Genomic DNA, 115343 nt, shown 5'->3' with positions numbered 1-115343 from the left:
TAAGCCAGTCGATACGATCGATGGGAATGCATAAAATGCACCCTGCGGCTCATGGCAATCGAGTCCGATTTCCCTGAATCCTTTTACGACAAGACGCCGGCGCTGATTATAAGCCTCCACCATGCGGTCCTTCTCTTCTAAGCCATGTTGAAGTGCTTCAAGCGCTGCATACTGTGCCATAATCGGCGCGCACATAACGGTATACTGGTGAATTTTTAGCATTGCTGCAATAAGATCAGGATGGCCGCAAGCATAACCCATCCGCCAGCCTGTCATCGCGAAAGCTTTCGAGAAGCCGCTCACAAGAATGGTACGATCCTTCATCCCCGGCATTGCAGCAAAGCTTACATGCTTCGAGCCGTAAGTAAGCTCCGCATAAATCTCATCGGAAATAACAATAAGATCATTCTCTTCCACTAGCTTTGCAATAGGCAGCCAGTCCTCATAGGTCATAGTTCCGCCAGTAGGGTTACTTGGATAACATAAAATAAGTACTTTTGATTTCGGCGTTATAACGGCTTGAAGCGACTCTGCCTTCAGCTTAAATTCATCCTTAGCAAACGTTTCAATACCGACAGGTTTTCCTCCGGTAAGCGCGGTTATTGGTGAATAGGAAATATAACATGGCTCAGGAATTAAGATTTCATCACCTGGCGAAATAAACGCACGAAGGGCAAGATCAATGGCTTCACTGCCGCCAACGGTTACTAAAATTTCATTCGCAGGGTTGTAAGTTACGGCAAATTGATCATTTAAGTACTGCCCAATGGCTTCGCGAAGCTCTGGCATACCTGCATTTGACGTGTATTGCGTTTTCCCCATTTCAAGCGCATATACAGCAGCTTCCCGAACATGCCATGGCGTCACAAAGTCCGGTTCCCCTACTCCTAATGTAATAACATCCTTGCGCGTACTGACCAAATCAAAAAACCGACGGATTCCCGACGGTTTGATGCCCCGAACGAGCGGTGACAAATAATCAGCCATCGATTGACGCTGCAAAGGTGTGGAGGGTTGTTTCTCTTCATCTTTAATCATTGCCATCACCCTTTTTTCACGGCGAAACCATCAACCGATGATCACCTTCATGCTCCTCGAAGATAATGCCGTCTTGTTTGTATTTTTTCAAAATAAAAAATGTTTTTGTCGATAATACCGCGTCAATAGGCGATAGTTTATTCGATACAAAAGAGGCGACCTCTTTCAACGTTTTTCCTTCAACCTCAACGAGCAAATCGTATGCTCCCGACATCAGGTAGACGGATTTTACTTCTGGATATAAATAAATGCGCTCAGCGATTCCTTCGAAACCGCGACCGCGTTCTGGTGTAATTTGTACCTCAATAAGTGCAGTTACCTTCTGGTCGTCAATCTTGCTCCAGTTTACGACTGTCGCATACTTCACGATAATATGGTCTTTCTCTAGCTCGGCGATGGCTTGCTTTACTTCCTCGGTTGTTACGGCTAACATGGTTGCGATCAAATCTGCATCTCTGCGCGCATCCTCCTGAAGCAGTTCAAGCACTTTCAACTGTAATTCGGTCATTGTATAACTCCTTCCAGTACAACTGCAATTATAAAGAATATTTTACAACGTTTTTGTTTCTCGCGCAATCAAAGCATAAAAGGCTGAAGCCTTTATTTTGGCGGCTTCAGCACTTCTCGCGGAGAAATATTAGCATGATATGTAAAAGCTGCTTCTGCTTGCTATTCCTTATAAAAAGGAAAGACCCCAAAGGGGTCTTTACATGTAATGCGTTTGTGAGCCTTGTTGATATTGGCCGGACTGCTGCATTTGCGGCGTATACATCGTTTGGTTTTGCTGTTGCCCAAGGTTTTGCTGTAAAAACTGGCTCGTTTTTTGTTTGGTTTGCTGATATTGCTTAGCCTGCTTGTCCAGCTCCTGACGCAGCGCAGGCGAGGATGTATTGTACATATTCGCTTGCTGCATCGCCGTAAACAGCTGGCCTTGCAGTGCCAACGTGCTGTCTGTCAATTTCGTAAACAGCTGGCGAATATCAGGACAAGTAGACTCTGTTGCTGCTGTTGCATATTCACGAACAACTCTTTTCAAATCGCTAAGGATCGTGCCTGCCAAATCTTCCTCAGTCAATATCGATTGCTTTTGTTGTTGCTGCATTATGATTGACCTCCTAATCTTCTTTTAAAATCCTTCTTATTGTTGAGGCTGTGTTGGAGCCATTTGCTGATGGTGCGAAATCGCATGCAGCAAAGAATCATAGTGCTGCTGATGGGTTTGAATCATTTGTGAGCATAAATTTCTAAGCGCTGGTGTAGTACCGGTAGCAACAAGCGTTGCACATTGCTTAATTAATAAATCCTCGTTGGACATAGAGTCTGCAATGTACTCCAGCTCTTTTGCCGTCATTGGCTGCATCATTTAATCATCCTCCTCTAAACTTGGTCCAAAATTACGATTTGATCCATTTATTTCGTGCCAAACGTATTATGAGCTAAATTTCCTTTATTTATGTGTCAATATTTAAATCGAAATTGCCGGTGTGAATTAATTGGAAATCCACCTCTATAATTAACTGATCGGGCTTTGGCAGCCACTCCTTACTTTTGCATGCTTGCTGCCAATAAGCTTGATGGTAACGGTACAGATGATGCTCCAGTTGAAAGAAACTAACTTTCTTCTCCAGCCCCTTGCGGAACGTATCTTCCATCTCCTGCTTAATCCGCGCTTTAACTGACGAAACAATTTCATGTTCCTGTATAACGCCATCCATTTCTGCGACATTCCCGTCTACTCGCATCTTTAATGTGAAAATGGGCTTGTCACCTTTAAAACTCACATCCACACTCCCTCTGGATGAAACGACAGCGATTGCCGCTTTCCCTTTTTCCCCTTGCGCTTTGAGCAGAAAATGCTTGAATTCAGGATCTGCCCATCTTAGCCCTGTGGCTTCAGGCTCCGTAAGATAACCGAGATATTTAAGATCTTTAAATATAAATATCCCTTCGATTAACTGGATTTGCAGCGGTTGTTTCTTTCTTTTCCAGTATTCTTCATTTGCATTCAAAGCAGGGAGAGTAGTGACCATGGAGGGTTCATTCAGCGTCTGTACCGCCAGCTGCAAGGAATAAGGACGAATGAAGCTTCTCTGGCTGTCGAGAGGGCCCGGCATATACATAATGCTGTTAAGCGGTGATTGATCAAAAAAAGTATCGCTAGTAAAAATTTTTTCAATCGGAGCTTTGGTTCCGAAAAGCAACGACGTATACCGCGATGCCCGCTGACGATTCACCCCGTCCATGATGTCAGCGATTTTGCTCATCGCTCTCTCCTGTACGATCACGGTTTTTAAATGCTCCAAGCTCAAAATCGTTTGGCCAGAGCGAGCCAAGTCATTTAGAGCTAGCAATACGGTATCTCCCGACCCTTTTCCGATCCAAACCGGATTTGGATCAGGCTGAAGCGATTCTGTTTTTGCAATTAGGCCAAATTTAATCGTTTGGGCATAAATATCGTATTGTCCGTCCTTATAGTCGATGCCAAATGCGGATATATAGCTCACATCCGCCAAGTTAACTTCATCCCAGCAGCCTTGCAGCAGCAACGACATAAACACGATGCCTGCCAGTGCCGCACACTTTCTAAGCTGTGTTCCCTGCTTTGTAATCCATGCAAAGAGCATCATTTATTCCTCCTCGTACTCTTAAGCTTCCATGGCATTTGTATAAGCGCTGGCAGCAGCTCTTTTAAGCGCATAGGTGCAACCGGGTATAAGTAAGAGCGTCCAAATGATTCTAACGTGCACAAATAGATAAGTACCGCAAAGGAGCCGACAAAAAAACCGAAAATGCCCAGCACAGATGAGCAGATAAGGACAAGGTAACGGATGATGCTTACGGAGCCGCTTAATGACTGATTCACGAGAGTAAAGGTTGATACCGCCGTTACCGCGGCCATTACGAGCATCGTTGGCGATGTCATGCCCGCACGGATGGCTGCATCTCCAACGATCAATCCGCCTACAACAGAAACGGTTTGGCCTACTGCCCTTGGAAGTCTTACACCGGCTTCCCTGAACAGCTCGAACATGGTCAGCATCAGAAACATTTCCATCGTTGCCGACAGCGGCAATCCGATTCGCGACATCGTAACGGTTGCTAGCAGCGTAAATGGAATCTGATCCGTGTTGAATGCTGACAGCGCTATCCAAAAACCTGGCAAACAAATAGCTAATACGAGTCCTACGAGCCTTAACAAACGTTCTAATGAAACATAATAAAAGGGTAAATGTGCGTCCTCTGGTGATTTGATGAGCAGCAATAAGTTTCCTGGAGCAATAAGTGCAGATGGCGACCCATGGAGCAATATTGCTACCTTGCCTTGCAGCAAGGATTGAACGACATAATCAGGCCGTCCTACAAATTCAACGAGTGGAAATAAAGATAAGCGGCGGTCGGATAAAAGCTCCTCCAGTTGACTTCCTCCTACTAGAGCCGGAATATCGATATTGTCCAGTCTCCTTCTAGCTTCTTTAACAAGCTTGGGATCGGCCTTGCCCTCCATATGAAGCAAAGCGACCTCCGTTAAGGACTCGGAGCCGATTTTTCGATACTCTACATGCATATCTGGTGTTTTTAGCCTCATGCGGACTAATGCAACATTCGTTGAAAGCTGTTCGACGAACCCGTCGCGCGGTCCTCGAATCGATACTTCAAGCACCGACTCCTCTGGTGTCCTTCCAGGCTGATTAGCGATGTCAAATTCAAACAATCCTTCGAATTTAGCAAAGGACAATATGACACTGCCTGCAAATAGGCGGGCAAATACGTTGCTGTCAAGATCCCCAGACTGAATTTTACTAAATAACATGCTGGGCTTATGTTTTTCACCTGTATCTGCGTCTGGCACCGTTCTGAATTGCTCCGCCCATTTCTCCAATAACGGCAATAAGCCTAGCTGCAATTGTTGGTTGTCGATTAATCCATCGCAATAAATCAATGTCACTTCCATTGGACCGTCAACGTCGAGTGTCAGATTATATTCAATAACATCATGACAATCCTTCAATATGTGTTTTAACTGATCCAACGAAATATCGTTTTGATCGATCTCACTATTATGCTCGTCATGAATCATAACTGCTCTGCCTCCTCCGAGCCGATAATGGCTGTTCTTTTTTTATCACCCTGTTTTTTTCTAAACATAGACACGATCCAAATTACGATCGTTAAGAGCATGACGACAATGCCGGTGTACTGAAATGCAGCATGTAATGCCGTCCTTACCTGAAGCATATTTTTGATGCCAGCGCCCGAGATGACCAAAATGATCACGCCGAGCACAGTAGGTGATATCCACTTCTGTTTTAAACGGCGCAGCGGCCAAAATTCTGACAAAATGTGAATGGATATCGATAGACGAATAAGTGCGCCTGACATCCACTGAAAAATTGCAAAAAAATCAACATGCTCAAAATATTTCCCGATGGAGACCAGTCTCCATTGCGAAAAAGCAGGGTACCGCATTTTATCAGCTTCAACAGGGCCGAATTCTACAATCGCGCCCATTACCGGACCAAGTGTCAGCAGCGATAAGAACAAAACAAGCACGATGAAATGCCATCTTTTAAATTTTCCATGGATATGATGCTGGATGAACATGAACCCAAAAAACTCGCAAGACGAAGTCAACACATAATAAATGCCTTTCATGACCGGGCTCATCCCATTCTCGAGCATAGGCAGCAAATAGTGATAATCCTTGTGAGGCATGTTCGCAGACATGACAAAATCGCCTAACAGTACAACGATCGGCAATAATATACAGCTAACATAAGCAATGGTCCGCAGCCCTGAGACTGATGCAAACATACAAAGACCTAAAAAAACAGTACAAACCACCATGGAGGGCGTATTGGGCAAATAGGTTGTCGCAGTCCACGAAGCTGTAATAATAAGTGATTCAAAAGCAATACTCAGCTGTACCAGCAGAAAAATACTAATAATTATCCAAGCCAAAAACCGCGGCATAAGCTGTATGAGCCATTGATCAAACGGAGTTCCATCCATTCGCTTTAATATTCCATAAAAAGGAAACAAAACCCAAGGAAGGACGATTACAAGGCCAAAAATAACAGAAATCCATGCATCGCGCTTAGCAGCATCAAGCAGCAGCGGTACAACCAGAACATGATTTACAAGTCCAACAGACAAAACCATCATTAACATAGAGGGTAAAATCCCAAATGGTTTCACTTTCATAATCTTGTCACTTCCTTCCAAAGATAATGTTTCCAGATCTATGTATCTAAATGCATCCTGTCAATCTTTTATTTAAAGAGAACAAAAAAAACTATGCTTAAGCCGTCTACTGGCTAAGAGCATAGTCTTCTTTCCTACGGAATATGAACCGTCTTCACATGATCAAAATGTAAAAAAACGGGGTTTCCACTTACAGTCGCAAGCTCAATCATGCTTTGATCGACATTTTTCAGAACGCCGATTTTATTTGAATTCTCGCCGAGATCAAGCACGACGAATTCGCCGATTAATTTACGAAGCTGTTGATCAAAAGTTCTTGCAAGGGTTAGCGGGGATGGCTTTAGAGGGAATTGTTCCGGTGTTAACGTGTATGGTGTTACGTTAGGACTGTACGGAATTAAATATTTCATATGGTGGAGAGAGATGATCACCGTATGATAAACGGGAGAATAGAAGACGAAAAAATCATTCATAACGGTGGTCAAATAACCATGAATAGACTGATTACCTGTAATATAAATCTCAGAGAACATACCTTTCGCATTCATTAATATTTTTCGGTACGAGACGGGCTCATTATAAGGCTCGAAAGGCATTTCCGGTACTTCATATATTTCTTCTGCTTCTTCTTTACGAGTTGAAAGACGAAGCTGCTGCAGATGAATAAGCGGGATATACAAAAATTGTGTTCCATTATGCAGCACTAATATATCCTGACCAAACTCGATCAATTTACCTCGTATAGGCGCTACTTTCCCTGAAATCTCCAATTCGACCTGCTTATCCAACAGCGGATGACGGTTTTTCATGCAATTAACCTCCTTTCATCCGGATAGATCGCGTAATCGGGCAAAAGCTCTACCTTTTGCCCGACAGGCCATTATGATTTTTTTACTGAACTGCGAGTTGTTTTTACGGCAGCCGCATTTGCATTGCTTTTTCCACCGCTGCGATTGCCTTGTGTTTTGTTTTTATTGTTGTTTTTGCTGTCGCTTTTGTTTTCGTTTTTGCTGTTGCTTTTGTTTTCGTTTTTGCTGTTATTGTTGTTTTTGTTATTGTTGTTTCCGCCAGATTTGTTGCTTCCCGCTGCTTTAATTGATTTGATGTGGAAGTTCTGGATTTGCATAGCTTCTTTACCGGAAACGAGCAGGATTGAGTTGCTGCCTGCTTGAGCAATGAAACCTTCAACTTTCTCAGGTCCGCCGGAATTAAGCTGTACAAAGGTTTGATTCATTGCACGAATAACACCATTGAAATTGTTTGCACGAATAACTTCTGTGCTGCGACTTCCGCTTCTGTTGCCAGATCCACTTTTGTTGCCTCCGCTTGAATTGCTGGCACCTCCCTCAGTAACACTCTTAACATGGCTGTCTGCGATATAAACGACACCTTCATTTGTGTTTAAAACAAGATAGTCGCTTTTTACAGAGTGGAGCTTGCCTTGAAGTGAGTCCGGTCCGCCGCGATTAACTTTTACGTTTTTTCCTACCAAGCTTTGAAGAAAGTTATGATCCTTGTTTCCACTCTTGTTGCTTTTGTGGCTATTGTTATAACTAGCAACAGATTGACCAGCTGAATAACCATTGTTATACCATAGACTCATAAAAAAATCCCTCCGATAATTTCATAGTTTGTTGTTCTAAGACTGTCTTCAAATACGCCCTTACGACCTATTCACTTCCCATTCATTACTCTGTTGCTTTGCATCCTCCTTTTCCCATTCACTCCATCTATCATGAGTTACGAAATGTAATATATTAATATGTATACCGTATGGAAGTGGTACTAGATTGCTATCTATTTATGAGAGATTGAGCAATTCCCCTATAAATAATAGAGTAGTATAATTATAGATTTTGAACTCTACTGGTTCAGATATGGAAGCTTTCCATTGTGATCATTAGGATTGAAAACATTCATGACCAAATAATCGTGACCATCTGGGCATTAGCTGAATAGAGTATTAAGATCAAAACGCCTATCGTGCAACGGTAGGCTTTATCTTTTGCTTCGGGAGATGGTTAGATGGTTGCTGAAGTCTTGCCGACACGTTCCATACGCATGAATGCTTCTGATTTCCAAGAGATACAAAGCGATGCTTGGGGGCGTTCCTTCAAACCGGCACAGCTCGAGATGGAGGGACAAACCTATACTGCAGAGTTTGGCCTGCGGGGAGGACATACACGTAATTATTCCAAAAAATCTTATGAAGTTCGGCTTGAAAATGGCAAAACATTTCATTGGAATGCGGAATATGACGATCCATCCATGATGCGGAACGCACTTTCCTTTTACTTTTTCAATAAAATTGGTGTGCCATCCCCTCAAACCAACCACTTCTGGCTCATAATAAATGACGTGCCTCGAGGCGTTTATTTGGAAATCGAAGCGGTAGATCAACTTTTTTTCGAAAAAAGGGGCATTGGCTGCCGTTCTCTTCTCTATGCCGTCAATGACAGTGCCGACTTCAGCTTAACCGACCCTGTCTCTAAAGGTACGAAAGCTTCGTTATTTGATGGTTATGAATTGAAGCTGGGAAAGACGGGGACAAAAAAGAGGCTCGTATCGTTCGTTCGAAATATCAATCGTTTGTCTGGCAGTAAACTGTATGAACATCATGCCAAACGCCTTGATGTATCACAATATTTATTATGGCTTGCCGGAGCTGTATTGACAGGAAATTACGATGGATTTGATCAAAACTATGCGCTTTATGAGCATAGCAAAAGTGGGAAATATCGAATCATTCCATGGGATTACGAGGGAACCTGGGGGAGAAACTGTTACGGAAAGCCTTGCGGCAGCGATCTCGTCCGTCTTCAGGGCTACAATACGCTGACAGAGAAGCTATTTACATTCCCATCGTGCAGACGAAAATATAGAGCGATCATAAAGAAACTGCTGTTATCCGCATTTACTGTGGAGAAGCTGGAACCCGTCATTTCGCAGATGCATGCACAGTTATCTCCGGCTATTCGCAGCGATTATACGCGAAAGGCGAGCTATGACACCTTTTTAGCAGAACCAGCCTTTATTCATAACTATATTGATGAAAGACGCAATATATTGCAGCAATCATTACGGGAATGGTTATAAACCACTCCCGTATGCTGATCAAAAAATATCCATGCTCATATACCGCTCTCCAGTATCTGGAGCAATGCACAGCACTCGCTTCCCAGCACCAAGACGTTTTGCAATTTGCATCGCTGCCCATACCGAAGCGCCTGAGGAAGGTCCTAGCAGCAAACCCTCTTGCGTCGCTAACGCTCTCATTGTCGTTAGAGCATGCTCATCTGAAACTTGAATGATTTCATCATAAATCGATGTATTAAGAATAGCGGGCACGAAACCAGGACTAGTACCGACAAGCTTATGCGGACCTGGCTTTCCTCCTGACAACACCGGTGACCCTTGCGGCTCTACTACCGCTACATACAAATGAGGGAGCACTTCCTTTAGCGCTTCACCTGTTCCTGTGATCGTGCCGCCTGTACCTGCGGTAGCAACGAAAGCGTCTAGCTTGCCATCTGTTTGCTCGATAATTTCTATCGCAGTCGTCATTCGGTGAATCTGCGGATTCGCATGATTCTCGAATTGATTCGGTATGTAGCTGCCCGGGCGCTCAGCCCGAAGCTCCTCCGCTTTTCGAATGGCTCCCGGCATGCGTTCAGCAGCAGGCGTAAGCACAACTTCCGCTCCGTATGCTTGCAGCAGTTTAATCCGCTCAGCAGTCATGTTGTCCGGCATAACTAATATTATGTTGTAGCCTCTAGCTGCTGCGTTCATGGCTAGGCCTATGCCTGTATTGCCGCTAGTTGGTTCAATAATGGTATCACCAGGCTTAATCAAACCGCGCTTCTCGGCATCATTAATAAGAGAGAAGGCTGCGCGATCCTTTACGCTGCCGCTTGGGTTGAAGCGTTCCAGCTTAACGCATACTTCGGCGCTGCCTTCCTCTGGAAGACGGTTTAGCCTTACGACAGGCGTATTCCCAATTAATTGCGTAATGTCTGCAACTACTTTCGGCATTCCTTCACTTCCTTTCTATTTAGGTTTGTGCTTGCTGCTCTGTAAGAAACGGCTTCATGAACCACCAACCAGCAATCGGCACGATGCCAACCGCAAACAAGAGCCAAGTAATGGCGACAGCAGAATGATTCAGCGGCAAAACGATTAAATATGACGATAAGCCGATAATCCTGCCAAAAACTAATCCCGCTTCACGAAGGACGATAAATTCCTCTCGTTCCCGCGCACTTTCCTCGGACTGGCCAATGAGGTCAAATACTCTTGAGGTCATAGGTATAATATAAAGCGGCATAAACAGTGATGTTCCGATTCCGAACATAAGCAATGTAGCATAAGAGACCTTCCAGAACAGCGGCAATATAACGATTCCAATCATGATAACGCCTATGAGCATCGCCCATTTGCGATTGTTTTTTTTGAGCTTTTTGCCAACAATCCAGAAGCTGATTAAAGCAACTAAGGATGTAATGAGTGAATACGTTCCTAGCTTGCTTTCGTTTTGCGTAGCTACGTATACCGTAAGGCCAACAAGAAACATAAATACGCCTTCTCGCACGCCCTGCGCTGCAATAGCTGGAAACATGCGACGCCACGGATTTCCTTTTTGCATCAGCTGCTGGAAGCCATGCTTCCAATTATAGCGGCCTTGACCATGGCGTTTTTTAAGCCAAAAGCTGAGCACTACACTTATAGAAAATATGATTAATGAAAGGGTGAAAATAAGCCTATATCCCTTTTCTCCTTGCATCGACGTGATAAGCAAGCCTGATACCCACGGCGCCACGATACCTGCCGCAGAACCAAGCAGCCCCGACCAGCCATTGAAACGATCCCGATTATCTGGATCTGTCACTTCGAAATAAACTACATTAAATGCGACCCAAAAAAAACCGAGTGCCATCCCATTTAAAAGGCCAAGCGGCAAATAATATACTTTCGCTTGTGTACCCAGCAGCAGTACTGAACAATAAAACACGCCTGACAAAATAATGCCTATGCGCAAACTATTCATTTTGTTATGCTCTTTTACCCATTTCCCAACAACCCAAAAGGTTAAACCACTCATTACATATTGACCCATAGTGAACCAACCGATCAACATATAAGATTGGCTTGCTTTCCATAAGTATACGGGAACAAACGTCCCAGACAGCGCGTTCGCAATACCGTAAAGCGCCTGCACAATAAGTAAAAGGGCTGCTTGTCCATTTAAGGTTTTTGCCAAAACGATTCCTCCTGCCGCAGGCCAGTTCATGCATTCACATGTCTAGCCCTTTACGTATCAGAATTACGTTTTGTAAGATTCCCTTTTTGGATGCAGCCCATGCCCGTCCATTATTGCCAGTTGTTTGTTATTCTTCCGGTGTTAGACGATTGATCATTTGCTCGCGGTCGCCTGAACTCAGCAAGGACGAGGTTTGATAGCAAACGGGACAAACGTACAAGGTCAATTGAAAAGGAGTTTCGAGCACCGCTTTTCCTAAAGATGGAGCGATTCTAGACTCGAATTGCTGCCCATCAATTGTCTGTACGCCTGCTTCGATCATATACGCCCGACATGCCGGGCATTCAGGTACTTCATCCTGATCATCAAGCACACGCTGAACCGTTTCTTCCACAGCAAATCGTGCACTGTCAGCATTGCGGAAACCTTCACCCTGAGCTAGCCAACGTTTATGGTTCGGATCATCGGAATCGTCTTCTTCCGCTTCTTCCTCCAGTTCATCGTCTGACCAATCGTCTTCAGGTTCCTCGCCATTTTGCTTTGCTGCTCTGCGAGCATCATTGATTTTTAGCGCCTGAACAGCTTTTTCATGCTCATCAGCTTCCACTTCATCCTCATCATAACCAAGCTCTATCGTACGATATGCGCTTAATTCATTGTCGCAATGCGGACAATGCGATTCCGGCCCAATTTCTTCATCCCATACAATTTCCGTTAAACACCAAGGACATATCAAATGCTCATCCATGCTCATAACTTCCCCTCTAATGATTCATTAAATATACGATACCGAAAACAAAAAACAAAACAGCGACAACCGCTAGTATTCTCCATAAATATTTCATATGGTTTCACCCCGTTTATATAATGACAGTTGCACCAATCACGTAAGATAAAGATACAGAAATGATCATTGCAATAAGCCCTACCGCACGGTTATCACGAGCGATTTCGTCATCGATTCGAAAAACAGGCGTTAGAAATTCGAATAAAAAATATGCTGCCATAAGTATGACGAAACCGAACGCACCCCAAATAAGGCTTTGATACACCGAATCGTTGGACTCGATGGAAAACCTGAAAATGTTACAAATACCGAATATTTTACCGCTTGTCGCCATAGCAACAGCAACGTTTCCCTTTTTTATCTCCGTCCAGCATTTATATTTGGTTACGAGCTCAAAGCACGATAAAAAAACGATGAGAGACAGCACCGCAACCGATACATAAACAAGTGAAGCAGCATACGGATTGCTCAGCAACTGATCGACTTCATTACTCATTTACAAGACCCCTCCATCATCTGCCGTATTCGATTGCGCAATGGCTAGGAGCTATTTAAGCTCCACAACCGTCACGCCAACGCCGCCCTCGCCATAATTGCCGAGTCGAAAGCTCTTCGCATGGCTGTGTCTACGCAAATATTGCTGTATTCCAGTACGAAGCACACCAGTGCCTTTACCATGAATAATAGCAACCTGAGCTAAGCCTGATAAAAAGGCCTCATCAAGAAAACGGTCAACCTCAAGGATTGCTTCTTCCAGATTTTCTCCGCGAAGATCGAGCTCCATCTTAATATTTTCTTCTCTGGTGCGCTGCAAGCTGGCTGCTTGCTTCGGCTGTTGTGTCTTACTAGCGGCAGCTCCAGAGCTTCGCAGCTCCAAATCATCCAGCGCAACCTTCATCTTCATAATGCCCAGCTGCACTGTAGCATCGGAACCATGAATTTCCACAACCGTGCCCTTCTGATTTAAGCTATAAACGGTTACTTCGTCGCCAGCTTCAATCTTAACCTGCTTCGTTGCTGTCTTGGAAGCTCCCCGCTTCGATTTCTGAAGCTCGGGAGCCGCTTCATCAAGCTTGCGGCGTGCCTCAATGAGCTTATGCTCCTTGACGGAGGCACCCTCCTCCATTGCAAGCTTGCGCAAATCCGCAATAATTTGTTCTGCCTCGCGTTTGGCTTTGAGGACAGCCTCGCGAGCCTCATCTTGCGCCTTCTGCATCAGCTTTTCTTTCTGCTCTTCAAAGCGCAAACTCTCTGCCTCATGGCGCGCGCGCAGCGTCTCCATCTCACGGCGGAGCGACTCTGCCGTTTGACGTTCTGTTTCAGCGCCTAACCGGTTCTCTTCAAGGGAGGCTATCATATTTTCAACTCGTTGATCCTCTTCGCTTACTTCTCCTCTTGCATGCTCAATAATCGAACGAGCAAGTCCTAAACGCTCAGCGATAGCAAATGCATTGCTTCGTCCAGGAACACCCACAAGCAGACGGTATGTAGGACTTAAGGTAGCAACATCAAACTCCATGCTGGCGTTAATAACACCCTTGCGATTGTAAGCATAAGCTTTCAGCTCGCTGTAATGCGTAGTTGCTACAATACGGCTTTCCATAGCATGAACATGCTCCAATATAGCAATCGCAAGCGCCGAGCCTTCAGCTGGATCTGTACCAGCACCAAGCTCATCAAGCAGCACTAAGCTCTTTGATGTCATGGAGCCTAAAATGCGAATGATGTTTTTGAGATGGCTGGAAAACGTACTGAGGCTTTGCTCAATACTTTGCTCATCACCGATATCGGCATAGATAGCATCAAATACACAAAGCTGGCTGCCATCCTCAGCAGGTACAAACAATCCTGACATGGCCATAAGGCTAAGCAGTCCGATCGTTTTCAAGGAAACCGTTTTACCGCCTGTATTCGGTCCCGTTACAATGATGGATGTGTATTGATTGCCAAGCTCCACATCGAGTGGAACAACCTGCTCAGGAGCAATTAGCGGATGGCGTCCACGTTTTATTTTCAGAAAACCTCGGTCATTCATCCGCGGCTGTGTAGCCTTCATGAGATGAGCAAGCCGAGCCTTTGCAAAAGCAAAATCGATTTGGCCAAGCAAATCCAAGTTATAAATAAGATCTTCTACATAATCGGATGCCAAAGCAGTTAGCTTCTGCAAAATTTTCTCAATTTCCCGCAGCTCGCCTGCCTTTAGCTCTCGAAGCTTATTGTTCATCGCAACAATGGCTTCCGGTTCAATAAACAATGTTGCGCCAGAACCAGACTGATCGTGCACGATTCCGCCAAAGTGAGAACGGTATTCCTGTTTCACTGGAATAACATATCTATCGTTGCGAAGTGTTACGATGGCGTCCTGCAGCATTTTTTGAACGGACGAGGAACGGACCATTTGATCCATTTTCTCACGAATCCGTGATTCGCCATTTCTAAGCTCGCGCCGGATAGAGGCCAGTTCAGCACTAGCGCTATCCATCACTTCCGCTTGGTCATCGATGCAATCAAAAATCGCATCCTCAAGCGACTTATGCTCACTTATTTGATCTGCAATATGGTGCAGCATTGGAATGGGATTATCTTCATGCAAAACGCTGAGATGCCGTTTTACACGTCTACCGCCCCGTGCGGTATTCGCAATATCCAGAAGCTCAGCCGGATTAAGGGTACCGCCTATACGGGCACGGTGAAGCGGCGCTGAGATGTCCACAATTCCCCCAAATGGCGCACTGCCTTTAAGACGATCAGCTGTGTAGGCCTCGTCGGTAATTTGCAAAATCTGCTTTACCGATTCCAGATCCGAAACCGGCTGCAGCGACTCAGCAATGGTTTTCCCAAGCGATGTTGCTGCATGCTGAGACAATCTATGTATGATTTTAGGATATTCAAGTGTCTTCAAAATTTTAGTGTCCAACAATTAACACTCCTCTCGCCTTCCTATTATAGCCGAATCACGACTTTGATGCACGAACTGAACCGTTGTTTCATACATAAATGATGCTCAATTGGTCACAATATAAACGAACGAGCCGTCTAACGACGCAACTTTAGCAATACTGTACGGAAGGAAATAACAAAGAACTGCGAACGTGGGCGACTATAAGCTACACAAGTACCAAAACAGCTCCAGTTTTGTTTTCCATTTGTTAAACTTAAGGAGGGTTATAAAATGTCTTTTTTGGGACATGTCGTCCGGTTTATCGTAGCCGCGCTGGTATTAATGCTTGTTGGGTTTATCGTTCCACAATTTAGCGTAGGCGGATTTTGGAGCGCCTTTTTCTTAGCGCTTGTCATTGCTGCACTAGGTTGGGTAATTGAAGGCATATTCGGCAAGCGGGTTACACCCTTTGGCCGAGGAATCGTTGGCTTCATCGCAAGCGCAGCTGTTATCTGGATTGCTCAGTTTATCGTAGGCGGCGTAACTGTAACTTTGCTTGGCGCCATCTTAGCTGCTCTTGTTATCGGGATCATCGACCTGTTCATTCCGGTCAGCACTCCCTATGAAGCAGGCAGACGCGATCGCGATTAATGCAGGCTCTATGTGAGACCAGCCCTTGATTGCCTTAATGGCGGTCAAGGGCTGATTGCTGCGTACTGCCAAATTTTTCACAAGAAATTCATGAGTTTGTCATCACACCGTCACTGCAATTGAAAGCTGGTTAAGGTACAATAGATACAATCCAAAACATTCCTATTACATTGGATAATCGAAAGGGGACGCTTTACGAATGAAAAAATGGTTATTATTTGCAAGCGCAATGTGTTTAGTCGTTGTCATTGCTGCATGCGGCACAAACACAGCCAAACCTGAAAATAAAGAAACAAATACAACAGTAGCAGATAGCGGAGCTTCTTCATCTGACCTTGTCATGACAGCATCTAACTGGAAATTTGACAAAAAGGAATATAAAATCAAAGCCGGCGAGACGGTTAATCTCAAGCTTGATTCGGTTGACGGCATTCATGGCGTTCAGATTCAAAAAACCGACTACAAACTTTCAAATGGCGACACGATCGCTGTAAACATTAGTGAGCCGGGAAGTTATCAAATGATTTGTTCCGTTCCATGCGGAGCAGGGCATAGAGAAATGAAAGCTGTTTTGATCGTAGAATAAACGATTTTGAAAATAAATAAATTTTAAAAACAGCCGAGCTGGATGGAATGAATCTGCTCTGCTGTTTTTTTGTTGTTGCCTGTTCTATTTTACTCTGAGAAGAGAGGCTAAAGCAGGATAAACTTCCGTTATATTTATTTTTTACCTAAGCAGTGAGCATTTTGGGGATCATATCATTTTTTTGCTCTATTCACGCAGCCAAACTACATATATTTTTCTTTTATCGCATATATCATTTTTATTTAACAATCGAGTAAGAAAATTTGATGACCTTCCTCTTTCCCCTCCTTGTCCCCTCTGATAAAATATTAACAATATGCAAAGCGAAAGGAGAAATGGTGATGGGAATTTTACAAAATCGAGTCGCCATTGTTAGTGGAGCTGGTACGGGGCTTGGACGTGCAGCTTCAATCTCGTTTGCAGCAGAAGGCGCAGATGTTGTGCTGCTTGGGAGAAGACTTGCGAAGCTTGAGGAAACTGCTTCGATTGTAAAGGCAAAGACGGGAAAAGATGCATTAGTGCTGCAAACAGATGTCTCCGATGAGCAGCAAGTCCAAGACACCATTTCAGCAGTCGTCCAGCAATTTGGGCATATCGATATTATTTTGAACAATGCTGCTGTTCTTGAATCAGGCAGCGTGCTCGAACTAACCTCAGAAGAATGGCAAAATCAAATTGCGATCAATCTGACAGGACCATTTCTGCTGACTAAGGCTGTTTTACCAACTATGCGCAGAGCAAAATATGGACGAATTATTAATATTACCTCCGGCCTGTCATGGAACGGCGCAGGCGGCTATGCAGCATATAGCGCAGCCAAGGCAGGATTAGAGTCGTTGACACGCACCTTAGCCGATGAGGAGTATGAGCATGGTATTCTTGCAAACCTCTATAATCCCGGCATGCTTCGTACAGAAATGCACGCGACCGGCAAAGATCCTGCAATCGTTACACCGGACTTGATTCGTCTAGCAAGCTTGTCCGCCGGCGGTCCAACTGGCACAATCGTATCTTATGGTTAATCTCTAAAAAGAAACCGCAGAAACAAACGTTGGCAATAGCCTTTGTTTGTTTCTGCGGTTTCTTGGTTCTTATCGCTGGATCAGCTGTGCTCGATGAGCTCGATCCATTCGTTGTATTCGGTTTGCAGCTTCGAATATTCATTTTTCAGCTTATGATGCTGCTCCTGCAGATCAGCGTGATCCTCAGCTAGCCTCTCTGCAGAACGAGCTGCTTCATCGCGTTCATAGACAAGTGACTCAAGTGCGCTTGCCGCCTCATCACGCTCACTGGCTAATCGCGCAGCCTGACGAGCTGCTTCATCTCTTTCTGTTGCAAGCTTAGACGTATGCTCGCTCAGCTCTTCCTTCAAATCGGATGCGGCAGCTGCTTCCTGCATTGCTCGCTCTAGCCGCTCTCTCAGCTCCTCTTCCGCTGATTCACGCGACTTCTTCTCAAGCTCATACTGCTTCACCTCAGCAGCCACCTGTTCCGCATATTGCTGCTGTGCCTGCAATCGCTCACTGAGCTCACGTTCACGGGCAGAAGCTGCTTCTAGCTGCTGAGCTGCAATGCGCTCTCGAGCTGCTGTCCATTCCAACTGCTCCGTTAGCTCTTGTTCTCTAATTTGTAGTTTCTCCAAATCAGCCTTATAGACCTGTTCACCGTTTGCAGCAGAAGCCGCAATTTGCTCAATTTTGTCCAGCTGCGCTTGCAGCTTCTGGGTCGCAGTCTCGTAATCGTGCTGCTGAAGCAGCAGCAGCTCCTCTTGATCCGCAGATAACTGCTTTAATTGCTCGTCATGCTCTGCTGCCAGTTGCTGCAATCGAGCTTCCCGTTCATTCACTAGCTGCTTGCGAACCTCATCCTGCTTGGCAGCAAGCTCATTATATCGCTCTTCATACTGGTCAACGAGCTGCTCCGCAATTGCGGCTTGCTCGACAGCCGCTGCTTTGGACTTGGCTTCAAAATCATTTGTCAGCTGCTTCTGAGCATCTTCAAATTGAATCGCTTGCTCAAGCAGCTTCTCTTCGTATTTCTGAACGAGTTCATTCTGCCTAGCTTCATACTCGGCTGCCTTTTGCTTTGCCTGCTCATTATAATCATGAGCCAGCTGCTTATTTTGCTCCTCGTACTGCACAGCCTGCTCTAGCAGCTGTTCTTCATGAAGCGAAGCCATTGTTCTATTATTTGCTTCATGCTCAGCTGCTTTTTGCTTGCTCCGCTCCTCGTATTCAAGGACAAGCTGTTTACTTTGCTCCTCATATAGCAGTGCCTGCTCTAGAAGCTGCTCTTCATGTTGATTTGCTTGCTGCTGCAGCTGCTCTTCATATTGTCTAGCAAGCTTCTTATTCAGTTCCTCATGGCTTGCTGCAAGCTCCTTGTATCTGGCATCCTTCTCTTCTGCCAACTGCTCATAGCGTTCATTGCTTTCTGCGGTCATTTGCTTAAACAGCTCGTCATTGTCGGCTTCGACTATTCGCAGCTGCCCTTCATGCTCCTCGCGCAGCGTCCTAGCAAGCTCACGCTTCTCATCCTCAAGCTTTTGCAGTTTCTGCTCATGCTCTTCTTCCAGCAATTCCTTCTGATTTTCAAGCTCAATCCGAAGCAGGTTGTTATGCTCTTCTGTCTGCTTCTGACTCATCAATTCTTGCTCTTCCAGCTCAAGCTGCAGCTTTAATAACTCTTCTTCCAGCTCAAGCTGCTTCTGTTCCTGCTGCTGCTCACGTTCCGCTGCTTCTTTCAATCGCGTTTGCAAATCTGTTGCCCGCTTATCCGCAGCGGAAACATGACTGCGTTCATGAACAAGCTTCTGTTCCAGCTCTTGGATTTGTGCTAAGGACTGGCTGCTCTGTTCCTGCAGCTCCTCGATCTTGCTGCGTGTTTCATTCAGCTCGCTTTGCAGCAGCTCCCATTCATTTTCTTTTTCACGGAGCTCCTGTTCCAGCTGAGCATATGATGTGCGGAAGGATTCCTCCTGCTCCATTGCCTGTACGAGCTGCTCATCTGCTGAATTTATACGATTTTCAAATAATTCCTTGTCCTTCTTCCAGCCTTCTTGAAGCTCAGCAATTTGGGTTTGCAGCTTGCCTCGCTCCTCCAGCCATCCGTTTCTACGCCGCTCAAGATCAGCACGAAAAGCTTGTTCTGCTTTAACGGCTTCTGCCTTCCAAGCCTGCTCACGCTCTTCACTCTGGCGGGCAATTTCTAGCTGCGAGGTTTCTGCATGGGCTAACCAGCTGAGTTCTCGCTCATCCCATTTACTCTGCCAGCTTCCTTCAAGCTCAGTCAGCTGCGCCTCTTTCTCTGCCTTTAATGCTGTAAGCAGCGCTTCTTGCTCCGAGGCTAAAGCATTTAATTGGGCTTCTTTTTCTTGTCTAAGTGAAGCCAGTTCATCTGCCTTCACTTGTTCAAGCTCCAATCGCAGTTCTTCCTTCTCCAGCTCCAATTCAAGCTGCTGATTGTCCTTGGACAATCGCAATTCAGCCAGTTCTGCTTCCTTTTGTTTTCTCAGCATGGCAAACTCTGCTTGGTCTGCTTCCTTCTGACTTGCAAGCTCTGCAAGTTCTAATTCCTTCTGACTTGCAAGCTCTGCAAGTTCTGTTTCCTTCTGACTCGCAAGTTCTGCAAGTTCTGTTTCCTTCTGACTTGCAAGCTCTGCAAGCTCTGTTTCCTTCAGACTTGCAAGCTCTGCAAGTTCTAATTCCTTCTGACTTGCAAGCTCTGCAAGTTCTGTTTCCTTCAGATTTGCAAGTTCTGCAAGTTCTGTTTCCTTCTGGCCTGCGAGCTCTGCTAGTTCAGCAGCCTTCTTGCTGCTGAGCTCTTCTATTTTCGTTTCCATCATACGCTTTAATTCATTCAGCTCTGAATCCTTCCGAGCTTGGAGCTGTGCAAATTGCTCATCCTTTTTCGTTCTGAGCGCTGTAATCCGTTCCACATTTTCTTGTGTAAGACGGATGATCGTCTCCTCTTGCACCTTCATTGCCTCGGCTGCTGCCGCTTGCTGAGCTGAAGCTTGCTCAGCGGCAAGCGCCAGCATTTCGTTCAGCTCTGCTTCTGCCGCCGCTTTAGCCTTTTGCAATTGCTCGCTTGCCATACGCTTCGTCTCAGCAAGCTCAGCTTTAAGCGAGACCGCTTGCTCGCTCATTTGCTCCAGCTCTCTGATCAGGAGATTAAGCTTCGCTTCTTCCTCCAGAAGTCTTGTATTGTCGCGGCGCAATCGAAATACTTCCTCTGTTATTTGCACAGCAGAGAGGACAGCCAGCTTCGGCATATCAAGACGCGGATACCCCTTCGCCAGCTTCTTCATGCTCTCGTCAATCGCCGCTGCAACCCTTTTCATATATTCTACGTTGGTATGGCCCTTTAACTTATATTGAATTCCATATATATCAACCGTAACTACCGTTTGTTCAGCATCCATTAAGGCGAATCCTCCTAATATACAAGTAGAGCTAGCTTAAACGGCTGACATCATCCTTCAGGGGCATACGTTGTTTACGTTCTCAACCGTTGCCGTCCAGAGAGGAACTGCTTTCGTTTCTCTAGCAAATATAAATACATGACCGTTATGAAAAAACCAATCATTCCTTATATTTACAAGGAAAAAAGCCGCATCAATAGCTCACTAGGAACTATTTCGATGCGGCTTTGAAGGTTTCCTGCCTACTTGCGTAATTCTGCTGCAAAAGATTGTTCTAATTGTAAAACAACCTTGCCATGCAGCTCTGTTACCTCTTCATCCGTCAATGTACGCTCGCCATGACGGTAAACAAGCGATATAGCCACGCTCTTCTTGCCAGCTCCCAGCTTCTCTCCTGTATATACGTCAAAGACGCGTACAGACTCAAGCAGTTCGCTTGCAATGTCCCATGCCACGCCAGTTAGCTTGGCAGCAGCAACCTCTTGATCCACGACTACTGCAATATCACGCTGCATAGCCGGGTAGCGGGGCAATACTTTATATTCGATTGCCGCATCTGCTTGCTCATAGATGAGGTCAAGTCCAATTTCCAGCACGTACGTATCAGCTAGATCCTCCTCAAGTTGAAGAGCAGGGTGCAGTTGGCCAACATAACCAATTACTTCATTGCCTTTAGGCGTGTGAAGAAGAACAGCAGCCGTTCTTCCTGGATGGAAATGCTCAGGCTGTGCCGCTTCGAATGATACGCTGGCTGTTAAGCCAAGTACGGCAAATACCGTTTCCAAAATGCCCTTTGCATCATAGAAATCAACTTGAGCCGCTTTTGTATTCCACTCCGCTTCTGAACGATTGCCAGTCAGAAGAGCTGCAAAACGATGCTTCTCATGAGGCAGACGAGTCAATTGCTCTTCATCGGTATGGAATACGCTGCCGATCTCAAAGATCGCTGCGGATTCATTTTTGCGATTGCGATTATAAGCCGCAGTCTCCAAAAGCTGTGCGATAAGCGTCGTACGAAGAACACTGCGATCCTCGCTCATAGGCATGGCTAGGCGAATTGGATTCGTATGCTCCGCCAGTGCAGGGAATAACTTCGTCCGCTCAGGTCCCGTGAAGGAATAGCTGACAACCTCATGCAAACCTGCATCTGACAGGCGCTTGCGCAGCTCGCGGCGAATAGCTTGCGGCTTCGTTAGCGAACCTGGCACAACATCGCCGTGAATGAGCGTAGTAGGAATTTCATCATAGCCGTGCAAACGAGCTACTTCCTCGATTAGATCTACTGCACGCGTAATATCACCGCGGCGTGTAGGAACATTTACAGTAAATACATTGTCGCCTGACAGCTCATATTCAAAGTGCAAACGGCCAAATATCGTCTGAACTTCAAGTCTGGACAACTCTGTACCCAGATAGCCATTAATTTTATCCAATGAAACGGACACTTTGGCTGGTTTCACTTCACCTGCATGCACTTCTACAATACCTTCAGCAACTAAACCTTCAGCAAGCTCTGCGATAAGGGAAGCAGCACGATCGAGCGCAGGAATAACTCTCGCCGGATCTACTTCTTTCTCAAAGCGAATGCTTGATTCCGAGCGAAGTCCTAGTTGACGTGACGTTTTGCGCACGGTGCCGCCATCAAATTTTGCTGATTCTAGCAAAATGTTGACCGTCTCGCCTGTAACTTCGGTGCTTGCTCCACCCATTACGCCTGCAAGGGCAATTGGCTGCTCGCCATCAGTAATAACGAGCATATGCGGCTCTAGCTTGCGCTCTTGATCATCCAAGGTAACAAGCGTTTCGCCAGCTTTTGCAAGGCGAACATCAATGCGGCCGCCAGGCAAACGATCTGCATCAAAAGCATGAAGCGGTTGGCCGTATTCAAGCATAACAAAGTTTGTAACGTCAACAACGTTGTTGATTGGACGAACGCCGGCAGCGATCAATCGGTTTTGCAGCCACAATGGGGACTCACCGATTTTTACGCCTTTAATATAACGAGCCGAATAATGCGAGCAATGCTCAGGTGCACTAATGCTGACCGTTGCAAGGCTATCCGCACGTACGGTTGTATGATTTATAACAGCCTTTGGCAGACGAACTTCACGGCCAGTTAAAGCTCCAATCTCATAAGCAACACCAATCATGCTGAGGCAGTCTGAACGGTTTGGCGTCAAATCAAGCTCGAGCACCTCATCGTTAATGCCAAGCACATCGCCAATTGGCGCACCGATTTTCGTTGTAGCTGGAAGAACAAGAATGCCTTCCTGCTGTTCTTTTGGCAGAAGCTTTTCATTCAAGCCAAGCTCCTTCGCCGAACAAATCATCCCTTGGGATTCAACGCCGCGAAGCTTTGCACGTTTAATTTTGAAATCGCCAGGCAATACAGCACCGATTACTGCAACTGGGACAAGCTGGCCTGCATCGACATTTTTGGCTCCGCAAACGATTTGCAGCTCTTCGCCAGTGCCAACGTCAACCTTACACACGTTCAGCTTATCCGCGTCCGGGTGCTTTTCCTTCGATTTCACATAACCAACTACGACGCCGGTCACGCCTTTATTGCGAGATTCCACAACATCGATTTCAATGCCGCCGCGTGTCATTTTCTCCGCAAGCTCCTGTCCTGTGAAGCCGGACAAATCGATATATTCATTTAACCATTTATAGGATACATTCATCTCTTTTCTTCCCTTCTCTCATTGCTACATTCTTGCGAATTGGCTTAAGAACCTCAGATCGTTCGTATAGAAATGACGAATATCGTCAATGCCGTATTTCAACAACGCGATACGCTCAATGCCCATGCCGAATGCAAAGCCGCTGACCTCTTCCGGATCGTAACCGCCCATTTCAAGAACGCGTGGATGCACCATGCCGCAGCCAAGAATTTCAAGCCAGCCCGTATGCTTGCACATGCGGCAGCCTTTGCCGCCACACTGAACGCAAGTAACATCAACCTCAGCACTTGGCTCCGTGAATGGGAAGAAGCTTGGACGAAGTCTAATTTGCGCTTGTGAGCCGAACATTTGCTGAACGAATTGCAGCAATGCTCCTTTCAAATCGCTCATCCGAATATTTTTGCCGATGACAAGACCTTCGATTTGATTGAACTGGAATGAATGTGTCGCATCGTCATCATCGCGGCGGTAAACTTTACCCGGACAAATGACTTTAACAGGCGTTTGGCCCTTCATTGCTTTCATTGTACGAACCTGAACCGGGGAGGTCTGCGTACGCATCAAGATATCATCCGTAATATAGAACGAATCCTGCATGTCGCGGGCTGGATGGTTCTTAGGCAAGTTCAATGCCTCGAAGTTGTAATAATCCTCTTCAACCTCTGGACCCTCGGCAATTGTATAGCCAAGACCGATAAAAATATCTTCAATTTCTTGGGCTACCTTGTTTAAAGGATGCACTGCGCCGGTAGGCAATTGCTTGCCTGGCAGCGTAACATCCAGCGTCTCTGCAAGGAGTCTATTGTTCGTCTCAGCTTGCTGGAATGCATCCTGCTTCTCATCGATAACCGTTTCAATAGCTGCTCGAACATCATTCGCTACTTGACCAATTACTGGACGTTCTTCAGCGCTTAGTCCACCCATGCCGCGCAAAATTTCAGTCAAAGCGCCTTTTTTACCTAAATATTTAACGCGCAAATCATTTAGCTGCTGTGGCGTATCCACATGCTGAAGCTCTTGCAATGCTTCAACGCGCAGTCCTTCCAATCTTTCCTTCATTTTTCTTCGCCTCCATATCATCATCCCTAAATCATGCAAGCGTAACGGCTAAAGCCATCCTTAGGAGGCCTAGCTAACGTTTCGCGGTAAAATATAAGCTCTTTATAAGCTAATAAACTTATAAATGGTTATATTTACACAAAAAAAGGCCCTCTCTCCCTAAAGGGACGAAAGAACCGTGGTACCACCCTAATTCGGATTGAGCATCAGCCTGTACGCATAACCAAGTGTGGCTAACGTCGCCTAGAGGCGCTGAATGACAATCCCTTAGCCCCATAACGGCGGGAACCGGACCTTCCCTACACGCGCCGTATATTATGGCGTTTCAGGTGTCTGCTCAGGAGTGAACTTCGGCAGCCTATTTTCACAAAAACGCTCTCAGTCTACGGCGTCTTCTTCCTGTGCGAAAGCACTGCTTACTCTTCTCCATCATCGCTTTACTTCGATTATGAAATAATAATCTATATTATATGCAATCTGAAGTACCGTTGCAACCGCTAAGCTTGCTTTATTGCTACGAATCAATTCGCATCATCATTTCTTCCAGCAATCGAATGCGTGCGAACGACGCTCGGAGCAGCCCGATTCCTATTTCCGGGTACAAACGAATGAGCCTTGACACATTCTCGCCCAGCAGCTTCAGCACTCTCACATCACCAAGCAAGGATTGCGCCGTTACTGTAGACGAGGTGCTGTCGAGCGCTGAAGTTACGCCGCACACATCCCCTGCACCGAGTACGCCGATCGTTCCTTCCCAGCCTGCTGCGGAAATGCTCGTGAGCTCGATATTGCCGTCAACGATAACATACATCGCGGGGTTAGGCTCTCCTCTTTGCAGCAGATTCTCTCCATCCGGGCATACATACTCCTCGGCAATATTAGCGATTAAGCCTAGCTCCTCAAGCGATAAATCAGCGAAATAGGGAACCTGCCTTAAAAAGACTACTTTGTTTAAACGGCTCATCATCTGCTGGTCTTTCGACATTTGATCCCCCTCCTCCACTAACGCCGCTGCAGCGATCTCCCGCCACCAATCATCATTTCCGTTTAGAGCTGCCTCCAATAGGACAGTCGCTTCCTCATCGGCAGTTACTTCTCTTCCAGCTTCGCCGCGTTCTAGAACGGTCAGCAGAAACTGCGATAATCTGCGCTCACCCATGCCCTCCGCGAGCACTTCCCAAGCATTGCTGCGAATTTCTTCATCTTCATCAGCAGCTGCCCTTCTGATCGCATCAACAACCTGCTCATCCGCAAGCTTGGTCAGCACCGCCCATACACCTGTAAAAATAAAGTCGCGAACCTCTCGCCAGCGCAGCAAAGCAAGCTCTGCTAGCTCCGTCTTCCCTAGCTGCTTAAGCGACAAGGAATAACCTGACGCTGCCTCAAGCTCACTTAATCGGCTTAACGCTTCATCCGTTAGCTTAGAACGTACCTGCTCGTCTGGCAGAAGTGCCGAGAGCGCAATCATCACAGCTGTCCATCGCTTCGGCGGCGCGCCATTCAAGCTGTCAGTCAGCAGCTCGATCGCTCCATCGCCCATCTGAATAAAGCTTTCTGTCGTCGTGCGGAACATTTCTTGGTCCATAAGCGGGAGACGCTCCAGCAGAATGGGTATAATGGATGTAACCTTAAGCCTTCCCAAACATGCGATTGCTGCAACCCTTGCCGCTGGATGCGCATCATCAACAAGCTTCTCAACCTTCGGCACAAACGAATACAGCTCAAGCTCCGCGATAACTCGGCAAATATAAACCGAGGATTCGCCTCCCGCATCAAGAATACGATCGATCACTTCCGCGCAAGCCTCGAGGCTTGCCGCATTGTTAAAGGAGTACATCGCTTTGACTGCCTCTGCAATGACACTCGGATGCCGATCAAGCAGCTTTTGCCGCAGGAAATAAAAAGCCTGATGCTCCATATGCTTCATTCTGCCAATCTGTCTTACTCCTTCAGCACGCATCTCATCGTCCTGATCCTCAAGAAATGCTGCTACCTTCACCATCGCATGCAGGTCTGCGCGCTCAAGATTCATCGCTCTAACCGCAGCAACGCGAATGCGTGGATTCGGATCATCAATCAGCGCCAGCAAATCGGCAACATCATTCGGATTTTGTTGCCTGCCGATAATTTGCAAGGCAATTTCTTTCGCAGAATCTATCGGCTGCTTTAACATGGCCCTGAGCTCTGCCATTGCAGCTTCGTTTCGACTAAATTCATCGAACTGCTCCGCTAAATCCTGCTCGCCAATTGTCTGTATGCTGCCTACAAGCTCGCGCATATAGAATCTTCTGCCGAACCAAGCAAGCACAAACAGCAGCACAGCGCCTGCAAATCCTACAAACGACAAGGCTGTCCAGGATACCCCAAAGCCTGAATGCAAAAACTGCAAGCCAGCGCCGATCAAAATGCCCGCCGTAGCCGCAATTCCTTGCGCGGCATATCTGTAGCTGTCACGCTGCGCAAGCGGAAGCGTCTTGAAGAACAGCTGATAGGAAGGCTCGGCTGAATAATAAAGCAGCAAATATAACAGCATGTAGCCGATCGAAATCATTGGAAGCGCCGCTGGACCGCCAACAAAAAATAAAGCGCCGGCAAAGGCGAGAACATAAACGCCTGATATAGCCGTAAGCATTTGGCTTGCACCAAGGCGTGCCATCAGCTTGCCTGAGACGGTTTGCAGCAAAAAGGCAAGAACAAACAACACCATCGTAATCATCCCAAAAAACCGGCTAAAAGCCTGTTCGCTTGGGAATGACATTTTTGTTACGTTCAGAAACTCATATTCCATTAGAAAATAAAGAGCTGGCATCAGTGTCATGAGCAAAATAACGGTTAGCAAAAAAGGAGATCGAAGCGCGTGCTTAAACACCGCTCCCGTTGACACCGGTTCCTCTTCCAGAGCATTTGCTTCGATTTTGATCGACAATGGCACCAAATAACGGGTGATCACTTTACGGTAATTCGGCAATGCAGCCAGAAGCAGCAAACCGGAAGCGGCATAAATAACCTCGGGTCCAAAAAACAGGCTTAAAAGCTGTGCAAGCAAACCTGCCGCTACTCCGCCGAGCGTTGCAGAGCCAACGAACACGGGCATGAGACGCTTCGCTTGCTGCGTCGAGCACAAATCAACGGCCAAGCTCCAAAGCAATAGGGTCTGCTGCCTTACGACAAAGCTGGACGCTATGAACAAGACGGGATAATACCCTCTCAGCTCTAGATCGAAGCTCTGCAATACTAGTAGCACCAATGCATTTACGGCAACGATGCCTAACATTATTCCATATAAGACGCGCATCAGCTTCGGCTTTGGCAGCCTAGCAGCAAGCCAAGACAAGAGCCACGCCTCCATCGGCAAAATGATAGCCTCCGCCGCATATACATAGGGAAGGTATTCACTTCCGAACCGCTGATTGAACAACGTCATAAAGCCATTGTAATTAAGCATTTCAGATATGCCGCAAATAAAAAAAACAGGTGCCATCATAAGCAGCTTTCGCTGATCCTCTGGACGGGCACCGATTGCGCGCAATATGGTATCTTTAGTCATATCTTTTTAAACCAGCTTTCGATGATAGATTAAGCGGTCTTCCCCTTCGTAGTAATAATCTGGACATCTACCAACCAGTGTAAAGCCGCTGCTCTCAAATAATTGACGAATGCGGTTGTACTCTGGCAGATCGCAAGTATAGGTTACTAGATATCTGGCGTTTACTTCCCCTAAAAAGTCATACATCTGCTCCATCAGCAGCGCCGCAACGCCTACTTTGCGATAATCATGATGAACAACCATGTAGTCCCAATTGAAACCTCCGGTTTTTTGCTCATTTTCAGCGATGCAATTTATGCCTATGACATTTCCATCCTCATCCTCGGCATACCAGAAATAAATTTCATTATTTACCGCGCGAAATGGAAGCTCTCGGAAATGCGTCAGCTCGCCTGGCGTGTAACGAGTATCATCAAATGAAAAGCCTGATAATAAAAATGCGACGACTTTTTCCGCCTCATCTAATGTGGAGATGCGACTAATCCGAAACTGTCCAACAAGCATTCGACCTTCCTCCTAACTTCAATTTTTAAACGGCGAGTGTGCCATTCCAGCCCTCAGTTGATCCCTTCTGGTAATACTCATCACATAGGTAAAAATATAGCTTTGCCGCTTTGTCGAAACGATTAATTTTGATCACTTCTATAAAGGTTTCTCTTGCATCGAAGAAACGCCCCTCTTGGCAAAGCATGATCCCCTTCTCGAAGAGCGGCTTTGTACGATCCTTTAAAGCGCGCTCTGTATCTGAATCTCCCTCATATACGTCAATAAGCTCAATCGGATCATCCTTGCCGTCAATTCGCACACGACCAAGCAGACGGAAGCGGAAGCGTTCCGGTGAACGCAGCTGCTCATAGAACGTACGAGTGACAAGTATTGATGCGCCCATCGTATCGGACATCCGCTCTAATGTTGCTGTAATATTCACATCATCAGAGATAACATTGCCCTCCATCCGCTGCTCTTCACCCACGATCCCAAGCATAAGCGGCCCTTTATGTATGGCCATGCCTAGATCAACTGGAGCAAAGCCGGAAGCCTTCAAGCTTTCATTATAGGAAACGAGCTCTCTGCGTATCGCAACAGCCGCGCGCAGCGCATCTTCATTTCGTGAAGGGAACAGAGCCATAAAACCCGCGCCCAAATATTTGCTTATTAGTCCTTCCTCTGTCCGAACAAATGGACTAAACCGTTTTAGAAAGGTGTTCATAAAATCAAAATTTTGCTTTGGAGTCAGCTGCTTCGATAAATGATGGAATGAGCGAATATTCGCGACCATAACCGTCATATTTTGCTGAACCTGATCTCCAAGGTGAATATCGGTAATTCCCTTTTTGCCTAAATATTTAAAAATCTGCTGCGGCACAAATCGATGCGAAGCTTCGCTGAACGAAGTAATGTCCTTTATGTACGTTCGAATATGAAGCGCCATGCGATTGAACTGCTCTCCCAAATCGCCGACCTCATCCTGTGATCGTATGTTCACCTTCACATCCCAGTTGCCATTTGCCATCTCCATTACGCTTTTGCGAAGCTTGCGCAGCGACGAGAGCAGATAATACGTTACAGCGAGTACGAGAACGATTAATACTAAGCTTATAAGCCCAATGTTTCGCATGATGCTTTTGTAAATAATTTGGTTGGATTGATACAATACATTCAAATCCCGGCCTGTTTCATAAACGCCTACAATTTTGTTAGTAGAATCATAGATAGGTCCAATTGCATATAGCCATTTGCCTGTAGCATCTTCCCATCGGTCCGTTACAACCTCGCCCTTCTCAACCACAAGCCGGTTCAGCTCGTTCTTAGGAAAAGGCTTGTACATATTGACGCCGTCATCATCATCCATAATGATGAAGATTTCACCATTTTCATATCTGTACAATGTGCTGTAGAGGCCTTTGCGATTTGCAGGATCCTCGCTTTCGAACAAGAAGTTCATTTTGCTCCGAATCGATTCATAATCCTTGCTCATATAATCGTTTGGCGAAGTCAATCGATTCAGCTGGTCGCCGTTAATCATATTTTGACCATTGCGAGCAAGCAAAGACAGCTGCTTCTGCATCTCATCTTCCATTTTGCTGGAGAAACTATCATAAATAAAATTGGATAACATAATCATCGCTATTATCAATATCGGTACAATTGCAAAAACTTGTTTGAAAAACAATGAAATTCTGCGATTAAGCACATGTACATAGAACAGTCTGATTATCATAACTAAAATAACGAGCAATACGGCAGCTGCCAGCCACGTCATCCAGCCCTGTACCACCGAACCGCGATCATAAGTTAGCTTCGCAAGGACACTCGTATGGCTGCCAGCCTCATCCATGCTGACGATGCTGTCACCTAAAGCAAGCTCCATCTGCCCTGCTGCATTCATTGTCAAATCCATAATATCAAGGCTTTCCGCACGCGGAGCTATTGTCTTTAACGATGCCTCATCTATGACCGTTCTTAAATTACTGGAATCCTTCGCATTCATACTCGTAACTGCATTTACTAGGCGATCAATAAAATATAATTTTCCATTCTCGTGCAGAAGCAGTCCTTCAGGGAAGTTTTTGCGAGTGCGATCCATGCCTTCCAGCGGATAGGACAGCTCGCTTTCGCCGCCTGCATTCACTCTGAAAATAGCACCGCGCTTCGTAGAGTAATAGATTTGATCCGGCGCATAACCTACGATTTCTGATAAGTAACGATCTGCAGGCAATTTAAATGTTAGCAGCTCCTCTGCCTTGCCGCCCGCAGCAGATAACCGATTTAATTGTACGTTCGTCTCTTCGTTTATGTAGAAATAAATATCTTCCTTTACAACTTGAAGACCTTTGATCAGCCCTACCCGTTTGTTGGTACCGCTTCCCTCGAACGTAAACAGGACCGTTCCTTTTGTATCGCCGATCGCGTAGCGAACAATTCTTTCTTCGCGTACATAAAGCCCATATCCGTCCAAAATCGTATCAAGAACATAGATTGTGCCGTCAGCCGCCACCGCTATATCTGTAAAATCATGTCTTATGGTAGCATCATCCTGCCGAATGACCTCTTCAATAGATCCTTTGCTGCCGATTCGTATAATCTCTTGACGTGAATCTCCGATAACGATCATGCTTCCATCCGGCCCTGCCGATGCCTTGGATAAATAAGTGAGGGGTTTCTCTGTTTTATACGGAGGGGTTTGAAAGTGATTTAAGTTTGGATAAAGCCAGAAGCCGAGGCAAATTGCTATTATACTCAGAAGAGTCATACCCATAGTGGACCTTCGCATGTGCACCATCGCTTTCATTTTTCAAAATATTTCTATTTCCATATTACTACATGTTTAGTCATTTAGCATCAGCATTGTTGTAAGAATTCATCGAATGTTAGCTATTTTAGTAGGTTTATGTTGATGGCTTTTAGGGCTTATAGTACTATTAAAATAGTAGAATATAGCAAAAAAACAGGAGAGGCATTAAGTAAGGCCTACTCTCAGGAAGGAATTATATGGGACAACTTATATGCGGAGGAGCTACCATGCAATGCTCTTTTGGAGCAGCTCCCGGCACGTTTAATGTGTTGCCTGCCAATCGCGTTTTGACGGCTATGCCGATCGCGAACATTATGGATAATAAACCGATGGTTAATATATTGCCCTTTGGAGTTTGTAATTCGCTGGCCAATCCGATGGTCGCAGCCGCAACTGCTGCTGCCTTAGGCGTGCTAACCCCTCAGCCCTGTATTCCCGTTACAGCCGCTCCATGGGTGCCCGGCTCGCCAACCGTGTTAGTTGCGAACATGCCCGCTTTAAATAATTCGTCCAAATGCATGTGCAACTGGGGAGGCGTCATTCAGTTCGTGAATCCGGGACAGATGACGATACAGGTGCCATGATATGATAGCGCAAATTCTAAATCCCATAATCAAGCCCATTAAGCGAAAAATTATTGCGCCTCTTAAACGGGCGAAAACGCTGCCAAAGCGTATGCTTGCCGTGCTCCGCAAATGGCTGGTCACTGCTATTTTTGGCCCGCTTCGATCGCTCAACAATTATTTGCGTATCGGGAGCTACTACATAGCGAAGAAGCTTATCGCACTTGTTCTCGTCATTACTCTGATCATCGTTTATTTTGGATTTATAAGCCCGCCAGCCTTCATTAACAAATGGTTCGGACGAACGCCTCAGCTGGAAGCAGCTGCTGCTGCGAATGGCAGCTTCACAGGAGCTGCATCCGTCCTTGACGCAGAAGGTAATTTGCTATTTAAAGGGGAACTTGTCGATGGTCAATACAGCGGTCCAGGGAAGCTATATTATCCAAACGGCAAGCTTCGTTACCAAGGAGATTTCGCTAAAGGAATGATGGCGGGCTCAGGCGAGTTGTTTAATGAAGAGGGCGAGCTTCTCTACCGCGGACAGTTTGCTGACGATCAATATGCGGGTGCTGGAACTTTATTTTATCCAGGCGGAAAACCTCAATACGTGGGCGAGTTTGCAGCCGGAGCGTACGATGGAGCTGGTACAGCATATGATGCTGGCGGCGGAATCATCTATGCAGGATCCTTTCTGAAGGGTTCATACAGTGGCGATGGCAAACTTTACAATGAATCAGGCAAGCTGATCTATGAAGGCCAATTTAATACTGGTGTTTATGAGGGTACAGGCAAGCAGTTTGACAATAATGGCGTTTTATTATTCGAAGGCAACTTCCTTGCTGGCAAGCTGTCTGGCCCGGGGAAACAATATTACCCATCAGGTTTCGTAAAATATGACGGCGCCTTTCTTCTCGGCAGCTATCACGGGGTTGGCAGCTTATTTAATGAGACAGGCTCTGTTGTTTATACAGGGTCGTTCGCTAGCGGACAGCAGAATGGCAGTGGACAAATGTTTAATGCCTCAGGCGGTATTGTTTATGACGGCAAATTCGTCAATAACAAATATGAAGGCATAGGAGCACTGTACGATATGGACGGCGCGCCTCTCTACAAAGGTTTTTTCAGAGACGGCAGCTTGTACGCTGAAGGCTTCATGAATCTGTCGCTCGTAAAGCTGCAAGAAACGTTGGGTGTTCCTGATGCTCCTGTAACTGTTCCTGAGGAAGAGCTTACTGAAGAAATTTTTGTAGACGAACCTTCAGAACCTATAACGACCGACGAAACAGATTCTTCAGCAGATTCTTCATCACCTGAACCGAAAGCGACTGACCAAGCAGCGATAGTACCTTCGGCCACGCCGGAAAGCAGCAGCAATTCAGCCGCAATGCCAACAGCAACACCGCAAAGCATTCAGACAAAGACAATGGCTGCTGGCGGCTCCACTGCTCTACCCGCTGCACTTGGCAGCACCAAGGAATCGGCGACGAGCACAGAGAAGGATACAACGAAAAGCGAAGACCCTGTATTTGTTGATCCCGACTTAGCACTCGATCCAATACTGCCGCAAACGCTGACGTTCAGCGCAATGCAAATGTCCTTTGTACTGGAAGTCGATGAAGACAATCCAGAAGCTTTTTTTGTAAGTCAACTGACGACATGGAATCCAGTTGTCATGGAACAAACGTACAGCAGATTATTAGCCGCCAAAACGGTATCCACCAAGGAAAAGCTCGATAACGGCCGAGTAAGGGTTCTGTTCAAGTCAGGCAGTACGCTTCTCACTTTTTTGTTAAATAAAGATAAGCCTGTACGACTTGAAATGTCCTATATCATTCCTGAGGAATAACAATAAAAGTGAACTGCCCCCGACAAGTAGACAGTACAAATAATAAAAACCGTTAAACGGCCTTAGTCCTAAGCTCCATTGGACTGAGGCCGTTTAGTTTTGCCTGAAATCGTTCGTAATTGTAAAAGTGAATGTAGGCTTCAATGTCCTGTTCAAGCTCATCAAATGTTCGGTATGTTTGCAAATTATATTTTTCACACTTCAGGGTTCCCCAGAAGGATGCTATGGGACTGTTGAAGGCAGCGGCGATAGGGCCAAGTTCGCCACTTTCGATTTCTTCGATAATGGTTAGTTTCTCTATTGGATTTAGACATAAAAATGCTCCACTCATAGCAATAGGTTTTTTTATCACTTCACCTGTCTACTATTTGGGGAGCATATTATAACGGACATACATTCCGCTATTTACTGATTTTAAGCTCATTTCGAATTCTAACGGACATCAGATGCGTTATTTATCCAAATTGAAGGATAATCATTGCTCTTGAAGCCAAATAAGAGACTATATGTCCGTTAGCTCCTTAAAAATGGAGATTCCGAGCAAATAACGGCTCTGATGTCCGTTAGCTCTATAAAAATGGAATCTCCACGCTAATATCGGCTCCGATGTCCGTTAGCTCAATAAAAATGGAGATACCAAGCAACTAACGGCTCTGATGTCCGTTTGTTCCTTAAAAATGGAGATTCCGAGCAAATAACGGCTCTGATGTCCGTTAGCTCTTTATAAATGGAGATTCCGAGCAATAACGGCTCTGATGTCCGTTAGCTCTTTATAAATGGAGATTCCTAGCAATAACGGCTCTGATGTCCGTTAGCTCTATAAAAATGGAATCTCCACGCTAATATCGGCTCCGATGTCCGTTAGCTCAATATAAAAATTGGAATCTCCACGCTAATATCGGCTCTGATGTCCGTTAGCTCTATAAAAATGGAATCTCCAAACTAATATCGGCTCTGATATCCGTTAGCTCCACTTTCCAAAGTTGAAGATTGTCATTTTCGTGCATTTCCCATCATCAGTTCTTTATGGCTATCATTCTTTCACTCGGAATATTGCTGAATAAAAGATAAAATCGGCTCTGGCTGCTCCAAGCTGTGCGGGTGATGGCCAACTCCCGGCTTCACAATGACTTTAATGATCCCGCCAAGCTCTCGGTAACGTTTCTCAAATGGCAGTGTGTTCTCTTCTATAGGCAGCGGAATATCAGCATCCCCTGCAACGATCAAAACGGGAATACCCCCTGCTGCCAGCTCTTCTACTCTGTCCAGAGGAGAGCAGCCCTTAAGTGACGATTCCGTTTCTTCCAGCTCGCCGTACACAGCCAGACACTCCTCCCACTCAGCCGCTCCACCTGCAGCTACGCCTTTCCCGCCCGGCCAGCTGCGCATATCGAGTACAGGGGCATCTAAGTACAGCAGCTTCACTTGGTCTGGGTACTTGGCTGCATAGTTAAACGCATATAACCCACCGCGGCTGAAGCCAAAAAGCACCGTTTTTGGAGCGAGCTCATAAGCTCCTGTCACGTAGGTTTGGAACGTTCGCATCCACTCTACCGCACCCAGGCATCCATACATGTCGCTTAGTCGATAATAAGCAATTGCCCAGCCTTGCTCGAGCAAAGCCATATCGGCATAGGAGAACGCGTCAAAAAACTCAGCGCGCCATATCCATGGCCTGCCTTCGGCAAATGTTTTAGGAAAAACGATTAGTCCTTCTCTTCCCTCCAACATAAAATCGATACGCTCATAGCCCTTCCAGCTTGAAGTACGGCTATTATTTTTGTTCTCTGGACGATCAGCCAAGGAGAGAATAAGATTTTTAAGCGCTTCGCCCTCCTTCAATGCCAGCTCCAGCGGCAGCGCTTCCGCTTTATTCGGGTTCGTATGTCCGACATGCTCCTTCCATGCCGAGCTAAGCAATCGATGGCGCTGCTGTACGGCTGAGAACAGCGATGAAGAGTCTGGTTGGAGCACATATTCGGGCATTTGCTCCAGTGATATATTAAACAACACGCGAAGCAGAGCCGCGGCGATCAGCCAATGCCCCTCAGCATTCGGATGAATACCGTCCCCCGTTATATAATTGTGATTCTCCTTACGCTTATGCTCCCACTCGCGCAGCATTGGATCATGGATAGAAACGAGCGCATCTGCGACATCGTCCAAAGTCAGCACCCAGTCTGCGTATCGCTTCAATACATCCTCATAGTCAGCAAAAGGTTGAGAATAGCTGTATGCTGGTTGCCCCGAAGGAAGCAAGCTGCCGCCGGTAAACGATGCAGCATCAAATGGAGGCGGCGTCATAAGAATTACTTTGGCTCCCGCAGCCTTAATCTGAGTAACAGCCCGTAATAGACCCTGTTGATACGCTTCGAATCTATCAGAAGAATAAGGATAATAGATGCCGTCATTCATCCCATAACATACAACGACCCAGTCCGGTTTGCTTTCCGCTAGAGCCTTGCCAAGCCGATCATGCACGCAGGGCCGAGGAAAAGGATGCTCCGGTTCGCTTAAGCCAGATGCTGTCTCGCTGCTTACGCCAAGGTTAATGAGTGTCATTTGATTGGCTGGCATATGCTGCAGGAAATAAGCATCCATGTAAGCAATAAACGTACCATCATCCGTAATGCTGTCTCCTAGAAAAACGATCTTTTTCTCATCTGGTATAGCAGAATCCTTCCCAAATAACGGCTTCATCAAATGGTCCTCCCTTTGTTGTTTCGCACGGAATATTGATGCATCGCATTCGGCAGTCCTCTAAACGCCAAGCAGCCGTCGCTAATTAGCATCCACAGCCGATATTCAGTGAAACGAAAGTCGATTAGCTGGAAATAGTGGTCCTGTAATTCTCCGATAACAGCTCCTGCCTTTACAAAACCATCCTCGCTTTCGATTGCAAGCTTATCAATAATAGCTATAAGCCTCCTATCAAGCTCCACTTCAGCAGCATGCTTAATCTTGTCATCTTCCCATAAACGCAGTGTACACTCTTCCTGAGACAGCTCCAACCACTCTGCTTCATAGCGTCGTCTCTCACTATCTACTATTTTCTCTGCTTGCTCATATCCGTTTACGATATTTAAGTAAACATCCCTCTCTAGCAGCCCTTGCGCATAGTGAGGCAGGTTAGTCTGCATGCTTGCCGCGTTAAGCCGAAAAAGCTCAGAAACATTCATCATATGTACGCTATTGGTACGATTCTTTAGCAAATGCAAGATGAAACGCAGTCCTACCTGATCGTGCGCGTTATCGGCACACCAGATGATGATAGATTTATGCTTAGCTATGGCTGTTATTTTCTCGATCATTCTCTGAATCTGATGCTCACGATTCATGTGGTGATTAAACATAAAACCAGACAGCTTCTCCATTTGCCAAAATTCTCGTGCCCGCTGTCCTTCCACACGATCAATATTCTTAATTGGACCTACTGAAAAGCAATCATTAAACGACAATACCTCATTGTCTGCATGTTTTCCTAAATTGCTTAGGGCTACTTTCAAAGATCCTGCATCCGACATGCTGCATACGAGATGAACCATGCTTTTGCGCTGCTCAGCTTCAACTCGCAAAGAATGTGAGTGCTGCACGCTTTTTTCATACATTTGTACAATGGAGCCAGCCAGAGCCTTCTGCTCCCCATTTCCTTGTTCAGTAAACGGTACAGTCAGCTTTAGAAGGTCGTTTAGAAGGCTTCTAGCCTCACCCTCTCTCAGCTCCCTTAAACGCTCATAAAGGTCTTTCAAATCAAAGCCTCCTTCTTGTACACCTATACTAGTTTACGCTATATAAAAAAAGCTGCTCAGCAAGATCATCGTTCTTATCGACCTTCTGAACAGCTTATAATGGCTTACTCCTGCTGCGATGCAGCTGCTTCTGCAAACCCTTGATCTATCTCATCATTTACTTGATCAGCCGCTTTCGCCGCGCCTAAACTTTTGAATGCCCACCAGCGAACGGCGATTACAGACGCAGCCGATTCGGTTTCACCTTGAAGCTTCATTCCGATACGGAATGTGCCCTTCTCTGGATAAACAATTGTTCCAAGCGATACATTCGGTATATCAGGCTCAAACTCAGTGCCTTTAAATACGTCGCTTTGTCCATAATATACTTTTTTCATCGTGCTTGTTTGGTCAGCCAAAATCGTCTTATCGATCTCTTCCAAGCCGACTACAACCGATACTTGCCCCTCGCCAAGGCCATGCTGAATTTCATCAGACACATAGTTTTTTTTGCCGCGCGAGAAGAAGAAACCGCCTGTCTTGCCGATAGACTCCAGTGCTACTTCCATTGTACCCGTTGAAATCTCATCATACAAATGCTGAGGCCGCGGAATACCAAGCTTGAAATCAAATTCATTGCGTTCGGGATGATACTGTACATCAAGAGATGGCTTCTCATCATATTCCAGGTCATGCGTCTCCGCGCTCGCATAAAACTTATGAAGCGATGAGGATTGCGACGTTTGCGTTAAACGCTGCAGCAGCGCGGTGCTCTCGATATATTCATCAAAAGGTACACGATCCACCTTCTCAATCATGTAGGTCGGTCCCATTTGGAGCAAGCTGATTTTGGCTAAGCAGATGCTTTGATCAGCAGATCCCTCCACTGCCTGCTCTAAGCTGCGTTCATGCCAATCCTTCAATATACGATTCGCTACAGGCTCGTCCAGCACCTCAATGATGTGCTTCGCATTCGTATCCAGTGGAATAGCCGAGTCGCCAATGGTTAACTTCGCAGCATGATTAGGTACAGTAAGCTGTGCTTTGACGCCAGCAGTTTGCGGCGCTTTCAAATGAAAACTAACCGAGTACTCCGTTTCCTGCGCATCGCCCGGCTCAACAAACATAACGGTATTCCCATCATGGCCAACAGAGGTGAAGCCCATTGCTTCATAATCATATTGGAAAGCAATTCGCGGCGTTTGCAGTGTCTTCTCAACCACCAGCTTGACCTCAACAACCTCGCCGACATTCACATACTTAGGCATACGCTGCGTAATCCGTACATTCGCATCTTCATAAATCGTAGCTACATTTTCAAGCAATCTAACGAATTCAAATGAGGACGGTGCAGGCGCTTCTTCATTAATGAATAAACGATAGGATTCAAGCACACGGTTGTATTCGCTCACTTCATCGTTGCGAATTGCTGAATTGCCTACCGAGTGAACGGGCTCCTTGCCTTTCTCATCATAAGCGACGCACAAGTATACGTTTTTCTTATATTCATTGTTTGTAAAGCCCTCGATCATCGACAGCTTTAACGTTACAGGTGAAGGAATAACCAATTCTCGTCCGATATAATCGATTGCTACGCCCATTTCGACCGAAATTGTTTTGTCATCTACCGCTACAACCTGCATGCCGGACAACACGCCGCTGCCATAGAGCAGACGGTTCAACAGCCTTCTTTTATCATTAAAATATTTTTGCTCCGACTCGAAATCGCGTACCGTCAACAGCTTCCCGTAAAAATAACGATTTCTCTCAAATGGATACAGCCTCGATTTTTTCACTTGTACCGCTCCTTCGCGTAATTATACTATTCCAGCTCTGAATCCATTTCTAAACGGGTATGGATATCCATGCGCTTCTCCATGCCAACGTCAACGATCAGCGTATCATTTGGCATCGAACGATCAGGGTTCAGCTTGAGCAGTGAAGGCTCAGTCAGCACCGTATTTATGCCTAAGTACGTATGTAAATCCAAATACATCCAAGGCTGCAGCAGCACCAGCTTCGCTTCCGTATAGGCCGGCTTTTGCTCATCCAGCAGCTGTTCGATAACGACTCGCTGCTTCTCAGTTGGCGCCTGTTCCGGACGCAGCAGCACGGTAAACGTATATGGATCACCGCTATAAAGCTGATCTGTCAGATGCCGCAGCTCTCCATTGTCGCGCATCGCCTTTGTTTGAAAATATTCCACGATCAGCGGTGCAATACCCGTATAAATCTCGATCGTTTTCATTAAGCCTTGACGCGTGCCACGGTAACGATAAAGCTCTGGTGCGGCCTGAATGAACGCCTGCACCTGCTCATCCGTCCAATAATCATCCGTTTCTAGGCCAACCCAAGTCGCCAGCCAGCGTAAATGCTCGCCTGTTGCCCGTTCAGGATCGATGTATTCCGATAAATCCTCAATTTCTTCCTCAATCTCGGAAAACAACGTGCCGAATAATGATAAATAACGCTCAAGAAAATCACGGCTTGCCAGGTCCTCTTGATAGACAGCAGGCAAATAATTTAAATAAGTGTCTCTCGGAAAATAAATTCGCATGGACTCCAATAGTGGCGTATACCGCTCCGAAGCGATCCATTCGATTTTTAGCCACAAGTAACGTCCTTTTGCTCCAAAAAACAATGCGTCACTCGGATTAATAACCGGCGCTGACCAAAATTCAGCTAGTGCATTCAGCTTTTCGCGGTAGGGAATCGTCGCATCAGCTAGCCAATCGTCTACTTTTCGATAGCTTCCGGCGATAATGCAGCTATCGTCATTTTGACTGAAATAGGAGATATGAATCTGTGTGCCATCTGGAATAAAGGAGTTAAGCGCCATCTTGTGCCAGACGGTTTCGGCTTCTGCGCTATCGAACGCCCGTGAAAGCCAGACCCCTTCAGGAACACCCGTTTCCTCCATCAACAGCGTCTGCGGCTGTAAGTTCAAGATCGTAATCGTTCCGTCTTCGCTGTTCAAAATGTACATGCGATCCTTCTCATCAATCAACAGCTGATCCGCTTTGCCACGGAAACCTGTAATGCGTCCAACTGTCTCGCCAGCAGCATTCAACTGGACGATAAAGCGGTCATCCTCGCTCACTTGATCCATTTGCCTCGTGTCGCCAATATAAATCATGCCGCTGCTGTCAGCACATAGTCCTGCATAAGGAAGAGCAGGGAGTTCACGTTTCGCACTCAATGTTCCGGTAGGCCCGAATGAAAATAGCTTTGCGTATAACGTATCAAATATATAAAGCTCACCCGATGCCGCAACGGTCATAAAGTAAGTTCGGTTCAAATGCCTCAGCTTCGCTCGTACATGCTGTGTAAAGCTTGGATCACTCCATACACTGACGATCGCGCCGCCTAACGTAAACTGGATGATACCCAGCTTAGCGCCTTCTGCTATTGACGGCTCATCGCCTCCCGTATCCAGTTCAAGCGGTGTCAGCACGTACACATACCGGTTATCCGCTGCTATCGCAAGCGGATGCAGCAAAACTCCATCTGCTTCATTGCCTCCGCGCGACCAAAGCGTTTGTCCATTGCCGGTATGGTAAGCAGCGACTGTCCTCTCACCCATGCGATCGGCGGCAATTAAAAGCTCGCCGGAGGCAGCAAGTCTAGCATGGGAGCTGAACAGACCATGCCCTTGTGTAAACAAGCGCTTATGATCAGCATTACGGCGGTCGTAAATCCACAGATCCGCGCGCTCATCCAGCAAAAACATATGCTCATGCTGGGAAACAGCCAGCTCTTGAATGGCAGCTGTACCTGCGAGGTCACTCAGCTGAATCGTTCCCGCTATTCCGTATTTGTTATCGCGGCGAACGCCAAAGCCTGCTAAATGAAAATCAAGATTATACCCGGTGCCGCGCAGCCAATCCTGCTCACGGTTAATCGAGAAAAACTGGTCTTTTCCGTTCATGCTGTACCTCCTTTGCAGCCAATTGCCACGATGCTATAGATGGGTGCGACTAATAAGTTCAATTTCATGCTGACCCGAGAAAACAAGTCCCTGCGGCGGAAGAATGATGTCTCCTCCTGCACTTTTCCTAACATGCGCACCTTCCGCATCAATCCACAAATCCTGCACGTATACTACGCCGCTCGCCTTGCTTAGCGCATTATAAATGTCTCCCTTATAGACAGAACGGCCAAATTTCCAGCCTTTGGTTCCATGCTCACCATCAAGCGGTCTTAACAGCTTTTTCAATTGCTCTACTAAACGTTGTCCTTCATCTACGAATTGAGGCTCGACAACAACAACGGCATTGACGGTTACTTTAATATAAATGGGGGGAATAACATGTACTTCTGTCGTTATTAATCTTCTTGTATCCAAATGACGTTTTACAGTTTGCAGAAAACCGGCGCTTGGCGTTGGTGTATCGCTTAAACCGTATGGTACGACTACAACAGAAACTTGACCATTTGCCTTCTCTCTCGGATAATCATCAAGTCCCGGCTTATAGAGAGGAATTGCATGTACTCTAGCTACGGCAGCGCCTGGTGTTGCTAAAGCCAAAGTTTCGTAATCCTCATTGGTGACGGCACGGAATGTATGCTTCAGTTCTGACTGCGCCCGCTGCAGCGTTACCTGCAGCGTTTCCGCTTCCGAGCCTCCAGCTGCAAAACTTGGATTATTCACTTCGATTTGCAATGCTTTATGTGCTTCGTTCACCCACTCAGATATGAGATAAGGCTTAACGTTGCCACGATCACCACCGCCTAATTCACAACCGGTAAGAACAATATTGGTGTCCATACTGACTGGCGGAATAGCTCCTTTTTCGCCATTGCCGAAGTAAATGAGTCTTTTGACGGGATCATAAATATAATGACGATCACCTGGCTTAGAGCGGTCAAACTCATCTACACGCTTCCAATCCTGCCATTTGAAATGGCCATCCGGTTCTTGTTCACCTACCTGCAGCTTTAGTGCCTCGCGTTTCTTGCAGGATAGATTGTACAGCTCAAAGCTTTGGCTGGGCAGCCCATTGCTTCGTCCAATGAATCGGTAAAGATCAAACCTAGGTTCACTAGCAATGATACGAACCGTTTGTCCAGGCGGCGGAACAGCTCCGGTAGAGCCATCGCTAAACTGTACCGTTACCTGGTCCATCGAAGCATGTCTTATAACGGTATAAAACGCAGGCGGGCGATCAGAGTGAGGCAGCTCCTCAAAGGAAGCAATTTCCTGCCAGTATCGCCATGCGCCATCTGCAGCTCGCACTTGAACTCGTATTTGTCCAAAAACAGCTAAGTAGGTAGCAATATGTATTTCTTCATGGGGCTCTCCCGATACCGTAAAATCAATCACTTCGCTGAATGTATCCTTCTGCTCAGCTTTGACAGTATGCAGCATAAGCTGACGAATGCGAGGCGGCATTTCATAACCAGACTCCTCAACTGTTGCACATATCCAATATCGCGGCTGCTCGCTTGCAGGATGCACAGTTACCGTACGCATCGGCGCTCTTAGGCAAAATGATATTTTACCGCTAAGCGTCAAATGTAGCGTCTCATCCTCTATCACTTCAACGGGCATCCACCCTGCTGTCCCTGCTGCTTCATCCCAGCAATAAGCTTTCCACGAGAGCCTTGCAGATGGAGAAATGGCTTCGCGATTGATTACCAGATGCTGCAGCTCGTCATTGCCAACGCCTTTATCCGCTTCCAAAAGATTGATGTTTATCGTGACCTGTTCCTGCGCGCTCAGCTCACGATCGAAGGAAAGATAAAGCTTCGAGGCTGTCTTTGCATCCTTCCCGAACGCATAAAAGGCAACATTGGCATGATCATTTGTAGCTGTGACGTCATTGGCTTCCCGTTCCGTTCGCGTAACGATTCTATCCAGCGCAAGCGGCACAAGGGAAATGGAGGCTTCCGTCTCAAACATCTGATCCTCAGCCATCAGCTTCGTCCCGCGAGGCAGCGTCACTGGAGCTTTAATATTTGAGAACTGTACGGTAGCTCTCGCCGAACTTGCGTCTGCAGGCTGAATACCAAGCAGATCAAGAAACCTGCGCCTATTCTTGTCCGGGACACGGCCAATGAAATATCGCTGCATCTCTGTCAGCCAAGCGAATAGCTCAATAAACGTAATGCCCGGGTCATGCGCATTCTCATCCGTCCATTCCGGAACCCGCTTCGGGATGAGCCTTCTTGCTTGTTGAACGATTTCCGCATACGTGCGGTCGTCTAGTGGCAGCCTCGGCAGCATTTGATCTCTCCTTCCTTTTCTTTTTTTGATCGTACTACCTCATTCGGAACTCTTATTTCGGTCCAGGGAAAGCCGTTATGCTATGGCTGCCATTAACGACAATGCCATGAATAACCTCATTCATCCGGCCGGGATCCCATTCGGTACGATTTCCATTTTCTATTTTGACAATATGTAAATAAAGACGTTCGATATATAAAAGCGAGTGGACAGCATGCAAAAGAGAGTGAAGCACTGACACATGCAGCGTTTCTCCAATATTCCAGCCATTGCCGTCAACATTTCCAGTTACCGAATGTAAGAACGCATTCAGCTTGGCTGTACAAGCCATCTCTAGTGGAAGCAGATCATCCACGGACTGGGATGCCACCGTTGCATGCACGGACACTTCCAAATAAGCCGGCTCGATGACCCGTATAGCACCGCCCAAGGAAACCAGACTGGATGCTGTCAGCATGAGCTCACGCTCCACTGCTTTGCGCAGCTCTGGAAACTGAGCAGCGCTTTCCAAGCCGCCCGCTGGGAAAGCAACCACAACCATGGAGCCAGGTGAGCGCTCCAGCCTTGCATTTCGATTGCTTAAGCATTTCACCTTTGCAATCTGCGGATATGCCTCTCTAGCAATCCATTCTACGTCGCTTGCGGTAACTGCCCGTCCGCGGTGCTTAAGCCGCTGCGGTCCCCTTACGAGCACTTGCTCTACCCGTTCCGCATCACCGCCGCCAATTGAAGGAGCCGGATTGCTGATGCTGCTGACGAATGCAAATGGAAGCACCATCCCCGTTATTTGCCCGGCATCGACATGCCCGTTTGCGCCCGCGGTAGTCTTAAAGCGAACGCGCACCGTTTCCGCCGTATCAGAGGAAGGAAGCTTCCCGCGGATGCCATCTCCGAATTGCAGCATTCCGCCTGCGTGGTCCGGTGAATAATGACGGTCAATTGAGCCAGACTCTGCAAGCGAAACGACCGGCTGCCATCTCACCCAGAAGCGTTGGTCATTACCGTCACCGTCTCTTTGCAGCATATAATATTCAGGCTCGGAGTCAGACCATTTCACTCGATCCATTGGCGTGAAATGTGCAAGCTCATCTACCCACACCTCTTCTTCAATGAATGCCGTAGGTGCTAGCTGTACAAAGCCATCCGCAGGAATCGTAAGCTCCTTCTCCTGACTAACCTGCTGCCTGACCGAAACAGCATTCAGATGCATGCTTGAGGCTACAGGATTGCCCGGAAAGGAATCTCCGAGCGAGCCATCACGATTGACTGCGCGTATCCAATAACGCTCATGCCCGAATAAGCGAGCTGGCGCCATCGTAGATGGACCTACAAATTGCAGCTCTCCGCTTATCGTAAATGCCTCAGTGTTGTCCACCACCTTCAGCGGCTGCCAAAGGTAGCGGCCTGCTTCCAAGCAAAGCGCTTCCCACTCCACCCACGGCGGTTGATTGCTGGCTGTAAACCTGCGTTCCAGCTCAATATGCAGACGAATGGGACCTTTTAACGGCGCTGCATTAAAGGAAGCATACATCGCAGGATGACTTGCTGGAATTTGCTCAAACAGCTTAAAGGACTGACCGCCATGTTGTGCAGAAGGCGTTCGATCACGATTGTCAATATTGCTTCTTGTGTAGACATGCTCTGGCTTAAATAAGCTTTGCGAGGCATGGGCATAGGACAGTACAGGTTGTGCGAGCCAAGGTGACATATATTCCACGACTGGCGCGATAATGGGATCAGTCTGCAGCACGCGTGCCCGAATCCAATAATCAGACGTACCATTTACGAACGTTTCCGCCATATCGTCAGGACAGTTGAACGTCAATGTAAAGCTTCGTTCACTCTGCTCCGGCAGCTCGGCAAACAATGTTCCGAATTGCTCGCTGCCGGGCAGCCGGCCCCAATTGCTGCCATCCCAATACTCCCATTGAACACTTCTGATGCATACGCGCGGCGGATCCTTCTCATCAAAATCGGAAGTCCGCATGACCATTTTCCACTTTACTTCGGGATCCTGCGCCATTCTGAGCCTACTCGGTATCGCCCTCGCAGAGAAGGTCAGCTTGATTTTGCTTTGACGCTTGCTAAACGCCTCTTCACACGATAAATAAAAAACGGAATAAGGAACAAAATGTTCTCCAAACGGGTAAAACCCATCCTTCAAGAGCTCCGTATCATTAAAATATAATGCGCCTGGCTCAATGCCAACATTGTCGCCGGCCGCATCATGTGCCGCACGAAGCCTTATTTTATCCATCTCCAAATGCTTGTTAAGCAGAGGAGAGGCAGCGCCTTGCAGCTGTTTCACGGTACACCTGATCCAGCGGCCAGTTATTCCTTCATGCTCAGTGAGCTCCAGCTTTCCAGCTCGCTGTTTATATAATACGACCATGCTGCCTGCAGCCGTTGCGGAATCAAATTTCACCCATTCCCCATTGCATGGATACGTCCATTCCACCCACTCTGATGCGAGCGAGGCCGCAAGCTCTGGCTCAGAGTAACGTTTTTCGGTGTGGTGAACATTTATGTAAAATCGGCTTGGCCGATCTACTAGAAAGATATCGTCATGCCGAATATAAAGCGTATGCTCCTGCTCATTTGGCATAGAGCTGGTATCGAACAAGCTGATTGGCTCAGCTAGGCCGCTCTTCAATCGCTCTCCATAGTCCAGTGCTGCAGTAGCAATATGATCCTTTTGTGGATTTACACTAATCCACTCCATCAGCTTCGCTGGTGTAGCGAGCAGCACCTTCTCCGTCTCAAATACGAGCGGCTCGCCGCCGTCAGGATGAGGGGCTGTCAATGCAATGCCTGCTGGCAAATAAACGGGGTCGACCGTTCCTTCACTCAGCTGAAACACAACGGTCGCCCGGGCTGGACGAGGCGGCTGCAGCTTGACCTCGATAAGATCGAGGAAAGCAAGGAAATGATTGAGCGGCGCCTGATTAAGCCGATTAACCGTATCCTCCAGCATCTCAGCGGTCAAATAGGCAAGTCCCGTCCCCGCATCAGGCTCCTCCTGCGAGAATCGCCACTCCGGCGTATAATGAGGTGCCATCTCCTTTAACTGAGCCATAAAAGAGGATAAGTTATTATGATTGATTTTTGGCGGACGGTTGTCACCGCCATTTCTTCCCCCGTGCTTCATCACGTTGCTCGCTCCCGTTATTTGCTTCCTTCCTCTAAATAGAAAGGAAACACCTGATTAAAAAGATTGTTTGTGGATCTTACCGCATAGGAGACGCTCATTAGCACACGGCCGTTATTTTGCCGATCAGGCTTCACCTCTACCTCTACGTCCTTTACTCTCGGCTCCCAAATTCGAATGGCTTCCTGCACATCACTGGCAATGAGTCTAAGCGATGTCTCATCCGTTGTGCCAAATACAAAATCCCGTAAGCCGCAGCCAAAATCAGGACGCATTAATCGCTCGCCCTTCGACGTTCGAATAATAATTCGGATAGACTCTTCAATGTCATCCTCGCCTTCCGCCATGCGAATACGGCCGGTTGTTGCGTCTACCTGAACGGGAAATTTCCATCCTTTCCCCAAAAACGATGCCGACATCTGCTGCAGCCTCCCTCAGCCATCAATTGATCTTAACCATCGCGCCCTTCAGCGACAAAATGCCGTTAGCCTTTACCTCAAGCATGCCATTGGATTGAAGCGTGAGCGTTGCATCCGCCTCCACCTTCACCTGAGCGCCTTTTACGGTAACCGATTTTGAGCCCGTCACTTTTACATCGCCTTGCGCGCTCATCTCAATCGTAGACGCTGAACCGCATTTGATGGTGACCTTCTTTCCCATCTCATCCAGCTTGATCGATTGCTGCTTGTCTTGTGTTTCAACCGTAATCGTCTTATCCTTATCGGCAAACGTAATATGATGGCCTTTTGACGTTTTTATCGTAACCGTGCCTGCGCTGCTCGTATCATCAAACGTAATCTCATGCCCGGTTTTCGTCTTGATTTTGCGAATATCGTTTTTGTCGTTCGGCGCAGGCGGCTTTTGTTTCTTGCTCCACAAAGAGCCAATGACGATCGGCTGATCCAGCCGCCCCATTAAGAAGGCGACAAGCACCTCATCATTCACCTCCGGCAAAAAAAGAGAGCCCATGTCGTTCCCGCCCATTAAAGTCGCAACGCGCACCCAATCGGTCTGGAGCTCGCCTTCGCGCAGTGGAAACTTCACCTTTACGCGGCCAAGCTTATCCGGGTCTTTGTTGTCGGTAACGATTGCATTCCACACTCCGGACAGCTGCTCGGATTGCATGGAGCGCTGATGCTGGTCAAAAAAACCAGGATACATCGTACTCATATCGCATTCCCCTCCGTCTCAAAATAAATCATGTAGCCATCCGTTGCGTCGAGTCGATGCGTAACCTTCGTCAATCGCAGCAGTTGATTCAGCTTGTCGCTGCCGAGACCCTCAATCTTGATTAATTCGCCTGGCTTCAGCTCTGGAAAACCAATCGAAGTTCCATGACCGCTCACGAGCTCGCGGGAAATACGATCCAGCATCGCCTTCGCAAGCGATTGCGCTTCGTCCTGCGATGCTGCCTGCGTGTATACGACCTCCATCTTTTGATTAGAGAGCATGCTTGCTACACTTGGGCCGCTTTTGGTGTTCGTACCAATAATCGTAACCGAGCTGGCTACGGATTCTATCGCTTGCATCTTATCGACGTCATAGCCGCGAACTTTGACTTGTGAAGTCTGACTGGAAGCATCCACCGTCAGTGTGAACTGAACGAGGTTTTTCCCATATTTCAGCGTAATAAGCGGCGCTCCTGATGTTTTCGGTTTTTTGAAAATAAGCTTGGATGCTTCTACATAGAAATGCCTGTCGTTATCCATCGCAAGCGAGCGGACAAAATGATAATCGCTCACCCCGATTTGCTCAATCGTTTTTTTGGTGACGCCCGTATCGTCCAAATCGACAGACAAACCATAATTTCCGGCAATTTGCCGAACGACATCGCTGTCCTTCATTTGGTTCCACACCTTAGAGTGTGACGTCTTCATCATGAGAAAAGAGCGGTCCATCGCCGTTACGACAATGCTTGGGCTGCCGTTTGAAGGATAATCAATGGTATAGCCTGTCATGATTCCATCAAATACAAGCGATTTTTTATCTGCGTAACCAAGCTTGATTTGCACCTTCTTGCCTACCGCAATCGTTGTGCCTACCCATTGCATACGGGATTCGCTCCATATATAGCCATTAGAAATCGAAAACCTGGCAATATCCGCCTGTGCATCCGTCGTTTGCTCGACATCAACCCATTCTACGGCCATGTTCGAAAGCTTGATCAATTGACCCTCTATTAAAATATCAACCTCAGGTGCGCTAAAATCACCATATTTGGATTCCAAATCCTCAAAGGAGTTTGCAGCCACGTTTTCACTCCAATCTCGGAATCGTCAAGCTTCTTCCGGATAACAGCATACGGGGGTTATCAATCCCATTCGCTTCGGCGATATGGCGCCATGCTCCCGGGTCCTCGTATTCCTCAGCCGCTATTGACCACAGCTGATCCCCTTGCTTGACCGTCTTTTGCTTCGTACGGTCGGCAGATTGACGCGGAATTTCTTGGTATTGTTCCTTCATCGTTTGCGAGCTCAGCATATCGACCGTTAAGGATGCCCTAACAGGGACGCCGGTTTCCAGAAACATCGTGTATTTCTGCGTAATGCTTGTAATAACACCTTTAAAATCAAGCGAGCCCCAAATGAATTTACAGGTCGGCGGCGTATGCAAATCCGAGTCAACATCGAGTATGCCCACGATTTTGGAAGTATAGGTACGAACGTCAATGCCCGCTTCATACGTATCAAAAAACAAATTCAGCTTCAATGTTGTCCGCTCACCGCTCGTAAATTGGGAGAGCGGGGTTTGCAGCCCCGCAATCTCCTTCTCCGCATATTGATTTCCGGATTCCATCTCATAATCAGTCGGGTTAAAAAGCACATCTACCTTCTCGGTTTCTTTCGCTCGAAAGATCCAAAACTGCGCTTTGCTTAATGCCATTCGATGTCCCCTCCAAATCTGTTCATTCTAGAAGCCTCTTCTTCGCTGCTCCAGCTTCATCTTTCGCTCCAACGCCTTATATACTTGATCCGCAATAGCTTCTGGATGCAACTGCGGCATTTTCATAATCATCTTCTGCAGCTGCACAGGGTCCAGCTCGCGAGGCGCTTCCACCTTCACCTGACGCGGCGGCTCCTGTGCAGCGGGCCCACTTGGTTTATGATGCGAAAGTGTGGGCATCTCGCCTCGTTCAACAAATGAAGCAGCGTTCGTCTCTACTCCGCTAGGTGCAGCTTGGCCAGCTGTATTACGATGACGGGCAGCTGCTGTATAACTAAGCCTTACTTGATCGCCAATTGTGCCGCTAGATTGAAGGGAACTAGGCTCATTGCCGGCTTTTACAACCGATGTTAGTCCGCTAAGCATCGGCTTGTTTTCTATGGATGCTTTTGCAGCAAGATTGGCGAAGCCAGAATGTCTTTGAATCGTTCGGAATGGAGTCACTCCTGCTCTGGATCCGCTATTCAAGAAAGATGACATTAACGTTTGACGATGCACAGGATTGGTTTGTCCACTGCGTTTATTTCTCTCGCCAATAGGGAGAGCAGGAGCTGACAGCTTCATGTCTCCTGATTCTGTCTGCTTGTGCACGCTTAGTGTTGGATACGCGCGCATGGATGCGGAAGCTTTCGCTGATTCCGTAGCTTCGGCTGACATTTCAAAGCGGTTAGCCAACGTTTGTGTTGCTTTATTCGCCACATCATTTAATGATTCAGCGCCATATGTTTTTTCTATTTTATTTACCGAGGTACTGTTATTTTTACGGACTTGCCGCTGAACTAGTCTTGATTCGACCGGCTTTTGTTTCGCTTCAGCGCTAGTGCTTGGCTTTGTGTTTGGAGAAGTCTGCTGCTCCGCTAGCCTTCGCACTAATGAAGTGGATGCTTGCCTAATATTATTGTTTTCAACCGCATATGCTGAGGTTTTAATCGCTTCAGATGGGAGCCATTCAGCAGCAAAACGATGAACCGTTCTTCCTACTAAAGGAGAAACTGAATCTACTTTTGCTCCAGCATTGGCAGGAGGAAAAGGACTAGGCATTGTTGTCCCTTTTCTTTTCCCTTGTATTGCATTCTGAAGTATAGCGATGATGCTCGCTTCATGATTTGCCGCTATCACTCGCCGCTTATGCGACAGTGATGCTCCGTTTTTCAATAACGTCTTCTTATTATTCGCAGCTCTCGCAATTAATTGTCCGCGAACGGTAACAGGTGCCAAGCCCGTATTTAAACCAGCCTCTTCGCTTGGCTTCAATTCTGCCATTTTAGACAGATTCTCGGATCTCGCACTCGCGTCTGTTCGACTGGCACTAGCAGAAGCGCCTTGAATGAAATTCGCATCATGAGTTAAGGTTTGCGATTCTCGTACGATTGTTCGTTTATGTAAAATAGCACGGCGACTTTGAGCACGTATATTCCCTTCCGGATTATGATCCGTTGCAGCTTTATGCTTATAGTTGAGCTGAGTTGGAGGCTTCTTTAGGGCGGTAGCTTCGGATGCCTTGCTTGCATCCTGCCTTAGCACTGGCTCTGCGCTCTGCGCAGGCTGTTTCTGTTCAAAACGTCGCAAAACCATCTGGGCAGGCCTCGAAGCCATAATCCGGTTCCTTATTCTTGCTGCTTCTGCAAGAGCATTTGATAATGTCCTTGACGGTATAAACCGTTGAGATCCATCAGCTGATATCCCTGCTTGTACTGCATTTGCTTTATGGATTGAAGTAGCAGCACTGCTAGGTTTTGTTTCATTTTGCTTCCAGCTGCTTACATTCGATGAAATATCAGCTGGATTAGCTTTAATCTCTTTTTTATGGGAAGGCACGACTGGATTAATCATGCTGCTATTATTCAGATTTACAGTTGAATCATTATCGACCTCTCGAGGCTGATCCGACTGTGAACGATTCGCTCGATGAATGAGACGTTTGGCAGCAATCGCTGATTGGCTGCTCCGTTCAGTTAATTCGTTCAAAAGCTGCGGCTTGCGCTGCAATACTAGTAGCTGAAGCCTATTTCGATTAACATCTGTTATCTTGCTAGCGGTTACCTTGATACTTGATTGGATAGCTGCAGCTTCTGTTTCTGCATTTGACATTGCCAAACGATTCAGTTGATTCGTTTTTTTCGCGGAGGCATTTGATTGTACATCCGCTTCCTTGCCATTTGGTGCTGCTTCTTGCGACATCTCCGTTTGCTCGGAGATATGTTTTTGATGATTACGATGCTTTAGCTCTAGCTGTTTTTTTCCTTTTGCACGATCTTCTTGCGGTAACACATCATCGTCCTGTCTACTCGAGAGCGTACGAAACGTGTGTGTCGCTGTCTCTAGCTGCTCCAGCTTTACCGCTTCGGCTCTCTTATCAGCCTCACTTTGAACCTTTCCTGCAGCGACGCTTCTCTTCTCCGCTTCCCGCTGCTCCAGCTTCTCCGCTTCGGCTCTCTTCCCAGCCTCGCTCATAACCTTACTCGCAGCGGCGCTCTGCTTATCCGCCTCCCGCTGCTCCAGCTTCGCCGCTTCGGCTCTCTTCCCAGCCTCACTTAGAACCTTGCCCGCAGCGGCGCTTCTCTTCTCCGCTTCCCGCTGCTCCAGCTTCTCCGCTTCGGCTCTCTTCCCTGCCTCGCTCATAACCTTACCCGCAGCGGCGCTTCTCTTCTCCGCCTCCCGCTGCTCCAGCTTCACCGCTTCGGCTCTCTTCCCTGCCTCGCTTAGAACCTTGCCCGCAGCGGCGCTTCTCTTCTCCGCCTCCCGCTGCTCCAGCTTCACCGCTTCGGCTCTCTTCCCAGCCTCGCTCATAACCTTACCCGCAGCGGCGCTTCTCTTCTCCGCTTCCCGCTGCTCCAGCTTCACTGCTTCGGCTCTCTTCCCAACCCCGCTCATAACCTTACCCGCAGCGGCGCTTCTCTTCTCCGCTTCCCGCTGCTCCAGCTTCACCGCTTCGGCTCTCTTCCCAGCCTCACTTAGAACCTTACCCGCAGCGGAGCTTCTCTTCTCCGCTTCCCGCTGCTCCTGTGAAACGACTGCTCTTCGTGCATTCGTAAGCTGCAAAGGCACCCTGCTCAATGATGCGCCAGAATCGTTAGCCTGCTTGAGGTTAGACTTAAGCTGAGCTCGATCCTTCGCCAGCGGCTTATTAAGGTTATCCAGCTTGCGAAGCGATTGAATGACAATACCGGGTTGAAGCTTGGCTTGCAGCCATTTATAGTAATCCGCCTGCTGCTCTGCCTTCAATGGTTGAGTAGGCATCTGCGAAACATGCGGGATTATTCGTTTGGAATGGTCATGCTTGACTCTGTTCGTAATTATACTGCTGTTAACAATCTCATCTAGCTGCTTCGTAATGCCAGTTTTGTGGAGTGCTCCATCATTCGTTTCTTTCCCTTGAACAGGCTGTGCTATTGCTATTTCTCTTATCGTTCTTAGTTCTTTGATAATATGTGTCACATCTCTGAATACGATCGTTTCACGCTCTACCGTTACTCGCTCGCGCATCATGATGCGCTCAGGCTTGCGCTCTGGACTAGGCGGCGTTTTTTTATTGTAGCCGTTATTTGGTGCTGCTGCTTTAGGTGCTACGACTTGCACATGCAGCGTTTGCTGAGTAATGGTCGGTTCATTTTTGATCACATGCGACATAGCGACCCGCTCAAATATTTTGCGTCCTGTGCCTGTCTTATATTTATTTAAGATGCCTCCGGCAAACGGCTGAACCGACGTTGATTGCTTTGTCGCAGCTTTGCCCATACGGTCCAAAATTCGTTTCATACCGGTGCATCCTCCTATTCCCGTTCAACTTGCATTTTATGATTCATTAACGTTTGACTACATGCACAACCCTACTTCTGAAAATCGCCATATAAACCGCTATGAATAATTTCTATCGTTTCAACCGCAATGTCACTCGTGCTCGCATTCAGATGCGGCCCGGTCCACCTCACCGGATAAGCATCAAAGAAGCTCCAGCGTCCAAATTCTGTTCCGTCAGCAGATTGCAGCACAATCGCACCCGTTTTGCGGTCAATCGTTCCATCTATTGTGCTTTCGTACCAGCTCCAAAGAGCAGGCGATTTAGTCATGCCCTTGCGCAGCACGAGATTTGGGAACCGAACGCCCATCGGCAGCTTATGAACATAGCCGTTCACTCCGCCTTCACGGTATTCCTCAATTTCTGTTTCTGCCTCAAGTCCCGAAACCTCAGAGAACCCTGCAACAAAAATGTCATCGAGCTCCACCCAAAACTTGAATGTGGTAGCTACATCGTGAAAGCGACCTTTCTCTTGCCCCTTCATGACTGCCATAGCGCCGCGTCACCTCTTTCCAAAAACGTCGAAAATATTTTTCTTACCGCTATCTGATTCATCGTTCATCTTGCGATTTATTTTGGAAATTTCGTCGCACCAGCGCCTGCGTTCTGCATGCTCCATGCTCATAATTTCGTCATGCGACCAATGAAAATAATACGCGACGAAGCCTACCTCCTCGTACAGCCGGTCAACCGGATAACCTAAGAGAGAGCTTCCGTTAAGGACAAAAAATCGACAGCCACCTCGAACTCGTGGTCACATTTCGGACAAGCCGTAAGCACCTTAGGCGCCTCTAAGTCATTAATCTGACGATATAGATTTTGCAAATAAGCAAGATCTGCCGTAAACAGCTTCTCGATTAGCTTCGTATCAATATGCCTAACGTCCCCAAGCTTCGTTACCACTCTAGCCATCAAAATAACGGTCAAATAACTAGGGTTGGATTGTACGCGCGGGTCCTTCATCGGTAAAATTTCATCAGCTGCTGTAGCAAGCCGCATAACACCCCGCCGGTGGAGATTGCCTTGATCATCCACGTAGCCGCGAGGCAATTCAAATTCATATTCCGTTTGAAACGCCATCCGGTCATCACTCCAATATGTAAAATAGAATCAATTTCTAGAAAAGCGGAAAACAAGAGAGGAGCAAACGATTTCTCGCCTGCTGACCTCCCTTGTTCGCCATAAACCAGCTTTAATTACTCATTTCTATGCGGTGCGCGTTAAACCCTCATGAGCGAATTCAATCAGCTCTAGCGCAATATCATTGCCGGTACCATTGAAGGTAGGCGCAGTATATTTAACAGGCCAAGCTTCGATAACCTGCCAAGTAGCCACGTCTTCGCCTTCTTCGTCAAGCGCGATGATCGTAATCGTTTTGCGCTCAATCGTTCCTTCGGCGCATTCTTGAAGCCAATCATACAGCTCCATCGATTCAGTCGTGCCCCATTTCAGTGAAATGTTGCCGTACTTGATTAAGCCTGGAAGCTTGCGAGGTGTAATAACCTCGTTGCCCTCGCGGTATTCGACCACATCAAAGGTTGCCTCAAAACCGGAAACCTCGCTAAATCCTGCTTGCTCAAGACCTTCTACTTCTACACGAAATCTAAAATTGCGATATGGATCAATACGATCTCCTGGCATGTGGATCCCCTTCCGTTATTCGATATGGAAGCTAATGACTATTCCGAACCTGTTTTTTGCGTGATGCGGAATACGACGAATTCAGCTGGTTTCACCGGCGCTACGCCGATTACACAAATCAATCGTCCATTGTCGATGTCATCCTGTGTCATCGTTGAACGTCCAATTTCAATATAAAATGCTTCAGACGGGCTTGTACCGGACAATGCTCCGTCACGCCATACACGAGTTAAGAATGCGTCAATCGTGCGCTGAACCCGGGCCCATAGCTGCTCGGTATTCGGTTCAAATACAACCCAGCTTGATCCATTCATGATCGAACCTTCGATGAAAATGAATAAGCGGCGTACGTTGATATATTTCCAAAGTGTATTGGATGAACATGTACGAGCGCCCCATACGCGAATGCCTTGACCTGTAAAAGCACGAATCAAGTTGACGCCTGCTGGGTTAAGAATATCCTGCTCGCCATTGTTATATTGAACGTCTAGGCCTACTACACCGCGAAGCGTTTCGTTGGCAGGTGCCTTTTGTACGCCGCGTGTCGTGTCAGAACGAGCATATACCCCAGCGATTGTACCAGATGGCGGGATGAAAATATTGCGTTTGTCGAGCGGGTCAAACACTTGCAGCCATGGATTATACAGTGCGCAATAGCTTGAATCGAACAAATCACGATGAGCAAGCACATCCTGTACCTTCGTTACTTCGCGAGGAAGATCAAGAATCGCAAAGCGGCTTCCCAAGCTTTCACAATGAGCAACCAGCGACAGCTGTACGTTAGGATCGGTTACACCTGGAATCGCCATGATGCTTACAACATCGTTGTCGATAAACGACTGGATACCTGTTCTTCTGCCTGGACCAAAGTCTTCGCCGATAAAATCAGCAGCCGACAAGCTCGCAGCAGAACCATCACTGCCGCCCGCAAGCAGAATTTCAAATACGGCAAGCTCAGAACCAGCAATTTGCTCCAGCGGAGCAATGCTCTCTTCCGATGCCTTTAGTACTTGTACGCTTACGATATTCGAGCGGGATACCAGCTTCTCCACATAGTTTGGAGCCTCTGGATTTAGTGATGCTTTCTCGTAGGTTTCCGACTCTGTTCCGTAAAGCACGTTAATCGTAAACTCCGAGGAGCTTAGTACTTTAGTTGGAACTAGAGCCGTATCCACGACATCGCCGCTAAGTGCTTCTGCAAGCTCAATCACTTGATCATGAACAGAAATGATGCGGTTGTATTGCTTCTCTGTACCATTTGTAAAAACGACCACATCCCCAGCATAAAAGCCAGCAGCGTTTTTCACGCGGTAACGATTGCCTTCGCTTGCTTCAAAGATCGGTGTTTTTGCTTTGCTTGCAGGTACAACAACAGCACGAATTTGATTGCCCCAAGCGCCTGGATTTTTGGCGGTAATGGAGAGAACCGCATCCTTCTGAGCTTCGTTAGAGGCTGTTTTGGCATCTGACGGCGCTACCCGGGAAATGAAGCAGCGGGAGCCTCCGTTTGTGAAAAACTGATTAACCGCATGTGCAAGAAAACGGTATGAGCCAAAAGCATTTTCAGATAAATAGGAACCATATACACGTCCAAAATCAGCTGGACTTGTAATAAGCTGCGGTAAACCCTCGACTGGTCCGCGAGCAGCAAGCCCAATAAAGCCCGCTGTGCTCGTACTAACACCTTCCAGTGGTTTGGCGCCGCTCTCAAATTCCTCCACATAGACGCCTGGCGATAAATACTCAGCCATGTGTGATCTCCTCTCTGAATCTATTTATGTATTAGGTAATGGCAGGCATATTTCTCCCGCGTCAACCCCAAGACCAATTGGAATGCGTCAGAATAGTTAATCCTACAGAAGGACTAAAGTCTGCGCTGATACTACTTTACCCGCTTGCGCCGTCAACTCGGTCGCAGCGCTGCCATGTTCATTCATTGCAAACACTTTGATAGGAAAGCTGGTGGGCAATATGCCGCGGAATGGAAGAATAACGATACCGTTATTTGCACTGCTCGTTTGAACAGCAGGCAATAATAGCGCGCCTCTTCGATAGTTTTCCTGCAATGGCTGCTCGAATCGCAGTCCATTGCCGGGCAAAATCTCAGCTACACGCACAAGCTCCTCATTGCCTTGACCGCGAAGCAGTAAGCTCTCGCCTGCAACCGTCTGTCCCTGCAACTGCCCCACTGCTGCTGTATCTGCACCAGCAAGCAGCGAATCTTGCATAATTCTACCTCGTGCTGCGGCATCCTCGCATATGTAAGCCCAAACCTCAGCATCAGCACAAGGTCTGCTAGCAGCATCACATAACTCAAAGGTGACAGCTGTCGAATCTGCAGGATAAGCATATTTGGGACTAGGCAAAAGCGGTACTGTAATCATTGGGTATAATTTTGAAATAGAAGCGGTTTCAATCTGTTTCCTGTAGGGTATAAATACAGATGAGGTAACGGAGAGCACATAGCTGCCAGAGGGAAGATCAAGAAACAGAAAGGTCCCGTCAGACTTCCGAATGGGTTTCTTATGAATGCCCTCAAGTGAAACGGATAACGCCGAAGGTGCAAGCAGCCTTCTTGTCCATACGTCAACTGGCGATACAACAAGCGAGCAGCGAGTTACCCTCGTTGAACGATGGTGTGACATATTAGCCACCGTCCTTTTCCTCAAGCACAATATGACGCTCGACAACTCGCGAAACCGGCTTCACACGATTCGAATCGAGCATGACTGGGCCTACGCGATAGACGACAGAAAGCTTGTACGGCGTATCACCGAACTGCCAAAGCTTCAGTAAATCTTCGCCTTCCATGCTGACTAGACTCATCCTTATCGCACCGTTTCCTTCAGCAAGCGTGCCTTCAAGATATGTACCGCTGAGCACGGCATTATCATAAAAGACCTGCATAGCACGACCTAATATCCGATGCTCGTCCAATGCACGCGTTAATCGATTCGCACTCGAATGCGCTGTCATTAAAAAATAAAAATCAAGCGCCTGCGGCGGGTACTGAAGCACACCTCCACGATCCACCATGCCCGTCCGGCGAGATTCGCCATTTTCCTTAACGTTGAACAAAAACAAGGAAAGAGCTAGATCGCCTGCATCCCGGGGCGAAGCCATTCCGATCAACTCGGGACGCGGCACTGGGTCAGGCGTAAGATGATCACGTAGCAAGCGCAGCATGCTGGCTTCCAAATCCGCAATAACCGTATATCCACCCATCAGCCTATCACTCCCAAAAAAATCAAAATGGTATTCGATTTCTATTATAGCTTCTCTACTACCAATTGACTACGCAAAATTACTCAATTTATGTCAATTTTCCTGACTTCGCGAACCAAATTCAGTAAAATTACTACATTTTACAACAAATTATTGAGAAAAACTTGCTAGTTATATGGTTCGAACGATTCTTTCACGACAATTTTCCCCATCTTGTGGAGCTCTTGGCGTGTCGCACGGACCATATGCCTCATGCCGATTAAAGCTTGCTCTGAGGCAGCCATAAACGCGGCAGACAGGACAATATTTTTAATATGACCGCCCGATGCATCGATGCGCGCTGCTAGAAATGACAGATCAAGGTCAGGATCAAGCGGCGCATCCTTAGGCAGCAGCGAGCGGAAAATTTGCTCCCGATGGGCTGCATCCGGGAATGGAAAGTTAACGATTACCTGCATTCTTCGCAAAAAAGCTTCGTCCATATTTTGCAGTAAATTGGTTGCTAGAATCGAGATACCCTCGAAACTTTCAATGCGCTGCAGAAGATAGGATGCCTCCATATTCGCGAATCTATCATTTGAATCTTTTACTTCCGTTCGTTTGCCGAACAAGGAGTCTCCTTCGTCAAAAAACAGGACAGCGCCGCTGCTTTCCGCTTCTGCGAACAGCTCTCTCAAGTTTTTTTCCGTTTCTCCGATATATTTGCTCACAACGCGTGACAGATCAATACGGTAAAGCTCTAGACCCATCTCTCCCGCAACGACCTCGGCTGCCATCGTTTTACCCGTGCCAGGAGGCCCAGCAAACAACATGCTTAAACCTCGACCATAAGGAAGCTTATGACCAAAGCCCCATCGATTAAACACCGTTTCGCTATGCTTATGCCTGCTGCACGCATCCTTAAGAAGCTCCAGCGGCTCCTCTGGCAATATCAGATCATCCCATCGCCGAACTAGCCGTTGCTTCTCCGCAAGCTCGGACAAACGATGCTGAACCTGTGTTCGCGAGCCATGGGCATAATCATCAAGTGTAGGGAACTCGTTCTTGTGATGGTAAGCTAGGCGATCTGCTTGTTTGCTCATTCCCTCGATCTGCCCAGCTGTAAAAGCATACTTATCGGCTAAATGTCTGAGCAGACTACGATCCGCTCTTTCATCGCTGCAGCGCTGCCAGAGCTGCAATCGCACTTCTGCGTTAGGAACATGCACAGTGTGGCTCGTTAATGCAGAAAACGCTGGAAGCGGCAGCTGTGAGGCACGCCTTTCTACACGCGTCAGCCATAACACGACAGGGAGCCTTGCTAATTCTATATAGTTAGTAAGCGCCTTGCGAACCCTTTCCTGCTGATGAGGCCAGCCCTCAGCTGCGCTTCTTTCACCCTCCCCCTCATCGAAGCATAAAACAGCTACAGATAAGAGCGATTCACGTACAAGATTGTTCAACTGCTCCGTCATCGCATCTTCATCCTTAGCAAGCTTGTCTAGCTTGACAAGCAGCAGCGGCTGCTCCAAAGACTGAGCCAGATGTCTGGCATGCAGCTTTTTGCCGGCGCCCGAAGGTCCGCTTAACTGAATAAACGGTATTTCATACTGCTCATTCTCATCATCTTGAGTGAATGCTTTGTCTCCCTTGAAGGATCGTTCCCTTTGCACAATTTGCAGCAGCATGTCTTGAAGCTCGAAATTAAACGCCAGCTCTGGAGCTGACCTCGCCCCATCGTATAAGGTACAAACGTCTTCAATTCTGGAATCCAGCTTTTCAGTATCCAGCAGAAACGAGATAATACGGGCGTCCATGCGCAGCGGCTGCTTCAGCATGCTTCTCTCAGCGGGTACTGCCGCTCTGCCTGATCTCAGCACAAATCTGCCAAGGGTCGAATAACCTGCGAGCAGCGAACGAGCATGATAAAACTCTTCTTTCGAATCTCCTAACAATCGCAGCGCAAGCTCCGCAGTAGGCACCCGCAGCGTAACGTCGTCATTCAAATAGCCAAACCAGCTTTCATAACGTGAATCAAGCTCAGCTGCAAGGCATAACATAACGCAGCGTTTTTCCCATGTCGAAAGACGAAGAGTCCATGACAAATAAGCGAACGGGAGCCTTGCTCCCTCGCTTACGCTGTCATGGATATGATGTGAAAACTGTCGTTCCGCTTCTAAGCGAAATTGTCTAAACGAAGCTAATGTATCTTCTTCCTGTAAAGACTCGTTTCCTAGAAACGATCGTTCTATATCGATAGCATTAACGACGAGGCCGCGCATTGACATTGGCGTTTGACCATCGATTTCCTTGCTCTCAAAATCTGCAAGAAGAACTCGCAGCCCTTGTTCCAGCAAAGCGAGCTCGTCACGTAAATAATCGAATCCTGTTTCATAAAATCGCATGATGGTTCACCCTTATATGAATGCATTACGCTTATCGGCGCATGAGGCAAAGTACCGCAATATCGTCGGATTGTGGAGCTCCGTCCGCGAACATGAACACGTCCATCAGCAGCGCATCGATGATTTCAGCGCTAGAATAACCGGACGTTTGAGATAAGAAATTTTGTAAACGACTAGTGGAATACTGCTCTTGCAGTTCGTTCTCAGCCTCGGTAATACCATCGGTGTAGAGGACAAAACGATCGCCATGCTCAAGCTCGATGGTCTGATTCCGATAAGTGAATTCCGGGAAAGAACCAAGCGGGATGCCTTTGGGGAGCTTAATCGGCAGAACGGAGCCGTCCGCTTTGACAATGTAAGGAGTACAATGTCCGCCATCGCTAAGCACAACCTCGCCAGTCGCAATGTTCAGCACGCCGCATATGATCGTTGCGAATAGCTGCGCATTGTCCGTACAAAGCTCATCGTTGACCATTTCCAGCAGCTCGCCTGGCGACAGCTTCGCATTCATTTTCCCTTTAATTAACGAAAGCGTCATCGCCATGAACAGCGCAGCCGGTATTCCTTTATCCGACACGTCACCTAGTGTGAAAAACAGATGCTCCTCGTCTATTTTGAAAAAGTTGTAGAAGTCGCCTCCTACCTCTTTCGCTGACTTCAACAGTGCACAAACGTCAAAAGGTTCATTTGCGGAAGGCATTGTCGTAGGAAGAAAGCTGAGCTGAATGCTGCCGGCAATTTGCAGCTCATTCTCAAGGCGATCCTTGAGTGCTGTTGCCATTTGCAGCTCCCCCACCGACTCCTCAAGCGCTTCATAGAGTCTAGCATTATCCAGTGCCAATGCCAGCGGCCTTGCGAACTGAGTAAGCGTCTCATGATCTGCCCTACTAAATCGAGCTCCTCCGATCTTAGCGGTTGCTTCCAGAACACCCACCTTGCGGCCTCTCGCCATCATCGGCACGCTTACTTTGTCACCGACGCTATGATCCATGGTTTTTGTAAGCTCATTATCTTGCGAATCCCAGTCATCGACCAGACCAACCGCTGCCTCTTCTGCGAATATAAGCTGCTTCGCTGCTGCATTTACCGAATTTATAAGCTCCGGCTGATGCAGCGAGGAATGAACCTGCGTGCTTAAATCAAACAGCATTTCCGCACGCCTCAGCTTTGCGGTAAGACGACGATTGCAAACGAATAAATATGCCGCAGCGCCAAGGCCCGCAGCTCCGAATATTAAATAGAGTACTGACAAGACCGTTACCGCCTCTCTAGCTTCAGCTGAACCATCATTAAGCCCCTGCTCCCAGTTTGACTAGCGCTTCTTCCCGTGTCTTCGCCATATCCAATATCGTTGTAAAACCCGACATTTCAAATACATCATAGACTTGCTCGCCGAGACATGCGCAAACCATCTGTCCTTTAGAGGCTCTAAGCTTCTTAGCCGCCACCAGTATAACGCGCAGTCCCGCACTGCTTATGTATTGCAAATCCGTAAAATCAAAAATAAATTGCTGCTTGCCTTCTGCAAATAGCTTCAAGAAAGCTTGCTCCGCTATCGTCGCATTATTTCCATCCAATCTTCCCTCTAGTGGAATAATCGTAATGCCATTTAACTCCGTTGCTTGAATGTTCATATGTCTGCTTCCTCCCGCTTATCGCCATTGCTATTAAGTACGAATTGCTTGCGCATGCGGAAGCGATTCAAACCGCCCGCATATTCATAATGAATGTCATCCATTAACCTTTTCACAAAAAAAATACCCAAGCCGCCAATCGGACGATCCTCCAGCTCGAGCTCTAATAGTGCTCTAGGATCAGCCTCCTGCAGCGGATTAAAGGGAACGCCCCCGTCTTCTATTTTCACTTCAACGCTGGTTGGTGAAGCTTGAATAATGACGTCAATATGATGCTCTCCCCCAGATGGGAAGCCGTAGTTTACAATGTTGATGACAAGCTCCTCGCATGCTAGAGACAAGTCGAGAACTGCGCGTTCAGACCAGCCCGCCTCGGCACCGATTTGTTCAAGCCCTTCATTCAGACGCTGAAGCTCATCCAGCCGATTGTACAGCTTAATTTCACGATCGATGGGAAATTGCCAATCGTTCGACATTTACTACCCCCCAAATTGAATCTGACCTATACGAGCAGAAACTAAGCAAGATATGAATCTAGTAGTTCTACGAATTTTGTTGGAATCCTGCTATTTTTGTCGAATAGTTTGAAGTGCATCCTCAGCAAAAGTTTTAACGTTCAACAAGCCCCTGCTCAAAGGCGTAAATCGTCAACTGTACGCGATTAGCGAGATGAAGCTTTTGCAAAATATTTTTCAGATGGTTTTTTACCGTATGCTCCGACAAGCACAGCTCGCCTGCAATTTCACGATTGGAAGCGCCTGTAGCCACCCGCTCAAGCACTTCTTTCTCCCGGTCGGTCAGCGGAGTCGTAATAATAGACGCATTTTTATCCAGCGTTTGAGGTTTATTCACAAGATGCTTCGTCTCCTGCGGCTTCATTTTCGAAAATTCCTGCAGCATGCGAAAGGCAAGCTCCTTCGACATCGGTGCTTCATCTAAAGATATCGCTCGCAAATATTCCATCCATGAGGATGGCGCAAGATTTTTGAGCAAATAACCCTGCGCTCCTCGCTTAATCGCTTCGAATAAATTAGTAATGTCATCGGAGACCGTGACCATGACAATTTTTAATGAGGGCATGAGCAGCTTCAGCCGCTGCGTCGCTTCGAGTCCGCCAATGCCAGGCATATTAATGTCCATAAGCACCAAATCGGGCTGTAATTCTTCAATCGCAGCGATTGCCTCCTCGCCGCTTGCCGCTTCCCCTATTACTTCAAATGAGTCATCGCTTAATACTATATCGCGTATGCCTTCCCGGCCGTGGGGATGGTCATCTACTAAAAAAACGCGTACCTTAGCCGTTTTATCCGTCATTTGGCATCACTCCTTCCGATGATTTCGACTTTTGTGCCCTGCGGTTTCGTCTGCTGTACCGTCATCGTCCAGCCCATCGCAGCTGCTCGCTCCTGCATCATTTTGACCCCATACTTGCCTTTGCCGTGAAGCTTCTCCTTCTCAGCCCCTATACCATCATCGAGAATGGAGCAGCGGAAAGTATTTGGCGTCATATCGGAGCTTCCGACTCCTTCACCTTGAATGACAATTTGTTTTGCTTTCGCATGCTTCTGTACGTTCATAAGAGCCTCACGCATAATGGCCAGTAATTCGACCTTCTGCTTATAGGACAACAAGCCGTCCTGTACATGCCACTCCACTGTTGTTTGAATGCCCGAGGTCTGTTCCATCTCAACGGTTAAATGGTGGATGCTTTGCATCCATGACATATCGGCTGGTAAAGGCGCATCGTGTAAATTGGCAATAGATTGTCTGACGTCATCATATACATGCCTCACGGTTTTTCTAATCTGATCCGTCGTTTGCTGTGCATCAGAAGCGGACTCCGCCCGCTCCAGCTTGTCCAGCTTAACCGATAGCATAAACAACGATTGTGATATGCCATCATGAAGCTCGCGAGCGAGCTGCTCACGTTCCTCAAGAGCCGCCTTGACAATACGCTCGCGCTGCAGCGTCTCTTGCGTTTGCTCCAGCTTAGCGAATAACGCACGGAGCAGCGTCAGCGAAATAATAAAAACAAAAACAGGCGCGAGCAAATTGCCGAGATCCATCGAAATGAACGGGAGCAGCAGTGCGTGGCGCAAATATTCCCATAGCCCGATAGCGACCGTCGGAATCCATAAAATTAGCCATTTCAGCCATTTATACGACATCTGCTCAGCTCCCTTTCTCCCCATTAGTCATTCCGAAACGGAATCAACTGCTTCGTTTCTGCGCCGGTCTGATCCGTAATGATCAGTTCTGCTTCCCATGCCCCGCGTGTAGGCAGCTCGAACTTATCGGATTCATAATCCGTTTCTAAAAATCCTGGGAAAGCTAAATAATTTTCCCCGCTGGCGCCGCGCACTGGAACGTTGATATCCGCTTTGTTCGGATTGTCCGGCGTACGAAGCAGAAATTGTACAGATGCCGGCGATCCAAGCGTCTTAGGCAGCCAGATTTTTAATTTAACGTCATTTGGACCAGGCCCATTTGGCGTTATGATTACCGTGTAATGGAGCGTTTCACCCATTTTATGATAGGATAACGGCTCTGTATCTGGAACCGGACTTACATAAGTGAAGATGCTTGCAAGAATCAGCACCAAAGCCATCAAAAGTCCATCCAGCTTCAGCAGCTTGCCGTTAGGCAGCTTTTGCTGTTTGGCGCGCCTATGCAGCAGAAATCCAACGCAAGCAACAATCAGTACCAATCCTGATTTGGCAAGCAGCATGAACCCCCAGCTTGTATAAAACAAATAGCGCCAGCTTGGCAGAAGAAGTGCTGTCATGCCAATTCCACTAATCGATAGCAGCACGATTGTCAGCCATGCGACCTTCGTAAATCGCTCGGCGAATCTCCCTGCCTCCTTGCGATCAGTCCGCCACAATAGCAATAGCAGCATTAATCCGCCAGCCCACAAAGCAGAGCAGACGATATGTATGAAGTCGAACACAATAGCAAACGTATTGCTTGGAAGTGCATTAACATGCCCATTAAAGCTTTCAACCGCAATAAGCAGCAGAGCCCAAATCATTTTGAGTGAATCATGCATTCGCAGAACCGTAAATCCAAGCAGCGAAAGTACGATCAGTGCAAGCCACGATTGTCCGGTGGACGTCTCCGTCAGCAAGCGGACCCATTCATTCGAATTACCGCCGTCATATCCCTTCATTAATTGACTCGCATGAACAAATACGAATAGCAACACGGCAAGCAGCAATCCTCTAAGCGAATAGATGCTCCATTTTTGCACGAGCTTGCTCAGAGTGGATTCCTCATCCTTTGGCAGCGTTATGGACCAAAGCATTAATCCAGCAGCGAACATAAAGGCAGCATAATAAATCGCTCTAACCGTGTAAAATAAAGCTTGCGAAACGGTTATTCCTGCTTCTGATTGTGTCCCGTCCGAATGATTATGGCCAACCTGCTTGTGAGGATCAAAATTTGTTTCTTCCATTCCGGAATACAGCTGTGCAAAAGCCTGCGGCGGCGATACCCACAAAGAAGCAGCAGCGGCGATCAGAAGAAACAATAGTACCATTGCCATATATTTCGCCCATCTGCCGGACGCCATTTGTTTTAGTTGGAGCAAATATTTTCCCATAGATGTCACATCCCTTTATGTCATACTGTTTCAGTGTACTCGACCGCTCTAAAAAGAACAATTGCAGTTCGGTCAAGCAAAAAAGTATAGCAACCTACTTTTATGCCCATTCTACTATTAAAACCATGAATTTAAGGACGTGAACCCTAATGATGGACAAGGACTATCATCTCGCTGAATTAAATAACCAAAGCGATGCGCTCGATGCCATTCGCAAGCTGGAGCAGCAATTGACTAAAACTTATGGCTCAGAAGTCGCATTAATTGCTTATGCCGCAGACGCAGATAATGAAAAAGATAAAGCCTAAACAGCATATTAAGGCGTAATCAACGGCATGGCTCCTGTGCAATTCACAGAGGCTATGTCTTTTTTTATAAAATGCCCCTTATTTTACGAGCGAAAAATAGCGGCCAGTATTCATCCGCGATTGCCGGGCAGCCTCTATCGGATTCCCAAACGTACACCCAGCCTGAAACAAGCTTATCCTTTGCGTCAGCAACCCATACCCTTTCATAATCATTTTGCTCCTCGTGACCATAAAATTGCTCGAGCTCATCCATGGATGCAAGTCCTTCTCTATCGACGACTATCCATTGACCGCTTATAATACTATTGCACTCTTTAGCAATAGCATCTCGAACGGCCGCTGGATAATCTCCGCAATCCACCAGTCTCCCTGCGATCTTTCCAGGTCGAATCGATTGCACATAGGATGAAACAAAATGATGATTGCTTTGACCAGGCAGTAACGAACCGTAAATAAAAACAGGTATTTGCCGCATCTCTTCTCGAGCACCTTCCATCATGAAATACTAGATTGAAAATCCGTCTTCCTTCGAGGTGATTATTCCAAGTGATGATGAATCAGCCCTACGGTGTATATGGTTATCGATTTCAAGACCCGCCGCAGCTTCCCATCTATCAGTTATTTGCAACCGGCTATCAAGAGGTAACAGAGACTAACTACTACTGGGACGGGATGAAACGAATTGACGGCCCGCTTTACTTATTCCAATATACCGTCTCCGGCTTCGGTCAATTCAGACTCGGGGATGAAACACATGATCTCTATGCAGGCAATGCTTTCCTTGTAGAAATCCCTGGAGATCATCACTATTGCTTGCCGCAGTCGAGCGACCACTGGACTTTTTATTTTGTATTATTCCGCCAGCAGCATATGCAAGCGCTGTGGTCTGAGCTGCTGCATGCCGTCGGTGCCACACCAACATTTGAGCCTATAAGCGCTGTCGTTCGCAGCCTTCAACATTTATATGCAGAGGCTCGCAGCAATCGTATTCAGAACAGCTACCAAGCATCATCTCTTATTTATCGTCTTATGATGGAACTGCTGCAATCAAGTACGCTGCAGCAGCAGGAGAAAATGAATTGGCCGCTACAAATTAAGCAGGCAACAGCTTATATGGAAGCTGAATTCCATCGTTTGCAAAGCTTAGATGATGTCGCAGCTGCGGCTGGATTGTCTAAATATTATTTTACGCGAATGTTCACGAAGACGACAGGCATGTCACCAATGGACTTTGTAACGAAGCTCCGAATCGAGAAGGCTGTTCAGCTGCTTAGGAGCAGCAGCCTCACGGTCGAAGAAATCGCTCATACGGTTGGTTACTCGAGCGGCAGCTACTTTAGTAAAGTATTTCGAAGCCGCGTCGGCTTCCCTCCTGCTGATTTCCGCTTAGCCAAGGAGCTTCCTTCAATCGATCGTTTACAGTTCGATTGAAGAGCAATATTTTACATATCAACGCAATAAATTACGCTAGTCATCGACTAACGTTTCGTTTTACGATTGTCGTATAGAGCAATATTACGATAAGAGAGGACGAAATCAAATGTATACAACTTCCAAACATCATCACTATGCAGCAACTCCGCCTATGGGCTGGAACAGCTGGGACTGCTATGGCGCAAGTGTGAGAGAAGACGAGGTTCGCGGAAATGCGGCATATATGGCCGAACATCTGCGAGATTATGGCTGGGAATATGTCATTGTTGATATTCAGTGGTATGAGCCAGGGGCAAATTCATCCCAATATCGTCCTTTCGTTCCGCTTGAGATGGATGAGTATTCCCGCTTGCAGCCCGCAGCTAACCGATTTCCATCCGCTGCGAACGGTCAAGGCTTCAAACCTCTAGCTGATTATGTTCATTCACTCGGGCTGAAATTCGGTATCCATATGATGAGGGGCATTCCTCGTCAAGCCGTTCATGCAGACACCAGCCTGCTTGGAACAAACATAACCGCTCGCCAGATTGCACATCCGAATTCGATCTGCCCGTGGAACACAGACATGTATGGCGTTGATGCTTCCAAAGACGGCGCACAGCAATATTATAATTCGTTATTTGATTTATACGCTTCATGGGGAGTCGATTTCGTTAAAGTGGATGATATTGCCGCTTCCAGAATTTACGGCATTCATTTGGATGAAATCAAGCTTATTCATCACGCAATAGAACAATGCGGCAGACCGATGGTGCTTAGCCTATCGCCTGGTCCTGCTCCTCTCGAACATGCGGGTGCGCTTGCAGAGCATGCGAATATGTGGCGAATGACAGATGATTACTGGGATTTGTGGCACCTGCTTTATGAGATGTTTGAGCGCTGCGAGAAGTGGGCGCCGCATGCTCGGGATGGAGCATGGCCGGATTGTGATATGCTGCCGCTGGGGCATTTGGGCATTCGTTCTGTGGATGGCGGAGGCAGCGATCGTTGGACAAGATTTACACGGGACGAGCAGGTAACGATGATGTCGCTATGGGCTATTTTCCGATCGCCGCTTATGTTTGGCGGTGAAATGCGGGACAACGACGAATGGACGCTGTCATTGCTCACAAATGAGGAAGTATTATCCCTTCATCGGAATGGACGCGGTGCACGCCAGCTTTATCGAGAACAGGACCGTATTGCATGGACAGCACAGGGCGATGATGCATTGTACGTTGCTTTGTTTAATGCGAGTGATCAAGAGGATACGGTTGCCGTGACGCTTGCGCAGCTTGGTTTAGCCGATGCTCCGCTCGTACGCAATCTTTGGACACAAGAGAATCTCGGGAGCTTGAAAGAGCTGTCATTCTCTCTGCCTCCACACGGATCGTTATTGCTCAAATTAACATAGCATATTTAATGATCACGCTCGGCCGCCAATTGTTTATTCTAACAGGAATTTCTGCTGTTAAACTCGCTCAAATGCTGCTTCTACCATGCTTGAAACGGAAAAACTCCCGTTAATTTCTGCAAAAGACCACTAATGAGTCATTTGCATCGAAATAAGCTGGAGTTTTTCCTATTATTTGTGTTGCAAGGCGTTTATTCGCTAATATAACGGGAAGTTTTCCTGTTACCCAGCTTAATAAGAGTGGATTCGAAGCTGAATCCCTATCATTTGGTAACTATTCGCACATCAAGCTTTCCCTAGTTTTGGCTTATAACGTTCCAATATGTTACAGTTAGAGTTCAAGTGCTAGCGTATCTGCCTCATATCCTTTGGCAATTATACGCTGCAGCTTGATAAAATCTCATTCCTGAATACATAGGAGGTCGTTTAGTTATGGCAAGCCAAACAGGAGCCATCGTACAGCAATCCTTAAACGCACTAATGGGAGACCCTGCTTTTTTACCAAATTTACAAGCTCAAGCACGTGAGCAAGCATTCTTATCCCTTGCTGCTATTCTTTCCACGCCAAATAAAGTTCATAAAGCTTTTTTGCGCATTACGGTAGATAACGGCAATGTCGTTCGAATTCCGGCCTATCGCATACAGCATAACGATACACTCGGGCCTTATAAAGGCGGAATTCGGTTTCACGAATCCGTAAGCGAAGATGAAGTAACCAATCTAGCTGCGCTAATGACGCTCAAAAACGCGCTTCACGAGGTGCCTTTCGGCGGAGGTAAAGGTGGAGTCGTTATTAATCCACGCTCCTATTCCGCTAGAGAGCTTTATCTCATTTGCAAAAAATATGTGCAATATTTCAGTGACGTGCTCGGGCCTGACAAAGATATTCCGGCACCTGATATGGGAACCGGCGAGCGTGAAATGGACTGGATGATGGCCGAGTACAAAAGCATTCATCCTGGTCACCCTTACCTCGGTAGCTTCACCGGCAAAAGCGTCATTAACGGCGGATCTTTGGGCCGCAGAGAAGCAACCGGAAAAGGCGTTTATTTCACTTTCCGTTACATGCTTTATGATTTTCTTAAAGAGCAAAGCAGCTGGCTCGCCGGCAGCACAAACCCGTTTGTGCAAACCGCGTTAGCGCATGCGGACAAGCCGCTGTCGATCGCCGTTCAAGGCTTCGGCAATGTTGGTTCAGTCGCTGCAATGGAAGCATATAAATGCTCTTATTTGAACAATAAAGTAGTAGCTGTAAGCGATCGCAACGTCACGTTGTACAATCCAGACGGTCTTTCTATTCCTTCATTGCTTGAATACGCATCGACTCACCAAGGTGATTTGCCTTCGGACGAAGCCGCACTGTCTGAGCTTGATATGAAAGCCCAAATTCTTGGCCGCGAAGAGGTCCTTTATTTAGATGTAGATGTGCTTATTCTTGCCGCACTTGAGGAGCAAGTTCGCAAGGACAATGTCGATCAAGTAAAAGCCCACATCATTGTAGAAGGTGCGAATGCCCCTGTCACTGGCGAGGCTGATGAGGTGCTGACTGCAAAGGGCACCATCATCATTCCCGATATCCTTGCAAACGCCGGCGGTGTTATCGTTTCTTATTTCGAATGGCTGCAAGGGAGAGAAACCCAATTTTTTACCGAGGAACAGGTCTATAAAATGTTGTATGAGAAAATGCAATCAACGTTAAACGGCATCCTGCCCGCTTTCTTCGGCGATCCTTTGCCACTCCGTCAAAATTGTTATAATCACGCGGTTATGAAGCTGTCAACCGTGCTGTATCGTCAAGGCAAGCTTTATTAACATGCCTTCCTGACTAGGTATCTGCATGCTCCTTTAAGAGCTTCTTAGTCATAAATGTGACTTTACAGATTCAAATAAAGGGCAATCCCTCAACCAGCTTTGGCTGCCGAGGAATTGCCCTTTTTATAATGAAGAAAACTACTGCTGAACATAACGATTAATGACTTCAACAAGCAAATCATTGAGCAGCTTAACCTCATATTCGCCTACTGCTGGCTCTAGGTGATCACTGCCGATACCGCTGTCATCGGTTAAAAACAAATAGGTGCCGCCCGTCGCCGTTGCCATGAAACGCATCAAATACTCCGTCTCTGCACTCACTCCGCTAGAAGCTACAGGTATAATTCTAACCCCTTGCTCTGCCGCATCCTCTGTAAGCTGCTTTATCTCGTCGATAACCTGTGGTTCATCATGAGGCGGTGCGTCTAGAACGAGAAACAGCAAACGCGCTCTAGCCTCCTTGCTCCACTCATGCTCATGAAGCGCATCGCGCAGCGCCTGATCAACAGCCTCGGGATAATCTCCGCCCCCATCCGCCTTTTGCTTGCTAAATTGATCTATCACTTTATTTATGTCCCTAGTGAAAGGATACGGCTTTACGATATAATCATCATGCTTGTCTTTGTAAAAGTTTGCGCTAATACGAATGCCAAGCTGATTTGCATGCTCATCGGACACTCGCTTCACAACATCCTTAAGCTCCGCTTCCAAATAATTTAGCTCATCTTCCATGGAGCCTGTCGTATCCACAACAAACATGATGTCTACCTGATCTGACAGCGCTGTACTTTTACTTAAATCAACTTTAATGCTGCCTTGCTGTGGGATGTTCATCTCCTGCGTCGTCTTGCTTTCTTGACCCGATTGCACTTTAACAGTATAACGGCCTAAGTTCGCCGTATCACTTTCAAATAAACCTGCATACACATAGGCTCTGCCCTCCGTATTTGTACGCGCCTTCCATATCGCCTTCTTGCCTGCGTACAGTTCTACCTGTGCATCAGACACTGCTTTGCCTCCAGCTGTGACGATAACCTCAAGGCGGTTAAAATTCCAGAACTGCCATACCCGCTTGCTGCTATCCCCTTCTTGCGAGTTGAGTAAATTGCCAAAACGATCCCAAGCAGCTATATCATCCCATTCGCCAGCAGTTAGTTGCCCGGCCTGCTCTATTTTGTCTGGATTTGAATACCCGCGTTTGCCCCCCTCTTTTTGTCTTAGAGGCTCCACACTAATGGATTTTCGATCCTCACCACTTGTAGTTTCTTCTCCTTTGCCCGGAGCTACACTCTCCGAACTGCTTTTGTATTCCATGTCTCGGTTACCACTGTTCGAGGCATCATTCTTAGAGGAAGAGCACGCACTTAATACAAGAACCAGAGCCAGCAAAACAACGGAAATCCAACCCAATCTTTTTCTTTGTCTAACATCCTTGTTGAGAGAATGACCCGCTTTCATTCCTTCAGCCCCTTTTTATTTATATTTACGTTTCCTAATCTGACGATTATTGGAAGTGTAATGTTGCATTAATAAGCCAGTAACATTACAATCGTTAACAGACATGCTGCGAGTCCCATGATCGACTGCATGAAGCAATTATTCAGGAGGACTTCACCTTGGAAACATTCGAATTAATCGCATTTGAAATGACATATCAGCAAAAGACGATTCAGCTTTCCTTTACTTCCGCTGAGCTCGTTCGAGTTACGGAGTATGGGGATCGATTATGGTACGTAGATATAAATGGCGTTGGCGATCGTGAGCTATTAGCATGGTTTGGCAGAAATGAGGATATCGGAATTGAGCTTACTGCTGTCGCCAGCAGTGGGCAAACCTTCCGAGGCAAAGGCTATTTTCATCCAAATGAGCCTCATCAAGCTGCTGCTGTTCGGGGCGATGGCGAGCTGCTTGAAACATAATTCACACAAAAAAAGAAGCTAAGATAAGTCATGTTAATGACTTGCCTTAGCTTCTTTTGATTTATTATTATTTGCCGTGAGCAATTTCAGGCGTTGTAAGGCGATCATAAAACTCTACGCCTTTGTCTTTGTCTGCAGAATCACGAAGCGCCATAGCGGAACGTGGATGCTCATCCAAAATACCTGTAATCATGTAAGGAATGATGTAACCCCATTCTTCCTTCTCGCGAAGCGGAACCATGTACTTCTCGATCATATCAAGGACAGGACGGATGTTGTATTTCGTGTTTTGAAGCTCGGATACCAATAGCTCCGTGTTGCAGTTGCCCGCTGCGCGGCCCATGCCATAAACAGATGCATCAAGCAGCTCAACGCCATGTTCTGCTGCTAGAAGCGTGTTAGCAAATGCAAGTTGCAAATTGTTGTGTGCGTGAACGCCTAGACGTTTGTTAGGCAAATGCTGACGGAACTTGTCAACAAGGTAGCTCATATCGCTTGGCTTCAAGCTGCCATAGGAGTCAACGACGTAAACAACGTCAACTACGCTCTCATTGATAAGCTGGAAAGCTTCAATAAGCTGGTTCTCCATCACGTTAGAGAGTGCCATAATGTTAATTGTCGTTTCATATCCGCGATCATGGAATACTTTAACCAGCTCAAGCGCTTTATCTACATCTTGGATGTAGCAAGCAACGCGAATCAGATCAAGCAAGCTCTCGCTGCGCGGCAAAATGTCGTTCTCGTCAACACGACCGATATCAACAAGTGCGGAAAGCTTCGTATTTCCTTTGTTAGGAATAACTTTTTTCAAGAAATCATCATTTAGAAAACGCCAAGGTCCTGCACTTTCAGCACCCTTAAGCAGTTTTGGAGAGTTTTTGTAGCCGATTTCCATATAATCGACGCCGGCTTCGTTCAAGCTTTGGTACAAATGCTGAACGAACTCGACACTAAAATCCCAATTATTTACGAGTCCGCCATCACGGATCGTGCAGTCAACAATTTTACAGTGGCTTGTTTTTGATTGCATGCTTTGTTACTCCTTTGATGTGAACATGAGTTCATTTTATCTCATCATACTTGAAAAGAATGAGGAACGCAAAATAATTTTGTCGTTTTATGGTTAATTTAGAAGCAGTTTTGTCTAGTCTGCAAACACCTTCTAGGTTAGCGATAGGACATCTACTTTGACTATTATGACCAATGTTCAGACAAAAAAGCCGTCTCAACGATTTAACGCTGAAACCGGCTTCTTTGACTGCTTTCACAAATAAATTATTTAACAAGCGTATGAGGCTCTTGTCCATAATGACCCGATCGCTTCATTTTCGTTTGGATATATTTTTCATTATAAGTAGAGGAATTTCCCCATAATGGCACTCTTCCCGCCACGTTCATGCCCGATTTGCGCAGTGCATCCACTTTCCGCGGATTGTTGGTAATAATCGATACTGGGTGCTTCCTCAGCAGCTTCAGTACAGCAATTGCATCACTATAATCACGCGAATCATCTGCGAAACCAAGCTCTGTATTCGCATCAACCGTATCGAGCCCATCCTCTTGAAGCAAGTAGGCAATCGCTTTACTGAACAAACCGATTCCACGGCCCTCGTGATTGGCTAAATAAAAGAGCGCCCCCGTGCCATGCTCTATAATGATCCGCATCGATTGCTTTAACTGAAAGCCGCAATCACATCTTGCGCTTCCGAAGATATCGCCTGTATGACAGATGCTGTGCATCCGAATTAGCGCGTCTTCATTATTTTCAAAATCGCCATATACAAGAACGCTCGATTGCTGCAGATCCGCATAAGAGAAACGATTTAAATCATCTACTAGTTGCTCGGGAGACAGCTCCTCGCCTGCTTCTTTGCGGAGCCAGCTATACCAATGAAAAATCTTAGTTTCTCCGTCAAGGTCGACGGGAAGCTTCACAGGACCGATCACATAAATGTCATCATTGCCGCTTTGCGTTCGTTTTAGTTTGTTTTTAATAAGTGCTGCTATATTAGGTTTAATCATGCTAGTTCACCTTCTCTAAAAGTATACGCAATTAAAATTGCATGCATAAGTAGCTCAGCGTACCAAATTCATAGCTTCGATAAATGACCTTTGGAGCTGACTCTGGGCTGCCGCTGCCTAAAGCTATATATAATGGAACAAAATGTTCTGCACGGGGTACTGCCATTTTAGCATGCGGAGCAAGCTGTTCATACTGAAATAGCGAATTTGTATCGTGCTTATCCATTTTTTCTATTAGCCAATCATCAAACTGGACAGCCCAGCTCTCCGGCTCCTTCTGTCCCCAGTTTACAGCACGAAGATTATGAACGGTCACGCCGCTGCCAATGAGCAAAATATTTTGTGAGCTTAAGCTTCGCAGCGCCTCGCCAATTCGGAACTGCTCCTCCGGAGCACGATATGGATTTACAGAAATCTGCACGACAGGAATATCTGCCTTCGGGAACATATGCTTCAGCATCGTCCATGAGCCATGATCCAGTCCTCTTTCATTATCATATGCTACCTGAATATTATTTTCGCTCAGCAAATGGCCAACATGCTCAGCGACTCTTACTGAGCCTTTAGCAGCATATTTGATCTGGTAGAGCTCATCAGGAAAACCATAAAAGTCATAAATCGTTTCATATACATCATCCTTGGATGAAATCGTAACGATGTCCGTCTCCCAATGCGCCGTGAAAATAACGATCGCATCCGGCTTTAGATTCGCACCTGTTTGTTTCAGAAATTCGCTATATTCATTTTGCTCGACAGCGAGCATCGGTGATCCATGCGCTAGAAATAAAGGATTCATTGCGGTACCTCCTTAAATTCACTTACTATTTGTAACTAATTATAATTTTATAACTAAAGATAGTCAAGTAATTAACATTATCCAAGTGTGCTTGTATAAATAAGATATTGGAGTTATACTTATTAGAAGTAAAAAGAGGTGATGCGCATGGATCAATCTAACCTTTGTCCCCGTTTTCAGAAGGGAATGGAACTTATAAGCAAGCGTTGGACCGGCCTTATTATATTCCAGCTTTTGTCCGGCCCGCAGCGCTTCTGCGCCGTTCAGTCCGCCCTTCCGATCAGCGGCAGATTGCTGTCAGAACGTTTCAAAGAGCTTGAGAATGAAGGTATTGTCGATAGACATGTATACCCTGAAATACCTGTACGCATAGAATATTCATTAACGGAAAAAGGCCTTGCTCTTGAGCCGATTATCCGTGAAATACAAGTGTGGTCTCAAGATTGGATTGAACCGATAACCAAAGTCTAATCCATCCTACACAGCATAAAAGGGATTATCTGCTCAGCCGGGTTTAAGCGCTAAGTAGATATTCCCTTTTTTTAACATTTATCCGTAATCCGGTTCGCCACAATGAGCATATCCATATGACGGCCGGCTTGCAGCAATTCACGGACAATATTGCCGCGAAAGCTTGCATACCACGCCTTTCTGCTAGGCTGCCCGACGATAAGCTGCGTTGCTTTGATGCGATTGGCTGCCGTTAGAAGCGTACCCGCTATATGCTCCCTGCTCTCCGCTTTGGACATTTCAAATACTCCACCAAGCCTCTCGGTCAGCTTCATCAACAGATCACGCTTATTGATCGCCTCGTCTGTCCAAGGTGCGCCATCCTGCACATGATGCACATGCCACTGCGCCTTCAGGCGATACGCGATGCGGAAGCCCCGCCGAATAAGCCGCTCTGCGTCCGCGAGAATATCAATGCCGACAAAGATGACCTCTCTTCGGCGCAGCGTTCCACGCAGCGTCTGATTGCGATCCCATGCTTCAAGCCGTTCATCTACATCATCAGCAAGCTCGCGAAGGGCAAGCTCTCGCAGCGCAATTAAATTGCCCGTCGTGAAAAAAGCACCAAGCGCTTGTTCCACTTTAGCTTTGGCATATATTTTCCCATCTCTCATACGCTGCTGCAGCATTTGCGGTGTCACATCGATCAGCTCTACTTGATCTGCCAGCCTTATAATCGCATCGGGTACCGTTTCTCTAACACGAACGCCAGTAACCTGTTCTATGGCGTCATTCAAGCTTTCAATATGCTGCACATTCATCGTCGAAACAACCGATATTCCCTTCTGCAGCAAATAAATGACATCCTCATAACGCTTTTTCCTCAAGCTGCCCGGCACATTCGTATGAGCTAGCTCATCCACCAGCACAACATCGGGATTTCTGCTAACTATCGCTTCAACATCCATTTCTTCGAGCTGAGTACCTCGATATTGAATCGTTTGCCTAGCGATAATCGGCAGATCTCCAATCTGCTTCAATGTATCCTCGCGCCCATGTGTTTCCACGATGCCAATAACGACATCTATACCTTTCTGATACATCATGTTCGCTTCAGCAAGCATCCGATACGTTTTCCCGACGCCAGGAGCCGCCCCGATATACAGATTGAAGCTGCCTCTTCTCATGGACTCCATTTGCTGCTCGCGCTCATCTGGGCTGAACCTTCGAAACAATGCTTTCCGCGAATCACTTCTTTGCTTAACAGGCAAAATCCGCTCGCCTTCTTGCTCTGAGCGGTCTGCCATAAGAAATAAATCGATCTGCTTGAGCTTGCGCAGCACGCTGTCAACAATTGAGCCCTGTTTCAGCTGCTGCCATCTGCTCTGCTTGGAATGGCCCATAACGATACGAGTAACCTGATGCTCCTCCGCGTACCTTACTAGAGCGGACGGCAAACGACGGCGGCTTTGCAACGGCAGCTCCTCAAATGTGCCCCCTACTTTAACGGTAAGCTTCTTTATTGAAGCTTTAAAAGCCTGCTCTTCCTTGGACAGTTTTTTTTGCGGCTCTTTAAAGGAAACGACTACGACATCTCCATTAAGCCTGCGGGCAATTTGCTGCCCTCTTCTTACATATAAAGAGCCGTTCCAATGATATTGTGCAGTTACCAGAATACGCTCGGAAGCACCCGACGGACCCGTGAGCCCCATCTCCTCCCGATGCTTCTCCAGCGACTCATTGACTCCCTCTGCGACGAGCCGCAGCGACAGCTCTCGCAGCACTGCAAGATTTCCCCGCAGGGAAATTGCAGGATCTGGCTTTACGCCAAGCGTTCCATCCTCAAACCGCTTAAGCATCGTTTCAGGCGATACATCAATTAGCCTAACCTCATCAGCAAGCTCAAGCGTATGAGCAGGAACGGTGCAGCTCGGACGAATTCCCGTCCATTTGAGAACAGCCTGATTTACACCCTCGAGCTCATACACATTGATTGTCGTAATAACGCTTATGCCCTTGCCAAGCAAAAAAATAATATCTTCTAGCCGCGTTTGAAACTTTGCATCTTCTCGATTGCGATGGGCTAGCCCATCTATGAGCAGCACCTCAGCGTCCCTCTCTACCAAAGCATCCAGATCTAGATCCTTTTGCTCTGCACCATCCTTCTGCCAATGGATGCTTGGCACACGCTCGAAAGGTTCAATCAATTCAAGCGTCTCCGGACTCTGCGGCCTAGGAACCGCGCAAAGGACAACATCAATGCCATCTCGCTTCAACTCTGTTCCTTCTCGCAGCATATGATACGTTTTGCCTGAACCGCTCACCGCTCCAATGAGTATTTTCAGACGTCCTTGATGCAGCTTTGCGATGGAGAGTAGCAGCTCCTCTGGCGTTTTCTTTTTCAGCGGAGCCATATGGCTATTCCCCCAACATTTTTGACAATGCGATATTCAGCTTCAACACATTAACCCGTTCGTCACCGAAAACGCCTAAATCGCGGCCTTCCGTATTTGCTTTAACCAATTGCTCAAGCTCTGCTGGCGATACGCCGGTCAGCTTGCTGATTCTTGCGATCTGTACATCAGCCGACTGCGGCGTAATATGCGGATCAAGACCAGAGCCTGAGTTCGTAATTAAAGCGATCGGCAGCTGGGAAACCGGTACATCTGGATTTTGTGCCTTCCAAGCCTCAATGGAAGCTTTGGTCCTTTCGATTAGAGTTGGATTGGATGGTCCAAAATTGTTCGATCCAGAACCGGCAGCATTATAGTCAATGCTTGATACACGTCCTTGAAACCATTTCGGATCAACAAAGCTTTGGCCGATCAGCTCTGAACCAACGACTTGGCCAGAGCTATCCTTTATAAGGCTTCCATTCGCTTGCTTAGGGAACAGCAGCTGAGCTGCTCCCGTGCTTGCAAGCGGGTAAATAATGCCGCAAATAATCATAAATATGATGCTGATTCGCAAAGGTATCATTAACGATGACAACTGGAATCGTGAAGCGTTTTTCGCTTGTTCATTCATATAGGTAAGCCTTCTTTCGTGTATGGTTATATTAAATCCATAAATGCACTGCAAAGTCGATGAGTTTAATGCCAACGAACGGAACAATGACACCGCCCAGACCATAAATGAATACGTTGCGGCTAAGCAATTTGGCTCCGCTCATCGGTTTGTACGCTACGCCTTTAATGGCAAGCGGGATAAGCAGCGGAATAATAATCGCGTTAAAAATAAGCGCCGACAGTATAGCAGACAATGGAGAGCCTAAATTCATAATATTTAGAACGCCCATCTCGGGAATGGCAAGCATGAACATCGCTGGAATGATTGCAAAATATTTGGCGATATCATTAGCGATACTAAAAGTCGTCAGTGCCCCTCTTGTCATAAGCAGCTGCTTGCCGATAGCAATGACTTCAATAATTTTGGAAGGGTCCGAATCCAAGTCCACCATATTGGCAGCTTCTTTTGCAGCAATCGTCCCGCTGTTCATAGCAAGACCCACATCCGCTTGGGCAAGTGCAGGAGCATCGTTTGTACCGTCACCAGTCATCGCAACCATTTTTCCTTCGGCTTGTTCACGGCGTATAACAGCTATTTTATCTTCCGGCCTGCTCTCCGCAATAAAATCGTCGACTCCCGCTTCATGTGCGATGGTTGCTGCAGTAAGCGGATTGTCTCCCGTACACATAATCGTTTTGATGCCCATTTCACGCAGCTGATCGAATCTTTCCTTCATTCCTGGCTTAACGGTATCCTTCAAATAGATAACACCAAAGATTTGGTTATCAACAGCTACTGCGAGCGGTGTACCGCCTAATGTAGCAATCGTATTCGAAATATTTTCTAAATCGGATGGGATGGTCCCGCCCTGTGAAGCTACCCACTTCCGAACCGCATCGACAGAGCCCTTCCGAACTCGGCGGCCGTTTGCCAGATCAATACCGCTCATTCGCGTCTCTGCTTTGAATTCAATAAATTCGCCGCCTTCCGCAAGTGAAGCATCATAGCTTAAGCCCTGCTTCTTCATCCATTCAAGCACAGAACGGCCTTCAGGCGTTTCATCCTTAAGCGAGCTGATAGCTGCCCAACCCGATAAAGTTTGAAGATTGCTGCCTCCGACAGGCACAAGCTCGCTTGCCATCCGGTTGCCGAACGTGATCGTTCCTGTTTTATCCAAGATCATCGTATTAATGTCGCCTGCTGCTTCAACAGCCTTACCTGACATAGCCAGTACATTAAACTGAGTTACTCTATCCATCCCAGCAATGCCGATTGCTGATAATAATCCGCCGATGGTCGTCGGAATCAAACATACAAGCAGCGCGATTAATACTGGAATTTCTAAGTGGATACCCAAATAGTCAGCGATTGGTGCCAACGTAACAACTACAATTAAGAAAATAATCGTTAAGCTAGTCAAAAGTGTATTGAGCGCAATTTCATTAGGCGTCTTCTGACGTTTCGCTCCTTCAACAAGGGCAATCATCCGATCGATGAATGACTCCCCGGGGTCACTCGTCATGCGCACTTTAATTTTGTCACTCACAACCCTTGTACCGCCTGTAACCGAGCTGAAATCTCCTCCAGCTTCTTTAATAACTGGCGCCGATTCACCTGTAATCGCTGATTCATCTACGGAAGCCAGCCCTTCAATGACCTCGCCATCACCAGGAATCATCTCACCTTGGGAGACGATGAAAATATCGCCTTTGCGGAGCTCCGTTGATGATACGACTACAATAGAGCTGCCGACGAGCTTATTGGCACTCATTTCCTGCTTAGATTTTTTGAGCGAATTGGCCTGTGCCTTGCCTCTGCCCTCTGCAATGGCTTCAGCAAAGTTTGCGAACAGCAGCGTGAAAAGCAGGATGAAAAACACGGTAATATTAAAGCCTATGCGTTCTTGAGAATTAAAGTAATTTGGAAAAATAGTCATCAGCAGAACGATAACCGTCCCTACCTCGACAACAAACATAACGGGATTTTTCATCATCGTAACTGGATTTAATTTCACAAAGCTATCGATGACGGCATGTTTAACCGCATCTCCCGACAGCAAATTATTCTTCTTATTTTTATTCATTATCGTTCACCTCATCCGTTAGCGGAGTATCAAATATTCTGCAACCGGCCCAAGCACGATGACCGGCAAGAAGGTTAATGCACCAATTAAAAGAACAGTACCAATTAGTAGTACAGTGAAAAGTCCATTATCTGTACGGAACGTCCCGATTGTTTCTGGAACAGGCTGCTTGCGAACAAGAGATCCAGCAACCGCAAGCATCGCAATCATCGAAATATAGCGGCCGGTCAGCATGACTAGCCCAGTACTAATATTCCAGAACGGCGTATTGTCGCCTAATCCCTCAAAGCCGGAGCCATTATTCGCTGCCGATGACGTATATTCGTAAAGCACCTGGCTAATGCCGTGGAACCCTGGATTCGTTATCGCCCCATGGCCCAAATCCGTCATAAAAGCAATGGCGGTAGGCACTAATATAATGAAAGGATGAACTAGAATCGCTATCGCTATCAGTTTCATTTCTCGCGGCTCTACTTTTCGGCCCAGAAACTCTGGCGTTCGCCCTACCATCAGCCCGCATATAAACACAGCTAGTATGGCGTACATGAGCATATTGATAAGCCCTACTCCCTTGCCTCCAAAGACGACATTAAGCATCATTTCAGCAAGCGGAACCAAGCCGCCAAGCGGTGTAAGCGTGTCATGCATATTGTTGACGGTACCCGTTGTCGCAGCGGCTGTTACCGTTGTGAACAGTGCCGATTGCGCGATACCGAACCTTACTTCCTTGCCCTCCATGCTTCCTTGAGTAGCATCGATTCCTAGTGCGCTTATTGCAGGATTGCCTGTTTTCTCCGATGTGTAAGCAAGGCTTAGAAACACTAGAAACAAACACATCATGGCAGAGAATACAACCCAGCCTTGCTTTTTGTTTTTAGCAAAAAGACCAAATGCATACGGCAGCGAAGCCGGCAGCGCCCACATCGACAAGATTTGAATCACATTCGTTAATGGATTTGGGTTTTCAAATGGATGAGCCGAGTTCACTCCAAAAAAACCGCCGCCGTTTGTGCCCAAATGTTTGATGGATTCAAGCGAAGCTACAGGACCGATTGCAATTTGCTGCATGGCTCCCTCTAGCGTTTTAATTGTAAATGTCGGATCAAGCGTTTGCGGCACCTGAAGAGCGACAAGCACTAGCGTGATAATAAAGGAAATCGGAAGAAAAATCCTTGTGTGTGCTTTTACAAAATCCTCGAAAAAGTTGCCGATCGTCGTTCCTTTACTCGTAATCCCACGAACAAACGCGATGGCAACCGAGAAGCCCGTCGCCGCTGACGTGAACATCATCATCATGATGACCGCCATTTGGGAGAAATAAGATAAGGCACTTTCCCCGCTGTAATGCTGTAGATTCGTATTGGTAATAAAGCTGATGACTGTATTGAAAGTCAGTGTAGGCTCCATGGCTGCCATGCCATTTGGATTAAACGGCAGTGCATTTTGGAACCGCAATATCAAATAGCTGAAAGCAACTAAAATTAAATTGGTTGCAACAAAGCTGAGTGCGTATATCTTCCAACTCATGCCCTCTCTTTTTTTGAGACCAATAAGCTTAAATATAAATCGCTCCGTCCCTCCGAATACTTTGTCTAACCGATTGTGTTCATTTGAGAACACATGATAGACGTAAGTACCAAGCGGCTTAACTAACAATACAAGAACGGCAATGACGATAAGCAATTGTAAAATATCCATCTTGTAAATCCCCCTCTATTAAAACTTCTCCGGATGAATTAACGCATAAATCAGATAAACGAAAACAAATACAGCCACTATCGCTATGACAGTCATTGGCCCTCGCCCCCTGTTTTCTCAATAACACTGGAGCACCAAGTTAAAAATCCGTAAAATAAACCGAAGCTAGCTAACAACGCCCCGAACATATAAAAATCCTGCATGTAAACCCCTCCTGCATTATTTGTTGCTTAATAGAAAACCGACTTCACCGGTATGAGAGAATACGATATGATCCGCTCCGAGCCCCTTGTAAATAGCCCTTGGATTCCACTGCTGTGTAATGACGTAAATCGACTTAGAGGTCCAAGCTCTGCAGCACTGTACAAAGCGGCAGCTAAGCGCCAAGCTGCTCTCGAATATAAATACCTCGCTAATGTTCATCGAAGGAACATTCCAGCTTTGACGATCATTCGAATTGATGTACAAAACATTGCTGATACCCTGCTTGCGAAGCTGTTTTTCTTCCTGTTTGCTATTGGTCAAAACGATAAATTTTAATTGATGAAACTGCAAAGTTCGTATGAATGATTGGCCAGCCTCGTTTAGACCAGCTACAATAATATGCTCTTCCTGCAAACGAATTCTCCTCCATATGGTAAAAAAGGCAACAAAAAAGAAGCCTTGGGATAAGAGGAACTTTTCCCGCGGCTTCTTTGCCCGCAGCAGAATAAGCCGCGGGAAGCACGATGGCTGTTGCCTCTCTCGAGTACACTTACGAGGTTAGCTGTCGGATTCGGGCCTTGAGAGTTGCCCTACGCTTGATCATTTTCAAGCGATTCACCCCATGAAGCGAAGTCGTGATTGCACACGAATCGTTCGTTGGTTCCCCCGTTCCTGCTGCTGCAGGACTCAGCGTTTTCTTACATTTTGTAGCAAATTAAGCTTTTTTGGGCACAAAAAACCACAGAGGTCTATGACACTCTGCGGTCGAAGTTAATCGATCACAAGCTTCATCATTCCTCTCTCGGTCCACGCTTACGAGGTTAGCTGTCGGATTCGGGCGGTGAGAGTCGCCCTACTTTGACCGGTATCCATGGCACCTGTCAAAGATTCACCCCTGCTCTGCGTTTGTTCGACTCTCACATCGAACAGGCGCATCGCGTCATTATTGGTTCCCCCGCTTCCGCTTTCACGGAAACTCAGCGATCAGTAAATCGAAACTTATTTATAAATCCTGTATCGAATATTACTCCTCGCTATAAATACTGTAAAGGCAGTCTGCTACCTAATTTAGCCAATTTCAGCCTTGCAGAGCGATTCGCAACGCTTACATTCATTTCGATCTCTCGATATCTCACTATTTCTCAGTTTTACTCTTGTTTTCAAAAATAGTGTTCAATCCCTTTCCAACGATTTTATGCGTGAATAATCAGATTTCTCTATAATCGAGAATGGAAGAGAATAAACGAGTATTTCGAAGAATAAATATCTTTTTACTGCCATAACGAATGGATTTCTTTTAAAATGGCATCTGGCTGCCTTTTCACGATATACCACAGTTTTACAATATTGCATTTCGGGTTTACCATAGACGGCAAGCCAATATGGCTGAGTATTATCGGTGAATTATTCAAATCGAGGAGAGATCTCATTGATGTCTACACCAGTTGAAGTACCCTTGCCAAGCTTAGAAAATCAATCAGCTGCCTTGTTTGAAATTAAACGAATTCAAATGTTTGTGCTGCCGGCTTCCATGCTTGAATCAAATGGTTACCGTGTTTGCCTAAGGCTCTCCACTGCTAATGGTCATGGCTGGAGTGAGCTGTTTATTAAAAAATCCGAGAAGCCTCGCGACTGGATCAGATGGAGCAGTATGCTGCTAAGGTTCATCGGCACACTTCCTCTTGCGTCTCCTTTTGTTTTTCAAACAGATCCAATGATGAAGGACGAGCGTATATATCATTTGTTTGCAGCCGCTGCTTTGCATATAGAATCCAATCATTACTCTTTTCCAAACTGTGAATATGACCGTGAAGAGCATACTTTATTTAAACAAGCTATCTCCTATGTATCGTTATTTTAAGCGCTTCTGATTTACAGATGCGCTAATGAGAGGTATAATTAAGAGTAAACTATTTACGCTGAATTTTTCGAATGAAAAAGCGGGGGAACCATCGCGATCGATCGAGATCGATTCGCAAGGGGTGAATCCAGGGATTTGTAACCCTGGTAGGGCTTTCTCTCTAGCCCGAATCCGACAGCTAACCTCGTAAGCGAATAAAGGAGAGATGTATATGTTGACAAATTGTGCACGAAATCTGCATCTTTTTACGGAACAGACCCCTTATTTATCTGTCACACGAATCGAGCTATTCGTCATTCCTGCTCTTGCCGTCGATTCTGCAGGCCATCGCGTATGTCTTCGTTTAACAAGCAATCAAGGCTTCGGCTGGAGTGAACTATTTGCCAGCGACACAGAAGAGCTCATTGACTTAGAACGATGGAGCGACCTGCTTCAGTCTTTTATCGGCAGCATTCCTCTACCACCTCTTAACCAGTATCACTATGACAAAACGGATCAGGATGGGCGCGTTCTCGACTTATTCGTCTCCGCCGTCAAGCATGTCCTAGCACAATCCGCCGATGCAGCCCCGTACAGCAACGACCATGAAGAGTCTGTTTTGCGTCAACGTTCCGTCTCCTACATCTCTTTGGATTAATTTCGTTCATAAGAAAAAAAAGGCAGTCCAGAACAGATAACCTAGTTCTGGACTGTCTTATTGTATTTAGGGATTAAACCTTCGCTAATGCAGCACGCTGCTCTCTGACTTGGTAAGTAGCCAGCATCATGTTGCGTAGTGAAGCAACCGTTTCTTCCATTCCGCGTGTTTTCAAGCCGCAGTCCGGATTAATCCAGAAGAGGGTAGGATCGAGCACTTTAATGGCGCGCTCGATCATGCTGACCATTTCTTCCACTGAAGGTACACGCGGGCTGTGAATATCGTAAACGCCTAAGCCGATGCCTTGGTCATAGGTGTTCTCCTCAAAGCTATGAATCAGCTCGCCATGGCTGCGCGAGGTTTCAATGGAGATGACATCTGCATCCAGCGCAAGGATGGAATCGATAATATCATGGAACTCACAATAACACATATGTGTATGAATTTGTGTTGTGTCACGCACAGCTGAAGTCGATAGACGGAACGCATGCACGCCCCATTTTAAATAGGCATCCCAATCACTGCGTTTAAGCGGCAAACCTTCTCGCAAAGCTGGCTCATCAACCTGGATCATCTCTATACCTGCGCTCTCAAGCGCCTTTACTTCCTCTGAGAGTGCAAGCGCAATTTGGTATGCGACCTGCTCGCGTGTGATATCGTTGCGAACAAATGACCAGTTTAAAATCGTAATCGGCCCCGTCAGCATCCCTTTTACCGGACGACTTGTCAGCGACTGCGCATACACGCTTTCGGTTACTGTCATTGGCTCAGTAAATACAACATCGCCATAAATGACCGGCGGCTTTACGCAGCGGGAACCATACGATTGAACCCAACCGGCTTTTGTAAATGCGAACCCATCCAGCTTCTCTCCGAAAAATTCGACCATGTCCGTACGCTCAAATTCACCATGAACGAGGACGTCTATGTTAAGCTCTTCTTGGATTTCAATCCAATTTTTAATTTTATCGTTGATAAAGGAAGCGTAGCCCTGTGAACTGAGCTCGTTTTTTCTCCATTTTTGCCTTGCTTGGCGTACATCCAGCGTTTGCGGGAAGCTGCCGATTGTTGTTGTTGGAAGGAACGGCAAATTCCACTTTTGCTGCTGCAGCTTTTGTCTCTCCGCAAATGGCTTCTGCCTCGTTGAAGGATGCGCCGCTATCGCTGCTGCATCAGCAGCTTGGCGATTGCGGGCAGGAGAAATGGATAAATGATGAATCCGCTCGCCGTTAAGCTTAAGCTCAAGCTTGCGCAGTTCTGAGATGTCCGCCTCATTTACAGTCGCTGTTTCACTTAGCCACACAATTTCATCCAGCTTTTCTTCCGCGAATGCAAGCGCCTCACGCAGCTCTACTGGCAGATTGGTTTCGTTTTTTGCCGTTACCGGCACATGCAGCAGGCTGCATGACGATTGAATGATCGCGCGCTCAGCTGGAATGTATGCCGAAAGCTTTTGCAGCAATTCGAGCTTTTGCTTATAGTCTGAGCGCCAAATGTTGCGTCCGTCTACAAGTCCGATACCGACGAGCTTATCCTTCGGATAACCAAATTGCTCCAGCGACTTCAAGTTTTGCTCCAAACCATGAACGAAATCCAAACCGATCGCTTGTACCGGGAGAGCAACTACAGCTTCATAATGCTCAACCGCCTCAAAATACGTTTGAAGCATTATGTTAAGCGCTGGTGCTGCTTGGTTCAGCCTTGCATAAATCGATTCAACCCATTGCATCTCTTCCTCAGAAATAGAGGTAACAAGGATGGGCTCATCGATTTGCATCCATTGTACGCCTTCTTGCTCAAGCTCCTTAAGCAGCTGAGCATAAAGCGGTATAAACTGCTCAATAAGCTGCGGAAGCTGCTTGGCATCGTAGCCCTTCGACAGCTTGAGGAAGGTGTATAGACCGATAATGACAGGTTTACCTTCAATGCCAAGCTTTTCTTTGGCTTCGCGGTACGCAATCAGCGGACGGTTTTCCGTCAGTACCGGAGCAGCACCCGCAAGTTCTGGCACAATATAGTGATAGTTGGTATTAAACCATTTGGTCATCTCGCAGGCTTGTGCTTCCTGTGTCCCTCTCGCCATTGCGTAGTAGGTCTGTACGGGAACAGGACCTCCATCATAGGAAAAACGATCTGGCACAAGGCCAAACATCGCTGCAGTATCCAGCATTTGATCATACAACGTAAAATCATTAACAGGAATTAGCGAAATTCCTTTATCCTTTTGCAGCTTCAGGTTGTTAAGACGAATACTTTCAAGCGTTTGGAGGAATACCGTTTCGTCCAAATCACCTTTCCAAAAGGCTTCAAGCGCTTTTTTCCATTCCCGATTTTCGCCGATACGCGGATATCCAAGTACACTGTTTTGCAGTTTGCTCACGTTCATATTTCCTCCTAATAAATGTAATTATTATGAAATAAAAGCACAAAAAAGAGCGTCGTTACCTTAAAGAAGCAAAGGTAAAGACGCCCGGCGTTTTAATAAACAGCGGTTCTGTCTTAACACCTCCCTATCTCCCGTAGGTAAAATCAGTGTCGTTCAAATAGGCAGGTCTCCTGGCTCCAGAATCATCATCGTAAGCTTGCCTTCCCAACCGGTTAAGATCAGTGGCGTTAGCGCTTAGACTCCTCTGTTACAGTGGCGGGACCGCGTCGGTTTTGCACCGGACTTCCCTTTTAAGCTCAAGCTATACAGCAAGAGCACCTATTTCCACTTATTTCAGTTGTTGATCGCATTTTTTAGGATCACGAATAACTATACACGCAAAATAATAACCATACAATGGAAATCATTATAATATCAAAAAAAGACTCTCCTCTAAGCAGCCTGCGCTGCAAAAGGAAAGCCTTATTGGTTTTTTATATAATTACCTAACCAGCCAACCGCCATCAACAGCCAAAATATGGCCGTTCATATAATCAGAAGCTGAAGAAGCTAGGAATACCGCTGGTCCAATCAAATCCTGCGATGTACCCCAGCGTCCCGCTGGTATGCGCTGCAAAATTTGAGCACTGCGAACAGGATCCTCGCGAAGCGCTTCGGTGTTGTCTGTACTCATGTAGCCTGGGGCTATGGCATTTACCTGCAAGCCTTTAGCTGCCCATTCGCTAGCAAGCGCTTTGGTAAGACCGGCAACGGCATGTTTGCTGGACGTATAGCCCGGAACATTAATTCCGCCTTGGAAGGTTAACATCGACGCAATGTTAATAATTTTCCCTGAGCCCTGTTCAATCATATGTTTCCCGGCCAGCTGGGAAAGGAGAAATACAGAATTCAAGTTAACATCGAGTACATCCTGCCAGTCCTCGTAGCTATGCTCTGCAGCTGGTGTGCGGCGAATGATACCCGCGTTGTTGACCAAAATATCGATGCGTCCCAGTTCTTCAACTGTACGATCAACAATTCCAGCAAGCTTCGTTCGGTCAGCAATATCGGTCTGAATTGTAATCGCTTTGCGTCCAAGCTCTCTTATCGCTGCTGCCGTTTTGTCAGCAGGCGTTTGGTTCGTGACAAGCGCGATATCCGCACCCGCTCGTGCTAATCCAAGCGCAATCGCTTCCCCAAGCCCGCGCCCTGCACCTGTGACGACAGCTGTTTTACCCGTCAAATCAAACAAACTCATCGGCTCAGCTCCTACCTTTAGTACGCTTCCCATTTTCCGAAAGCGCTGCTTTCATCATTTTTATATTTTGTGACTCATACCTCGCCGCAACGTCCGCATCTATACCTTCGTCTGTGATGATATAGTCAATTTCATGCAAACCGGCAAACGTTATTAGTGCACCCTTATCGAATTTGTTATGATCGGCAAGGCAGTAGACGACCTTGGCATTTTCCATATACAGTTTCTTCAGCTTCGTCAATTCTTCTGTGAATATGGTAAGCCCATATTCCATATGAATGCCGGTTGTGGAAAGAAACAGCTTGTGTACATTCAGTCGTTTAATCCATTCCTGCGATTCTGCGCCGATAAGCAAATTGTTATGCCGGTAGCCCCCGGGAATAACAAGCCTTACTTGGTCCTTCGCAGTCAGCTCCCGAATGATAAGCAGATCGTTCGTAAGCACCGTAACCGGGATGTTGGGCAGACGTTTTGCCATTTCGAGCGTAGTACTGCCAGCATCAAGCGCAATAATATCATTAGGCTCGATGCATGAAAGAGCAAGCTCCGCAATCGCCGCCTTCTCCCGCTGATGCTTGCTGTTTGGGAATTGCAGCGGATAAAGGCTGTCTTCGCCTCTATGCTGGGGCACAGCTCCGCCATGAGTCCGTTTCAGCAATCCCTTCTCTTCCAGCTTCTCTAAATCTTCACGAACTGTTTTCTCCGTGACTTGAAACAGCTCGCTTAGCTCGGAAACTTTAACCGCGCCAAGCTGCTCCAATTTATCTATAATCTTACGATGCCGTTCGGCAGCAAGCATAGTGCACCCCCTGTAGCGAATGTTTCTATTTTAGCTCGCTTGCAGGTACGGCGTCCATATCTGTAAATGTGTAGTTCTCTCCAGCCATCGACCAGCAGAATGTATAATTGCTTGTGCCCACTCCTGAGTGGATCGACCATGGCGGTGAAAGAATCGCTTGGTCATTGGCAACAACAAGATGTCTCGTCTGCGAAGGCTCGCCCATCATATGGAATACGCGAGCATCATCATTCATGTCGAAGTACAAGTATGCTTCCATGCGGCGGTCATGGACATGAGAAGGCATCGTATTCCAGACGCTTCCCGTTTTCAAGCTCGTTACACCAAGCATAAGCTGGCAGCTTTGGATGCCGTCTGCGTGGATATATTTATAAAGAATACGTTCATTGGAAGTCTCCTGCGAACCAAGATGAGTCGGATTCGCTTCCTCCATCGTCATCTTGCGTGTTGCAATTTCAGCATGCGCAAGCGCGGAACAGAAATAAAGCTTCGCAGGGTTTGCTTTATCTACACTTGACAGCAGCACCTGACGTTTGCCCTTGCCAACATAAAGCACGTCGAGCTTATTCAGCTCGTATACTTCCCCATCAACGGAAATCGAAGCAGGTCCGCCAATATTCAAGAAACCAACCTCGCGGCGTTCCAAGAAATATTCGGTTTTTAGCGTTGCAGCATCCTCCAGCTCAAGCGTCTCGTTCACAGGCAATGCTCCGCCTACAACCATTCTGTCATAATGCGTATATGTCATTTTTAATTGATCTTGCTCAAACAAGCTTTCGATCAAAAACTCGCTGCGCAGACGTTCCGTATCATATTGCTTCACATCAGTAGGATTCGTAGTATGGCGTACTTCCATTGGATAAAAGCCTCCTAAAAGTTATTTGCGTTAGACTCGCCTCGCAAGCTACGCTAATGTTTGTTATTGTTCGTTTCTATAATAACACACATTTACGAACATAAAAAGAACATTTTAAACATTTTGGATTAGCATGAACATTTTATTTTCGAGAAGATTGTACAACAAAAAAACGACCTCCGCGCGCATCATTTGCGAAGAGGCCGTCTGTTGTTTTAGAGGAAACCTACTGAAGCTTCCACCTTCGATAAACATAAAGAGATACCGCCATAAACATGCCGTATACTAAGACGGTAACAAATACGTTTCTTGGGTCCGTCATAAGCGTGTCACCGATCGTGGCGAACAACAGCATCGCTGGAATTTTACCAATCGATGAGGCGATCGCATAAACGGTAAAGGAAACACGGCTTAGCGCCGAGTACATATTAACTGCAATGGATGGAATGAACGGAATGAGCCGAGCAAACATAATCGTCAGAAAAGCATTCTGCTCAAACATCACCGTTAGTTTTCCGATGCTTGGATAACGGTAGAGAAATTTCTTCCCCCACTCTTGATAGCCATAGCGGATAAACAGAAACATCACAATGGATGCTGCCACTGAGCCCGTCCAAGTCACTGCCGCGCCTAACACTGGGCCAAGAGCAGCACCAATGAGCCCGCCGATTACGGGATACGGGATGACAGGAAATAGTGCGACGAGCGTTGCCATAATGACGACGAGCGGCACGTTATCCGCTTGTTGAAACCACGTCAAAATCACATCGCCATAACGATAAATAAGAAAAGCAATACTGGCATACAAAGCAGCTAAACCTGTTTTTTTGAGCATTGTTGTACCCCTGAATAAAAGATATCTCCAGCTTATCATTATTGAAGATAAATACGAGCAATGCATTGTGTCAAATTTAAGTTTTGGAATGACAACGAAGTGTTCGGGATATTTTCAACTTGCGCCGCAGCCGGTAAATGTGATCATCTACCGTACGATCTACCGGCGCCTCCATTGGCCAGACGTTGTCTAGCAGCTGTTCGCGCGACAGCGTTTGCCCTGCATGGCTGTGCATGAAATGCAGCAGCGCATATTCCTTCGGAAGCAGTACAATCTTTTGTGCTTTCCATGCAACGGTGTAAGCACCCGCATCCCATTCCATAAATCTCTCGACCTCTATCCCTGCGCGCTGAAATTATGCTCTTTCGTTAAATCCACAATGAACGAGGTAGGATCAAAGCATCCACCGAAACCAACGGCCATGACCATCTGTTTCCGCTAACGTTTCCGTTTGCTCCTTGCCCTCCAAATAATAATCAAGATGAAGATTTGGGTCCCACATATTATTGTAGAGGTGAAATATATCTCTTTGTTGCCCTATTCTCCTAATGCTGTCTGTTAATTCAACTTTGTCGTCATGAGTCATTTGGTTGGCTACATGGGTGTGAAACACACCAATAACACAATCCTCCGTTATTTTAGCAACCATTTCAGCAAGTCGTTTCACGCCATTCCCCTGAAACAACTCCATCTGCTGCCCTTTTAATAAAGAAGCTGCTTTGTCAAAATTCACAGTCCGCTCATTATGCTCAGGCCATATCAACGACTTTAACCAAAGATAATCGTCTTCCTCTTCCAGATTATTAACGTGCAAATCTATTCCTATCCTTGCAATCACTGGCGGACTTTGTTTTAGGAGATGCGGAATAACATCTCCACGAACTTCCGAGTGCAGTACCAGTTCAGCATCTATATTTCCATAGGTTTCACTATTGTTATATTGATAACTATACTTATCCCAAAAAAGCTGCAGCCCCGCACTTGTTCCGATTTCAATGATGGCCAATGGTTTTTTCGTTTTTTGATACATGTAACAAAATGCAGGATACAAGTAAGCACAGCGTCTAACCTCATTCGTTTGTACAAGCTTGCTTTGGAGCAGTTGAACAATTTCGTTTTTATGCTGAAGGCAAAAGTGTTTAAAAAAAGGGAATGCCTCCGCCGCATCTCTCGGATCGTTAACTAAGCTGCCATAAAACTTTTGCAGTTCGTGGCTGGTCTCTTTGCGCAGCAAGTACTGAACCGCAGCAAAAAAAAGATTGGGTACTGGCTGGCCTTCTCTGCAATAAGAAGCCATCTGAAGCATTTCATCATCGTCTGCAATGGCTAATGATAGCTGTTCATATAAACAGCTTGAGCCTTTGCATTCCCTCGTCGCGAACACCATAAATTGCTCAGTCAAAATAGGTTTGTTCAACAATGCCATCCCTCCATTTTCCCACTTAACGGCATTGTATCATGGCTATCGATAAATTATATTTCAATGATTTTATAAACTATATAGATTTCTTTTATCACTTGTACGTAGGATGATAAAGGACAAAATCAGCTATTTACCTAAAAAACCGCCTTCAGATTTTATAACTTGCCCGGTTATCCACTGTGATTCGTCACTCGCCAAGAAGCTGATTGCTTTAGCTGCATCCTCCGGCAAACCGATGCGTCCCATAGGGAACATTGGCAAAAAGCCAGCCTTCATCTGCTCATCCATCCAGCCAGAATCGGTGGGACCTGGATCAAATCCATTTACTGTAATTTGAAGCGGAGCCAACCCTACAGATAGCGGCTCGATAAGCCCAATCAATGCGCCTTTTGTTGCAATGTAAGCCAAATTATTAGGATCGGGCCCTTTTGAAACCATAAAAATAATTCTGCCCGATGTCCCTTTAATTTGGTTTTTCTCAAATCTGCTCGCAAACTCTGTGCTTAACAATATCGGCCCGCGGTTATTCACAGCATAATGTTGGTCCAATATATTTATATCCAAGCTTTTATAATTGGAAGGTACGCAATAGGTGGCGTTGTTAATTAAAATCGTCGCGTGGCCTAACGACCTTTCTACTTGTTCCATTATAAGGGCAGGAGTTTCCACATCGGCAAAATCCGCTTCCATATGACTTGCCCTCACGCCTAAGTCTTCTAGTTCCTTACGCAGCTGCTCAGGCCAATCCTTCTCTCCCCCATTGCCTTCCGTTTCATCAAAGGCATGCCAATGCGTAAAGAAAATGTCTGCTCCTAAGCGTGCAAGCGAACGGCAAATCGCTGTTCCAATTCTCGTGGATCTGCTCGCTCCTGTAACTATCGCTATCTTATTTTTAAATGAGATCATTCGCAATTCCTCCATATTCGTTTGTCCTAAACTTATAATCTATCTATTAGATTTAATACATGTTGTTTAATTTGTTTCTTCTCATCGTCTGATAGGGCACTGGATCGAAAATTTTGTAAATTGTCATCAGGTATGATAATGGTTGATGGCTCCTGAAGCTCTTTTTTTCGATTATCTCCATCTTCAGACATCGTGATATGAGACTTGCTGGATTTCGTATGTACGATTTCTGATTTAACATAATTTCCATCCAGATCATAATAATCCACGACCATTTTGATGTCAGAGCTTAAATAATTTTTATTTTCTGCAAAAGCAGTAATAGAGTTCACCTTCTTAAAGCCTGTTTGTTCATAAAAGCCATCTTTGTTTTTCTCTGAAAAAATTTCTATGCTAAATGCCTCGATATGCTCGACTTTAACTGTATTGCTGCAAGCGCTTAACAATACAACAAATGCAGATATTACGCTTAAGTTCATTGCAATAGCTAACCAATCAAATCCTCTCATGACTTTCATAGCTTCACTCCTCATCGCAATTTCCAATAAAATCCCATTACTTTATGATTGCAAAGCTTTCCTCATTTGTAAAGGTTTTATCTATAGACAAAAACAGCCCTCTACCAACGCGGCAGCGGACTGAATATTGTGCTTGTCCTAACAAAAAACGAGGTGGACAAATCTCCACCTCGCATGCAAACCCATTAAAATATTTTCCGACCAGCCGCATCGGCAATGCCCGATTTGCGGTAGAAATACGTATTGATCACGTCGCGCCAATGCTTGGCATGAGCAGCTTGAAAGGTCAAGCGCTCAGCGACATGCGCAAACCTTGCTTCATCGATTTTGCCCGCCAAACCTGCCCAATCCCGCAGCATCTGATCTGCTTCCTCCGCACCCGCAAAATGGGTATCGTAGATATGCTGAATGACCGTCTTGCCAGAATGGAGTACATGGGTATAAGGCACATGATGGAAAAATAACAGCAGCTCGTCTGGACAAGTGTCCAAACTATCATACTGCGAACGGTTTGGTTCATTATACTGTGCGGTATATCCTGTTCCACTCGCCTGCGTCCGGTCAACGCCGATACCGTCACGATCTGCAAAATGGTAGGTTCCCCATCTTGAATACTCGTAGCCATCGACATCCGGACCAAAATGATGGTTGGGCGTGATCATCCAGCCTACGCCAAGCGGTGCCGTATAGCTTTCATATAACAGCCACGACTTCATCAGCATGTCACCGATTGCTAAAGCTATCTCAGCATCATTGCCAAACGTTGCGGCTATCCACTCGTGCGAAATCTCCTCGGCTGTTAAAGCCGGGTTCCACACCAGCCGGCCATATCCGTAAAGATTGGCTTGTGCGAGAATATGCCCTGTCCAGCTCTCTTCATTCCCAATATTGCTCACCGCTGCAATTCCGCTATATTTCATGCCGTACAATGTGCCATCCACCACTCGCTTAACTTCAGTCGATGCACCTTCCGCATAGGTATCGAAATCCATTACCTGCTTCCACTGCGGGACGAGATAGCAAAGATGCTTCTGTTGGCCGGTATATTCTTGAGTGATCTGGAACTCCATCATCTGGTTCGTTTTCTTCATCGCGCCAAACAATGGGGATACGGGCTCGCGAACCTGAAAGTCCATCGGTCCATTCTTAATTTGTAGAATGACATTACTCCGAAAACGACCATCGAGCGGTTTAAAATGGTCAAATGCAGCACGTGCTCGATCGATCTTCCGATCACGCCAATCCTGCATGCAGTCATAAACGAAGCAGCGCCAAATGACGATGCCATCGTGAGCTTCCAGTGCTTCAGCCAGCATATTCGCTCCATCTGCATGGTCACGTCCATAAGCAAATGGCCCCGGCCGATGCTCAGAATCTGCCTTCACGACGAAACCACCGAAGTCAGGAATAAACGCGTAGATCCGTTCAGCCGTTTCCTTCCACCACTGCTGCACACCAGCATCCAGCGGATCTGCAGTGGCCAGACCTCCGGTTTGCAGAGGGGCAGCAAAGTTAACGCTCAGAAACAGCGTAATTCCGTACCTGCGGAAAATGTCTGCAATAACCGCAACAACAGGAAGCTTTTCCTCTGTGATGAACATCGTTTCAATCTCATGAACATTCACATTATTGATAGAAATCGCATTGAGGCCAACGGATGCGAGCATTCTCGCATAATCGTTTATTCGATTAAAATCACTCGTTATTTCTCCGTTTTGATAAAATATAGACTGTCCCGCATACCCTCGCTCTACCGAACCGTCAGCATTATCCCACTGATTAATCATTCGAAGCGACATGGCTGGAGATTGCTCGGCATTCAGTTCTTTCACTGGCTTACCGGCGCCTAATAGACGCAGCAAATGAAACACACCATATAATACGGCTGTATCTGATCCGCCGACAAGAGATAAATTGCCATGGCCTTGCTGAGAGCTGTACCGAATTATATATCCCGCTTTGGACGGCTCCCATCTATCAGAATCCATCAATACGGAGTCCACCATAATATGAAGAAAGCCAGCCGTCGCAGGCTCAGCCCGCTCCTTTACTGCCGGGATTATGCCGATTAAGGCATGAATACCATGCTGCAGCTCTTTGATTGCCGTTTCCAAAACGCCGGTCGCCACGCCGCTAAAGACGATCTGACCAAAAAGAGCCGAATACTCCTTTTTCAAATGCAAATCCTCTATCCGCTGAGGATTCAGCCAAGCCTTGTACGTGTGACTGTCCATTTATTAACGTGCCTCCTTGTAAGCTGGCTCAGAGAGATGAGTGCTGCTTCATGACGCGCCAGAACGAACCTTTTGGCTCATGGTTCTCATCAAATAGCATTGGCCAATTTTTCCGTCCACGTACAGGAAAATCACTGAGCCACGTATAATCATCCGCCGCTCCCCAGAACGTAACCGCATCAATATGATTGCGATATTCCGTCAGCAAATGAGAGACAGCCTCATATCGTTTCTCCTGCAGCTCCAGCATTTCTTCAGTAGGCTTTGCTAAGTCGGTTCGTACATCATCATGGCGGAACATCGATATATCAAGCTCTGTTAATTGCAGTCGTAGGCCAAGTGAAGCGTACTTCTCGATCGCAGCCCGTATTTCATCTAAATGAGGATGATACAAGCTCCAATGCGCTTGAAGGCCAACGCCATGAATCGGGACATCCTGCTCTAGCAGCGATTTAACCAATTGATAGATTTTATCGCGTTTCAGAGGGTTCGACTCATTATAATCATTGTAGAAAAGCTGAGCTTTAGGATCTGCTTCATGTGTGAATTCAAACGCTTTGGCTATATAGTCCACACCGGCGATATCCAGCCATTTGGTTGGACGCAGCATAGCTGCGCCTTCGTCAGAAATGACTTCATTTACGACGTCCCAAGCATAAATATCATCTTTATAACGGCCAACAACGGTATGAATATGCGATTTCAATCGATCCAAAAGCTTCTCGCGGCTAACCGGGCTGCCATCCGCTTCTTCAAACAGCCAATCGGATGTCTGATTATGCCAGACCAGTGTATGCCCTCTCATTTTTTTCCCATGCTCTCTTGCAAATGCGACGATTTTGTCTGCGTCTTCGAACGTATAAGTATCTTCGGAAGGGTGCAAGCTAACAAATTTCATTTCATTCTCAGCAGTCAAGCTGTTAAAATGGGTGGCAATGAGATCGCGAGCCTGAACAATGGTACGCGGATTAACCGCTGCGCCTATATCAAATGAATCTTTAAATGCTTCGTATAACTTAGGAATAGAATTGGCTGAGTTGCTGCTCATCGTATTTCCCCCTGTCTATTAACCTTTCACGCCGCCTACGGTCATACCTTTTACAAAGTACTTCTGTAGAAACGGATATACCATAATGATTGGCAAGGAAGCCACAATCGTCATCGTTGCCCGAACCGCAAGCGGTGTCACCGAATTCCCTCCAGAATTGGCCGCGCCCGAGAATGCATCAGCAGCCGTCTTCGCCGTCAAAGATGCATTGGAGTTCTGAAGAATTTTTTGAAGCTCATACTGCAGCGTACTGAGATCGATATTCGAGGAATTGTACAAGAACACGTCAAACCATTGATTCCACTGATACACGGCTGAGAATAAAGCAACCGTTGCAAGTACAGGTACGCAAAGCGGCAGAACGATGCTGTAGAACATTTTGAAGTCGCCTGCACCATCTATTCTTGCTGATTCCAAAATACTCTCTGGCAGCCCTTCAATAAAGGAACGAATAATGATTAAGTTAAATACGCCGATTAAGCCTGGGAAAATATAGACCCAAAAATTGTTGATCAAGCCTAAATCACGGATTAACAAAAAGTTGGGAATAAGACCGCCATTAAAATACATTGTCAAGATGAACGCAATCGTTACGAATTTCCTAAGAACGTATTCTTGCCTAGTAATCGTGTAAGCGACCATCGCTGAGCAAAAAACGGTAGCAATCGTTCCAATCACCGTTCGAAGGATTGAAATCAGCGTTGCATGGAATATCGTTGCTTCTTTTAGCACATAGGCATAATTGTCCAGCGTCCATATCCTTGGCAGCAAATAAATGCCGCCCTTAATCGAATCCGTCGCATTGTTAAGTGATACGGCGGCCGTATTCAAGAAAGGATATAATGTAACAACCATCAGTAAGGTAAGAAATATATAATTGCAAATATCAAATATGAGATCGCCGCGTGATGAGCGGATGCGGCTTGGTTTGTTTGACACAGCTTCCGATGCCGAATGACTCATGTTGTACCCCTCCCTCTAAAACAGTCTGGACTCGCCCATACGTTTTGCAAGATTGTTCGCTGCGAACAATAAAATAAAGCTGATAATGGTTTTAAACATGCCCGCTGCAATCGATAGCGAGTAGTTGCCTTGCGCAATCCCGTATTTAAGAACAAATATGTCAAGGTTTTCGGAAAAATCGACGTTCATGCCGTTACCCAGCAAATACTGCGGCTCGAAGCCCGATTCCAGCAAATACCCGATATTCATAATGAGCAATACGATAATAACCGGTTTGATACCCGGAAGCGTTACATACCACATCCGTTTAATTCGGCCTGCTCCATCCATCTCTGCTGCTTCATATTGCGCAGGGTCAATCATCGTCATTGCCGCTAGGTAGACGATTGTATTCCAGCCTACATCTTTCCATACAGAGCTTGCTCCAAAAATGGTCCAGAATTGTTCAGGTATACCGAGAAACAATATTTCCTCGCCTTTTTCCACCCATCCGATCCAAAGCAGCATTTGATTAATAATGCCATCTGGAGATAACGTTGTTTGAATAATGCTTGCCGCAACTACCCATGAAATAAAATGGGGCAAATAGCTGACCGTTTGAACAATACGTTTAAAAGCAACCTTCCTGACCTCATTTAACAACAAAGCGAGTGTGATTGCCGTAACGAAGCCGAGAACCAGATTGATTCCGCTCATCGCTACTGTATTCCTTAAGACGCGAAGAAACCTTTCGTCCTCGAATAAAAATTTAAAATGATCAAATCCAACCCATTTCTGCTCACTAAAGCTTTTCGCTGGCTTATAGGCTTGAAAGGCGATCGTCCACCCCCATAGAGGCATATATTTAAAAATAAACAACCACGCTAGAAACGGTACAGACATAAGAACAAGCACGCGCTGCTCAATGAGCTTTTTCGCAAAATTCTTCAGTCCCGACGGCTTCTTAGGCAGCACCAGGTTTGACGATGACATATCGGGCTTATGTTCCATCTTGAATCTCTCCTTCCGGACTGAATGATGCTGGATAGCAAGCAAAAGCGTCTTCGGCGACCTCTGGACGCCGAAGCAGCTTTGACAGAGAAATATAAGTCTTTTATAAGTTAACAAACTTATAAATTCTTATATTTGAAGAAAGGCCGGCATTTTGCATCCGCAAGCCGGCCTTTCACCGATCCTTCTATTTTATTGCTTGGATGCTTCAATCAATTTCTTCACTTCATCTGTTGTCCATTTCTCGTAGGCAGCTGTATCCAGCTTGCCGAATGCATCTGTATATTCTGTCCATACCTTCTCAAAGTCAGCTGGTTTCGCAAGGACAAGCTTAGGGAAGTATTTTTTCGTAAGCTCATCTTTTTTCGTTTCCCAAATTTGCTGCGTGGAGCCTTGCTCCTTCGGAATGCCCCAAGCAGGGTACCATGGACGATCGTCCGGTGCTGCAAACAGTTCGGAATACGTTTTCACGCCATATTTTTCTAGAATAGTCTTGTCTTCATTAGTTAGGCTCATTTGGAATACTTCTGCTTGCATTCCTGGTGATACGGAGTTGCCATCCGGCAGAGACGAGCCATTGTTGTAAAGCGGCCAGTTCCAAGAATAATATTTAAATCCAAATTTTTCGTTGAAAGCTTCATCGATTTTGGCGATTTGTTCCGCTGTACGGTACATTCTTCCATTTTCATTTACTTCGTACGTTTCCCCTTTAATTCCCCATTTCTGAAGAATTTGGTTCTCGTCTGTTAGAAGATTATCCAAGTATTGAACAATGCGCGCTGGGTCCTTCGCACTCACGGTAATACCCATACCGCGGTTTTTAACAAAGCCTGGAGGATCCAGGTATTGATCCTTTTGGCCGTCAAAAGTAACTGGCAGCGGGAAGTATACGAAATCATCCTGTGTTGGATCTTGTTTAGCGGCGTCTTTGAGCGCATTTTGCGCATTAGCAAACTGCCAGCCGTAATCGAAGAAGCCAACCACTTTATGCGAAGTCAATTTAGCTAAATATTGATCAAAATTATCTACGAAGGAAGCTTTATCGAACAAGCCTTCAGCATTGATCTCATTTAGCTTTTGAAGCCAGCGCTTCGTATTTTCATCCGCAGCGTATGTTTTTGCTTCGAAGGTGTTCATATCCACGATGACGTTGCCGTCATTCGGGTAACCTGCCAAATGGTTTGGAGGGTTGGAAGTTGCGAAAAATCTCCAGTCATGTGTCAGTGAAACATAACCAGTCAAATCCTCATCCTTGTGCTTCTCTACGAAATTTTTAATGAGATCCATGTAACCATCAAGCGTTGTTACTTTCGGATAACCTGCTTCTTTTAATACCCTGCGTTGTACCCAGAATGCACCTTGGTTAATGTTCGGATCCGGAATATACTCGCCAACTGTATTAGAGAATGGCAGGAAGTAAATTTTGCCGTCCGCGGCTCTCATTTGATTAAAATACTTGCCATATACCCGTTTAATATTAGGGCCGTATTGCTCAATAAGATCGTCCAGTGCAATAAACGCACCTGCATCTAAAATCTTGTCAATTGCAGCATCCGGAATCATAACATCTGGATAAGCGTTTGATGCGATCATCGTGCCAACCTTTGTGTTCAAATCGCCAACCAAATGCTCGATTTTAAAGTTAACACCCGTTTGATCCTCCAAAATTTTACCAATCGTCGTCTCGTTGCTGTTAATGTCCTTAGCTGCTGCAACACCATTGAAATAAGAAAAAGTAACTTTTTCAACCGGCTTATCTGTTTCTTTCCCTTCACTTGCAGTATTTGCAGGAGTGTTTGTGCTGTTTGTTGGCTTTTCTTCTCCGCCATTGCCGCTGTTCGAGCATGCAGCAGTAAAGATCATAAAGGCAGTCATACAAGTCAATAATATTTTCTTTTTCACTTTCCCCAGCCCCTTTCGAGTGCAACTTTTTTTGTAAGCACTTTCATTATAAGTAATCTAAAATACTTTGTTTACCCAATAAACTATAGTTCAAACTTAAAAAAACATATAGGATAATCGATTTAACGAGCAGCCCTATATCTCAACTGGAACAGCAACCCTTATAAAGGTGCCTTCCCCAGGTTCACTTTTAATTAATAGTTGAAAACGGTCGCCATAAATCAGCTTTAAGCGATAAATAACGTTTTGAACGCCTATTCTCTCGCCTAGCTCTTCGTCGCTTTCCAAATAGCCATAAAACTGTTTGACTTTTTGATCATTCATGCCGATTCCATTATCTCTAATCGAGAAGATTAACGTGTCAGCATCACGCTCAACTTGTACTTGAATGCTCCCCCCTTGCCTTAACGGCTCAATGCCATGGATGCTTGCATTTTCTACAAACGGCAAAAACATCATTTTCGGCACCTTACACTCTTTAGCAGAAGGATCTACGTGAATGTGATAATTCATCCGATCTTCAAAGCGGTATTTCTGAATTTCGAGGAAACACAAAATAAATTCAATTTCTTCACTAACCATAACGCGGTCCTTGCCCCAAGTGAGCGAGGTTCTAAATATTTTCGCCATATTGTGTATGATCTTAGCCGTCTCCATCTCATCCTTGATGAGGCTTCGCATTCGAATCGTTTCCAGCGCGTTAAACAGAAAATGAGGATTGATCTGGCTTTGCAACGCATTCAACTGCGCTTTCCTCCGCTCAAGCTCCAATGTTTTTGTCTGAATATCCGCAATATAAACATCATCAATCAAGCTTTTCACTTGTATCGTCATTCGATTGAATTCACTCGTTAATTGTCCGATTTCATCCAAGGATTCACCCTGCTTAATCGTATCGAAGTTCTGGTTTTTCACTTTTTTCATATGCTGCAAAATGCGAACCAACCGCTCGTGCAGTGAACGTGAAATCCATAATATAATCAGCGTTGGGATGAAAATATTTAAACAGGCCAGCACAAAAACAAATTCTCTGGACTGTCTAACATCCTTAAGCACCTCTTCCTCCGAGATCGTACCGACAATACGCCAATTTTCCAAATAACTCACATAGGAATTAGTGGAAGGAAACTCAATTGAATCCTTAGGGAAAACTAATTCATCAAACGCAAGCGATTTTTTGCTCCAGTCTACCTCGGGGTCAGTCGTATATTCAACCTTACCTTTATCATCAATCAAATAAATGTTGCCTTGCAGGTTTTGGTTTCGAAATATTTGATCAATCGTGCTCGTTTTCAAATCAATTTTCAAAAACTTTTGCCATTTATTTTTCGATTCAAAATAATCCATTTTACTGATAATACTAAATGTATTCCTACTGGTAGAATTATCGTTTTTCAGATAGATATCCTCTTGCTGCGTTCGAATGAAAATAGGGTAAGAATTGTCTCTTTCTTTGAGCAATTTGTACCAGTCAGACTGTTTAATTTCGTCCGATAAATAACCAACGCCACCTGAATGCAGCATCGTCGGATTTTCCACAAAAATTTTGATGTTCTGAATGGAGGCATAAACAGGCGTGTAGCTATTCAAAATTCTTCGGAAATACGTATCATAAGCTTCAACATAAGCTGCCGGCTCTTGATAATCCCTCTCTAAAATTTCATTTAAATTATAATCCGTATAAAATACAGAAGAAATCGTAACCGCGTCCTCGACTTCGGACCGGAATTCGTTGTTAATTTGTTCTACTGCTCGTGAAATATCCTTCATCCGCTGGTTTCTCACATTTTCCGTCGTCACATTATAAAAAATAACGTTGGTTAATACGATGGGAAGAAACACCGAAAAAATATAAAGAATGAGCAGCTTATTTCGTAGACGAACATTATTGAGACTTAGGCTCAGCTTCACGGATATTCTCCTTTTCTTCAAATAACGGATGCTTTAAGCACGAAGGCCTACAAGAGCTTATTTCGATATTCAGTAGGTGTCATATGCTCAATTTTCTCAAATTGCGTGACAAAATAATCTGCATTGCTGAAGCCGACTTTCTCTGCAATCTCATATATGCGCATGGTACGCGATTGTCTCAGCAGCTTTTTGGCCTCGTTCACTCGAAGCTGAAGTAAAAATTCATTAAAATATACACGATATGTCTTCTTAAACAATTGGCCTAAGTAGACGGGATTGACATAAAATAGTGCTGCAATACTCTTTAAACTGATGTTTTGCGAATAATTGACTTCAATATAACTTTTAATTTTTTGAATATCGCTCTTCAACTGTTCCTTCCTAAGCACTGCAATACTTTGTTGACTTTCTTCGATAAATGCAATAAATAGTTTTTTTAGTTCACCAAGCGATAAATGAGAATCATGCCAGCTCAGCAGCGGCCCGAGCGTCTGCAAGGATTGTTCGTCACCCTCCATATTCCGAATGGTTTTCAATATTCCCATCAAGCACAGCTGAATGTTCATCTTCACAGCCTCTGGGGCATACCGTTTCTCCCGGAAATCATGAAACCATTTATCGACGAATACTATCGCAGCATCAAGCTGCAGCTCCTCCATTTGCTCCATAAATTGATTAAAATCAGCTGGATCTAACCCGATATAGTTCAGCTTCTCCGATTGGATTTGATCATAGATAACGATACGACTATCCTCATATACATATTTATATAAAATGGCTTCCTTGGCGGTCTTGTACGATTCACGAATATCTAACAGCCCCTGTACAACAGAACCAGAATAAAGAAACACGCCTTTTCCCAAATGCGCATCAAGCGCATCTCTAAAGGCGATTAAAAATCGTTCAATATCCCCACCCCAATGAGCCAGCAAGTAGCCCGGCAGTAGAATGCCGATACGATTGCGATGCTCATTGAAGCAAATTGGCTGTTCTGCTGAAGTAATACGAACAAGCACTTGCTCTACAAGTTCTTTGAATCGCGCGTAGGAAACCTTCTCTTCATAAGGAAACCAATTATAGTTATCATTCAGTTCAGCAAACAAATAAAATATACGATCTTCTTCCTTCAAATTGAGGCGCTGTTCCCATTCTATTATGGTTGTTTCGCTTGCTTCTCCGAGAATAAGTGATTGAATCATTTCGCCGCCCATGAGCCGATTGTTTCTAACTTGCTCCATTTGTTTGAGCTTAAGTTTGTCATTTAATTTGGTTAAGGTATTGGCGAATTCAATCTCATCAATTGGTTTAACAACAAAGTCATGTACGCCATAACGCATCGCTTGCTGCGCATAATTAAAATCATTGTAGCCGCTTATAATAATAAAGTAGGGCGCAGCTATATTTTCCATCGTGACTAAACGAATCAACTCAAGCCCATCTATAACCGGCATACGAATATCCGTTATGACAAGCTCAGGCTGCACACGCTTGATCAGCTCAAGCGCATCCTCGCCATTGTCAGCCTCCCCTACGATTTGAAAGCCGCAGGTTTCCCAATCGATCAGCTTCATTAAGCCTTTGCGGGTAAATGGTTCATCATCTACCAGAATTGCACGATGTAAATGCATCAAATTCCTCCTCTTATTGGGGGTTAGACCACTTTGAAAACGGGATCTACAGGCAAGAAATGAACAGGAATAGTGGAATATTTATGGCGAAGCCGATCAGCCAGCAGTTTCATACCTGGCTGCTCGCTTTCGGAATGTCCTAGAACAACTAGTGCTTGGTGCCTGCCCAGGTGGACGGCATCCCTTACATACTCTGGCGTCTCCCACTCCGGGCCTTCGCCGTATATGATCAAGTCCAGCTTATAGTTTGCAAATAAAGGAATCGCGTTGTCCCCTCCACCTCTGTAGCCGGCCAATAATCCAATCCGGCTGCAACTTGTGGATAAATCCCCTACTGTACGTACATAACGGATTCCCAGCTTTTTTTTGATATGCTCGATCACTTGCTCGAGCTTCATCGGTTGAACGGCAACGATTGATGCGGCAGGCAAATGCTCCGTCACATAATCATTCCAATCCAAGGCGTGAATAAGCCCCTCCATAATGCCGTCTGGCTCGTAACGATGCCAATAATCGTGAAAGCGATAAATCGCCAATCCTGATTCTTCAATAAATCGGCTTTTAGCCTTATAAATAGGATCATTCACATAAGTAGATTCCTTTGCATCATGGTGACTGAAAAAAGTACCCTCATGCGTAATGATGAGATTAGCCCCTAATTCGACCGATCTCTCCAGCACTTGTTGTGTTGCCATAAAGGCAACGACAATACCTTTAACCTCCGTCTGAGCGTTTCCAAACTTTAACGTATCAACACTGCCTTCTATATGATCAATGGGAGCCTTTAACTGTTCAATCACATTGTGTATTCGGATCATTTTTCATGCCCTCCCCTGTAGGTATAGTATGACATGTCGTTTATTTCATTAGTGTTATAACGCCAATAATAGCATGAAATAAATCGTATTCATGTTTAATTAAATTGTAATTTCAAAAAATAAACTGCACAATGTAAAAAGTATAGTGTCAACCCTATAAACTATATATTTTGCAACACAAAAAAGGCGATTACTTCCGAATTAATCTCGGTAAGCAATCGCCAAATTATTTTGATCATCTCAGTTCAAAAAAGCTGGAATGCAAACGGCCTATAGTCGTTCCTTCACCCATACCGCCATCTCGCCTTTGCCGCGATTCGCCCATGCGTAATAGGGAATAAACGTAACATCCGTCTGCTCAAGAGCTGCGTCTGCGTTGGTGCGGTAAAGCTGAGTGCCCCAATCCTCGAATTGAAGCTTCAGCGCCTGCGCCTTAATGACTTGGATGCCGCCAATCAGATGTTGTTCAAACGTTTCCTCCAGCTTGGCATCCTGCGGCAGAAGCAGCTGCTGAAGCTGCTTTCCGTTGTCCGCTTCCTCTAGGCAATAGACGAGCGGTCCGCGCTGCAGCGCTACCTTTCCAGCATTTTGCTTCACTAGCGGATGGCTTCTTACTCGTAATATAGGCATATCGATTGCAAGCTCCACAACGTCGCCGGACGTCCACTCCCGGTCAATTCGCGCATAGCCGTCCACGATTTGATTCGTAATGGAATAGGCTTCTCCGTTTATGAGTACCGCTGCATTGGAAGACCAGTCTGGTATACGCAGCGCCAAAGTGAATACAGCCGGCTCGCCGAGTGTCACTTCAAAACGTGCTGAACCTGCCCAAGGCATATTGGATTGCTGATGAAGCTTGATTTTTGTATCTCCTAATGAAAGCTCCATTTCTCCGCCGATATACAAATGCGAATAAATGGTATTACCTTTTGTGGAATACAAATATTCGCCAAGCGAGGCAAGCAAGCGAGCAATATTAGGCGGACAGCATGCACAGCCGAACCACTCTTGGCGTACAGGCTTCACATGATTAAAGTTTTTGTTTCTTCCTTCACATACATCCGGCGTTACCTCCAGCGGATTCACGTAGAAGAAATGTCTGCCGTCGCGCGACATGCCTGCAATAACGGTATTGTACAAAGCACGCTCCATAACATCCGCATAGCGGCTGTTAGGCTCGAGCTGAAGCATGCGATGAGCGAAGAATATAAGGCCGATCGATGCGCACGTTTCTGAATATACCGTATCATTTGGCAGATCGTAATCGAATGAAAAAGCTTCGCCCTGCGCCATAGATCCAATACCGCCAGTAATGTACATCTGCTTTGAGGCTATATTGTCCCACAATCTGCGGCATGCCTCAAGCAAAGACTCGTCGCTCGTTTCGCGTGCAACATCCGCCATACCCGCAAGCATATAAACGACACGTACCGCATGGCCAACCGCTGCTTCTTGCTCACGAACAGGCAAATGCGCTTGGAAATAATCCGCTTCGATATGAATTTTATTATTGCTCCAATGGGAAGTTCTGCCCCTGCGGTCAGCCTCTGCTTCGAAGAAGCTGGGCTGCTGGCCACGCTTATCAATAAAGTAGCTGCTCAGCTCCAAATATTTGCGTTCACCCGTTGTCTCATATAATTTCACAAGCGCCAGCTCAATCTCTTGATGACCGTCATATCCTGCGATTTGACCTGGTCCATCACCAAACACGACAGCAATATCATCTGCGATGCGGCATACAATTTCAAGCAGCTTCTTCTTGCCTGTTGCTTTATAGTAAGCTACTCCAGCCTCGATCATATGGCCTGCGGTATAAAGCTCATGGCACTCCGTCAAGTTTGTCCACTTCTTGCCCGGCTCTTTAATCGTATAGAAGGTATTCAAATAACCGTCAGGCTGCTGCGCCTTTTCAATAATGTCGATCATTTCGTCAGCAATTTGCTCTAGACCAGCATCTGGCTTTGTCTCAAGCAAATAAGCGACCGCCTCCAGCCATTTGGCTACATCGGTATCTTGAAATACGAAGCCGTAAAAATCCCCTTTTTCTAAACCTGCCGCAATTTTAAAATTACGAACCGCTCCGCTTCGTTCGGCTCCCTCTACTTGATCATTTATAGCATCCCATTGATAGGGTACAACAACATCCCTAACTAGATTAATATAATAATTCCAAAATGAATCTTGAATATTGATCTGCTTAAGTGATACGGGTTTGGCATGGTCCCTGCTTGCGATTTGCTCCATTTATTAAAACCCCTCTTCCGAAATGAATAACTTCATACTGCTGATCTCTATTTTATGGGTTAAAATAAAACTTAAATACAAACGAAAATAACTAAATACTTATAAAATTTCACACAAGCAGGGAGTGTAATTGATTATGATAGCAGCATCGGAGCATATTTATTTTGCAGCCCCTCCGCTTCCTTATTACTTAGAGAGCGGCGTTACGAATCACGAACGGGGCGATCAGCATCCGAGCCGCAAGCAGCTAGGCGTATTTGATCTTCTTATCGTAGAACATGGCTGCTTATTTATAGGCGAGGATGAGCGAAAATGGCAATTAACAGACGGGCAAACCTTGCTTCTGCTGCCTGACCGCTATCACTATTCCGTAGAGCCTTCCAAGGAAAAAACACGCTTTTACTGGGTTCATTTTCAAGCGGTGGGGGAATGGCAGCAAACGGAGCTCGATCACTCAGGCATTAACCAAGAAGAGCATTACAATCGTTTCTTAACTTCGCCTTACTCCCTTCACCTGCAGAAAGCATGGACGCTCCCCTATCCAGAGCAAGCGTTTCGCTTAATGCGTACGCTGAACAAAGCTGGAGGAGAGCGTCAGTCGAGTGCATTCTGGACGCAGCAGCAGACGTTCGAGGAGCTGCTGCGCATGATGGACCTGCGGCAAAATGACAGCTATACTAGCCCCATTGTCACTCTAGCTGAGAAAGCGGAGGCTTATATAAAAAATAATTATCGATTTGAAATTTCAAGCAAAACGATGGCTGAAGCTCTCAATTTTCACTATAACTACATTACCCGCTGCATGAAGCAGGTGTATGGCATGACACCTATCGACTATTTGTCCAAATATCGGCTTGAGCAAGCCAAGCTGCTGCTGCTCAAAACAGAATGGCCGATCGCAGAAATCGCGCAATATGTTGGATTTGAAAATGTTCCCTACTTTTCTAATTGCTTTACGCAGCAAATCGGGTTGCCGCCTACGAAGTTTCGCAAGCAATATACGACGTAATTTAAGGCGATAACGTTTGCTTCAACCAATCGTAAGCCAGTCGGCCGCTTATTTCATGCTTGCCCGGAAATACGTCCGTTAAAAGCTTGCCACCAGCTCCATCCGCCTCATAAATGGCCTGAATCTCTGCCTCCGCCTTCCGAAAGCCTGCCAGCGGAAAAATCGGATCATTTTCTCCAGATTCAAGAAATAATGGACGCGGAGCAATTAATCCGATCAATTCCGGCAGCTCCGCGTGAACGAGTAAACTTGGCGTGTAATTATCAATGCAATGATGAACAGCAAAGATGCTGTCTTTGACTGTGCTCGCGAAGCCAGTCAATACCGTTGCATTTATGCGCGCTTCCAGCACGGCCGTCACAAACCCAATTAAACCTCCGCCAGAAAAACCCATGAGGCCAATCCGATCAGCATCAACCTCTTTACGCGTAGACAAATAATGAAATGCTTTTAACGCTTCTGATACGCGCAGGCCGGTCAATGTCTTGCCAAGCATCATCAGCTGCGTCGACAGCCGGTAGCACGAGCTTGGCGTATCTGGATTAAGCGCCAGATCGGCATGGAGCCTGCGTTCGCCGAAGCCGATGACGTCTGGTGCGATCACGACCATGCCCCGTTTCACGAGCTGAATAGCAAAATGCTGATGGATGCCCGGGTCTTCATCATCTTGTGATCCATCCTGCCGCAAACCAACAATTTGCCTGCTCCCATAACCATGACCATGCAGTGCCAGCACACTCGGCTGCGGCCCCTTCACATCACTCGGAATAAGCACATACGCGGCAAAGGTCAGCTCTGGCGTAGCCGACAGCTCCACCCGTTCGCGAACATATCCATCGCATTGAACACGCTCAAGCACCTTCGGTATATGTGCGGGATTAGGCTCGAACTGGCCTACCAACTCTCGCAGCGCTGATTTCAGCTTCGGCCTGCGTTCATTTCGGAGCTGCAGAGTTCGAAGCTGTTGATGCCGAGCAATGGCTTCGTCATATAGCTTCGTTAAATAAGAATCACCATTCCACATCGTGATCTCTCCTCTTTGTTTGCATTTTTGTTGTCCACTTCCCTACATTCTGTTGTCTTTAAGAAAATTCAAGCAAAGTGGTTGAATCTTTATTCTTAATGTTGTATATTTATGCAATACAATGAATAACCGGGAGGCTCGTAAATGATTCAGATGGAAAAGTCAGCAACAAAGGCATTATTAGAAACGGCGGAGAAATCGGTTCTTTTTACGGCGCACCGTCCCAGCGTCGTGATGGAAAAAGGCAAGGGTATGTTTTTGTGGGATACGGATGGAAATCGTTACTTGGATTTTGTCGGCGGCTGGGCGGTTGCAAGCTTGGGGCATTCCCCTGCTGTATTGCAGGAGGCATTGTCACGTCAAGCTTCAACGCTTGTTCATGCAAGCCCCGGTTACTATAATAAACCAATGATTGAATTCGCCGAGACGCTGACCAGCGTCAGTGGTATGGATAAAGCTTTTTTTGTAAGCAGCGGTGCTGAGGCGAATGAAAGTGCAATTAAGCTGGCAAGAAAACATGGCTCTGTTAATTTGAATGGAGCATATGAGATTATTACGTTAACGAACAGCTTCCACGGACGCTCGCTAGCTATGATGTCTGCAACTGGGAAAGCAAAGTGGAAGGATCTATACGCTCCTAAGGTCGAGGGCTTTAAACATGTACCTATTAATGACCTTGATGCTTGCTTTGCTGCGGTTACGAACAACACCTGTGCAATTATGGTCGAGCTCGTGCAAGGGGAAGGCGGCGTTCATTCCGTAGATGAAGCGTATTTGTTCGGATTGCGTAAAATATGCGATATGTACGGCATGCTGTTAATATTTGATGAAATACAGACGGGGATGGGCAGAACAGGCAAGCTGTTCGCTTATGAGCATTACGGTATTATGCCTGATGTCATCACCTTAGGCAAAGGCATTGGTGCTGGCTTTCCGTTAGCGGCGATGCTGACAAAAAGCAAATATGACTTATTTGAGCCGGGAGATCAAGGCGGAACCTATACAGGAGCCCCGCTTGCCATGGCCGCAGGTTATGCCGTGCTTCAGGAACTGCTGGAGCAAAACTTGGCAAACAACGCTAAGCTGCAAGGCCAATTTCTAGAAGGCAGCCTTCGTGATCTTTCTCACGAATTTCCGCTTGCGAATATTCGCGGCAAAGGACTTCTGCTCGCATTTGACGTACCTGAGAACACCGCTGATGAGCTTGCTGCGATTTGTATGCGTGAGGGACTGCTTATCAATGCACTGAATTCATCTACCATTCGCCTCGTTCCTCCATTAATTGTAACGCAGAAGGATATCGATCTCATGATATTCATCCTGCGCCGCTCTTTCCGTCAACTGATTGCTGCTAAATAATGACTCATTCGTAACGAGCCAGCTGATCCAGCGAATGCTGAATCGGCTGGTTTATTGAAGTGAGCTCTTGCACTAGCCTCAGCTGCACAATCGAATCCGCGTCTCTAGCTTTTACCAATTCAGCGCATTGCCTGCATAATCCACGTATTCACAATCTGCTGACGCAGCATCCAAGCTTATGCGGGCTTCAACTAGCTTTAGAATAGAGGACGCCGATTGCTCAGGCGTAAGTGACGCTGCAGCATCTAACTTGCCCTGCATATACGTCTGCACCCAGCCTGGGTGCACAACCAGTACACGGCCTCCCAGCTGCTTAATGCCATTATGGATCAGCTTGGATTGCATGTTCAGCGCTGCCTTTGACATACAATACGCATACCAGCTGTCCCGGTAGCAATCACTTATGCTGCCCGCCTCCGACGAAATATTGAGCAGAAACTTTGATTCTCCCTTGAGCAGGAGCGGCATAAAGGTCTGACTCATCCGCAAGCTGCCTAGAGTATTCACATTAAAAACATCAAGCATCTCCGCGTAATGAAGCGGATCCAGCACCGTTGCTGTAATATCTCCCAATATCGCTCCGTTATTGATTAATAGGTCCAGCTGATCCGTCCTTTCAGCTGTTGCCGCGAACGCCCTCGCCACACTCTCATCACTTGATATGTCCAGTTGCAGCACCTGCAGCCGACCTGCATGTGCTTCTTTTAACTCATCAAGCTGCGGTACATGGTCCGCATATTGTCCAGCAAAAACGTCATATTCTAGCTCAAGCAAGCATTTCACGAGGGCCAAGCCTACTCCTCGATCTGCTCCGGTTACGAAGGCTGTTTTCTTCAATGCAATCACTCCTATTATACTTATTGAAATCATTGCGAATGATGGATAAGCTGCTCCGCATAATCTAGTTACGGTTGTAATGCGCCTAATTAGCAGGAGGGCTCCCATTTTGCGTACACGAGCTGCCAAAAAAGAAGAATTTGAAATATACATTGTTCCCGCCTGGAAATGGAAGGAGTTCATTGCCTTTGAGCTCATCGGCGGCGCGGCATTTTATTTGCTATGCCGAAAAGCAGTGCATTCCGAGCTATTCGGAATTGCCGCGAATATAGCCGGACCGCAGATGCTCAAATTTTTGATGGCTGCTTATCGCTTGGATACAAAAAAACGTCCCACAGCCCCCGCTGAGCTAGCGGAATTGTAGAACGTTTCAAGCATGCTAGAAGCCGAAGTAAGCTTTCGCGTTGCGATAAGAAATATTTTGAACCATTTGACCCAGCAGCTCCATATCTTCCGGCGCCTCGCCATTCTCGACCCATTCACCTAGCAAATTGCAGAGCAAACGCCGGAAATATTCATGTCTGGTGTACGAGAGGAAGCTGCGAGAATCGGTCAGCATGCCAACAAAGCGGCTAAGCAGTCCTTGATTGGCAAGCGTATTCATTTGATCAAGCATACCATTTTTTGTATCGTTGAACCACCATGCAGAGCCAAGTTGAATTTTCCCAGGCACCCCGCCCCCTTGGAAGCTTCCAATAATGGATCCCAGTACATCATTGTCCTTGGCATTTAGCGAATAAACGATTGTTTTCGGAAGCGTGTCGTCCATATCCAGCGCATCAAGCAGTCTCGTTAGCGGGTAAGCTACGTCGCTATCATTGATCGAATCAAAACCCGTATCCGGTCCGAGCTTGCCAAACATGCGCGAACTGTTGTTTCTAGCCGCATTGATATGGAACTGCATCGCCCAGCCGCGCTCGGCATACAAACGTCCCAAGAAGAGCAGCGTGAACGTTTTGTATTGCTTCTCTTCTTCCAGGGAGACCGTTTCCTTGTTCAAGGCTTTGGCAAAAATAGCGGCAGCATCAGCCTTCGTTATCTCTGCATACGCAACGTAGTCCAGCGCATGGTCAGATACTTTGCAGCCCACCTCAGCGAAAAACTTTACTCTTGCCTCAAGCGCATCAAGCAGCGCATCATAGCTGTCGATCGTCGTTGCAGCCGCCTCTTCAAGCTTGCCAACCCATTCTAGAAAAGTAGGACGATTGATTTCCAGCGCTTTGTCAGGCCTGAAGGAAGGCAGCACCTGTATGTTAAAATCATCTAAAGCTTTGATCGCGATATGATACTCCAGCGAATCAACAGGATCATCTGTCGTGCAGATGACCTCGACCTTGGACATGTTGACCAAATCACGCGCTTTAAATTGGCCTGTCGCGAGCTTGGCGTTAACCTGTTCCCATATGGACGGTGCATTTTTCTCATTAATAAGCTCATAAATGCCAAAATAACGACGAAGCTCCAAATGCGACCATTGGTAAAGCGGATTGCCGATCGTTTGCGGAACTGTTTTGGCCCATGCTTCAAAGCGCTCGTAATCGGTTACTCCCTCGCCGCCTGTTACAAAACGCTCCTCTACTCCATTCGCACGCATTGCCCGCCACTTGTAGTGGTCACCGTACAGCCATGCCTCCGTAATGTTCTCAAAGCTTTTATTCTCAAAAATTTGCTGCGGACTCAAATGGCAATGGTAATCAATGATCGGCATGTCCTTTGCAAAATCATGATACAGCTTAATCGCCGTTTCGTTTGACAACAAAAAATGATCGTCCATAAATGGCTTCATTTAAGCTTCCTCCTCCGCAACCTAGTTATGAAATTTCACAAGCTCATCAATTTGTACTGCGAGTCCAGTCTGGATAGAACGGTTCGCTGCAATGCCCGTTAGAATCGATCTTGCTCCATCAATATGATTCGCCGCCCTTTGGAATGGGTCCTCTACAGGCGTTCCAAATAGATCGTTCAGCAATACCGGATCGCCGCCGCCATGACCGCCAACGCCTTCTTCTACCTCGACCTCATAAGGAGCTGCAAACATTGGAAATACTTTAATCGACTGCTCTTTCAGCGCGCCCTCATCGGATTTCTCGCCGCCGGAATTCACATACGATTGTTCCACGATATTCATCTCTATGCGTCCCTTTGTTCCATTAAATGCAATGCGGTAGCCTTCCCATGGCAAATATGCGTTTAAGGAGTAGGTTAAGATCGCATTGTTTTTGTAGCGGACAAGCACGCCCATCGTATCTTCAATATTAATGCCGTCACCGAACACGCTTTGATCGCGGCGGTAGCCGTCCTCATGCTCCGCATCCAAATACATCGCTTTCAAATGGTCATTTTTGTCCAAATGCAGCGCAAATGGATCATTCTCAGCCAGCGGATTACCCGTTGCGCGCTCATAAAATCGCGTCTCCCCGCGCTGCTCTGCATTTTCGCGACCATAGAACAAGAGATCACCAAAGGCAAATACCGACTCCGGCTGCGAGCCGATCCAGAAGTTCACGAGATCAAAGTGATGCGTCGATTTGTGCACCAGCAAACCGCCGCTGTTCTGCTTGTTGCGATGCCATCTGCGGAAATAATCTGCGCCATGCTGCGTATTCAGCAGCCACTCAAAGTGAACGGAGGTTACTTTGCCG

At 46.3% G+C, this 115343-nt stretch carries 96 protein-coding genes and 4 riboswitches (2 of these 100 running past the window's edge); of the genes, 17 read left to right on the top strand and 79 right to left on the bottom strand.

What is annotated here, in order from left to right:
- From AC1DOV_RS08665 to AC1DOV_RS08625, 9 genes are all read right to left on the bottom strand, one after another.
- Positions 1–1038, bottom strand: the 5' portion of a protein-coding gene (locus AC1DOV_RS08665) for an aminotransferase class I/II-fold pyridoxal phosphate-dependent enzyme (protein ID WP_430057616.1). Its footprint begins 183 nt before the window's first position; only the first 1038 of its 1221 coding nucleotides appear in the window; the start codon lies at positions 1036–1038; its stop codon lies beyond the left edge, outside the window.
- Between the two features lie 16 nt (positions 1039–1054).
- Positions 1055–1546 carry an Lrp/AsnC family transcriptional regulator gene (locus AC1DOV_RS08660; protein ID WP_076267879.1) on the bottom strand — a complete coding sequence of 164 codons (492 nt, stop codon included), beginning with the start codon at positions 1544–1546 and terminating at the stop codon, positions 1055–1057.
- A 198-nt stretch (positions 1547–1744) separates the two neighbouring features.
- Positions 1745–2140 (bottom strand): spore coat protein, encoded by a 396-nt coding sequence (locus AC1DOV_RS08655; RefSeq protein WP_339207709.1) that lies wholly within the window; start codon positions 2138–2140, stop codon positions 1745–1747.
- 36 nt (positions 2141–2176) lie between these two features.
- Positions 2177–2401 carry a hypothetical protein gene (locus tag AC1DOV_RS08650; RefSeq protein ID WP_339207707.1) on the bottom strand — a complete coding sequence of 75 codons (225 nt, stop codon included), beginning with the start codon at positions 2399–2401 and terminating at the stop codon, positions 2177–2179.
- Positions 2402–2489: 88 nt separating this feature from the next.
- On the bottom strand, positions 2490–3665 hold the full coding sequence (locus AC1DOV_RS08645; protein ID WP_477509346.1) for a Ger(x)C family spore germination protein: 1176 nt from the start codon (positions 3663–3665) through the stop codon (positions 2490–2492).
- A complete protein-coding gene (locus tag AC1DOV_RS08640; protein WP_477509347.1) occupies positions 3662–5116 on the bottom strand; it encodes a spore germination protein in 1455 nt (484 codons plus the stop codon). Before AC1DOV_RS08640 ends, AC1DOV_RS08645 begins: the two co-directional genes overlap by 4 nt.
- Entirely contained in the window at positions 5113–6240 is a 1128-nt protein-coding gene (locus AC1DOV_RS08635; protein WP_477509348.1) for a GerAB/ArcD/ProY family transporter, read from the bottom strand. The genes AC1DOV_RS08640 and AC1DOV_RS08635 overlap by 4 nt, the downstream gene beginning before the upstream one ends.
- Positions 6241–6374: 134 nt before the next feature.
- Complete coding sequence (locus AC1DOV_RS08630; RefSeq protein WP_441879009.1) at positions 6375–7049, bottom strand: DUF2642 domain-containing protein; 675 nt, start codon at positions 7047–7049, stop codon at positions 6375–6377.
- Between the two features lie 71 nt (positions 7050–7120).
- Entirely contained in the window at positions 7121–7843 is a 723-nt protein-coding gene (locus AC1DOV_RS08625) for a DUF6897 domain-containing protein (RefSeq protein ID WP_477509349.1), read from the bottom strand.
- A 422-nt stretch (positions 7844–8265) separates the two neighbouring features.
- Between AC1DOV_RS08625 and AC1DOV_RS08620 the strand changes: the two genes are divergently transcribed.
- Positions 8266–9336: a CotH kinase family protein gene (locus tag AC1DOV_RS08620; protein ID WP_477549709.1), complete on the top strand. Its 1071-nt coding sequence runs from the start codon at positions 8266–8268 to the stop codon at positions 9334–9336.
- An 18-nt stretch (positions 9337–9354) separates the two neighbouring features.
- On the opposite strand, the gene cysK is transcribed toward AC1DOV_RS08620, so the two are convergent.
- The 5 genes from cysK to AC1DOV_RS08595 form a co-directional block, all read right to left on the bottom strand.
- On the bottom strand, positions 9355–10272 hold the full coding sequence (gene cysK, locus AC1DOV_RS08615; RefSeq protein ID WP_339207699.1) for a cysteine synthase A: 918 nt from the start codon (positions 10270–10272) through the stop codon (positions 9355–9357).
- Between the two features lie 19 nt (positions 10273–10291).
- Complete coding sequence (locus AC1DOV_RS08610; RefSeq protein ID WP_339207698.1) at positions 10292–11497, bottom strand: MFS transporter; 1206 nt, start codon at positions 11495–11497, stop codon at positions 10292–10294.
- Between the two features lie 127 nt (positions 11498–11624).
- A complete protein-coding gene (locus AC1DOV_RS08605; RefSeq protein WP_477549708.1) occupies positions 11625–12245 on the bottom strand; it encodes a hypothetical protein in 621 nt (206 codons plus the stop codon).
- 112 nt (positions 12246–12357) lie between these two features.
- On the bottom strand, positions 12358–12780 hold the full coding sequence (locus AC1DOV_RS08600) for a DUF350 domain-containing protein (protein ID WP_076267890.1): 423 nt from the start codon (positions 12778–12780) through the stop codon (positions 12358–12360).
- A 51-nt stretch (positions 12781–12831) separates the two neighbouring features.
- Positions 12832–15201 (bottom strand): endonuclease MutS2, encoded by a 2370-nt coding sequence (locus AC1DOV_RS08595; RefSeq protein WP_477549707.1) that lies wholly within the window; start codon positions 15199–15201, stop codon positions 12832–12834.
- A gap of 255 nt (positions 15202–15456) precedes the next feature.
- On the opposite strand from AC1DOV_RS08595, the gene AC1DOV_RS08590 reads away from it, so the two are divergent.
- The 3 genes from AC1DOV_RS08590 (at position 15457) to AC1DOV_RS08580 (ending at position 17424) form a co-directional block, all read left to right on the top strand.
- Entirely contained in the window at positions 15457–15816 is a 360-nt protein-coding gene (locus tag AC1DOV_RS08590; protein ID WP_076267892.1) for a phage holin family protein, read from the top strand.
- A gap of 199 nt (positions 15817–16015) precedes the next feature.
- A complete protein-coding gene (locus AC1DOV_RS08585; protein WP_477549706.1) occupies positions 16016–16402 on the top strand; it encodes a cupredoxin domain-containing protein in 387 nt (128 codons plus the stop codon).
- A gap of 341 nt (positions 16403–16743) precedes the next feature.
- Positions 16744–17424 (top strand): SDR family NAD(P)-dependent oxidoreductase, encoded by a 681-nt coding sequence (locus AC1DOV_RS08580; RefSeq protein ID WP_339207694.1) that lies wholly within the window; start codon positions 16744–16746, stop codon positions 17422–17424.
- A gap of 80 nt (positions 17425–17504) precedes the next feature.
- On the opposite strand, the gene AC1DOV_RS08575 is transcribed toward AC1DOV_RS08580, so the two are convergent.
- From AC1DOV_RS08575 to AC1DOV_RS08550, 6 genes are all read right to left on the bottom strand, one after another.
- Positions 17505–20825: a hypothetical protein gene (locus tag AC1DOV_RS08575; protein ID WP_477549705.1), complete on the bottom strand. Its 3321-nt coding sequence runs from the start codon at positions 20823–20825 to the stop codon at positions 17505–17507.
- Positions 20826–21067: 242 nt separating this feature from the next.
- Positions 21068–23509: a phenylalanine--tRNA ligase subunit beta gene (gene pheT / locus AC1DOV_RS08570; protein WP_441879021.1), complete on the bottom strand. Its 2442-nt coding sequence runs from the start codon at positions 23507–23509 to the stop codon at positions 21068–21070.
- 24 nt (positions 23510–23533) lie between these two features.
- The gene (pheS, locus tag AC1DOV_RS08565; protein ID WP_339207691.1) at positions 23534–24568 is read right to left on the bottom strand and encodes a phenylalanine--tRNA ligase subunit alpha; all 1035 of its coding nucleotides are present in this window, start codon (positions 24566–24568) and stop codon (positions 23534–23536) included.
- Positions 24569–25082: 514 nt separating this feature from the next.
- Positions 25083–28115, bottom strand: a complete 3033-nt coding sequence (locus AC1DOV_RS08560) for a cyclic nucleotide-binding domain-containing protein (RefSeq protein WP_441879024.1) — start codon at positions 28113–28115, stop codon at positions 25083–25085.
- 6 nt (positions 28116–28121) lie between these two features.
- Positions 28122–28619 (bottom strand): GNAT family N-acetyltransferase, encoded by a 498-nt coding sequence (locus AC1DOV_RS08555; protein WP_441879026.1) that lies wholly within the window; start codon positions 28617–28619, stop codon positions 28122–28124.
- 25 nt (positions 28620–28644) lie between these two features.
- A complete protein-coding gene (locus tag AC1DOV_RS08550; protein WP_477549704.1) occupies positions 28645–31230 on the bottom strand; it encodes an adenylate/guanylate cyclase domain-containing protein in 2586 nt (861 codons plus the stop codon).
- 377 nt (positions 31231–31607) lie between these two features.
- On the opposite strand from AC1DOV_RS08550, the gene AC1DOV_RS08545 reads away from it, so the two are divergent.
- Positions 31608–31994 (top strand): DUF4280 domain-containing protein, encoded by a 387-nt coding sequence (locus AC1DOV_RS08545; protein WP_076267901.1) that lies wholly within the window; start codon positions 31608–31610, stop codon positions 31992–31994.
- Position 31995: 1 nt separating this feature from the next.
- Positions 31996–33819 carry an MORN repeat-containing protein gene (locus AC1DOV_RS08540; RefSeq protein WP_477549703.1) on the top strand — a complete coding sequence of 608 codons (1824 nt, stop codon included), beginning with the start codon at positions 31996–31998 and terminating at the stop codon, positions 33817–33819.
- A gap of 52 nt (positions 33820–33871) precedes the next feature.
- Here AC1DOV_RS08540 and AC1DOV_RS08535 read toward each other — a convergent pair whose 3' ends face one another.
- The 26 genes from AC1DOV_RS08535 to AC1DOV_RS08410 form a co-directional block, all read right to left on the bottom strand.
- Positions 33872–34171, bottom strand: coding sequence for an IS3 family transposase (locus AC1DOV_RS08535; protein WP_477549702.1), 300 nt, complete (start codon positions 34169–34171; stop codon positions 33872–33874).
- A 689-nt stretch (positions 34172–34860) separates the two neighbouring features.
- Positions 34861–36519 carry an SGNH/GDSL hydrolase family protein gene (locus AC1DOV_RS08530; protein WP_477549701.1) on the bottom strand — a complete coding sequence of 553 codons (1659 nt, stop codon included), beginning with the start codon at positions 36517–36519 and terminating at the stop codon, positions 34861–34863.
- Positions 36519–37568 carry a DUF1835 domain-containing protein gene (locus AC1DOV_RS08525; RefSeq protein ID WP_477549700.1) on the bottom strand — a complete coding sequence of 350 codons (1050 nt, stop codon included), beginning with the start codon at positions 37566–37568 and terminating at the stop codon, positions 36519–36521. Before AC1DOV_RS08525 ends, AC1DOV_RS08530 begins: the two co-directional genes overlap by 1 nt.
- Before the next feature lie 104 nt (positions 37569–37672).
- Positions 37673–39343: a hypothetical protein gene (locus AC1DOV_RS08520; protein ID WP_477549699.1), complete on the bottom strand. Its 1671-nt coding sequence runs from the start codon at positions 39341–39343 to the stop codon at positions 37673–37675.
- 26 nt (positions 39344–39369) lie between these two features.
- Positions 39370–41475 (bottom strand): phage tail protein, encoded by a 2106-nt coding sequence (locus tag AC1DOV_RS08515; protein ID WP_477549698.1) that lies wholly within the window; start codon positions 41473–41475, stop codon positions 39370–39372.
- Between the two features lie 33 nt (positions 41476–41508).
- Entirely contained in the window at positions 41509–43773 is a 2265-nt protein-coding gene (locus AC1DOV_RS08510; protein ID WP_477549697.1) for a putative baseplate assembly protein, read from the bottom strand.
- Between the two features lie 52 nt (positions 43774–43825).
- Positions 43826–46924, bottom strand: a complete 3099-nt coding sequence (locus tag AC1DOV_RS08505; RefSeq protein ID WP_477549696.1) for a baseplate J/gp47 family protein — start codon at positions 46922–46924, stop codon at positions 43826–43828.
- Between the two features lie 14 nt (positions 46925–46938).
- Positions 46939–47340 carry a GPW/gp25 family protein gene (locus AC1DOV_RS08500; protein WP_076267908.1) on the bottom strand — a complete coding sequence of 134 codons (402 nt, stop codon included), beginning with the start codon at positions 47338–47340 and terminating at the stop codon, positions 46939–46941.
- Positions 47341–47362: 22 nt separating this feature from the next.
- Positions 47363–48091 carry a phage baseplate assembly protein V gene (locus AC1DOV_RS08495; RefSeq protein WP_477549695.1) on the bottom strand — a complete coding sequence of 243 codons (729 nt, stop codon included), beginning with the start codon at positions 48089–48091 and terminating at the stop codon, positions 47363–47365.
- The gene (locus tag AC1DOV_RS08490; protein WP_076267909.1) at positions 48088–49173 is read right to left on the bottom strand and encodes a phage late control D family protein; all 1086 of its coding nucleotides are present in this window, start codon (positions 49171–49173) and stop codon (positions 48088–48090) included. The genes AC1DOV_RS08495 and AC1DOV_RS08490 overlap by 4 nt, the downstream gene beginning before the upstream one ends.
- Positions 49174–49177: 4 nt before the next feature.
- Positions 49178–49804, bottom strand: coding sequence for a CIS tube protein (locus tag AC1DOV_RS08485; protein WP_076267910.1), 627 nt, complete (start codon positions 49802–49804; stop codon positions 49178–49180).
- A gap of 27 nt (positions 49805–49831) precedes the next feature.
- Positions 49832–53623 (bottom strand): hypothetical protein, encoded by a 3792-nt coding sequence (locus AC1DOV_RS08480; protein ID WP_477549694.1) that lies wholly within the window; start codon positions 53621–53623, stop codon positions 49832–49834.
- A 71-nt stretch (positions 53624–53694) separates the two neighbouring features.
- Positions 53695–54156: a phage tail protein gene (locus AC1DOV_RS08475; RefSeq protein ID WP_256710880.1), complete on the bottom strand. Its 462-nt coding sequence runs from the start codon at positions 54154–54156 to the stop codon at positions 53695–53697.
- 9 nt (positions 54157–54165) lie between these two features.
- Positions 54166–54345: a DUF6760 family protein gene (locus AC1DOV_RS08470; protein WP_076267912.1), complete on the bottom strand. Its 180-nt coding sequence runs from the start codon at positions 54343–54345 to the stop codon at positions 54166–54168.
- A 17-nt stretch (positions 54346–54362) separates the two neighbouring features.
- Complete coding sequence (locus AC1DOV_RS08465; protein WP_028611985.1) at positions 54363–54743, bottom strand: hypothetical protein; 381 nt, start codon at positions 54741–54743, stop codon at positions 54363–54365.
- A gap of 126 nt (positions 54744–54869) precedes the next feature.
- A complete protein-coding gene (locus AC1DOV_RS08460) occupies positions 54870–55304 on the bottom strand; it encodes a phage tail protein (protein ID WP_076267913.1) in 435 nt (144 codons plus the stop codon).
- A gap of 38 nt (positions 55305–55342) precedes the next feature.
- Positions 55343–57055, bottom strand: a complete 1713-nt coding sequence (locus AC1DOV_RS08455) for a phage tail sheath family protein (RefSeq protein ID WP_430057590.1) — start codon at positions 57053–57055, stop codon at positions 55343–55345.
- Between the two features lie 102 nt (positions 57056–57157).
- Positions 57158–57958: a peptidase associated/transthyretin-like domain-containing protein gene (locus tag AC1DOV_RS08450; RefSeq protein ID WP_477549693.1), complete on the bottom strand. Its 801-nt coding sequence runs from the start codon at positions 57956–57958 to the stop codon at positions 57158–57160.
- Entirely contained in the window at positions 57951–58529 is a 579-nt protein-coding gene (locus AC1DOV_RS08445) for a Pvc16 family protein (protein WP_339207668.1), read from the bottom strand. Before AC1DOV_RS08445 ends, AC1DOV_RS08450 begins: the two co-directional genes overlap by 8 nt.
- Positions 58530–58696: 167 nt before the next feature.
- Entirely contained in the window at positions 58697–60913 is a 2217-nt protein-coding gene (locus AC1DOV_RS08440) for an AAA family ATPase (RefSeq protein WP_477549692.1), read from the bottom strand.
- Positions 60914–60944: 31 nt separating this feature from the next.
- On the bottom strand, positions 60945–62165 hold the full coding sequence (locus tag AC1DOV_RS08435; RefSeq protein ID WP_441879060.1) for a PP2C family protein-serine/threonine phosphatase: 1221 nt from the start codon (positions 62163–62165) through the stop codon (positions 60945–60947).
- A gap of 37 nt (positions 62166–62202) precedes the next feature.
- On the bottom strand, positions 62203–62547 hold the full coding sequence (locus tag AC1DOV_RS08430; protein ID WP_441879062.1) for an STAS domain-containing protein: 345 nt from the start codon (positions 62545–62547) through the stop codon (positions 62203–62205).
- Positions 62544–63023, bottom strand: a complete 480-nt coding sequence (locus AC1DOV_RS08425) for an ATP-binding protein (RefSeq protein ID WP_339207663.1) — start codon at positions 63021–63023, stop codon at positions 62544–62546. Before AC1DOV_RS08425 ends, AC1DOV_RS08430 begins: the two co-directional genes overlap by 4 nt.
- A gap of 133 nt (positions 63024–63156) precedes the next feature.
- Positions 63157–63861 carry a response regulator transcription factor gene (locus AC1DOV_RS08420; protein WP_339207661.1) on the bottom strand — a complete coding sequence of 235 codons (705 nt, stop codon included), beginning with the start codon at positions 63859–63861 and terminating at the stop codon, positions 63157–63159.
- Positions 63858–64715, bottom strand: a complete 858-nt coding sequence (locus tag AC1DOV_RS08415; RefSeq protein WP_441879065.1) for a sensor histidine kinase — start codon at positions 64713–64715, stop codon at positions 63858–63860. Before AC1DOV_RS08415 ends, AC1DOV_RS08420 begins: the two co-directional genes overlap by 4 nt.
- Before the next feature lie 23 nt (positions 64716–64738).
- Positions 64739–66148: a copper resistance D family protein gene (locus AC1DOV_RS08410; RefSeq protein ID WP_477549691.1), complete on the bottom strand. Its 1410-nt coding sequence runs from the start codon at positions 66146–66148 to the stop codon at positions 64739–64741.
- Positions 66149–66297: 149 nt separating this feature from the next.
- Between AC1DOV_RS08410 and AC1DOV_RS08405 the strand changes: the two genes are divergently transcribed.
- Complete coding sequence (locus AC1DOV_RS08405; protein ID WP_339207657.1) at positions 66298–66456, top strand: hypothetical protein; 159 nt, start codon at positions 66298–66300, stop codon at positions 66454–66456.
- Between the two features lie 64 nt (positions 66457–66520).
- On the opposite strand, the gene AC1DOV_RS08400 is transcribed toward AC1DOV_RS08405, so the two are convergent.
- Positions 66521–66931: a gamma-glutamylcyclotransferase family protein gene (locus AC1DOV_RS08400; RefSeq protein WP_477509376.1), complete on the bottom strand. Its 411-nt coding sequence runs from the start codon at positions 66929–66931 to the stop codon at positions 66521–66523.
- Positions 66932–67005: 74 nt separating this feature from the next.
- On the opposite strand from AC1DOV_RS08400, the gene AC1DOV_RS08395 reads away from it, so the two are divergent.
- The 3 genes from AC1DOV_RS08395 to AC1DOV_RS08385 all read left to right on the top strand — a co-directional run bounded on the left by AC1DOV_RS08395 (position 67006) and on the right by AC1DOV_RS08385 (position 71095).
- Entirely contained in the window at positions 67006–67887 is an 882-nt protein-coding gene (locus tag AC1DOV_RS08395) for a helix-turn-helix domain-containing protein (protein ID WP_477509466.1), read from the top strand.
- Between the two features lie 109 nt (positions 67888–67996).
- Positions 67997–69283, top strand: coding sequence for a glycoside hydrolase family 27 protein (locus AC1DOV_RS08390; protein WP_477549690.1), 1287 nt, complete (start codon positions 67997–67999; stop codon positions 69281–69283).
- A gap of 432 nt (positions 69284–69715) precedes the next feature.
- Positions 69716–71095, top strand: coding sequence for a Glu/Leu/Phe/Val family dehydrogenase (locus tag AC1DOV_RS08385; RefSeq protein ID WP_477549689.1), 1380 nt, complete (start codon positions 69716–69718; stop codon positions 71093–71095).
- 138 nt (positions 71096–71233) lie between these two features.
- On the opposite strand, the gene AC1DOV_RS08380 is transcribed toward AC1DOV_RS08385, so the two are convergent.
- Positions 71234–72553 (bottom strand): vWA domain-containing protein, encoded by a 1320-nt coding sequence (locus tag AC1DOV_RS08380; RefSeq protein WP_477549688.1) that lies wholly within the window; start codon positions 72551–72553, stop codon positions 71234–71236.
- Between the two features lie 158 nt (positions 72554–72711).
- On the opposite strand from AC1DOV_RS08380, the gene AC1DOV_RS08375 reads away from it, so the two are divergent.
- The gene (locus AC1DOV_RS08375; RefSeq protein ID WP_441879080.1) at positions 72712–73014 is read left to right on the top strand and encodes a hypothetical protein; all 303 of its coding nucleotides are present in this window, start codon (positions 72712–72714) and stop codon (positions 73012–73014) included.
- A 67-nt stretch (positions 73015–73081) separates the two neighbouring features.
- Here AC1DOV_RS08375 and AC1DOV_RS08370 read toward each other — a convergent pair whose 3' ends face one another.
- The 3 genes from AC1DOV_RS08370 to AC1DOV_RS08360 form a co-directional block, all read right to left on the bottom strand.
- Positions 73082–74044, bottom strand: a complete 963-nt coding sequence (locus AC1DOV_RS08370) for an aldolase catalytic domain-containing protein (RefSeq protein ID WP_441879082.1) — start codon at positions 74042–74044, stop codon at positions 73082–73084.
- A gap of 245 nt (positions 74045–74289) precedes the next feature.
- A complete protein-coding gene (locus AC1DOV_RS08365) occupies positions 74290–75036 on the bottom strand; it encodes a GTP cyclohydrolase II (protein WP_477509380.1) in 747 nt (248 codons plus the stop codon).
- 31 nt (positions 75037–75067) lie between these two features.
- Positions 75068–75832, bottom strand: a complete 765-nt coding sequence (locus AC1DOV_RS08360; RefSeq protein WP_477549687.1) for a DODA-type extradiol aromatic ring-opening family dioxygenase — start codon at positions 75830–75832, stop codon at positions 75068–75070.
- A 147-nt stretch (positions 75833–75979) separates the two neighbouring features.
- Between AC1DOV_RS08360 and AC1DOV_RS08355 the strand changes: the two genes are divergently transcribed.
- Positions 75980–76303: a winged helix-turn-helix transcriptional regulator gene (locus AC1DOV_RS08355; RefSeq protein ID WP_076267930.1), complete on the top strand. Its 324-nt coding sequence runs from the start codon at positions 75980–75982 to the stop codon at positions 76301–76303.
- 71 nt (positions 76304–76374) lie between these two features.
- On the opposite strand, the gene AC1DOV_RS08350 is transcribed toward AC1DOV_RS08355, so the two are convergent.
- From AC1DOV_RS08350 to AC1DOV_RS08325, 6 genes are all read right to left on the bottom strand, one after another.
- Positions 76375–78696, bottom strand: a complete 2322-nt coding sequence (locus AC1DOV_RS08350; RefSeq protein ID WP_477509382.1) for a histidine kinase — start codon at positions 78694–78696, stop codon at positions 76375–76377.
- Between the two features lie 4 nt (positions 78697–78700).
- Positions 78701–79309 (bottom strand): potassium-transporting ATPase subunit KdpC, encoded by a 609-nt coding sequence (kdpC, locus tag AC1DOV_RS08345; protein ID WP_477509383.1) that lies wholly within the window; start codon positions 79307–79309, stop codon positions 78701–78703.
- A gap of 31 nt (positions 79310–79340) precedes the next feature.
- A complete protein-coding gene (gene kdpB / locus AC1DOV_RS08340) occupies positions 79341–81374 on the bottom strand; it encodes a potassium-transporting ATPase subunit KdpB (protein WP_477549686.1) in 2034 nt (677 codons plus the stop codon).
- 18 nt (positions 81375–81392) lie between these two features.
- Positions 81393–83072, bottom strand: coding sequence for a potassium-transporting ATPase subunit KdpA (gene kdpA / locus AC1DOV_RS08335; RefSeq protein ID WP_477549685.1), 1680 nt, complete (start codon positions 83070–83072; stop codon positions 81393–81395).
- A gap of 18 nt (positions 83073–83090) precedes the next feature.
- A complete protein-coding gene (gene kdpF, locus AC1DOV_RS08330) occupies positions 83091–83168 on the bottom strand; it encodes a K(+)-transporting ATPase subunit F (RefSeq protein ID WP_430057831.1) in 78 nt (25 codons plus the stop codon).
- Positions 83169–83291: 123 nt separating this feature from the next.
- The gene (locus tag AC1DOV_RS08325) at positions 83292–83690 is read right to left on the bottom strand and encodes an NAD-binding protein (RefSeq protein WP_441957956.1); all 399 of its coding nucleotides are present in this window, start codon (positions 83688–83690) and stop codon (positions 83292–83294) included.
- Positions 83691–83808: 118 nt separating this feature from the next.
- Positions 83809–83979, bottom strand: a riboswitch (cyclic di-AMP (ydaO/yuaA leader).
- A gap of 91 nt (positions 83980–84070) precedes the next feature.
- Positions 84071–84269, bottom strand: a riboswitch (cyclic di-AMP (ydaO/yuaA leader).
- A 439-nt stretch (positions 84270–84708) separates the two neighbouring features.
- On the opposite strand from AC1DOV_RS08325, the gene AC1DOV_RS08320 reads away from it, so the two are divergent.
- The gene (locus AC1DOV_RS08320) at positions 84709–85137 is read left to right on the top strand and encodes a hypothetical protein (protein WP_477549684.1); all 429 of its coding nucleotides are present in this window, start codon (positions 84709–84711) and stop codon (positions 85135–85137) included.
- Between the two features lie 46 nt (positions 85138–85183).
- Positions 85184–85345, top strand: a riboswitch (cyclic di-AMP (ydaO/yuaA leader).
- Between the two features lie 3 nt (positions 85346–85348).
- Positions 85349–85774 carry a hypothetical protein gene (locus tag AC1DOV_RS08315; RefSeq protein ID WP_076267937.1) on the top strand — a complete coding sequence of 142 codons (426 nt, stop codon included), beginning with the start codon at positions 85349–85351 and terminating at the stop codon, positions 85772–85774.
- A 73-nt stretch (positions 85775–85847) separates the two neighbouring features.
- On the opposite strand, the gene metE is transcribed toward AC1DOV_RS08315, so the two are convergent.
- The 18 genes from metE to AC1DOV_RS08225 form a co-directional block, all read right to left on the bottom strand.
- Positions 85848–88154 (bottom strand): 5-methyltetrahydropteroyltriglutamate--homocysteine S-methyltransferase, encoded by a 2307-nt coding sequence (gene metE, locus AC1DOV_RS08310; RefSeq protein WP_477549683.1) that lies wholly within the window; start codon positions 88152–88154, stop codon positions 85848–85850.
- Between the two features lie 149 nt (positions 88155–88303).
- Positions 88304–88497, bottom strand: a riboswitch (cobalamin riboswitch).
- A 144-nt stretch (positions 88498–88641) separates the two neighbouring features.
- Positions 88642–89397: a 2-dehydro-3-deoxy-D-gluconate 5-dehydrogenase KduD gene (gene kduD, locus AC1DOV_RS08305; RefSeq protein WP_339207638.1), complete on the bottom strand. Its 756-nt coding sequence runs from the start codon at positions 89395–89397 to the stop codon at positions 88642–88644.
- A gap of 4 nt (positions 89398–89401) precedes the next feature.
- Positions 89402–90196: a DeoR/GlpR family DNA-binding transcription regulator gene (locus AC1DOV_RS08300; protein ID WP_430057569.1), complete on the bottom strand. Its 795-nt coding sequence runs from the start codon at positions 90194–90196 to the stop codon at positions 89402–89404.
- 25 nt (positions 90197–90221) lie between these two features.
- Entirely contained in the window at positions 90222–91052 is an 831-nt protein-coding gene (gene kduI, locus AC1DOV_RS08295) for a 5-dehydro-4-deoxy-D-glucuronate isomerase (RefSeq protein WP_076267940.1), read from the bottom strand.
- A gap of 226 nt (positions 91053–91278) precedes the next feature.
- Positions 91279–91887 (bottom strand): TVP38/TMEM64 family protein, encoded by a 609-nt coding sequence (locus tag AC1DOV_RS08290; protein ID WP_477549682.1) that lies wholly within the window; start codon positions 91885–91887, stop codon positions 91279–91281.
- Between the two features lie 76 nt (positions 91888–91963).
- Positions 91964–92209, bottom strand: a complete 246-nt coding sequence (locus AC1DOV_RS08285) for a winged helix-turn-helix domain-containing protein (RefSeq protein ID WP_441879099.1) — start codon at positions 92207–92209, stop codon at positions 91964–91966.
- A 72-nt stretch (positions 92210–92281) separates the two neighbouring features.
- Complete coding sequence (locus AC1DOV_RS08280) at positions 92282–93307, bottom strand: DUF2332 domain-containing protein (protein ID WP_477549681.1); 1026 nt, start codon at positions 93305–93307, stop codon at positions 92282–92284.
- A gap of 129 nt (positions 93308–93436) precedes the next feature.
- Positions 93437–94216 carry an SDR family oxidoreductase gene (locus AC1DOV_RS08275; protein WP_477549680.1) on the bottom strand — a complete coding sequence of 260 codons (780 nt, stop codon included), beginning with the start codon at positions 94214–94216 and terminating at the stop codon, positions 93437–93439.
- A 32-nt stretch (positions 94217–94248) separates the two neighbouring features.
- Positions 94249–94734 carry a hypothetical protein gene (locus tag AC1DOV_RS08270; protein ID WP_477549679.1) on the bottom strand — a complete coding sequence of 162 codons (486 nt, stop codon included), beginning with the start codon at positions 94732–94734 and terminating at the stop codon, positions 94249–94251.
- A gap of 185 nt (positions 94735–94919) precedes the next feature.
- Positions 94920–96968 carry an alpha-glucuronidase family glycosyl hydrolase gene (locus AC1DOV_RS08265; RefSeq protein WP_477549678.1) on the bottom strand — a complete coding sequence of 683 codons (2049 nt, stop codon included), beginning with the start codon at positions 96966–96968 and terminating at the stop codon, positions 94920–94922.
- A 28-nt stretch (positions 96969–96996) separates the two neighbouring features.
- Positions 96997–98016: an endo-1,4-beta-xylanase gene (locus AC1DOV_RS08260; RefSeq protein ID WP_477549677.1), complete on the bottom strand. Its 1020-nt coding sequence runs from the start codon at positions 98014–98016 to the stop codon at positions 96997–96999.
- Positions 98017–98034: 18 nt separating this feature from the next.
- Positions 98035–98979, bottom strand: coding sequence for a carbohydrate ABC transporter permease (locus tag AC1DOV_RS08255; protein ID WP_339207630.1), 945 nt, complete (start codon positions 98977–98979; stop codon positions 98035–98037).
- 15 nt (positions 98980–98994) lie between these two features.
- Positions 98995–99969, bottom strand: a complete 975-nt coding sequence (locus AC1DOV_RS08250) for an ABC transporter permease (RefSeq protein WP_339207628.1) — start codon at positions 99967–99969, stop codon at positions 98995–98997.
- A 192-nt stretch (positions 99970–100161) separates the two neighbouring features.
- Positions 100162–101871 (bottom strand): type 2 periplasmic-binding domain-containing protein, encoded by a 1710-nt coding sequence (locus AC1DOV_RS08245; RefSeq protein ID WP_477549676.1) that lies wholly within the window; start codon positions 101869–101871, stop codon positions 100162–100164.
- A 135-nt stretch (positions 101872–102006) separates the two neighbouring features.
- Positions 102007–103782, bottom strand: a complete 1776-nt coding sequence (locus AC1DOV_RS08240) for a sensor histidine kinase (RefSeq protein ID WP_441879113.1) — start codon at positions 103780–103782, stop codon at positions 102007–102009.
- Between the two features lie 47 nt (positions 103783–103829).
- Positions 103830–105410 (bottom strand): response regulator, encoded by a 1581-nt coding sequence (locus AC1DOV_RS08235; protein ID WP_441879115.1) that lies wholly within the window; start codon positions 105408–105410, stop codon positions 103830–103832.
- A 23-nt stretch (positions 105411–105433) separates the two neighbouring features.
- Positions 105434–106228, bottom strand: a complete 795-nt coding sequence (locus AC1DOV_RS08230; protein ID WP_441879117.1) for a Nif3-like dinuclear metal center hexameric protein — start codon at positions 106226–106228, stop codon at positions 105434–105436.
- A gap of 270 nt (positions 106229–106498) precedes the next feature.
- On the bottom strand, positions 106499–108472 hold the full coding sequence (locus AC1DOV_RS08225) for a glycoside hydrolase family 127 protein (RefSeq protein ID WP_477549675.1): 1974 nt from the start codon (positions 108470–108472) through the stop codon (positions 106499–106501).
- Between the two features lie 136 nt (positions 108473–108608).
- Between AC1DOV_RS08225 and AC1DOV_RS08220 the strand changes: the two genes are divergently transcribed.
- Complete coding sequence (locus AC1DOV_RS08220; protein WP_477549674.1) at positions 108609–109481, top strand: helix-turn-helix domain-containing protein; 873 nt, start codon at positions 108609–108611, stop codon at positions 109479–109481.
- Between the two features lies 1 nt (position 109482).
- Here AC1DOV_RS08220 and AC1DOV_RS08215 read toward each other — a convergent pair whose 3' ends face one another.
- A complete protein-coding gene (locus AC1DOV_RS08215) occupies positions 109483–110505 on the bottom strand; it encodes a dienelactone hydrolase family protein (RefSeq protein ID WP_477549673.1) in 1023 nt (340 codons plus the stop codon).
- Between the two features lie 144 nt (positions 110506–110649).
- On the opposite strand from AC1DOV_RS08215, the gene AC1DOV_RS08210 reads away from it, so the two are divergent.
- On the top strand, positions 110650–111864 hold the full coding sequence (locus AC1DOV_RS08210; RefSeq protein ID WP_441879123.1) for an aspartate aminotransferase family protein: 1215 nt from the start codon (positions 110650–110652) through the stop codon (positions 111862–111864).
- 111 nt (positions 111865–111975) lie between these two features.
- On the opposite strand, the gene AC1DOV_RS08205 is transcribed toward AC1DOV_RS08210, so the two are convergent.
- Positions 111976–112710: an SDR family NAD(P)-dependent oxidoreductase gene (locus AC1DOV_RS08205; RefSeq protein ID WP_477549672.1), complete on the bottom strand. Its 735-nt coding sequence runs from the start codon at positions 112708–112710 to the stop codon at positions 111976–111978.
- A gap of 100 nt (positions 112711–112810) precedes the next feature.
- Here AC1DOV_RS08205 and AC1DOV_RS08200 point away from each other — a divergent pair, with 100 nt between their 5' ends.
- Positions 112811–113065 (top strand): hypothetical protein, encoded by a 255-nt coding sequence (locus tag AC1DOV_RS08200; RefSeq protein ID WP_339207608.1) that lies wholly within the window; start codon positions 112811–112813, stop codon positions 113063–113065.
- Between the two features lie 15 nt (positions 113066–113080).
- Here the strand turns inward: AC1DOV_RS08200 and uxaC are convergent, their stop codons facing one another.
- A complete protein-coding gene (gene uxaC, locus AC1DOV_RS08195) occupies positions 113081–114487 on the bottom strand; it encodes a glucuronate isomerase (RefSeq protein ID WP_477549671.1) in 1407 nt (468 codons plus the stop codon).
- Between the two features lie 21 nt (positions 114488–114508).
- Positions 114509–115343, bottom strand: partial view of a Gfo/Idh/MocA family protein gene (locus tag AC1DOV_RS08190; RefSeq protein ID WP_477549670.1) — the 3' portion only. Its footprint extends 458 nt past the window's final position; only the last 835 of its 1293 coding nucleotides appear in the window; the start codon falls outside the window, past its right edge; its stop codon occupies positions 114509–114511.

This window comes from Paenibacillus sp. 01T47, assembly GCF_056398245.1.
Note: the sequence above shows the minus strand (reverse complement) of the source record. Positions and strands in the feature narration are given on the sequence as shown.

What these genes read in the sequence shown, in the direction of transcription:
- AC1DOV_RS08660 (WP_076267879.1), bottom strand. Translation starts at nt 1,546, where the DNA reads ATGACCGAATTACAGTTGAAAGTGCTTGAACTGCTTCAGGAGGATGCG.
- AC1DOV_RS08655 (WP_339207709.1), bottom strand. Translation starts at nt 2,140, where the DNA reads ATGCAGCAACAACAAAAGCAATCGATATTGACTGAGGAAGATTTGGCA.
- AC1DOV_RS08650 (WP_339207707.1), bottom strand. Translation starts at nt 2,401, where the DNA reads ATGATGCAGCCAATGACGGCAAAAGAGCTGGAGTACATTGCAGACTCT.
- AC1DOV_RS08645 (WP_477509346.1), bottom strand. Translation starts at nt 3,665, where the DNA reads ATGATGCTCTTTGCATGGATTACAAAGCAGGGAACACAGCTTAGAAAG.
- AC1DOV_RS08640 (WP_477509347.1), bottom strand. Translation starts at nt 5,116, where the DNA reads ATGATTCATGACGAGCATAATAGTGAGATCGATCAAAACGATATTTCG.
- AC1DOV_RS08635 (WP_477509348.1), bottom strand. Translation starts at nt 6,240, where the DNA reads ATGAAAGTGAAACCATTTGGGATTTTACCCTCTATGTTAATGATGGTT.
- AC1DOV_RS08630 (WP_441879009.1), bottom strand. Translation starts at nt 7,049, where the DNA reads ATGAAAAACCGTCATCCGCTGTTGGATAAGCAGGTCGAATTGGAGATT.
- AC1DOV_RS08625 (WP_477509349.1), bottom strand. Translation starts at nt 7,843, where the DNA reads ATGAGTCTATGGTATAACAATGGTTATTCAGCTGGTCAATCTGTTGCT.
- AC1DOV_RS08620 (WP_477549709.1), top strand. Translation starts at nt 8,266, where the DNA reads ATGGTTGCTGAAGTCTTGCCGACACGTTCCATACGCATGAATGCTTCT.
- cysK (WP_339207699.1), bottom strand. Translation starts at nt 10,272, where the DNA reads ATGCCGAAAGTAGTTGCAGACATTACGCAATTAATTGGGAATACGCCT.
- AC1DOV_RS08605 (WP_477549708.1), bottom strand. Translation starts at nt 12,245, where the DNA reads ATGGATGAGCATTTGATATGTCCTTGGTGTTTAACGGAAATTGTATGG.
- AC1DOV_RS08600 (WP_076267890.1), bottom strand. Translation starts at nt 12,780, where the DNA reads ATGAGTAATGAAGTCGATCAGTTGCTGAGCAATCCGTATGCTGCTTCA.
- AC1DOV_RS08590 (WP_076267892.1), top strand. Translation starts at nt 15,457, where the DNA reads ATGTCTTTTTTGGGACATGTCGTCCGGTTTATCGTAGCCGCGCTGGTA.
- AC1DOV_RS08585 (WP_477549706.1), top strand. Translation starts at nt 16,016, where the DNA reads ATGAAAAAATGGTTATTATTTGCAAGCGCAATGTGTTTAGTCGTTGTC.
- AC1DOV_RS08580 (WP_339207694.1), top strand. Translation starts at nt 16,744, where the DNA reads ATGGGAATTTTACAAAATCGAGTCGCCATTGTTAGTGGAGCTGGTACG.
- AC1DOV_RS08575 (WP_477549705.1), bottom strand. Translation starts at nt 20,825, where the DNA reads ATGGATGCTGAACAAACGGTAGTTACGGTTGATATATATGGAATTCAA.
- pheT (WP_441879021.1), bottom strand. Translation starts at nt 23,509, where the DNA reads ATGAATGTATCCTATAAATGGTTAAATGAATATATCGATTTGTCCGGC.
- pheS (WP_339207691.1), bottom strand. Translation starts at nt 24,568, where the DNA reads ATGAAGGAAAGATTGGAAGGACTGCGCGTTGAAGCATTGCAAGAGCTT.
- AC1DOV_RS08560 (WP_441879024.1), bottom strand. Translation starts at nt 28,115, where the DNA reads ATGACTAAAGATACCATATTGCGCGCAATCGGTGCCCGTCCAGAGGAT.
- AC1DOV_RS08555 (WP_441879026.1), bottom strand. Translation starts at nt 28,619, where the DNA reads ATGCTTGTTGGACAGTTTCGGATTAGTCGCATCTCCACATTAGATGAG.
- AC1DOV_RS08550 (WP_477549704.1), bottom strand. Translation starts at nt 31,230, where the DNA reads ATGATCGTTATCGGAGATTCACGTCAAGAGATTATACGAATCGGCAGC.
- AC1DOV_RS08545 (WP_076267901.1), top strand. Translation starts at nt 31,608, where the DNA reads ATGGGACAACTTATATGCGGAGGAGCTACCATGCAATGCTCTTTTGGA.
- AC1DOV_RS08540 (WP_477549703.1), top strand. Translation starts at nt 31,996, where the DNA reads ATGATAGCGCAAATTCTAAATCCCATAATCAAGCCCATTAAGCGAAAA.
- AC1DOV_RS08530 (WP_477549701.1), bottom strand. Translation starts at nt 36,519, where the DNA reads ATGAAGCCGTTATTTGGGAAGGATTCTGCTATACCAGATGAGAAAAAG.
- AC1DOV_RS08515 (WP_477549698.1), bottom strand. Translation starts at nt 41,475, where the DNA reads ATGAACGGAAAAGACCAGTTTTTCTCGATTAACCGTGAGCAGGATTGG.
- AC1DOV_RS08510 (WP_477549697.1), bottom strand. Translation starts at nt 43,773, where the DNA reads ATGCTGCCGAGGCTGCCACTAGACGACCGCACGTATGCGGAAATCGTT.
- AC1DOV_RS08500 (WP_076267908.1), bottom strand. Translation starts at nt 47,340, where the DNA reads ATGTCGGCATCGTTTTTGGGGAAAGGATGGAAATTTCCCGTTCAGGTA.
- AC1DOV_RS08495 (WP_477549695.1), bottom strand. Translation starts at nt 48,091, where the DNA reads ATGAGTACGATGTATCCTGGTTTTTTTGACCAGCATCAGCGCTCCATG.
- AC1DOV_RS08485 (WP_076267910.1), bottom strand. Translation starts at nt 49,804, where the DNA reads ATGGCATTAAGCAAAGCGCAGTTTTGGATCTTTCGAGCGAAAGAAACC.
- AC1DOV_RS08480 (WP_477549694.1), bottom strand. Translation starts at nt 53,623, where the DNA reads ATGAAACGAATTTTGGACCGTATGGGCAAAGCTGCGACAAAGCAATCA.
- AC1DOV_RS08475 (WP_256710880.1), bottom strand. Translation starts at nt 54,156, where the DNA reads ATGGCAGTCATGAAGGGGCAAGAGAAAGGTCGCTTTCACGATGTAGCT.
- AC1DOV_RS08465 (WP_028611985.1), bottom strand. Translation starts at nt 54,743, where the DNA reads ATGGCGTTTCAAACGGAATATGAATTTGAATTGCCTCGCGGCTACGTG.
- AC1DOV_RS08460 (WP_076267913.1), bottom strand. Translation starts at nt 55,304, where the DNA reads ATGCCAGGAGATCGTATTGATCCATATCGCAATTTTAGATTTCGTGTA.
- AC1DOV_RS08455 (WP_430057590.1), bottom strand. Translation starts at nt 57,055, where the DNA reads ATGGCTGAGTATTTATCGCCAGGCGTCTATGTGGAGGAATTTGAGAGC.
- AC1DOV_RS08445 (WP_339207668.1), bottom strand. Translation starts at nt 58,529, where the DNA reads ATGGGTGGATATACGGTTATTGCGGATTTGGAAGCCAGCATGCTGCGC.
- AC1DOV_RS08440 (WP_477549692.1), bottom strand. Translation starts at nt 60,913, where the DNA reads ATGCGATTTTATGAAACAGGATTCGATTATTTACGTGACGAGCTCGCT.
- AC1DOV_RS08430 (WP_441879062.1), bottom strand. Translation starts at nt 62,547, where the DNA reads ATGAACATTCAAGCAACGGAGTTAAATGGCATTACGATTATTCCACTA.
- AC1DOV_RS08425 (WP_339207663.1), bottom strand. Translation starts at nt 63,023, where the DNA reads ATGTCGAACGATTGGCAATTTCCCATCGATCGTGAAATTAAGCTGTAC.
- AC1DOV_RS08420 (WP_339207661.1), bottom strand. Translation starts at nt 63,861, where the DNA reads ATGACGGATAAAACGGCTAAGGTACGCGTTTTTTTAGTAGATGACCAT.
- AC1DOV_RS08415 (WP_441879065.1), bottom strand. Translation starts at nt 64,715, where the DNA reads ATGTCGTATAAATGGCTGAAATGGCTAATTTTATGGATTCCGACGGTC.
- AC1DOV_RS08410 (WP_477549691.1), bottom strand. Translation starts at nt 66,148, where the DNA reads ATGGGAAAATATTTGCTCCAACTAAAACAAATGGCGTCCGGCAGATGG.
- AC1DOV_RS08405 (WP_339207657.1), top strand. Translation starts at nt 66,298, where the DNA reads ATGATGGACAAGGACTATCATCTCGCTGAATTAAATAACCAAAGCGAT.
- AC1DOV_RS08400 (WP_477509376.1), bottom strand. Translation starts at nt 66,931, where the DNA reads ATGCGGCAAATACCTGTTTTTATTTACGGTTCGTTACTGCCTGGTCAA.
- AC1DOV_RS08395 (WP_477509466.1), top strand. Translation starts at nt 67,006, where the DNA reads ATGATGAATCAGCCCTACGGTGTATATGGTTATCGATTTCAAGACCCG.
- AC1DOV_RS08390 (WP_477549690.1), top strand. Translation starts at nt 67,997, where the DNA reads ATGTATACAACTTCCAAACATCATCACTATGCAGCAACTCCGCCTATG.
- AC1DOV_RS08385 (WP_477549689.1), top strand. Translation starts at nt 69,716, where the DNA reads ATGGCAAGCCAAACAGGAGCCATCGTACAGCAATCCTTAAACGCACTA.
- AC1DOV_RS08380 (WP_477549688.1), bottom strand. Translation starts at nt 72,553, where the DNA reads ATGAAAGCGGGTCATTCTCTCAACAAGGATGTTAGACAAAGAAAAAGA.
- AC1DOV_RS08370 (WP_441879082.1), bottom strand. Translation starts at nt 74,044, where the DNA reads ATGCAATCAAAAACAAGCCACTGTAAAATTGTTGACTGCACGATCCGT.
- AC1DOV_RS08365 (WP_477509380.1), bottom strand. Translation starts at nt 75,036, where the DNA reads ATGATTAAACCTAATATAGCAGCACTTATTAAAAACAAACTAAAACGA.
- AC1DOV_RS08360 (WP_477549687.1), bottom strand. Translation starts at nt 75,832, where the DNA reads ATGAATCCTTTATTTCTAGCGCATGGATCACCGATGCTCGCTGTCGAG.
- AC1DOV_RS08355 (WP_076267930.1), top strand. Translation starts at nt 75,980, where the DNA reads ATGGATCAATCTAACCTTTGTCCCCGTTTTCAGAAGGGAATGGAACTT.
- AC1DOV_RS08350 (WP_477509382.1), bottom strand. Translation starts at nt 78,696, where the DNA reads ATGGCTCCGCTGAAAAAGAAAACGCCAGAGGAGCTGCTACTCTCCATC.
- kdpC (WP_477509383.1), bottom strand. Translation starts at nt 79,309, where the DNA reads ATGAATGAACAAGCGAAAAACGCTTCACGATTCCAGTTGTCATCGTTA.
- kdpB (WP_477549686.1), bottom strand. Translation starts at nt 81,374, where the DNA reads ATGAATAAAAATAAGAAGAATAATTTGCTGTCGGGAGATGCGGTTAAA.
- kdpA (WP_477549685.1), bottom strand. Translation starts at nt 83,072, where the DNA reads ATGGATATTTTACAATTGCTTATCGTCATTGCCGTTCTTGTATTGTTA.
- kdpF (WP_430057831.1), bottom strand. Translation starts at nt 83,168, where the DNA reads ATGACTGTCATAGCGATAGTGGCTGTATTTGTTTTCGTTTATCTGATT.
- AC1DOV_RS08320 (WP_477549684.1), top strand. Translation starts at nt 84,709, where the DNA reads ATGTCTACACCAGTTGAAGTACCCTTGCCAAGCTTAGAAAATCAATCA.
- AC1DOV_RS08315 (WP_076267937.1), top strand. Translation starts at nt 85,349, where the DNA reads ATGTTGACAAATTGTGCACGAAATCTGCATCTTTTTACGGAACAGACC.
- kduD (WP_339207638.1), bottom strand. Translation starts at nt 89,397, where the DNA reads ATGAGTTTGTTTGATTTGACGGGTAAAACAGCTGTCGTCACAGGTGCA.
- AC1DOV_RS08300 (WP_430057569.1), bottom strand. Translation starts at nt 90,196, where the DNA reads ATGCTTGCTGCCGAACGGCATCGTAAGATTATAGATAAATTGGAGCAG.
- kduI (WP_076267940.1), bottom strand. Translation starts at nt 91,052, where the DNA reads ATGGAAGTACGCCATACTACGAATCCTACTGATGTGAAGCAATATGAT.
- AC1DOV_RS08290 (WP_477549682.1), bottom strand. Translation starts at nt 91,887, where the DNA reads ATGCTCAAAAAAACAGGTTTAGCTGCTTTGTATGCCAGTATTGCTTTT.
- AC1DOV_RS08285 (WP_441879099.1), bottom strand. Translation starts at nt 92,209, where the DNA reads ATGGAATGGGATGCGGGTGCTTACACCGTTGCATGGAAAGCACAAAAG.
- AC1DOV_RS08275 (WP_477549680.1), bottom strand. Translation starts at nt 94,216, where the DNA reads ATGATCTCATTTAAAAATAAGATAGCGATAGTTACAGGAGCGAGCAGA.
- AC1DOV_RS08270 (WP_477549679.1), bottom strand. Translation starts at nt 94,734, where the DNA reads ATGAAAGTCATGAGAGGATTTGATTGGTTAGCTATTGCAATGAACTTA.
- AC1DOV_RS08265 (WP_477549678.1), bottom strand. Translation starts at nt 96,968, where the DNA reads ATGGACAGTCACACGTACAAGGCTTGGCTGAATCCTCAGCGGATAGAG.
- AC1DOV_RS08260 (WP_477549677.1), bottom strand. Translation starts at nt 98,016, where the DNA reads ATGAGCAGCAACTCAGCCAATTCTATTCCTAAGTTATACGAAGCATTT.
- AC1DOV_RS08255 (WP_339207630.1), bottom strand. Translation starts at nt 98,979, where the DNA reads ATGAGTCATTCGGCATCGGAAGCTGTGTCAAACAAACCAAGCCGCATC.
- AC1DOV_RS08250 (WP_339207628.1), bottom strand. Translation starts at nt 99,969, where the DNA reads ATGGAACATAAGCCCGATATGTCATCGTCAAACCTGGTGCTGCCTAAG.
- AC1DOV_RS08235 (WP_441879115.1), bottom strand. Translation starts at nt 105,410, where the DNA reads ATGCATTTACATCGTGCAATTCTGGTAGATGATGAACCATTTACCCGC.
- AC1DOV_RS08230 (WP_441879117.1), bottom strand. Translation starts at nt 106,228, where the DNA reads ATGATCCGAATACACAATGTGATTGAACAGTTAAAGGCTCCCATTGAT.
- AC1DOV_RS08225 (WP_477549675.1), bottom strand. Translation starts at nt 108,472, where the DNA reads ATGGAGCAAATCGCAAGCAGGGACCATGCCAAACCCGTATCACTTAAG.
- AC1DOV_RS08220 (WP_477549674.1), top strand. Translation starts at nt 108,609, where the DNA reads ATGATAGCAGCATCGGAGCATATTTATTTTGCAGCCCCTCCGCTTCCT.
- AC1DOV_RS08215 (WP_477549673.1), bottom strand. Translation starts at nt 110,505, where the DNA reads ATGTGGAATGGTGATTCTTATTTAACGAAGCTATATGACGAAGCCATT.
- AC1DOV_RS08210 (WP_441879123.1), top strand. Translation starts at nt 110,650, where the DNA reads ATGATTCAGATGGAAAAGTCAGCAACAAAGGCATTATTAGAAACGGCG.
- uxaC (WP_477549671.1), bottom strand. Translation starts at nt 114,487, where the DNA reads ATGAAGCCATTTATGGACGATCATTTTTTGTTGTCAAACGAAACGGCG.